Source organism: Pseudoalteromonas sp. SG44-5, from assembly GCF_014164175.1.
GTDB lineage: Bacteria > Pseudomonadota > Gammaproteobacteria > Enterobacterales > Alteromonadaceae > Pseudoalteromonas > Pseudoalteromonas nigrifaciens.
Window position 1 is genome coordinate 57,672 of record NZ_JACJES010000003.1, and the last position, 115,343, is coordinate 173,014.

111 protein-coding genes and 1 pseudogene (2 of these 112 cut by a window edge) are annotated in these 115,343 nt (G+C 39.1%); 49 read left to right on the top strand and 63 right to left on the bottom strand.

Translation table 11 applies throughout. The features are described 5' to 3' along the window. On the bottom strand, positions 1 to 639 hold the beginning of the coding sequence (locus H5079_RS04900) for an ATP-dependent DNA helicase (RefSeq protein WP_058375083.1). It extends 1,278 nt beyond the left edge of the window; only the first 639 of its 1,917 coding nucleotides appear in the window; its start codon is at positions 637 to 639; its stop codon lies beyond the left edge, outside the window. A gap of 334 nt (positions 640 to 973) precedes the next feature. Here H5079_RS04900 and H5079_RS04905 point away from each other — a divergent pair, with 334 nt between their 5' ends. Continuing rightward, complete coding sequence (locus tag H5079_RS04905; protein ID WP_011330120.1) at positions 974 to 2,269, top strand: sodium:proton antiporter; 1,296 nt, start codon at positions 974 to 976, stop codon at positions 2,267 to 2,269. Positions 2,270 to 2,377: 108 nt separating this feature from the next. Here the strand turns inward: H5079_RS04905 and H5079_RS04910 are convergent, their stop codons facing one another. Beyond that, positions 2,378 to 2,614 (bottom strand): hypothetical protein, encoded by a 237-nt coding sequence (locus H5079_RS04910; RefSeq protein WP_011330119.1) that lies wholly within the window; start codon positions 2,612 to 2,614, stop codon positions 2,378 to 2,380. 397 nt (positions 2,615 to 3,011) lie between these two features. Here H5079_RS04910 and hisG point away from each other — a divergent pair, with 397 nt between their 5' ends. The 14 genes and pseudogenes from hisG (at position 3,012) to H5079_RS04980 (ending at position 19,123) form a co-directional block, all read left to right on the top strand. Continuing rightward, positions 3,012 to 3,911 carry an ATP phosphoribosyltransferase gene (hisG, locus tag H5079_RS04915; RefSeq protein ID WP_011330118.1) on the top strand — a complete coding sequence of 300 codons (900 nt, stop codon included), beginning with the start codon at positions 3,012 to 3,014 and terminating at the stop codon, positions 3,909 to 3,911. 5 nt (positions 3,912 to 3,916) lie between these two features. Next, on the top strand, positions 3,917 to 5,218 hold the full coding sequence (gene hisD / locus H5079_RS04920; RefSeq protein WP_182683591.1) for a histidinol dehydrogenase: 1,302 nt from the start codon (positions 3,917 to 3,919) through the stop codon (positions 5,216 to 5,218). Then, entirely contained in the window at positions 5,208 to 6,317 is a 1,110-nt protein-coding gene (hisC, locus tag H5079_RS04925) for a histidinol-phosphate transaminase (RefSeq protein WP_182683592.1), read from the top strand. The genes hisD and hisC overlap by 11 nt, the downstream gene beginning before the upstream one ends. Beyond that, positions 6,314 to 7,375: a bifunctional histidinol-phosphatase/imidazoleglycerol-phosphate dehydratase HisB gene (hisB, locus tag H5079_RS04930; protein WP_011330115.1), complete on the top strand. Its 1,062-nt coding sequence runs from the start codon at positions 6,314 to 6,316 to the stop codon at positions 7,373 to 7,375. Before hisC ends, hisB begins: the two co-directional genes overlap by 4 nt. After that, a complete protein-coding gene (gene hisH / locus H5079_RS04935; protein WP_041454940.1) occupies positions 7,372 to 7,962 on the top strand; it encodes an imidazole glycerol phosphate synthase subunit HisH in 591 nt (196 codons plus the stop codon). Before hisB ends, hisH begins: the two co-directional genes overlap by 4 nt. 33 nt (positions 7,963 to 7,995) lie before the next feature. Beyond that, a complete protein-coding gene (locus H5079_RS04940) occupies positions 7,996 to 8,724 on the top strand; it encodes a 1-(5-phosphoribosyl)-5-[(5-phosphoribosylamino)methylideneamino] imidazole-4-carboxamide isomerase (protein ID WP_011330113.1) in 729 nt (242 codons plus the stop codon). Between the two features lie 562 nt (positions 8,725 to 9,286). Further along, complete coding sequence (locus H5079_RS04945) at positions 9,287 to 10,354, top strand: efflux RND transporter periplasmic adaptor subunit (RefSeq protein ID WP_182683593.1); 1,068 nt, start codon at positions 9,287 to 9,289, stop codon at positions 10,352 to 10,354. An 11-nt stretch (positions 10,355 to 10,365) separates the two neighbouring features. Next, positions 10,366 to 13,431 carry an efflux RND transporter permease subunit gene (locus tag H5079_RS04950; RefSeq protein ID WP_182683594.1) on the top strand — a complete coding sequence of 1,022 codons (3,066 nt, stop codon included), beginning with the start codon at positions 10,366 to 10,368 and terminating at the stop codon, positions 13,429 to 13,431. A gap of 235 nt (positions 13,432 to 13,666) precedes the next feature. Further along, positions 13,667 to 13,822: pseudogene (locus tag H5079_RS18510) on the top strand (SDR family NAD(P)-dependent oxidoreductase); the annotation flags it as partial. A gap of 322 nt (positions 13,823 to 14,144) precedes the next feature. Further along, positions 14,145 to 16,520 (top strand): diguanylate cyclase domain-containing protein, encoded by a 2,376-nt coding sequence (locus H5079_RS04960; protein WP_182683595.1) that lies wholly within the window; start codon positions 14,145 to 14,147, stop codon positions 16,518 to 16,520. Positions 16,521 to 16,916: 396 nt separating this feature from the next. Beyond that, entirely contained in the window at positions 16,917 to 17,690 is a 774-nt protein-coding gene (gene hisF, locus H5079_RS04965) for an imidazole glycerol phosphate synthase subunit HisF (protein ID WP_182683596.1), read from the top strand. Then, on the top strand, positions 17,687 to 18,301 hold the full coding sequence (gene hisIE / locus H5079_RS04970) for a bifunctional phosphoribosyl-AMP cyclohydrolase/phosphoribosyl-ATP diphosphatase HisIE (RefSeq protein WP_011330106.1): 615 nt from the start codon (positions 17,687 to 17,689) through the stop codon (positions 18,299 to 18,301). Before hisF ends, hisIE begins: the two co-directional genes overlap by 4 nt. 104 nt (positions 18,302 to 18,405) lie before the next feature. Beyond that, positions 18,406 to 18,921, top strand: a complete 516-nt coding sequence (locus H5079_RS04975; protein ID WP_182683597.1) for a hypothetical protein — start codon at positions 18,406 to 18,408, stop codon at positions 18,919 to 18,921. Positions 18,922 to 18,937: 16 nt separating this feature from the next. After that, entirely contained in the window at positions 18,938 to 19,123 is a 186-nt protein-coding gene (locus tag H5079_RS04980; protein ID WP_182683598.1) for a DUF1289 domain-containing protein, read from the top strand. A gap of 52 nt (positions 19,124 to 19,175) precedes the next feature. Here the strand turns inward: H5079_RS04980 and H5079_RS04985 are convergent, their stop codons facing one another. Then, positions 19,176 to 20,447, bottom strand: a complete 1,272-nt coding sequence (locus H5079_RS04985; RefSeq protein WP_182683599.1) for an O-acetylhomoserine aminocarboxypropyltransferase/cysteine synthase family protein — start codon at positions 20,445 to 20,447, stop codon at positions 19,176 to 19,178. A gap of 135 nt (positions 20,448 to 20,582) precedes the next feature. Further along, the gene (locus tag H5079_RS04990) at positions 20,583 to 20,846 is read right to left on the bottom strand and encodes a MetJ regulator of methionine regulon (RefSeq protein ID WP_182683600.1); all 264 of its coding nucleotides are present in this window, start codon (positions 20,844 to 20,846) and stop codon (positions 20,583 to 20,585) included. Positions 20,847 to 21,031: 185 nt separating this feature from the next. Here H5079_RS04990 and H5079_RS04995 point away from each other — a divergent pair, with 185 nt between their 5' ends. Continuing rightward, positions 21,032 to 21,364 (top strand): PBPRA1643 family SWIM/SEC-C metal-binding motif protein, encoded by a 333-nt coding sequence (locus tag H5079_RS04995; RefSeq protein ID WP_179806871.1) that lies wholly within the window; start codon positions 21,032 to 21,034, stop codon positions 21,362 to 21,364. Between the two features lie 133 nt (positions 21,365 to 21,497). On the opposite strand, the gene H5079_RS05000 is transcribed toward H5079_RS04995, so the two are convergent. From H5079_RS05000 to H5079_RS05010, 3 genes are all read right to left on the bottom strand, one after another. Then, positions 21,498 to 23,669 carry a S46 family peptidase gene (locus H5079_RS05000; protein WP_182683601.1) on the bottom strand — a complete coding sequence of 724 codons (2,172 nt, stop codon included), beginning with the start codon at positions 23,667 to 23,669 and terminating at the stop codon, positions 21,498 to 21,500. 178 nt (positions 23,670 to 23,847) lie between these two features. Continuing rightward, entirely contained in the window at positions 23,848 to 25,947 is a 2,100-nt protein-coding gene (locus tag H5079_RS05005; protein ID WP_182683602.1) for a bifunctional diguanylate cyclase/phosphodiesterase, read from the bottom strand. A gap of 165 nt (positions 25,948 to 26,112) precedes the next feature. Continuing rightward, positions 26,113 to 27,900 carry a M61 family metallopeptidase gene (locus H5079_RS05010; protein ID WP_182683603.1) on the bottom strand — a complete coding sequence of 596 codons (1,788 nt, stop codon included), beginning with the start codon at positions 27,898 to 27,900 and terminating at the stop codon, positions 26,113 to 26,115. Positions 27,901 to 28,126: 226 nt separating this feature from the next. Here H5079_RS05010 and H5079_RS05015 point away from each other — a divergent pair, with 226 nt between their 5' ends. The 8 genes from H5079_RS05015 (at position 28,127) to ilvN (ending at position 37,982) form a co-directional block, all read left to right on the top strand. Then, positions 28,127 to 29,641, top strand: a complete 1,515-nt coding sequence (locus H5079_RS05015; RefSeq protein WP_182683767.1) for a GGDEF domain-containing protein — start codon at positions 28,127 to 28,129, stop codon at positions 29,639 to 29,641. A gap of 216 nt (positions 29,642 to 29,857) precedes the next feature. Beyond that, positions 29,858 to 31,201, top strand: a complete 1,344-nt coding sequence (gene ppnN, locus H5079_RS05020) for a nucleotide 5'-monophosphate nucleosidase PpnN (RefSeq protein WP_011330093.1) — start codon at positions 29,858 to 29,860, stop codon at positions 31,199 to 31,201. An 8-nt stretch (positions 31,202 to 31,209) separates the two neighbouring features. Continuing rightward, positions 31,210 to 31,983, top strand: a complete 774-nt coding sequence (gene xni / locus H5079_RS05025) for a flap endonuclease Xni (protein WP_011330092.1) — start codon at positions 31,210 to 31,212, stop codon at positions 31,981 to 31,983. Between the two features lie 69 nt (positions 31,984 to 32,052). Then, complete coding sequence (locus tag H5079_RS05030) at positions 32,053 to 32,436, top strand: DUF3192 domain-containing protein (protein WP_011330091.1); 384 nt, start codon at positions 32,053 to 32,055, stop codon at positions 32,434 to 32,436. A 12-nt stretch (positions 32,437 to 32,448) separates the two neighbouring features. Then, positions 32,449 to 34,131 (top strand): hypothetical protein, encoded by a 1,683-nt coding sequence (locus H5079_RS05035; RefSeq protein ID WP_182683604.1) that lies wholly within the window; start codon positions 32,449 to 32,451, stop codon positions 34,129 to 34,131. Between the two features lie 187 nt (positions 34,132 to 34,318). Further along, a complete protein-coding gene (locus tag H5079_RS05040; protein WP_011330089.1) occupies positions 34,319 to 35,326 on the top strand; it encodes an isocitrate dehydrogenase in 1,008 nt (335 codons plus the stop codon). Between the two features lie 431 nt (positions 35,327 to 35,757). After that, entirely contained in the window at positions 35,758 to 37,482 is a 1,725-nt protein-coding gene (locus tag H5079_RS05045; protein WP_182683605.1) for an acetolactate synthase 3 large subunit, read from the top strand. Further along, positions 37,482 to 37,982: an acetolactate synthase small subunit gene (ilvN, locus tag H5079_RS05050; protein ID WP_011330087.1), complete on the top strand. Its 501-nt coding sequence runs from the start codon at positions 37,482 to 37,484 to the stop codon at positions 37,980 to 37,982. Before H5079_RS05045 ends, ilvN begins: the two co-directional genes overlap by 1 nt. A 152-nt stretch (positions 37,983 to 38,134) precedes the next feature. Here the strand turns inward: ilvN and H5079_RS05055 are convergent, their stop codons facing one another. The 16 genes from H5079_RS05055 to H5079_RS05130 all read right to left on the bottom strand — a co-directional run bounded on the left by H5079_RS05055 (position 38,135) and on the right by H5079_RS05130 (position 49,989). Beyond that, on the bottom strand, positions 38,135 to 38,410 hold the full coding sequence (locus H5079_RS05055; protein WP_008166804.1) for an HU family DNA-binding protein: 276 nt from the start codon (positions 38,408 to 38,410) through the stop codon (positions 38,135 to 38,137). Positions 38,411 to 38,619: 209 nt separating this feature from the next. After that, the gene (locus H5079_RS05060; protein ID WP_011330086.1) at positions 38,620 to 39,159 is read right to left on the bottom strand and encodes a DUF3833 domain-containing protein; all 540 of its coding nucleotides are present in this window, start codon (positions 39,157 to 39,159) and stop codon (positions 38,620 to 38,622) included. A gap of 1 nt (position 39,160) precedes the next feature. Next, complete coding sequence (locus H5079_RS05065; RefSeq protein WP_041454935.1) at positions 39,161 to 39,652, bottom strand: chalcone isomerase family protein; 492 nt, start codon at positions 39,650 to 39,652, stop codon at positions 39,161 to 39,163. A 53-nt stretch (positions 39,653 to 39,705) separates the two neighbouring features. After that, positions 39,706 to 40,206: a DUF2878 domain-containing protein gene (locus tag H5079_RS05070; protein WP_011330084.1), complete on the bottom strand. Its 501-nt coding sequence runs from the start codon at positions 40,204 to 40,206 to the stop codon at positions 39,706 to 39,708. Beyond that, positions 40,184 to 41,446: a cyclopropane-fatty-acyl-phospholipid synthase family protein gene (locus tag H5079_RS05075; RefSeq protein WP_089369335.1), complete on the bottom strand. Its 1,263-nt coding sequence runs from the start codon at positions 41,444 to 41,446 to the stop codon at positions 40,184 to 40,186. The genes H5079_RS05070 and H5079_RS05075 overlap by 23 nt, the downstream gene beginning before the upstream one ends. Positions 41,447 to 41,490: 44 nt before the next feature. Further along, complete coding sequence (locus H5079_RS05080) at positions 41,491 to 42,228, bottom strand: DUF1365 domain-containing protein (RefSeq protein ID WP_011330082.1); 738 nt, start codon at positions 42,226 to 42,228, stop codon at positions 41,491 to 41,493. Beyond that, positions 42,221 to 43,477, bottom strand: coding sequence for an NAD(P)/FAD-dependent oxidoreductase (locus tag H5079_RS05085; RefSeq protein ID WP_182683606.1), 1,257 nt, complete (start codon positions 43,475 to 43,477; stop codon positions 42,221 to 42,223). Before H5079_RS05085 ends, H5079_RS05080 begins: the two co-directional genes overlap by 8 nt. Further along, entirely contained in the window at positions 43,474 to 44,184 is a 711-nt protein-coding gene (locus H5079_RS05090; RefSeq protein ID WP_011330080.1) for an SDR family NAD(P)-dependent oxidoreductase, read from the bottom strand. Before H5079_RS05090 ends, H5079_RS05085 begins: the two co-directional genes overlap by 4 nt. Positions 44,185 to 44,186: 2 nt before the next feature. Further along, a complete protein-coding gene (locus H5079_RS05095) occupies positions 44,187 to 44,615 on the bottom strand; it encodes a nuclear transport factor 2 family protein (RefSeq protein ID WP_011330079.1) in 429 nt (142 codons plus the stop codon). Position 44,616: 1 nt separating this feature from the next. Further along, the gene (gene phrB / locus H5079_RS05100) at positions 44,617 to 46,023 is read right to left on the bottom strand and encodes a deoxyribodipyrimidine photo-lyase (RefSeq protein ID WP_182683607.1); all 1,407 of its coding nucleotides are present in this window, start codon (positions 46,021 to 46,023) and stop codon (positions 44,617 to 44,619) included. Beyond that, positions 46,023 to 46,976, bottom strand: a complete 954-nt coding sequence (locus H5079_RS05105; protein ID WP_011330077.1) for a DUF523 and DUF1722 domain-containing protein — start codon at positions 46,974 to 46,976, stop codon at positions 46,023 to 46,025. Before H5079_RS05105 ends, phrB begins: the two co-directional genes overlap by 1 nt. Before the next feature lie 24 nt (positions 46,977 to 47,000). Continuing rightward, positions 47,001 to 47,675 carry a ChrR family anti-sigma-E factor gene (locus H5079_RS05110; protein ID WP_011330076.1) on the bottom strand — a complete coding sequence of 225 codons (675 nt, stop codon included), beginning with the start codon at positions 47,673 to 47,675 and terminating at the stop codon, positions 47,001 to 47,003. After that, positions 47,668 to 48,291, bottom strand: coding sequence for a sigma-70 family RNA polymerase sigma factor (locus H5079_RS05115; RefSeq protein ID WP_011330075.1), 624 nt, complete (start codon positions 48,289 to 48,291; stop codon positions 47,668 to 47,670). The genes H5079_RS05110 and H5079_RS05115 overlap by 8 nt, the downstream gene beginning before the upstream one ends. A gap of 69 nt (positions 48,292 to 48,360) precedes the next feature. Continuing rightward, positions 48,361 to 48,939: an LON peptidase substrate-binding domain-containing protein gene (locus tag H5079_RS05120; protein WP_179806884.1), complete on the bottom strand. Its 579-nt coding sequence runs from the start codon at positions 48,937 to 48,939 to the stop codon at positions 48,361 to 48,363. Between the two features lie 219 nt (positions 48,940 to 49,158). Beyond that, the gene (locus tag H5079_RS05125; protein ID WP_011330073.1) at positions 49,159 to 49,431 is read right to left on the bottom strand and encodes a hypothetical protein; all 273 of its coding nucleotides are present in this window, start codon (positions 49,429 to 49,431) and stop codon (positions 49,159 to 49,161) included. 216 nt (positions 49,432 to 49,647) lie between these two features. Next, complete coding sequence (locus H5079_RS05130) at positions 49,648 to 49,989, bottom strand: hypothetical protein (protein WP_182683608.1); 342 nt, start codon at positions 49,987 to 49,989, stop codon at positions 49,648 to 49,650. A gap of 169 nt (positions 49,990 to 50,158) precedes the next feature. Here H5079_RS05130 and H5079_RS05135 point away from each other — a divergent pair, with 169 nt between their 5' ends. Continuing rightward, a complete protein-coding gene (locus H5079_RS05135; RefSeq protein WP_182683609.1) occupies positions 50,159 to 50,788 on the top strand; it encodes a hemolysin III family protein in 630 nt (209 codons plus the stop codon). 283 nt (positions 50,789 to 51,071) lie between these two features. Beyond that, complete coding sequence (locus H5079_RS05140; protein ID WP_011330070.1) at positions 51,072 to 51,701, top strand: trimeric intracellular cation channel family protein; 630 nt, start codon at positions 51,072 to 51,074, stop codon at positions 51,699 to 51,701. 218 nt (positions 51,702 to 51,919) lie between these two features. Here H5079_RS05140 and H5079_RS05145 read toward each other — a convergent pair whose 3' ends face one another. Then, entirely contained in the window at positions 51,920 to 52,402 is a 483-nt protein-coding gene (locus H5079_RS05145) for a thioesterase family protein (protein ID WP_011330069.1), read from the bottom strand. Between the two features lie 425 nt (positions 52,403 to 52,827). Between H5079_RS05145 and H5079_RS05150 the strand changes: the two genes are divergently transcribed. Then, entirely contained in the window at positions 52,828 to 54,453 is a 1,626-nt protein-coding gene (locus tag H5079_RS05150; protein WP_182683610.1) for a sodium:solute symporter family transporter, read from the top strand. 9 nt (positions 54,454 to 54,462) lie between these two features. Next, complete coding sequence (locus H5079_RS18335) at positions 54,463 to 54,594, top strand: putative transporter small subunit (RefSeq protein WP_011330067.1); 132 nt, start codon at positions 54,463 to 54,465, stop codon at positions 54,592 to 54,594. 158 nt (positions 54,595 to 54,752) lie between these two features. Here H5079_RS18335 and H5079_RS05155 read toward each other — a convergent pair whose 3' ends face one another. Further along, positions 54,753 to 55,058: an MGMT family protein gene (locus H5079_RS05155; RefSeq protein WP_011330066.1), complete on the bottom strand. Its 306-nt coding sequence runs from the start codon at positions 55,056 to 55,058 to the stop codon at positions 54,753 to 54,755. Further along, a complete protein-coding gene (locus H5079_RS05160; RefSeq protein WP_182683611.1) occupies positions 55,048 to 55,950 on the bottom strand; it encodes a LysR family transcriptional regulator in 903 nt (300 codons plus the stop codon). Before H5079_RS05160 ends, H5079_RS05155 begins: the two co-directional genes overlap by 11 nt. Positions 55,951 to 56,074: 124 nt before the next feature. Here H5079_RS05160 and H5079_RS05165 point away from each other — a divergent pair, with 124 nt between their 5' ends. The 3 genes from H5079_RS05165 (at position 56,075) to H5079_RS05175 (ending at position 63,017) form a co-directional block, all read left to right on the top strand. Continuing rightward, on the top strand, positions 56,075 to 57,157 hold the full coding sequence (locus H5079_RS05165) for an efflux RND transporter periplasmic adaptor subunit (protein ID WP_089369265.1): 1,083 nt from the start codon (positions 56,075 to 56,077) through the stop codon (positions 57,155 to 57,157). Between the two features lie 2 nt (positions 57,158 to 57,159). After that, positions 57,160 to 60,240, top strand: coding sequence for an efflux RND transporter permease subunit (locus H5079_RS05170; protein WP_182683612.1), 3,081 nt, complete (start codon positions 57,160 to 57,162; stop codon positions 60,238 to 60,240). 242 nt (positions 60,241 to 60,482) lie between these two features. After that, positions 60,483 to 63,017 (top strand): bifunctional diguanylate cyclase/phosphodiesterase, encoded by a 2,535-nt coding sequence (locus H5079_RS05175; protein WP_182683613.1) that lies wholly within the window; start codon positions 60,483 to 60,485, stop codon positions 63,015 to 63,017. A gap of 71 nt (positions 63,018 to 63,088) precedes the next feature. Here H5079_RS05175 and rluF read toward each other — a convergent pair whose 3' ends face one another. From rluF to H5079_RS05190, 3 genes are all read right to left on the bottom strand, one after another. Continuing rightward, complete coding sequence (rluF, locus tag H5079_RS05180) at positions 63,089 to 64,072, bottom strand: 23S rRNA pseudouridine(2604) synthase RluF (protein ID WP_182683614.1); 984 nt, start codon at positions 64,070 to 64,072, stop codon at positions 63,089 to 63,091. A gap of 85 nt (positions 64,073 to 64,157) precedes the next feature. Further along, on the bottom strand, positions 64,158 to 65,252 hold the full coding sequence (locus H5079_RS05185; protein ID WP_182683615.1) for a DUF418 domain-containing protein: 1,095 nt from the start codon (positions 65,250 to 65,252) through the stop codon (positions 64,158 to 64,160). A gap of 11 nt (positions 65,253 to 65,263) precedes the next feature. After that, complete coding sequence (locus H5079_RS05190) at positions 65,264 to 66,478, bottom strand: EAL and HDOD domain-containing protein (RefSeq protein WP_182683616.1); 1,215 nt, start codon at positions 66,476 to 66,478, stop codon at positions 65,264 to 65,266. 224 nt (positions 66,479 to 66,702) lie between these two features. Between H5079_RS05190 and H5079_RS05195 the strand changes: the two genes are divergently transcribed. Further along, entirely contained in the window at positions 66,703 to 67,623 is a 921-nt protein-coding gene (locus tag H5079_RS05195; RefSeq protein ID WP_041454933.1) for a hypothetical protein, read from the top strand. Positions 67,624 to 67,702: 79 nt separating this feature from the next. Here H5079_RS05195 and H5079_RS05200 read toward each other — a convergent pair whose 3' ends face one another. From H5079_RS05200 to H5079_RS05210, 3 genes are all read right to left on the bottom strand, one after another. After that, on the bottom strand, positions 67,703 to 68,131 hold the full coding sequence (locus tag H5079_RS05200; protein WP_011330057.1) for a hypothetical protein: 429 nt from the start codon (positions 68,129 to 68,131) through the stop codon (positions 67,703 to 67,705). 226 nt (positions 68,132 to 68,357) lie between these two features. Continuing rightward, positions 68,358 to 68,744 carry a hypothetical protein gene (locus H5079_RS05205; protein ID WP_182683617.1) on the bottom strand — a complete coding sequence of 129 codons (387 nt, stop codon included), beginning with the start codon at positions 68,742 to 68,744 and terminating at the stop codon, positions 68,358 to 68,360. Between the two features lie 283 nt (positions 68,745 to 69,027). After that, positions 69,028 to 69,456 (bottom strand): Lrp/AsnC family transcriptional regulator, encoded by a 429-nt coding sequence (locus H5079_RS05210; RefSeq protein WP_011330054.1) that lies wholly within the window; start codon positions 69,454 to 69,456, stop codon positions 69,028 to 69,030. A gap of 191 nt (positions 69,457 to 69,647) precedes the next feature. Here H5079_RS05210 and H5079_RS05215 point away from each other — a divergent pair, with 191 nt between their 5' ends. Genes H5079_RS05215 through H5079_RS05230 form a run of 4 tightly spaced genes read left to right on the top strand, consistent with a single transcriptional unit; the run spans position 69,648 to position 74,263 of the window. Next, complete coding sequence (locus H5079_RS05215; RefSeq protein ID WP_011330053.1) at positions 69,648 to 70,853, top strand: aspartate aminotransferase family protein; 1,206 nt, start codon at positions 69,648 to 69,650, stop codon at positions 70,851 to 70,853. Positions 70,854 to 70,902: 49 nt separating this feature from the next. Then, a complete protein-coding gene (astA, locus tag H5079_RS05220) occupies positions 70,903 to 71,937 on the top strand; it encodes an arginine N-succinyltransferase (RefSeq protein ID WP_011330052.1) in 1,035 nt (344 codons plus the stop codon). A gap of 6 nt (positions 71,938 to 71,943) precedes the next feature. After that, on the top strand, positions 71,944 to 73,410 hold the full coding sequence (astD, locus tag H5079_RS05225) for a succinylglutamate-semialdehyde dehydrogenase (protein ID WP_086995861.1): 1,467 nt from the start codon (positions 71,944 to 71,946) through the stop codon (positions 73,408 to 73,410). Positions 73,411 to 73,459: 49 nt separating this feature from the next. Then, positions 73,460 to 74,263 (top strand): DUF1338 domain-containing protein, encoded by an 804-nt coding sequence (locus tag H5079_RS05230; RefSeq protein WP_011330050.1) that lies wholly within the window; start codon positions 73,460 to 73,462, stop codon positions 74,261 to 74,263. 443 nt (positions 74,264 to 74,706) lie between these two features. On the opposite strand, the gene H5079_RS05235 is transcribed toward H5079_RS05230, so the two are convergent. After that, a complete protein-coding gene (locus tag H5079_RS05235; protein ID WP_011330049.1) occupies positions 74,707 to 75,987 on the bottom strand; it encodes a flavohemoglobin expression-modulating QEGLA motif protein in 1,281 nt (426 codons plus the stop codon). A 146-nt stretch (positions 75,988 to 76,133) separates the two neighbouring features. Here H5079_RS05235 and H5079_RS05240 point away from each other — a divergent pair, with 146 nt between their 5' ends. From H5079_RS05240 to H5079_RS05270, 7 genes are all read left to right on the top strand, one after another. Then, the gene (locus H5079_RS05240; RefSeq protein WP_011330048.1) at positions 76,134 to 76,391 is read left to right on the top strand and encodes a DUF3081 domain-containing protein; all 258 of its coding nucleotides are present in this window, start codon (positions 76,134 to 76,136) and stop codon (positions 76,389 to 76,391) included. Further along, complete coding sequence (locus tag H5079_RS05245) at positions 76,391 to 76,693, top strand: hypothetical protein (RefSeq protein ID WP_182683618.1); 303 nt, start codon at positions 76,391 to 76,393, stop codon at positions 76,691 to 76,693. Before H5079_RS05240 ends, H5079_RS05245 begins: the two co-directional genes overlap by 1 nt. 439 nt (positions 76,694 to 77,132) lie before the next feature. Then, the gene (gene betI / locus H5079_RS05250) at positions 77,133 to 77,708 is read left to right on the top strand and encodes a transcriptional regulator BetI (protein WP_086995886.1); all 576 of its coding nucleotides are present in this window, start codon (positions 77,133 to 77,135) and stop codon (positions 77,706 to 77,708) included. Position 77,709: 1 nt separating this feature from the next. Next, the gene (gene betB, locus H5079_RS05255; RefSeq protein ID WP_182683619.1) at positions 77,710 to 79,173 is read left to right on the top strand and encodes a betaine-aldehyde dehydrogenase; all 1,464 of its coding nucleotides are present in this window, start codon (positions 77,710 to 77,712) and stop codon (positions 79,171 to 79,173) included. A 12-nt stretch (positions 79,174 to 79,185) separates the two neighbouring features. Beyond that, entirely contained in the window at positions 79,186 to 80,853 is a 1,668-nt protein-coding gene (gene betA, locus H5079_RS05260) for a choline dehydrogenase (protein ID WP_182683620.1), read from the top strand. Between the two features lie 155 nt (positions 80,854 to 81,008). Then, a complete protein-coding gene (locus H5079_RS05265; RefSeq protein ID WP_182683621.1) occupies positions 81,009 to 82,226 on the top strand; it encodes a BCCT family transporter in 1,218 nt (405 codons plus the stop codon). A 10-nt stretch (positions 82,227 to 82,236) separates the two neighbouring features. Next, complete coding sequence (locus tag H5079_RS05270) at positions 82,237 to 82,938, top strand: TorF family putative porin (RefSeq protein WP_011330041.1); 702 nt, start codon at positions 82,237 to 82,239, stop codon at positions 82,936 to 82,938. Positions 82,939 to 83,222: 284 nt separating this feature from the next. Here the strand turns inward: H5079_RS05270 and H5079_RS05275 are convergent, their stop codons facing one another. The 3 genes from H5079_RS05275 to fdxA all read right to left on the bottom strand — a co-directional run bounded on the left by H5079_RS05275 (position 83,223) and on the right by fdxA (position 87,989). Further along, complete coding sequence (locus tag H5079_RS05275) at positions 83,223 to 85,133, bottom strand: EAL domain-containing protein (protein WP_182683622.1); 1,911 nt, start codon at positions 85,131 to 85,133, stop codon at positions 83,223 to 83,225. Positions 85,134 to 85,272: 139 nt separating this feature from the next. After that, positions 85,273 to 87,519: a carbohydrate binding family 9 domain-containing protein gene (locus tag H5079_RS05280; protein WP_182683623.1), complete on the bottom strand. Its 2,247-nt coding sequence runs from the start codon at positions 87,517 to 87,519 to the stop codon at positions 85,273 to 85,275. A gap of 146 nt (positions 87,520 to 87,665) precedes the next feature. Beyond that, positions 87,666 to 87,989: a ferredoxin FdxA gene (gene fdxA, locus H5079_RS05285; RefSeq protein ID WP_011330038.1), complete on the bottom strand. Its 324-nt coding sequence runs from the start codon at positions 87,987 to 87,989 to the stop codon at positions 87,666 to 87,668. 194 nt (positions 87,990 to 88,183) lie between these two features. Between fdxA and H5079_RS05290 the strand changes: the two genes are divergently transcribed. After that, positions 88,184 to 89,794 (top strand): NAD(P)/FAD-dependent oxidoreductase, encoded by a 1,611-nt coding sequence (locus H5079_RS05290; protein WP_182683624.1) that lies wholly within the window; start codon positions 88,184 to 88,186, stop codon positions 89,792 to 89,794. Between the two features lie 91 nt (positions 89,795 to 89,885). Here the strand turns inward: H5079_RS05290 and H5079_RS05295 are convergent, their stop codons facing one another. The 21 genes from H5079_RS05295 to dapA all read right to left on the bottom strand — a co-directional run bounded on the left by H5079_RS05295 (position 89,886) and on the right by dapA (position 108,601). After that, a complete protein-coding gene (locus tag H5079_RS05295; RefSeq protein ID WP_011330036.1) occupies positions 89,886 to 91,187 on the bottom strand; it encodes a DEAD/DEAH box helicase in 1,302 nt (433 codons plus the stop codon). 90 nt (positions 91,188 to 91,277) lie between these two features. Beyond that, positions 91,278 to 92,507 (bottom strand): beta-ketoacyl-ACP synthase, encoded by a 1,230-nt coding sequence (locus H5079_RS05300; RefSeq protein WP_182683625.1) that lies wholly within the window; start codon positions 92,505 to 92,507, stop codon positions 91,278 to 91,280. Beyond that, positions 92,507 to 93,232 carry a 3-ketoacyl-ACP reductase FabG2 gene (locus H5079_RS05305; RefSeq protein WP_011330034.1) on the bottom strand — a complete coding sequence of 242 codons (726 nt, stop codon included), beginning with the start codon at positions 93,230 to 93,232 and terminating at the stop codon, positions 92,507 to 92,509. Before H5079_RS05305 ends, H5079_RS05300 begins: the two co-directional genes overlap by 1 nt. Next, positions 93,229 to 93,699 carry a hotdog family protein gene (locus H5079_RS05310; protein ID WP_259398047.1) on the bottom strand — a complete coding sequence of 157 codons (471 nt, stop codon included), beginning with the start codon at positions 93,697 to 93,699 and terminating at the stop codon, positions 93,229 to 93,231. The genes H5079_RS05305 and H5079_RS05310 overlap by 4 nt, the downstream gene beginning before the upstream one ends. Then, entirely contained in the window at positions 93,692 to 94,864 is a 1,173-nt protein-coding gene (locus tag H5079_RS05315) for a beta-ketoacyl-ACP synthase (protein WP_182683626.1), read from the bottom strand. The genes H5079_RS05310 and H5079_RS05315 overlap by 8 nt, the downstream gene beginning before the upstream one ends. Beyond that, positions 94,861 to 95,280 (bottom strand): DUF3261 domain-containing protein, encoded by a 420-nt coding sequence (locus tag H5079_RS05320; protein WP_231613330.1) that lies wholly within the window; start codon positions 95,278 to 95,280, stop codon positions 94,861 to 94,863. The genes H5079_RS05315 and H5079_RS05320 overlap by 4 nt, the downstream gene beginning before the upstream one ends. A 156-nt stretch (positions 95,281 to 95,436) precedes the next feature. After that, the gene (locus H5079_RS05325; RefSeq protein ID WP_182683627.1) at positions 95,437 to 96,732 is read right to left on the bottom strand and encodes an NAD(P)/FAD-dependent oxidoreductase; all 1,296 of its coding nucleotides are present in this window, start codon (positions 96,730 to 96,732) and stop codon (positions 95,437 to 95,439) included. A gap of 1 nt (position 96,733) precedes the next feature. Then, complete coding sequence (locus H5079_RS05330; RefSeq protein WP_182683628.1) at positions 96,734 to 98,995, bottom strand: MMPL family transporter; 2,262 nt, start codon at positions 98,993 to 98,995, stop codon at positions 96,734 to 96,736. A gap of 40 nt (positions 98,996 to 99,035) precedes the next feature. Continuing rightward, positions 99,036 to 99,575 carry an outer membrane lipoprotein carrier protein LolA gene (locus tag H5079_RS05335; RefSeq protein WP_011330028.1) on the bottom strand — a complete coding sequence of 180 codons (540 nt, stop codon included), beginning with the start codon at positions 99,573 to 99,575 and terminating at the stop codon, positions 99,036 to 99,038. Between the two features lie 21 nt (positions 99,576 to 99,596). Next, a complete protein-coding gene (locus H5079_RS05340; RefSeq protein WP_011330027.1) occupies positions 99,597 to 100,025 on the bottom strand; it encodes a thioesterase family protein in 429 nt (142 codons plus the stop codon). Next, positions 100,018 to 101,562 (bottom strand): histidine ammonia-lyase, encoded by a 1,545-nt coding sequence (hutH, locus tag H5079_RS05345; RefSeq protein ID WP_011330026.1) that lies wholly within the window; start codon positions 101,560 to 101,562, stop codon positions 100,018 to 100,020. The genes H5079_RS05340 and hutH overlap by 8 nt, the downstream gene beginning before the upstream one ends. A gap of 2 nt (positions 101,563 to 101,564) precedes the next feature. Next, positions 101,565 to 102,524 (bottom strand): acyltransferase, encoded by a 960-nt coding sequence (locus H5079_RS05350; protein ID WP_182683629.1) that lies wholly within the window; start codon positions 102,522 to 102,524, stop codon positions 101,565 to 101,567. Further along, positions 102,514 to 103,263, bottom strand: a complete 750-nt coding sequence (locus H5079_RS05355) for a glycosyltransferase family 2 protein (protein ID WP_011330024.1) — start codon at positions 103,261 to 103,263, stop codon at positions 102,514 to 102,516. The genes H5079_RS05350 and H5079_RS05355 overlap by 11 nt, the downstream gene beginning before the upstream one ends. After that, complete coding sequence (locus tag H5079_RS05360) at positions 103,264 to 103,623, bottom strand: thioester dehydrase (RefSeq protein WP_011330023.1); 360 nt, start codon at positions 103,621 to 103,623, stop codon at positions 103,264 to 103,266. Then, positions 103,607 to 104,986: an AMP-binding protein gene (locus tag H5079_RS05365; RefSeq protein WP_086995807.1), complete on the bottom strand. Its 1,380-nt coding sequence runs from the start codon at positions 104,984 to 104,986 to the stop codon at positions 103,607 to 103,609. The genes H5079_RS05360 and H5079_RS05365 overlap by 17 nt, the downstream gene beginning before the upstream one ends. Next, a complete protein-coding gene (locus tag H5079_RS05370) occupies positions 104,979 to 105,545 on the bottom strand; it encodes a hypothetical protein (protein WP_182683630.1) in 567 nt (188 codons plus the stop codon). Before H5079_RS05370 ends, H5079_RS05365 begins: the two co-directional genes overlap by 8 nt. A gap of 4 nt (positions 105,546 to 105,549) precedes the next feature. Then, the gene (locus H5079_RS05375) at positions 105,550 to 105,795 is read right to left on the bottom strand and encodes an acyl carrier protein (RefSeq protein WP_011330020.1); all 246 of its coding nucleotides are present in this window, start codon (positions 105,793 to 105,795) and stop codon (positions 105,550 to 105,552) included. A 25-nt stretch (positions 105,796 to 105,820) separates the two neighbouring features. Continuing rightward, on the bottom strand, positions 105,821 to 106,078 hold the full coding sequence (locus tag H5079_RS05380) for a phosphopantetheine-binding protein (RefSeq protein WP_011330019.1): 258 nt from the start codon (positions 106,076 to 106,078) through the stop codon (positions 105,821 to 105,823). Then, entirely contained in the window at positions 106,075 to 106,860 is a 786-nt protein-coding gene (locus H5079_RS05385; protein ID WP_011330018.1) for a 1-acyl-sn-glycerol-3-phosphate acyltransferase, read from the bottom strand. Before H5079_RS05385 ends, H5079_RS05380 begins: the two co-directional genes overlap by 4 nt. Continuing rightward, the gene (locus H5079_RS05390) at positions 106,853 to 107,566 is read right to left on the bottom strand and encodes a beta-ketoacyl synthase chain length factor (protein WP_182683631.1); all 714 of its coding nucleotides are present in this window, start codon (positions 107,564 to 107,566) and stop codon (positions 106,853 to 106,855) included. The genes H5079_RS05385 and H5079_RS05390 overlap by 8 nt, the downstream gene beginning before the upstream one ends. Positions 107,567 to 107,683: 117 nt before the next feature. After that, the gene (gene dapA, locus H5079_RS05395; protein WP_182683632.1) at positions 107,684 to 108,601 is read right to left on the bottom strand and encodes a 4-hydroxy-tetrahydrodipicolinate synthase; all 918 of its coding nucleotides are present in this window, start codon (positions 108,599 to 108,601) and stop codon (positions 107,684 to 107,686) included. Positions 108,602 to 108,773: 172 nt separating this feature from the next. Between dapA and H5079_RS05400 the strand changes: the two genes are divergently transcribed. The 4 genes from H5079_RS05400 to H5079_RS05415 all read left to right on the top strand — a co-directional run bounded on the left by H5079_RS05400 (position 108,774) and on the right by H5079_RS05415 (position 110,825). Further along, positions 108,774 to 109,427, top strand: coding sequence for a DUF6058 family natural product biosynthesis protein (locus H5079_RS05400; RefSeq protein ID WP_011330015.1), 654 nt, complete (start codon positions 108,774 to 108,776; stop codon positions 109,425 to 109,427). 392 nt (positions 109,428 to 109,819) lie between these two features. Beyond that, positions 109,820 to 110,026 carry a cold-shock protein gene (locus tag H5079_RS05405; protein WP_011330013.1) on the top strand — a complete coding sequence of 69 codons (207 nt, stop codon included), beginning with the start codon at positions 109,820 to 109,822 and terminating at the stop codon, positions 110,024 to 110,026. 190 nt (positions 110,027 to 110,216) lie between these two features. Beyond that, positions 110,217 to 110,426 carry a cold-shock protein gene (locus tag H5079_RS05410; protein ID WP_011329603.1) on the top strand — a complete coding sequence of 70 codons (210 nt, stop codon included), beginning with the start codon at positions 110,217 to 110,219 and terminating at the stop codon, positions 110,424 to 110,426. A 189-nt stretch (positions 110,427 to 110,615) separates the two neighbouring features. After that, the gene (locus tag H5079_RS05415) at positions 110,616 to 110,825 is read left to right on the top strand and encodes a cold-shock protein (RefSeq protein WP_011330012.1); all 210 of its coding nucleotides are present in this window, start codon (positions 110,616 to 110,618) and stop codon (positions 110,823 to 110,825) included. A gap of 135 nt (positions 110,826 to 110,960) precedes the next feature. Here H5079_RS05415 and H5079_RS05420 read toward each other — a convergent pair whose 3' ends face one another. Continuing rightward, complete coding sequence (locus tag H5079_RS05420) at positions 110,961 to 111,230, bottom strand: hypothetical protein (protein ID WP_011330011.1); 270 nt, start codon at positions 111,228 to 111,230, stop codon at positions 110,961 to 110,963. Between the two features lie 265 nt (positions 111,231 to 111,495). Here H5079_RS05420 and ykgO point away from each other — a divergent pair, with 265 nt between their 5' ends. Beyond that, on the top strand, positions 111,496 to 111,630 hold the full coding sequence (gene ykgO, locus H5079_RS05425) for a type B 50S ribosomal protein L36 (RefSeq protein WP_011330010.1): 135 nt from the start codon (positions 111,496 to 111,498) through the stop codon (positions 111,628 to 111,630). Positions 111,631 to 111,703: 73 nt separating this feature from the next. Here ykgO and H5079_RS05430 read toward each other — a convergent pair whose 3' ends face one another. From H5079_RS05430 to upp, 5 genes are all read right to left on the bottom strand, one after another. Beyond that, the gene (locus H5079_RS05430) at positions 111,704 to 112,090 is read right to left on the bottom strand and encodes an OsmC family protein (RefSeq protein WP_182683633.1); all 387 of its coding nucleotides are present in this window, start codon (positions 112,088 to 112,090) and stop codon (positions 111,704 to 111,706) included. Between the two features lie 10 nt (positions 112,091 to 112,100). Beyond that, a complete protein-coding gene (locus H5079_RS05435) occupies positions 112,101 to 112,490 on the bottom strand; it encodes a cytochrome b562 (RefSeq protein ID WP_182683634.1) in 390 nt (129 codons plus the stop codon). A gap of 216 nt (positions 112,491 to 112,706) precedes the next feature. Beyond that, positions 112,707 to 113,579 carry a kinase gene (locus H5079_RS05440; RefSeq protein WP_182683635.1) on the bottom strand — a complete coding sequence of 291 codons (873 nt, stop codon included), beginning with the start codon at positions 113,577 to 113,579 and terminating at the stop codon, positions 112,707 to 112,709. Between the two features lie 80 nt (positions 113,580 to 113,659). Continuing rightward, positions 113,660 to 114,901, bottom strand: coding sequence for a uracil-xanthine permease family protein (locus tag H5079_RS05445; protein ID WP_041454985.1), 1,242 nt, complete (start codon positions 114,899 to 114,901; stop codon positions 113,660 to 113,662). Between the two features lie 24 nt (positions 114,902 to 114,925). Further along, positions 114,926 to 115,343, bottom strand: partial view of a uracil phosphoribosyltransferase gene (gene upp / locus H5079_RS05450; RefSeq protein ID WP_011330005.1) — the 3' portion only. 212 nt of this gene lie beyond the right edge of the window; 418 of the gene's 630 nt are visible here — the last part of the coding sequence; its start codon lies off the right edge, out of view — the gene reads right to left on this strand; it ends in the stop codon at positions 114,926 to 114,928.

Here is a 115,343-nt window from a genome sequence, read left to right on the forward strand (position 1 = left end):
GTCTTTTACCGCCATATCAGCAAAAAATAAATGATGGTTAATTACCACTATATCGGCATCAGCCGCATTTAAGCGTGCTTTTCTTATATAACAAGCTTGAAAGTCGGGGCATTCTTTGCCTAAACAGTTGTCTGCGGTGGAGTTTACATAAGGTAATACTTTTGCATCGTCTTCTATACCAATACAGTCGGCTAAGTCGCCTGACTGTGTTTCGCTGGCAAACTTAGCCACCATAGCTAATTGGTGCATTACATCAGAATCGTCGGTAGGTACATGAGCCACATGCTGATTAAGTCGATAAGTACATAAGTAGTTTGCTCGGCCTTTTAATAATGCCGTTTTTTTAGAAGCACTTAACGCTTTTACGAGTTGAGGTAAGTCGCGATGATATAACTGCTCTTGCAGGGCTTTAGAGCCCGTAGATATGATGGTTTTACCTTTTGATTTAAGCGCGGGGGCTAAGTAGGCAAAGGTTTTTCCTGTGCCCGTACCGGCTTCAACTACTAGTTGTGAGCTGTTTTTTAACGCATCAGCAACGGCAACGGCCATATCTATTTGTGGCTGTCGTGGTGTATACCCATCTAAAGATAACGCCAAAGGCCCGGTTGCACTAAACAGCTGTTTGATAATACCAATCACTTTACAATAAATAATAGCGCGATTTTACGTAAGCTAACCACCAAGGGCAAGTAATTACAAAGTAGTTTTACTTTTATGACGCTATTTATAAAATAAAATCTTCATTTTAATTATTCATCCTAAATTACCAAGACACGTTATTACTAACTTAGCTTTAAAGTTATGACAACACTATTAACAATGGCTCATTTACTATTAACCAGTTGCGATAGTAAAGTTAAATTAAACGCCTAATTCGCCTATAAATATTGTGACACTATAATATGACAGGAGTACCATAGCAGCCTTGAAACTCGCTTTTTGTGTGTCGCTTATAATTAATTAAGGTTAATCGATGAATGCTTGGTACCTCATTTGCTTTCTTTCTGCACTTGCTATTTTTATTGCATTTGCAAATCAATATATTCTTAAAATGCAAACCACTATTGCCATTACCACAGGCTCGGTTGTCATTTCATTATTATTGATCATTGCCGTTAAGCTTTTGGGCGATCAAAACGCGTTAGCTATGACCCAAATTGTCTCGAGTATTAACTTTAATGAGTTACTTCTTAAAGGCATGCTAGGCTTTTTGTTGTTTGCCGGCGCACTGGAAATTAACCTGCAAGCTCTTAAAAAACAACGCTGGGAAATAACCGTTTTAGTCTTGTTTTCTACCTTGGTTTCTACTTTTATAGTTGGCTATTTAAGTTTTTACTTATTTGCTGCCTTTGGCTGGCCAGTGCCTTTTATATACTGTTTATTATTTGGTGCATTAATCAGCCCCACCGACCCAATTGCAGTACTGGCTATCATTAAGCAAATGCGTGCACCAGAGGGTATTTCGGTACAAGTTGAGGGCGAATCGCTTTTTAACGATGGGATTGGTTTAGTTATATTTACCACTATTTTTTCAGTAGCCTTTTATGGTACCGATGCAAACTTTAAAGACGTAGCCGAGCTGTTTTTTGTTGATGCCCTTGGTGGTATAGCGTTTGGCTTGGCTATTGCACTGGTTGGCCACTTTTTAATTATTAATAGTCGCGACGTAAATATTCGCTTACTGATCACCCTTACTATCCCAAGCGCAGGATTTGCAGCGGCTAATTTATGGGAAATATCGGGCGCGCTTGCTATGGTAACCAGCGGTATTTTGTTAGGTAATATTACTCGCTCTAAAGCCACTGAACGCACCGGGCCCGATGATACCCGTTATGTAAAAGACTTTTGGCATGCCACTGACAGCTTTTTAAATGCGCTACTGTTTTTAATTATTGGCATGCTCATAGTGACCATGCCCATTACGCTAAGTGAAATTGGCGTAGGCTTGCTGATGATACCTGCTGTGCTTATAGCCCGTTTTATTAGTGTAGGTGCCCCTTTTGTATTGTTTAAACAATTTAGAAGTTACGACAAGCATAGCGTTAAAATATTAACTTGGGGCGGATTAAGAGGTGGCTTAGCATTAGCCATGGCAGCGGCCATACCCCGTGAAGAAGTTTTTATTGGCGGCTCTGATTTACATAACCTAATTGTAATTGTGACCTATGTAGTGGTGATTTTTTCAATTATTATTCAAGGTTTAACTATTTCACCACTTATTCACAGCAGTATTGCATCTGCAGAGCAAACTAAAAAAACGGCTAATTAAGCTATTACTTTGCTGCGGTTAACTGGTTATATACATGATCAAATAGCGCCTACTTTGGGGCGTATTTGATCTGTTTTGTAGCTGCGCTTAATAACGCAGCTTAACAACTTATGCCCATGTATCTAGGTGCGGCGTACCGTCTTCATCTTTTTTAATACCCGAGTTATCGGTGTTTTCGTTGATAAGTGAAAGCTTTTGTTTCTTTTCTAACTCTCGTTTTTTACGCTCATCTAATGCGACTTTGTCAGTACTCGCACCTTGTTTTACGCCCGCAATATAAAAAGCCCCTTTAGGCTCGAGCGCTAAACGCGTAATTGGCCCTAAGTAGGGGATCATAATATCCATACATCCTCCTTCAATACCAAAATCAATTTATGGTATGAGCTTTTAAAGCTTAAGTTAATATACATTAATCCTAGTTTATATCGGCGGTTATAACATATTCTTTAATTATGCAAAAAAAGGCTTGCCATATTATGCTGCTTTATGTTTTTATAATACGCACAAATCGAGATACATAACAACACACGTTAACTATATAAACGTTTGTTAAATAGGACAATAAAATGCGCTTAAACCTGACATCAGTACATCACCACCATTCATCGGAATAACCTGTCAGGTCTTTCGCTGAGAGGTTATTCCTAAAAGGAACCTCTGGCGAGTCATAAAAAATTGATTCATTTTCGCCCTGAGGTTCCGCCTCGGGGTTTTTAGTTTTTAAATTAAAGGAAAATGAATAATGAACAACAGTAATCGTCTACGTATCGCCATCCAAAAGGGCGGCCGCCTTTCAAAAGATTGCCAAGAGCTACTTAAACAGCTAGGTATCAAACTTAACCTTCGTGAACAACGCTTAATTGCACACTCAACTAATATGCCAATTGATGTATTACGTGTGCGCGATGACGATATTCCGGGCTTAGTAATGGAAGGCGTATGTGATTTAGGTATAGTGGGTGAAAACGTACTAGTAGAAGTGCAAGCTGAGCGTTTACGCCAAGGTATCCCAAGCGAAGTAACTAAACTGTCTAAACTAGACTTTGGCTACTGCCGCCTAGCACTAGCGTGGCCACAAGAGCTTGGTAAGCAAGACAAGAGCTGGTTTGAAGGCAAGCGCATTGCTACAACCTACCCTGAAATTTTAAAACAGTACTTAAAACGCGAAGGCATTAACGCGAGCACGGTTATGCTTACCGGCTCGGTTGAAGTAGCGCCACGTGCAGGCCTTGCTGATGCAATTTGTGACTTGGTTTCTACTGGCGCAACGCTTGAAGCGAATGGATTAATGCAAGGCGATACTATTTTAGAATCAAACGCTTGTTTAATTCAAAATAAAGACCTACAAGATACCGATAAATTAGCACTTATTAATAAGCTTATGCCGCGCCTACGTGGTGTTAGACAAGCTAAAGAAAGCAAATACATCATGCTACACGCGCCAAAAAATAAGCTTGAAGAAATTTGCGAAATTTTGCCTGGCTCTGGTCAACCTACCCTACTTGCCCTTGCCGGTAGTGATGATTATGTAGCACTGCACATGGTAAGCAGCGAAACTTTATTTTGGGAAACCATGGAGCAGCTAAAAGCCTTAGGTGCTAACTCAATTTTAGTTATGCCTATTGAAAAAATGATGGAGTAAGTAACATGCTTCGTTGGAATGAGGAATCTTCACAAGCACAAGCAGCGGCGCTAACACGCCCTGCGGTTTCGGCCAGCGCTAAGGTTGAAGCTATATGTAAAACTATTTTAGCTAAAGTAAAAGAGCAAGGCGACGAGGCTTTGCTAGACATGGCTAAAGAGTTTGATAATAGAGCGAATCCACGTTTACGTGTGCCGCTTGATGAAATAAACGCATCTGAGCAGGCGCTCAGTGCAGAGCTTAAGTATGCCATTGATACCGCTTATGCAAATGTAAAATGTTTTCATGAAGCGCAATTACCTAAAGATATTAAATTATCGACCCAACCGGGCGTTGTGTGTGAACTGAAATATCAAGCCATCGAAGCTGTTGGTATATATGTACCCGGTGGCAGTGCACCGCTGCCATCATCGGTTATTATGCAAGGTGTATTAGCCCAATTAAGCGGTGCAAAAACCGTTGTACTTGCTACCCCCGTACAAGGCGATAAAGCCATTAACCCCGCTATTTTATACGCAGCAAAATTATGCGGCATTACCACGCTAATAGAAAGTGGTGGCGCAGGCGCAATTGCAGCAATGGCTTATGGCACAGAGTCAGTGCCTAAAGTGAATAAAATTTTTGGCCCAGGTAATAGCTTTGTCACTATGGCTAAGCAACTTGTGGCGCAAACTGTACCTGGCATGGCCATTGATATGCCTGCAGGCCCATCTGAAGTATTAGTTATTGCAGATGAACGTGCAAACCCAGAATTTATAGCCGCCGATTTACTCTCACAAGCAGAGCACGGTGCTGACTCACAAGTTATTTTATTATGTAACAGCGAAAGTATTATAGAGCAAACTCAGCAGGCGCTTACTCGCCAACTTGCTAAATTAAGCCGCAAAGAAACCGCCGAGCAAGCCTTGGCTAACTCGTCACTTATTTTAGTTGACTCAGTCGCACAAGCGTTTGACGTATCAGCGCAGTACGGCCCTGAGCACTTAATTTTGCAACTAGCAGACTCCACACCCTACCTAGATAAAGTTAAAAATGCGGGCTCAGTATTTGTGGGCGATTATACACCTGAATCGGCAGGCGATTATGCATCAGGTACTAATCACGTATTGCCAACCTATGGTTATAGCGCAAGCTATTCTAGCTTGAACTTACTTGATTTTTTTCGCACCTACACAGTGCAAACAATTACTAAAAGTGGTTTAACCCAGCTGTCAAAAGCTATTTTACCCCTTGCAAATGCTGAGGGCCTTGATGCTCACGCAAATGCGGTTTCAATTCGCTTAGAGGCAATTAAAAATGAGCAATGAGAGCACGCAAGCTAATAACTTATTACCAGCAAATATTGCAGCGCTTGCTGCTTACAGCTCAGCTAAAAGTGAAAAGTTAAGCGGCACAACTTGGTTAAATGCCAACGAAAGTCCGTATGCTAAAACCATCCAGCTGAGTGTTGAAGATTTAAACCGCTATCCAGATCCACAACCACAACTGGTTATTGATCGCTACGCGGCGTATGCAGAGCTTGAAAGCGAAAACGTGCTAATGACCCGTGGTGCCGACGAAGGCATAGAGCTTTTAGTGCGAACATACTGCGAAAGCGCAAAAGACAGCATTACGCTATTTTTGCCAACTTACGGCATGTATAAAGTCACTGCCGATACACACAATGTCGCCATTAACGCACTAACACAAGCGCAATTATTAAATGGCAGTGTTGATGAAATAGTAGATGCGGTTGGCAGCTCAAAATTGGTATTTATTTGTAACCCAAATAACCCCACAGGCAGCTTAACCCCACTTGATAAAGTGACCGCAATTGCAACAGCACTAACGGGTAAAGCATTGGTTATTGTTGATGAAGCCTATATAGAATTTTGCCCAGAGCAAAGCGCTACAAAATTAATAAACCAATTTAGTAATGTAGTGGTGCTACGTACCCTTTCAAAAGCATTTGCACTGGCAGGCCTTAGAACCGGTTTTACGCTTGCACAAGCAGCAACTCTTGCGCCAATTCGTAAAGTAATAGCGCCGTATCCGGTATCTGGCGTAGTAGCAAGTATTGCAGCGCAAGCAATTGCTCCCGATGCAATTACCTCAATGCGCCGCCAAGTGATTATTTTAAACGCTTTAAAAGCTAAACTTGTACAGTGGCTAAGTGAATCGCCTGCTGTATTAAAAATTCTCACTGGTGAAGGTAACTTTGTTACTTTAAAGTTAGCCGATAAAAACTATTTTAAAATCGCACTTGAGCAAGGTTTGGTTATGCGCGCTTTTACCTTATATGGTGAAAGCGACTGGCTACGCATTTCAATTGGTAGCGAACAAGAACTTAAACAAGTAAAAATTTGGCTTGATGGCCTAGCATTGCCAACAGCCTCAGCAATTTCAGCACAACAGGAAGTATCATGAGTAACCCCTATTTATTTATTGACCGCGACGGCACCATAATTGAAGAGCCAATTACCGATAAACAGGTAGACAGCCTTGAAAAGCTGGCGTTTTTACCCGGTGTAATGCCCGCATTATTACAATTACAAGCAGCAGGCTATCGCTTAGTAATGGTATCTAACCAAGATGGTTTAGGCACCGACAGCTTTCCTACACAGGATTTTGATCTAGCCCAAAACAAAATGATGGACATACTACAAAGCCAAGGCATTAACTTTGACGAGGTATTAATTTGTCCACACTTTGACGAGCAAAACTGCGATTGCCGTAAACCTAAAACAGGTTTACTTACCGAGCTAATGCGTTCTGGCAAAGTAGATTTAGCGCGCTCTTTTGTAATTGGCGACCGTGAAACTGATATAGGCCTGGCGCAAAATTTATGTTGCGAAGGTATTTTGTACGATGGCGATTGGAGTGCAATAGTTACTAAACTAACTACCGCAAACCGCGAGGGCCGCGTTACACGTAATACCAAAGAAACTCAAATAGATGTAGCAATAAACTTAGATCAAACTAAAAACGGCAGTATAGATACCGGCCTTGGCTTTTTTGATCATATGCTTGATCAAATTCGCACCCACGCGAATATTGGTTTAAACATTAAAGCCAAAGGCGATTTGCACATAGACGAGCACCACCTTGTTGAAGACATAGGTATTGCTCTAGGTGTTGCACTTAAACAAGCCTTAGGCACTAAATCGCAAATTGCTCGCTATGGTTTTGCCCTACCAATGGATGAATGTAAAGCCGAAGCACAAATTGATTTATCGGGGCGTGCTTCGTTTGTACTTAACGCTAATTTTAGCCGCGAAAAAGCAGGCGATTTAGATGTACAAATGGTTGAGCATTTTTTCAAAAGCTTAAGCGATAACGCCGCAATTAGCCTAATTTTATCGGTAAGTGACGGTAACTGCCATCATCAAGTAGAGGGTTTATTTAAAGCTTTTTCTCGCGCACTGCGCATGGCAATAGCGCAAGATATTAGCCAGCAAACTGCTAGCTCTAAAGGGTGTTTATGATTGCGATAATAAATACCGGGTGCGCTAATATAAACTCAGTGCGTTTTGCCTTTGAACGTTTAGGACAAACGCCAACTGTAATTACCTCTCCAGAGCAGTTAGCGGGTTTTGAGCGCGCTATATTACCCGGTGTTGGCCATGCTTCGGTTGCCATGAAACGCTTAGTAGATAACGGTTGGCAACACGCTATAAACGAATACCAGCGCCCGCTAATGGGTATTTGCTTAGGTATGCAGTTACTGTGCGAAAGCACCGAAGAAGGTAACGTGCAGTGCTTAGGTAAAATACCTGGGCATGTAACAGCGCTTGATGTAGGTCAACTTACGTCACCGCATATGGGCTGGAACAATTTAACCATAAATAAAGAGCATGCCTTAACAAAAGGACTAACACCCGACGAGCAAGTGTACTTTGTACACAGCTTTGCGCACACGGTAAACAACGCCACATTAGTAAGTGGCGAGTACGGACAACGTTTTTCGGCCATAGTGGCTAAAGATAACTATGCCGGCATGCAGTTTCACCCAGAGCGCAGCGCTAAAATAGGCGCGCGTTTATTACAAAATTTTGTTGATTGGCAGTTGTAGGCTGCCCCTCATCTATTAATAAAGAGACACACTGTGATTATTCCAGCATTAGACGTATTACAAAATCAAATTGTGCGCTTATACCAAGGCAAATACGAGACTGTACAGTTTTACCCATTCGAGTTAGGCGCGCGTTTAAAAGAATACGCCGACAGCGGCGCAGGTAAACTTCACTTAGTTGATTTAGAAGGTGCCCGCGATCCAAGTAAAAAACAGTGGCAACACATTCAAGCGGCTACAAAAGCACTTAATGTGCCGTATCAAGTTGGCGGTGGCATTCGCTGTGAGCAAGATGTAAGTGATTGGTTAAAAGCCGGCGCAAACCAAGTGGTTATTGGCTCAATGGCGGTTGAAAAACGCGAACAAGTTAAAGCCTGGATTGAGCAGTTTGGCGCAGAGCACTTTGTTATTGCCCTTGATGTAAATAAAACAGCCACTGGCTGGGCTCCGGCAACCCATGGTTGGCTAACTGAATCTGAGTTTGGTTTACTTGAGCTAGTAGATTTTTATGCTAACTTAGGTGTTATTGATTTTTTATGCACGGACATCAGTAAGGATGGCACCATGACCGGTCCATCGTTCGCGCTGTACGAGGATTTAATTAAGCATAACTCAACTATTAAAGTACAAGCATCTGGTGGCGTAAGCTCACTTGATGACATTAAAAAGCTCAAAGAGTTGGGTATTGGCGGTATTATTTTAGGTAAATCACTGCTCGATGGCGCCTTTAGTGTGGAAGAAGCACTAGCAGTAACACGCTAAGAACCTAATATATATACAAAAAAGCACAGTACCTATACTGTGCTTTTATTCATTAACTTAATTATTAAGCAACACCTCAGGTAAAGCCCTTAACCTAGCCTCATCCAGTACTTAAAGTAGCCCTAGCAATATAGTAAGCTCTTTCAAACTCGCAATTTTGCAACATAATATACTTACCTGTATCACTGAGTTACACAATCGCACAAACAAAAACATTAACGCACAGATATATTAACGCATTGAATTTACAATGATATTCTTAATAATATGCGCTAAAGTATACTCTTTGTATAACAAATATTAAGTTAACATTATAATAACAATTATAATTGCAGTATTTGGCTTTATAGCGTTTACTTCTAATAACAGCATAACAATACAGAATTACACTCAATCGATTTGGTATAATTATTCATAAGTCGTTGGGAAAGTTAATAAAAGCAATGGTGACACTCCTTATAAGTAATAAGGTTATCAAGCTTATTAATAGTTACACAGTTTGTTGTAGGTTTACCGGTTTATATAGTTTAAGCGTACCTGATTTTTATAAAAGGCATAAAATATGAATATAAAACACGTAGTAAAAAATCGATATACGCTATGCATTGCATTAGCAGTACTACTGTCGGGCTGCTCTGAGCCTGAGGTCGATACAAAAATTGAAAAGGCCCCAAAGCCTGTTAAATTAATTACCATTAAAGATACTGCGCACTCAAACATTCTTACTTATCCTGCTACTGTCGATGCGATAAAAAGCGCAAAGTTGGCATTTCAAGTTGGCGGTAAAATAGACAAACTCAATGTTATTGCAGCGCAATCCGTATTAAAAGGTGACGAACTGGCATCGTTAGAAAAGCGTAACTTTATTAACGAAGTAAACTCTACAAAAATACAGTATGAAACAGCTAATAATGACTTTAATCGCGGAATTAAGCTCTCTAAAGATGGCGTAATTTCGGCTAGAGATATAGAGCAGCTAAAATCGAAAAAAGAAGTTGCTCAATCTCGCTATGACTCAGCAAAAAAAGCACTGACAGACAGTACTTTAGTTGCCCCTTATGATGCAATTGTAGCCGCTGTACCAGTAGAGGCGCTTGAGAATGTAAATGCAGGCCAGCATATAGTTACTTTATTTGGTAAAGGCGAAATGGAAGTGGTTGTTAATATTCCATCTTCTATTGTTGCCACCGTTGACTCGCGTACAGGCAGCCGTGCCTTTGTACTTTTAGAATCAGCTGCTAATACTCCTATTCCTGCTACATTTCGTCGCGCTAATTTAGAAGCTGATACGTCTAGCCAAACTTATGAAGTTAGGTTTTCATTTGCTGTACCGCAAAACCTAAATATTTTACCCGGCATGAATGCCAGTTTACGTATCGAATTTGATAATAAGTCGACTACAAATGAAATTACTCTGCCTACATTTGCTATTTTTGAAGAAAATGGCCAGCACTATGTATGGACAGTAAGTGAATCTATGATCGTGAGTAAAACGGTTGTCACCTTAGTAAACGGTATTGGTGAAGAACTAGTTGTTACCAGTGGTATAAAAGCCGGCGATGTAATTGTTGGTGCCGGTGCAAATTATGTAACCGATGGTATGAAAGTACGCGCTTGGACTAAGTCATAGGAGCTTGAGTAATGGATTTAGCAAAGTGGACTATTAATAACAAACTAATTAGTACCATAATTATTATACTGACGTTAGGCTTTGGCTTCTCTTCATATAAAAACATGGCACGATTTGAAGACCCTGAATTTATAATTCGTACCGCACAAGTGTTTGTTCCTTACTCTGGTGCGAGCCCTTTAGAGGTAGCCCGAGAAGTAACTGAGCCTTTAGAACGTGCTATTCAAGAATTGCAGGAAATTGATACCATATCGTCTACCTCTTCATCGGGTATGTCTGAGATAAAAGTTGAGATTAAATCGGAGTTTTCGCCGACAAAGTCTGAGCTACAGATTATATGGACCAAACTAAGAAATAAAATTAATGATGCTCGCCCTTCCCTTCCACCAGGTACAGGTACGCCACAAATATTTGACGATTTTGGTGATGTATATGGTTTAAGCTATTTAATTACAGCCGAGGGTTACTCTCCTGATGAGCTGCATGCCTACGCTAAAAACCTACAAAGTGATATTTTACAGGTTAAAGGCGTTGCTAAAGTAGCTATGACCGGTGTTCAGCAAGAAGGTATTTTTGTTGAAATAGCCCGTGAAGATTTGGCCACTTTAGGTAGCTCAATCAGTAATATTTATTCAATTTTAGATAAGCAAAATACAGTAATAAGTGCCGGTAATACGCAAATTGGTGATCAACGTATTTTTATAGATCCCACAGGCTCTATTAATTCTATTGAAACAATACAAAACCTATTAGTGAGCGCCACCAATGACGGTAAAGCTATATATTTAAAAGATATTGCTAATGTATATCGTGGTTTTCAAAGCCCAGCAACTAAACTTGTACGTTACAACGGGCAACCGGCAATTTCTTTAGGGGTTGCCAGTGTGCTTGGTACTAACGTTGTTAAAGTGTTTGAGCGCGTAGATGAGCGCGTTAAACAAGCTGAAAACGTGAGACCCATTGGTATAACAGTGCATGAATATTATCATCAAGGTAAGGTTGTTCAGGCATCGGTAGATAACTTTGTAGTAAATGTAATTGTTGCATTAATTATTGTTGTTGTTACTTTACTTGTATTTATGGGGCTGCGCTCTGGGCTTGTTATTGGCGCAGTATTACTACTGACTATTTTTGCCACGCTAGCAACCATGGACTTTAGCGGCATACCCATGCACCGAATTTCACTTGGGGCATTAATTATTGCTTTAGGGATGATGGTTGATAATGCCATTGTTGTCACCGAGGGAATACTGGTGGGTACCAAACAAGGACGCAAAAAGCTAGAAATTGCATCTGAAGTTGTAAAGCAAACAAGGTGGCCCTTATTAGGCGGCACTTTGGTAGGTATTGTAGCCTTTGCACCTATAGGTTTAGCACCGGGTGATACTGCCGAATTTACTGGGCATTTATTTTGGGTTATTTTAATTTCTTTACTTTACAGTTGGTTATTTGCAATTACCCTAACGCCACTATTTTGTTTTTGCTTGTTTAAAGAACAAGATAAAGACACCTCTACAACAGCTAAGCCTAATATGATTATGGCGGCTTATCAATCCATTGTTGTTAGCTCGCTTAATCATCGCTGGTTAACAGTTGCTGTAGTGATATTTACTTTTAGTGCATCAATGTGGGGATTTCAGTTTGTAAAATCTGGGTTTTTCCCAGCCTCTACAACACCACAAATGGTAGTAGATTTTTGGTTACCGCAAGGAACTGATATCGAAAAAACCAAAAAAGATATGATCAAGCTTGAATCCTTTATTCAACAACAAGAGAGTATTGAGGGCGTACAAACCTTAATTGGTGGTGGCGGTTTACGATTTATGCTTATTTATGGAGCAGAATCACCAAACAGTTCTTACGGCCAAATATTAGCTAAAGTAGATGACTATAAAGTGCTTGATACTATGATCCCTAAAGTACAAGCGTATATAGATGACACCTTCCCAGAAGCGCAAGGCAAAGTATGGCGCTTTGTAATGGGACCCGGAGGTGGCTCTAAAATTGAGGCAACATTTAAAGGGCCAGAACCCGCAGTAATTCGTGAATTAGCCGATAAAGCGAAAGCAATCATGATTGATGACGGCGGTGCACTCTCAATTAAAGATACTTGGCGCCAGCAAGTTAGGGTTATTGAACCGCAATACTCGCCAATTAATGCCCAGCGTGCAGGTGTAACACGCAAAGCAATTGCTGAAGCGTTACAACAAAACTTTTCTGGTAAAACGGTTGGCCAATATAGAGAAGGTGAAGAGTTAATTCCTATTATTGTTAGAGCTCCCCTAAAAGAGCGCTCGAATGTTAATGACATAGGCAACATTCAAATTCCTAGCCAAATCACAGGTAAAACAATCCCATTAGAGCAAGTTACTAATGGATTTAAAACCGTATGGCGTGATGGTATTTTAAAGCGCGAAGATAGAATGTGGACAATTAAGGCTCAAGCCGATCCACTTCCTGGGCAGCTTGCATCTGAATTATTTAATCGAGTAAGGCCACAAATAGAAGCGATTGACTTACCTGCCGGTTACACATTGGAATGGGATGGTGAGTATGGGCAATCAAAAGAGTCAAATGAAATGCTTGCATCAACACTACCACTTGGCCTTTTAGCTATGGTGCTAATTGTAGTGGTGTTATTCAATGCTTTAAAACAACCTATTATTATTTGGCTTGTGGTACCGCTGGCTCTTATAGGCGTGGTATTTGGCTTAGTAACAACACAAACTCCACTTGAGTTTATGGGGATATTAGGATTGCTCTCTTTATCTGGTCTACTCATTAAAAATGCCATTGTATTGGTTGATCAAATGGATATGGAAATTAAGCAAGGTAAACCACGTTATGATGCCATTGTCGATTCGGCTAATAGCCGAGTAAGACCAGTAATGATGGGAACACTAACAACAGTACTTGGGGTAATACCGCTTTATTTTGATGCGTTTTTCCAATCAATGGCGGTTGTATTAGTATTTGGCCTACTCTTTGCTACATTACTAACCTTAATTGTTATACCTGTGCTTTACGCTATTTTTATGGGCGTTAAAAAAGATGAACGCACACCAGTTAGTGCCTAAGGTAATAAACTAAATATTGCAAAGTAAATAAAATATACGGCCAGCTAATGTAAAATATTATCTGGCCGCATGCTTTTTTATACCCAACCCACAACATAAAATATCGCTCTATGCTGTTGATAAATAACTAGTTTCATAACTTTAATAAAGTGCCCATCGGCGTGCTTGTTAACACTGTTGGCGGCGATGGTACAGGTAAATAAAACCCTTGCGACATTAAAGTAGCCAATTTAAACGCGTATTTGATATGAATGTGTTTACCATGTGCCGACTTTGTCAATTAGTGGCTCCTCACATGAAAAATAGCGATTATGGCAGCATAATTAATATCTCTTCTATGGCGAGCGTTAACAACTGCCTCGCTATTAGCACCATGGCCCACTCGCTGTAAGTACTGATGCACTTAAAAAGTGCTTACCTCTGAAGTATTAAAATAATGTTACTTCATACCTTTAATTATCAATACGTTAAAGCTAACACCATAGTTAATCTCACAAACTCATTTTATATCGCAACTTACTTAACATAACCAACTTGCTTAACTCTATTCCCCCGTTATAAAACCTCTAAAAGCCCTCATACTAACGGTACTAAAATAACCCAAAGTAATATTTTTCAGTTAAGCATTTAATGGTCAACACTATATTTGTATACTATACTTAAGTTATTCATAAATAGGCCCTTAGAGCTTATAATCAAGGTGAGGGACCGCATTGACTAATCATTTAACGCTGCATTTTGTAACGCCAGAAATGCTCAAAGCAGCGGTGATCACAGCCAAATATGACCCCATACTTGTTTTAGCGTCTGTATTTACAGCGGTATTTGCATCTTATATTTCATTTTTACTTTCTGCTCGTATTAAAGGCGCGCAACTTAAAAACGAAAAGCTTTTTTGGACCCTACTGTCATCTTGCTTTTTAGGTGCAGGTATTTGGGCAATGCATTTTGTTGGCATGTTAGCCTACCAACTCCCTATTCCTGTAAGATACAATATACCTATAACACTAGTTTCAATTTTACCCAGTATATTTGCTAGTTATTTTGTTATATCCCCTAATTTAGAGCGTTTTAAACACTTATGGTTTAGAAGTGTACTTATGGGCTTAGGTATTGGCAGTATGCATTACGTAGGTATGATAGCCATGATAATGCCAGCGCATATGGCTTATGAGCCCACTCTGTTTACGTTCTCTGTATTTATTGCCGTAGCACTTTCGGGCTTAGCTTTAAAAATAAATGAATTACGCCAAACAACGCAAAATAAACAAAAGCGGGTTAACTTCTTAGCAGCGCTGGTAATGGGCAGTGCTATTTCGGGTATGCATTATATTGGTATGCTCTCTATGTATGTATTTGAATCTAGCCATACAACCTACCTTGCAAATGACAACAGTGCACAACTTGCCCAAGTGATTATATTTGTAGTGCTAGTATTGAGCTTATTTTTAGTAGGCAGTATTGAATTACGCGCCAGAAGCTTGTTATCGGCAAAATTAAAAGCAGTACTAAATACAGTACAAGACGTAGTGATATGTTTTGATCGCCAAGGCATTATCGAATTTGCTAACCCTCCAACCACTAAAGTATTTGGTTTTGATCAACAAGCGTTAATTGGCAAAAACATTGCTATATTGCTGCCAAAAAAGCATGCAAAATTTTATCATTCATTTAATAAAGATCAATCCAACTTTGGAAAAAGCCAATTATTACAGGGATGCAAAAATTGTGGGCAAGAGTTTCCTATAACAATCGCAATCAACCCTATAAGTGAGCTAACTAACGCCCCTTTAGTAGCTACTATTAAAGATTTAACCGATATTCAAAATCAAGAAGCCTTTACACAAACCATATTTGATACCCTACCTAACATTTTGTTTATTAAAGAAGCTAAGCATCTAAGTTATAGCCATGTAAATAAATCAGCTGAAAAATTACTTGGCAAATCACAAGAGCAACTTATAGGATTAAATGACTTTGATATATTCCCAGCAGAGCAAGCAAAATTTTTTGCAAAAGCAGATCGCAAAGTATTGAACTCAAACAATTCGATAACAATTAACGAAGAGCCAGTTACCATAAATGGAGCAACTCGCTATTTACGTACTCACAAAGTGATTATAAAAGATAATATGGGTAAGGCTAAATTTTTACTTGGTATTGCTGAAGATATTACTGAGCTCAGAGAAGCTAGAATTGAGCTAGATAACTTGCATCATCGAATAGCATTAGCAGCAGATGCGGCTAATATTGGCATATGGGAATGGAATTTTAAAACCGATGTGCTTATTTGGGATGACTGGATGCACACACTTTATGGCATTAAAAAGGGTACTTTTTCTTGTAACTATGCTCAGTGGTCAAAAACAATTCATCCCGATGATTATGATGATGTTACCAATAGGCTGACCAAAGCAATAGCAACCAATGAAAAGTTTCATGCTGAGTTTAAAATTATACTGCCCTGTGGAGCAATACGTTATATAAACGCCGATGGGCGAGTATATGGTGATAGCATAGTCGGTATTAATTTTGATATTTCAAAGCGTATTATCGCTGAAAAAGAAGTACTAAAACTAGCTCAAACCGATTATTTAACCGGGCTTGCAAACCGCAACACCCTGACAAAGTTTGCTGAATGTGAGTTTAGAAAAGCTAAACAAGAAAACAGTAAAGTGGCATGCTTATATTTTGACTTAGATAAGCTTAAGCCAATAAACGATACTCACGGCCATATAGTTGGCGACTGTGTATTAACCGTAATAGCCGACCGCTTAAAAGATATAACCCGTAAAACTGACTGTATCGCCCGTATTGGCGGGGATGAATTCGTTGTTATAAGCACCAACATTGAAAGCCTAAACCAAATAGAAAAACAAATAACCAGATACTTAAGTGCGATTGAGTTACCTATTGTTTTGCAGCACAACGAACTCTTAGTTACAGTAAGCATTGGCTATGCTATATATCCCGACGAAGCAGCAGACTTAGATGAATTACTTAACAAAGCGGATAAAAGAATGTATGAACATAAAAGTAAAAAGCATGATCATGCTAATAACAGCCAACCACAAGTCAATTTAAGTTGAGCATTTAATTTTAACAATACATAACTTAAATGAACTGAACTGAAAAACTCAAATATTCCTACAGCTTCACTATGTATATCCTAAAAAGCGCTAAGTTAGCGGCTGCTTATTGCCCATTTGTTATAATTTAACACATTAATACAGCATGGAATTAGCATCCGTAAGTTCTCACTTTTTGTTATTTATACAATCCTCTGAATAGCTTTAAAAGTAATTAACTATAAGATATTTCGCCTATAAATAACGCTTAGATATATATATACTGTAGGTAATTATTAATATGACTTTTTGCTGACAATAATGTTTTTAGTGTTGTTGTTATTAATGCAAAATATTAACGAAAAGAATAGTAGCTATGACTTTCAAAAATAAACACACTACCTGCGAGACTTTCCCATGTTATCAAAACGCATAATTCCATGTCTCGACGTTAAAGACGGCCAAGTAGTCAAAGGCGTAAAATTTAAAGGCCATGAAGTAGTTGGTGATATTTTAACTATGGCAAAAGCTTACAGCGAGGCCGGTGCAGATGAACTTGTTTTTTACGAAATTAGTGCCAGTGTTGAGAAACGCTTACTCGATGTAAATTGGGTAGAGAGTATTGCCCGTCATATTGATATTCCTTTTTGTGTGGCTGGCGGAATTAAGTCGGTTGCCGATGCCGCTCGCGTACTTGAACGCGGCGCAGACAAAATCAGCATTAACAGCCCTGCTATTGCTCGCCCTGAGCTAATAAAAGAGCTGCACGATGAGTTTGGTAAGCAATGCGTAGTGGTCGGTATAGATAGCTTTTACGATGAAGTGACCGGTGAATACTTAGTGTACCAACTTACTGGCGATCCTAATGCGTCAAGCCGTACCCGTTATAAAACACAAGAATGGGTTAAACGCGTACAAGACTTAGGAGCAGGCGAAATAGTATTAAACTGTATGAACCAAGACGGCGTACGTAACGGTTATGATATTGAGCAATTAAGTAAAATACGCGAACTGTGTAATATTCCTCTTATCGCCTCAGGCGGTGCTGGATCTATGCAAGATTTTGTAGATGTGTTTAAACAAAGTGAAGTTGATGGCGCACTTGCAGCCAGTGTTTTTCATAAAAATGTGATTAACATTAGTGAACTAAAACAATTTTTAACTAATAACCAAGTGGCAGCAAGATTATGATATTAACACTCGACAACCAAACTCAAGTTGATTTCACTAAAAGTGAAATGATCCCTGCTATTATTCAAGATGCACGTTCTGGTGTTATTTTAATGCAAGGCTTCATGAACAGCGAAGCACTAAAGGTGACACTTGAAAGTAACAAGGTAACGTTTTACTCGCGCTCAAAATCGCGTTTGTGGACCAAAGGTGAGTCATCTCAAAACTATTTAAATGTCGTGTCAGTACACACCGATTGTGACAACGATTCTATTTTAGTACTTGCCAACCCAGAAGGCCCAACGTGCCACTTAGGCACACAAAGCTGTTTTGGCGATGATGCAAAACCAAGCCTAAGCTTTTTAGCGCAACTTGAAGATGTTATTGTAGCGCGTAAAAACGACGACCCAGCTAAAAGCTATACAGCGTCTTTGTTTGCAGAAGATTTAAGCCGTAGTTGTCAAAAAGTAGGCGAGGAAGGCGTAGAAGTTGCCCTTGCTGCAATGAAACACGATAACGATGAGCTAACAAACGAGTCTGCTGATTTAATTTATCACCTTACAGTGCTATTACAACGCCAAGGCTTAGCCCTTGAAGACGTAGTTAAATGCTTAATAGGTCGCCACAAGTAAGTTGTAACTTTAATACCAACAACTTTTATAAAAGCACGCTTAAATTATTTAGTGTGCTTTAGCACATAGCGCACTAAATTCATTAATTAAAAGGATAATATTGAATGAAGAAGTTAGCCTCTGTCGTATTTACTGGCTTGGTAATTTCAGGTTGTTCAAGCGTTGTTACTGAGCAAACAGCCGCTATAGATAAACTTACACCATGTAATAAAATTCAAACCTTACTTGGTGCATACGATACCCGTTTTGAATCGCTAAAAACAACCAAAGTAACCACAAAATTTATGGATAGCTGGAGTACTAACTATCATTTAGTGGGTAAGCAATGCCAAATTACTGCATTTGATCATGATAATGTTATTTACCGCTGTCAAAATAGTTACAAAGAGCAAGTAGCTGCTGTAACAGATCATCAAAAAGCAGTGGCTTTTACTCGCCAATGTTTGCTTGAAAGCAATTGGCATGAAAGCCAAAAAGAGTCAAAAAACTCGATTCGTACTACTTTCGTACTTGATGAAAACACCCCTGTTATTTCAATCTACACCGGTAAAACGTTATCTAGTTTAAAATCGTGGTCTACCTCATTAGAAATTGGCAAATCAGTAGCTACTAAACAATAATTTTTTATAGGGTTTTATGGGTTTTCAAACAAAAACTAGCAAGACTAAACTTAAAACCGATTGTATTGGAGTTTGCCAGCGGCGCAGTGGCCTATGTACTGGCTGCGGACGGACCAACGATGAAATTTTTGAGTGGATTATTTTATCTGAGGATGAAAAAAAGGTGATTTTAGCAACCCCACGAAAAGATTGTGAAAAATAGTAAATTTAGTTCAAATTAAGTGCCCCACACTGTTTGAGGCACTTAAAAACGATTACGCTTTATCGAGCGCTTGACTTACATCTGCAATAATATCGTCGATATTTTCAATACCAATCGATAAACGCACTAAATCACGGCTCACACCTGCATTCGCGAGCTCTTCATCATTAAGCTGACGATGCGTGGTTGATGCAGGATGACACGCTAGCGACTTGGCATCGCCGATGTTTACCAAACGCAGTATCATATTGAGTGCGTCGATAAAACGAGTGCCGGCTTCCAAGCCACCTACAATACCAAAACTTAATATACCCGATGCTTTACCATTAGTTGTTGTTTTACACATTGCGTTGTATGGACTTGACGCTAAGCCTGCATAGTTAACCCATGAAACTTTAGGATGCTTTTGTAAATACTCAGCCACCTTTTGTGCATTTTCGCAGTGGCGCTCCATTCGCAAACCTAAGGTTTCAAGGCCAATTAGAATGTCTGATGCATTTTTTGGTGCAAGTGCCGCACCGGTATTTCTAAGCGGAACCACTCTACAACGGCCAATAAACGCAGCTTCTGCAAAGGCTTCGGTATAAACAACATTATGATAAGACGGATCGGGCTCGTTCATCATGGCAAAACGCGTAGCATTTGCTTTCCAATCAAATTTACCTGAGTCAACAATCATGCCGCCAATGGCAGTACCGTGCCCATTTATGTATTTAGTTAATGAATGCACCACTATATCGGCACCCAGCTCGAATGGGCGGCATAAGTACGGCGTTGCTACTGTGTTATCAACAATAAGGGGCACACCCTTACTGTGTGCTATTTTAGCTAATCGGGCAATATCAACAATATTACCTGCAGGGTTGCCAATTGATTCACAAAATACTGCTCGAGTATTATCATCTATTGCGTTTTCAAAGGCCTCAAAGTCATCTGCTTTGATCATCCGTGCTTCAATACCTTGCCGTGGTAATGAATGTGCAAATAAGTTGTAAGTGCCGCCATATACTTGGCTAGTACTAACAATGTTGGTGCCAACTTCACATAAACATTGAATTGCGTAAGTAATTGCTGCCATGCCAGAGGCTACAGCCAGTGCGCCTACGCCCCCTTCCATAGCCGCGATACGCTGCTCTAATACTGCGTTAGTCGGGTTCATAATACGGGTGTAAATATTACCAGGTACTTTTAAATCAAATAAATCAGCACCATGCTGGGTGTTATCAAACGTATAAGATGACGTATTATAAATTGGCACTGCTGCAGACTTTGTGGTTGATTCTGATTCGTAGCCATGATGCAGCGCTAAAGATTCTAGTTTCATTAGTATATTCCCTGTTATTAATTTACTTAGCGTTAAATTAGCACTTATATGCTACTAAGTGCACTTGAAATATACTAATGGCGATTGAAATTTTTAACCTTTAAAAACAACCACTGTTAACTTTTAAAGCTATAACTAGTTTAGCTGTAAACTAAAACCAATAATAAAGAGTATTACGCCTAAATAAATAATACATGCAGATTGCATATTTTTTGATGTCTCACCTGCAATCAGGTCGCACGTGCCTGTATATATCCCTTTGCACACCAATAATACTCCCCCTGTTAGTCTATAATTATTTAAATTTATATTACCTTTTTCATCTGTAATAATGCGTAAATAACCAATAAGTATAATAATACTTGCCGATATTAATAATCCAATTTTTAAACTTTCCATGGGTATGCTCACTTTTAATTTAAGTGCTTAGTTTAATATTGATAGTTTGATAGGTCGTTATACTTATTGACGCTACTTTTAACTTCACTATTTAAATTGGCTAATAGTGCGTACATCTTAGTTATATTATGTCTAAGCTGTTAGGATACGCCGTCTAAATAATGTAGAACGGTTATATAAGTATAATGTCTAAATTTTTCTTTATGGGTAAGCCCGATATAATGGGTAAAAATAACAGTAACGGTTTTAGTCCTAAGCGCAATGAAAAAGTGGGCAGCGAGCTTCATCCATTATCGTTAGTGGTTAATTCACCACAACGCAAGTTAGAAGTAGAAGCAATAGTACAAGAACATAGGTTATTTGCTACAGTAGAGCTTAATACTCAAAGTGATGAAGATATAAGAGAGCTTGAATTCGCGCTGGTTAAGTCTACACCGCAAGTATTCGATAAAGTCCCTGAGCGTAACTCTCCTTGTTTATGCGGTAGTGGTAAAAAGTATAAAAAGTGTTGTGCTTAAATTATAGCTCATAATTTAACCTCCTTTCTCATTCTTTAATATAAAAATGCCACCTGTTAATAACAAGTGGCATTTTATTATTTGCTATAAAGTTCAGCTAAAATAAAGGTTCGGCTTTATTTTTGCGCTTAACTTATTTTACTATTTTCATTTCATCTAATAAATTTTGGGCATTATCTACCTTGTCCATTACCCATAGCATGTAACGAGAATCTACGTGAATTGAGCGGTTTAGTTCTGGGTTATAATCCCAATCGCCAATGATGCTTTCATATACGCCATCAAACAATAAACCCACCAGCTCGGCTTTACCATTGAGTGTTGGCGAGCCTGAGTTACCGCCGGTTGTATCTACGTTTGATAAAAAGTTAACAGGTACTGTGTTCATGCCGCCGGTGTAATCACCGTAAAGTTTCGCTTTAATTTGCTGTTGTAGCTTTTTAGGTGCATTAAATGGCGCTACATTGGTATTTTTAGCCAGTAAACCTTCTAATGACGTAAATGGTGTTGCCACTAAACCATCTTGTGGTGAGTAGCCTCCTACCGTGCCGTAAGTTACTCGTAATGTGCTGTTTGCATCTGCATATACGGCCTTATTTTGTGCTTTATTAAAGGCAATAATAGCGCTCATTAATTGTGGGCGAGCAGCTTGTAACTTGCCTGCAAGTGCTTTTGATTTATCTTCTTCAGTTTTCATTACTGCAAATATCGCTTTAGCGTATTGCATAAATGGGTCTTGGCTTTGGTTTAGCTGGCTAAACGATTGCTCAAACAATGAATTGCGTACAACTTCGTTATCAAGTGTTGATTTAGTATACATTTGCTCAAGCAATGCACTTTGTTTCGCTTTATCAAAACCATTTTGTAGTTTAAATGCCTTATCAACCTCGCTAAAGCGCTCTTCTTTCGGAAGTGCGGCATAAAGCTCTAAAAAGTGCAGTAAAATAGCTTTATCTACATTGGCATCAAAGCGACGCGTCATACGCTCAAGCCCAGCTTTAATGCGCGGTAAGTCACGCTCTTGGTATCCAGACTCTCGCTCTGCATTTGGCTTTTGTTGCTCATACGCTAAACGGTATAAGCTGCGAGCGGTACTGATCATTTGTGATCTGTGTACATAACCTAACATACGATCGCGCTCGCTATGCAGTTGCGATTGCGTTACTAATGCCGATAGCTCATTTAAAACATCGCCATATTGCTGCTTGCGTGTTTTATCACTATTTATCCATTGAGTTAGTTCTTGCTCAAACTGTTTTTTGCGCTCAAACATGGTGCCTTTTTTAAAGCTTTCTATCATTGAGCCATAGTTTTTAATGTAATTATTGTAACCTGCAATAGTGCTTTCGTAAGCTATACGCGCTTTACTGCCGTCCTCTGCGTTTTCTTCAATAAGTGCTACGTATTTTGAATTATGTTCACGCGCTTTAGGATAGCTGTCGTTAAATACGTTATCTACTTCTGCAGCAATACGGTAACGGTTAGTACGCCCTGGATAGCCTGTTACCATTACAAAGTCGCCCTCTTGCACACCTTTAGCACTTACACTTAAGTAAGAATCGGGTTCATAAGGTACGTTATCTTCGCTGTACTGTGCTGGTTTACCATCTTTTCCTACATACGCACGGTAAAAACCAAAGTCGCCGGTATGGCGCGGCCACATCCAATTGTCTATATCACCGCCATATTTACCTACGCCCATAGCGGGAGCGTATGCTAAGCGTACATCTTTTATTTCTAGCGACTTAATGAGGTAATACTCTAAGCCACCATGAAAGGAATACACATTACAACGATAGCTCTCATCGGCTTCACACTGAGCTACTAATGCTTTTTCGTTTTTTTCAAGGGCATCGTAGCGTGCTTTAGCACTTAACTTTTGAGTGTCTTTAATTACTTTGTCGGTAACGTTAGTTACGGTTTTAGTAACATAAACACGAGAGCCAGGAGCTGCGGGTAAATCTTGCGCTGGAGTTTTAGCTAAAAAGCCATTTTCTAAAATATTATTATCGGTTGTTGAGTTGTATTGAATAGAGCCATAAGCACAGTGATGGTTTGTTACCACCAAACCTTTTGGCGATACAAATGATGCCGTACAACCACCTAGGCTAATTACCGCATTCATCGGGAATTCGGTTAATTTTGAAATAGATTTAGCATCTATTTCAAGCCCTTTGGCTTTTAATATTGATTCTAATTCTGGAAGCTGATGTGGTTGCCACATGCCTTCATCTGCAATTGCAGTGCTTGAGAGTGTAATTGCTAAAGTTGATGCTATTATAGCGACAAGAGGTGTTAAACGCATTATAGAGTCCTTTTTATTGTTTCTATAACAGGTTACTCGTGAAGTATTATGCAGGTCAATACCGTGGTAATAAATTGTTACAATGTGGCCTATAAACCTTCATATATAGCGTTAATAGCAAACTGTGGCAGCTATATTTTGTATTTACTTATAACTACTTTATATAATATGTGATTATTTATAAAAACCTTGGTGAAAAATCCAATAACAACTCCTCAGGTAATGGCTTACTAAAATAGTAACCTTGAACAAAATCACAATTTAACTCACCAAGTAAAACAAGCTGCTCTTTCGTTTCCACTCCCTCTGCAACCACGGTTAACCCTAAGCTATGCGACATGGCTATAGTTGCTTTGACTAAATTACAGTCTTCTTTTTTGGATGTAATGCCATTAATAAACATGCGATCTATTTTTAAAACATTAAAAGGGTACTGCCTTAAATAGCTTAATGATGAATACCCAGTACCAAAGTCATCCATTGATAGCTTTATGCCCAATTTAGTTATTTCTTGCAAGGTGTCATTTATATTCAATTTAGCATTCATTAACACCCCTTCGGTAATTTCTAACTCTAAATATTTAGCCTTTACATCTAGCTCGCTAAGAGTGTCTTTTATAAAACTAAGTAGGGATGTGTCTCTAAATTGACTTGGGGATAAATTAACAGCCATAGTATATTTATGGTGTTGCCCTTTATTAAAGCACTGATTTTGCCATTTTTTTAAAAACTGTAAGGCTTGCTTAATAACAAACTTCCCAATGGGGATAATCAATCCATTATGCTCGGCTATTGGAATAAATTCATCGGGCGGTATATTCCCCAGCACTGGGTTATACCAACGTAGCAAAGCTTCCGCGCCAGTAACATGTTTATTTTTAACATCTAACTGCGGTTGATAATGTAATTCAAATTCATTACGCTGCAACGCACCTTGCATCTGCTCCTCTATCGCGAGTCGACGCTGAATTACTACGTTCATTTGTGGAGTAAAAAACGAGTAACTGTTACGTCCCAAGGCTTTTGCTTGATACATTGCCGTATCTGCATTGCGTAAAAGATCAGACGCTGTATCGCCATTTTCGGGGTACATAGCAACCCCAATACTCATAGTGAGTACAAGTTCTCTCCCTTCAATTTTAAATGGCGAGGTAAAACTTTTCAGTAGCTTTTCTGCAATATCTATTGCGTTATAATGACTATTAATACCCCGCAACAGTACAATAAATTCATCTCCTCCTAAACGCCCTATGGTGTCTTCTTTACGAATGACTTGCTGTAATCTTGCAGCTGATTTAACCAGTAGCTTATCGCCTAGTTCATGGCCAAACGAGTCATTTACTTTTTTAAAGTTATCTAAATCAATAAAAAGTACAGCCACATGCCCCTTGTTTCTTTGTGCTTCAAAAAGCATATGCGATAGTCGGTCAAGTGCTAAAAAGCGGTTAGGTAATGAGGTTAAATTATCATAATAAGCTTGTTTACGGATCAGCTCTTCTGCTTTGTGCTGCTCGGTAATATCTCGAATAATAACCATAACTTGCTGATATTGAGAAACATGGTTAATTCTTGCCTCAAAGTACACAACTCCCAATGGCATGGTTAGTTCATATTGAAAGCTCACCATCTGTTTTTGGCTTAAGGCTTGGGAAATATTTTTTCTAAACTTACTGCTAACATCGTCTGGTAATAAATCAAACATACTGCTACCAATAAATTGCTGAGGTAAAGCATAAAGATTACTGCTACTACTGCTGCTGGCTTGATAATCAAGGATCTTGCCATCTTCTTGCATTACAAAAAATAGATCAGGAATAGCCTCAAATATTGTTTCCAACATTTTCTCTCTAAACATAGCCTGTTCTTGCGCCTGTTTAACATCGGTTAAATCAATATCAATACAATACATTTGTTTAATGCCATATTGATTTATAAACATTACATGGCTTGAAAACACCGAAACATCATTATTATTTTTATCACGAAGAGTTAGCTCTGCTGCAGGAATTTCTATTCCTTTTGTGATCCAATGAGTATGGGCAGCAATCACTACCTCTTGTAAATCACTTGGTATAATTAAGTCTTCAATTTTCTTACCTGTTGCTTCACTTTTTGTATAGCCATAGAGTACTTCGCTGCCTTTATTCCAATAAATAACACGGCGTTGTTCATCATACCCCTGTACAGAAATAGCATTCACAGCATCAAATAATTGATGTAATGGGTCATTAACAACATATTGGTGAGCTAAAGTATGTATATTATTTTTAGATTTCATTCTGATCAATTAATAAATAATACTTAATGTTAATAATAGAACGAAATAATTAAATTAACACTTAAAGGAGCGAATAAATGCTTTTAGGTAATGCGGCAATATAAGAGTGTAAAAATAAAAAGGAGCCGTTGCTCCTTTTAGTTATTAGTTTTTAACTCATTAATGTTAATCTTTTTTAGCGTTATTAGGATGCTCAACACCTATCCATGCTTTAAACAACGCCTTTTGTTCACTCGATGCTTGCTTATTAGCAATCACCTTTTTAGGTTTATCAAAATCTTCTGATAAAACTAAACTGGTGCTAGCAAGTGCATCGCGGCGAATATAATCAATTGTAATTTTATCCCCTGCTTTATACATTTCTAGGCTGCTGGTTAAATCCTTGCCAACGTGATGCTTATTAATAGCAACAATTTTATCATCTGTTGTTAAGCCTGCCTGCCATGCACTGCCACCGCGTTTAACATGCGAAAGCGTAAGGAGTTGGCCGGTATTTTTTGCCACAGCATCTATACTAGCTAAGGCTTTCGCTTTTTCTGGACGCTCAAATGTTAAACCTACTTTATTGAGTAACTCGTCAAAATTTAGTGAAGCTGGCGAGTCGACATTAGTTTGCCACCAAGTGTTGTAATCACGCCCGGTTAGGTCTTTTAAAATATTGAGTACATCTAAAGAAGTAAAACCTGCAGGTAATTTATGTTGCTTATAAAGTGCCTTGTGTACATCGCGATAACTTATTTTACCTTGGCTTTTTTCTAGTAAATCAATATCTAAAGCAAGTGATAACAATGAGCCTTCTGAATAAATGTTAGTAGAGTAATTACGCGCGTGGTCCCCGCCTTGGTTTATCCACTTATCAAAGCTGGTTTCGCTGGCGCTTTGTACTTCGTGACCAGGTGTTTGTAAATGACGATTAATTGTTTTACTCAGTAGGTTAAAAAACTCATCAGTGCTTTGAATGCCTGAACGCACTAATAAATGATCTTCGAAATAGCTGGTTGAGCCCTCTGCTATCCAAAGTAATTTAGAGTAATTCATATTGGTGTAATCGTAAGGTGTAAGGCCCGCTGGACGGTATGCTTTAACGTTCCAAGTATGAATAAATTCATGCGCCGCAGTGCTTATAAAGGCTAAGTAATCTTCGCGTTTAGCAAATCGGTCTCGCGGACGCTGAATAATAGTCGAATTTAAATGCTCAGTAGCACCACCCGCTCCCGATGTTGCATGCACCATAAATACATAACGTTCATACGGGTAGCCATCCCAAATAACATTGCCAGTAGCCACTAACTTTTTTAGATCCGTTAGCATGAGCTCTACATCATAATTACCATCGCCCCATATAACTAAATCGTATTCACGGCCATCAACTTTAAAGGTGTGTAATTGGTTAATACCTGTCTCGATTGGTGAATCTACAAGTACGTCATAATCTGCCGCCTTAAATGTATTTTTACCTTTGTTATTCTGCATTCCAGAAACAGAGCGCCACTGTTTAGGCACCTCTAAATTAACCGTAACGGGTTCTTGGCGAAATGAGTCACTAAACATAAAAAAGCCTGATGCATCAATAAATGCATGGCTGTCATCAATATGGCGCGCACGTTTTCCAAGCTCATTTGCGTATACTTGATATGCTAAGTTAACTTTAGTTGGCTTATTTAAATGTACACGCCAGGTGCTGTGATCAATTTTTTCCCACTTTAGGGGGTTACCCGTACTGTCTTTTGCATCAAAGTAACGCACCCCATTGGCTAAATTTAATATTTCGTAACGCCCAGTGCGCCATGCAGGTAATTTAATGTCTAAATGCGCTTGTGCCGTTTTGGGAAACTCTACCGTAACATTACCTAAGTGGTGCTGTGGCTGAGAAATGTTTAATGAATAATTTACATCAGCAAACGTAGGGGCAGAACATGCGGCTAAAATAGACAGCGCTAATAGCTTTTTCATAATGGCTCATAAAGATAACTTAGTGTGTAAAGAAGACTAACAAGGCGCTATTTAAAAGTGAATTAAAAGCGATAAATAGACTTTTAGATACGTTTATTGGCAATATCCCATTAAAAACACAAAGTTTTTAATGAGATAACTACACTTAATATAAATTTGTTGTAAACTTAACTGATACTAATTAACACAATGGCGGTATGTTTAGGTGCCTGATAAATCTAATCCTATGGACAAAAAACTCAAACAAGCTATTGAACAACGAATAGTAATTGAGAGCGCAAGGAAAACTCAAGTAGATACTCTGTCAAATTTTGCAGCTAAATTATCTTTAAGCTGTAAGGGTCTTGATATTGAATTAGATAATCGCCTAGCCAAATTTAGAAGCGCACTTAATAAAGGAGTTAGCTTTGAGCACTTATCGCCGTTAATTAATGATATTTTAGTACTTTTAAAAAACCAAGAAGCCATTCAACTCGCTCATCAACGCGATTTACGCACAAGTGTAAAAAATGCAGGTAAACAATTACAAAAAACCAATGGTTTACCTGACAACACACGCAGAACACTGCGTAACTTGTTAGATAATGAACTTGATGCCGTTCAGTCAACCCATGGTTTTATACCGCTATTAAATCAATTAATTACTATTTATAACCAAGCATTGCACACTAAATTTAATGCAATACCCGCAGAACAACATACCGATACTCCAGCAATTGCTAAAAAGTTGTTAGAACTTGCCCACCAGCTGGTACTTGAAGATGAAGCAGCTGAGCAAATTCAATCGATAAGAACCACTATTTTACAAAGTAATACAGTAGATGACTTACTCGCTGCGGCGATTGAAATTATTAGTATTATTGTAAAAAACATTAATAACGAGCGCCAATCAGCGCAAAGCTTTTTAGTGTCTTTAAATAAAACCTTAGAAGAGTTACACCATTCGATTTTTTCGACCAGTAAACATTCCGAATCTATGGGAATTGAGTTTGACGTATTAAATAAACGTATTAAAACTAAAATTAATAATCTTAATGAACAAACTAAGAGTACTACTTCAATTTCATCATTAAGAAAATTGGTTGATCATGAATTAAAGTCCCTCGGTGAAGATTTTATTGCCAAAGAAGAACTTGAACGCAAAGATCGCAAAGTACTTATAACCAGCTTTGATAAAATAAATAATCGTATTGGCAGCTTAGAAAATAAACTCACTAAATATAAAAAACGCCTTAACGATCAACGTTTCAAAAGCCTGCTCGATAGCCTAACCAAACTGCCAAACCGGGCCGCCTTCGATGAGCGCTATAATCACGAAATGCACTTATTTAATGTGCAAGCATCCGATGTTACTCTGGTGGTAATTGACGTAGATTATTTTAAGTCAATAAACGACAGATTTGGTCATACTGCTGGAGATATTACGCTACAAGTTATTGCTAAAGCCTTGCAAAAGTCGATAGAAAAAACTGACTTTATAGCGCGTTATGGCGGCGAAGAATTTGTACTATTAATGCCAGGTACTTCTTTGGAGCATGCCATTCCCCAACTCGAAAAGCTTAAAAAAAATATAAAAAAGATCCCGTTTAAGTTTAAAGATAAGCAAATAGAAATTACAGTGTCACTTGGCGCAACTCAGTTTAAACAAGGTGACACATTATTAAAGGCATTTGACAGAGCAGACGATGCTTTATACGAAGCCAAAAACGCAGGTCGGGATCGTCTGTGTATACGTAAATAATGTTATATAGCTCAATTGTTTTGAGTTTTATAACTAGCTAGTTTTTTACATTTTATACCAATTGTATTAAATGAGTCGTTAATTATAGCAACCGCTCTAAAAAAGTACGGCGCCTTATATATTACTTATATAAGTTCAAGTGCCCAAAATGAGTTTAACCTGCTAGAGCAATCAACGCTTGTATTCAATTGGTATTAAGCAGCAAGGAGAATGCCGATGTTAATACAGTTAAACCCTACTGGGGTTTTAGATTTACTGTCGCAATTAGAAGTTGATTTATTAGAGCAATCTTCCGCTAGTGAACGCTATCGATTATTTAGAAACTGCGCGCTTGCCGTCCTCAACGTAGGCAGCCATACAGATGAAAGTAGCGACATCTACGATAAATACCAAGACTTTGATATTCGTTTAGTTAGCCGTGAGCGCGGCATAAAAATAGAACTAATTAACGCACCTGATACCGCATTTGTTGATGGTGAAATTATTACCGGTATTCACGAGCATATATTTTCTGTGATCCGCGATATTTTATTTATATGTCAAAAATACGAAAAAGATCTTAAAGAACAAAAAGCCATTACCCACATGGTTTTTGATATGCTCAGAAATGCCGATGCACTAAAAGTAAACAGCGAACCAAGCATGATTGTATGTTGGGGTGGGCATTCTATTAGTGAAGTTGAGTATAAATATACCAAACAAGTAGGCTATGAGCTGGGCCTGCGCGGCTTAAACATTTGTACCGGCTGTGGCCCTGGCGCTATGAAAGGTCCAATGAAAGGCGCTACTATTGGCCACGCTAAGCAGCGCATTAAAAACAATCGTTATTTAGGATTAACCGAGCCCAGCATTATTGCAGCAGAGCCGCCTAACCCAATTGTAAATGAATTAGTCATTTTACCCGACATAGAAAAACGTTTAGAAGCCTTTATACGCACTGCGCACGCTATCATTATTTTTCCTGGTGGCGCTGGTACTGCTGAAGAGTTTCTTTATTTATTAGGGATATTATTACACCCAGAAAATGACAAGCAGTGCCTACCGGTTATTTTAACAGGACCCAAACAAAGTGAAGCCTACTTTAAAGAGCTGTGCCACTTTATTGAAATGACACTGGGTGTAGAAGCACTCAGCAAATTTGAAGTTATTATAGATAACCCACAATTAGTAGCGCAAAAATTAAAGTCGACCATGGCTAATGTTCGCGACTATCGTAAAAGCCAAGGCGATGCATACTATTTTAACTGGACATTAAAAATAGAAAATGACTTTCAACAGCCGTTTATACCATCACATGAACAAATGGCGAACCTAGACTTGCACCTAGAACAACCAAAACAGTTATTAGCTGCAAATTTACGCCGCGCATTTTCGGGCATTGTTGCCGGTAATGTTAAAGAAGAAGGCGTAAAAGCAATTAAACAACATGGGCCTTATATTCTAAGTGGCGAGCCTAGTTTAATGAAAGCAATGGATAAGTTATTACAAGCTTATGTTGACGAGGGAAGAATGAAACTACCCGGCAGTAAATATGTCCCCTGCTACACAATCAAGGCGTGAGTTCTGTATTGAAACCCCATTTATTACTTATTGATGCGCTTAATTTAATTAGGCGCATTTACGCGGTTGACGCGAATCAAAAACATCACAGTGATGAGCAGATGCTTAAAGCAAGCTGCGCACGTGTAGCGCATGCCTGCTCAAAACTTTTAAGCAGCACTAAAGCAACCCATGCCATTGCCGTATTTGATGGCGATAAAAGTTGGCGCTATCATTTTTATAAAGATTACAAACACTCCCGTGCTCCTATGCCACAAATACTTAAAGATGCATTAGTGCAATTTAAAGCCGCCATTGAAGAAACCGGTATTGTAGTGTTTGAACCAATAAACGATGAAGCTGATGATATTATTGCAACTCTTGCAAATAAGGCATCACATAACAACATCAGCAGTGTGATTGTCTCAACTGATAAAGGCTTTTTACCTTTTTTAAATGAGCATATAGCTGTGTATGATTATTTTAAAAAACATTATTTAGATCAAGATAGTATTAAGCAACGCTTTGGCGTTGAGCAAAAAAAACTAGTAGAGTTTTGGGCATTTGCTGGCGATAAAACCAATGATATTCCGGGCGTAAAAGGCATAGGCACTAAATCGGCACAGCTACTAGTTAATAACTATAGCTCTGTCGAGGATGCACTCAATGACGATGCTCTTAGTGCCAGCTTACGTAAAAAGCTAACTGAGAATATGGATATGTATGTTATTTCAAAGCAACTGGTTAGTTTACGCACCGATATAAACTTAGGCTTTAGTTTAAAGCAGTTAAGGCTTAATTAGTCGCAAGTTAATAGCACTGCCGTACGACAATACGTATACTATTAGCAGTGATGGTTAGTAGAGTAAGTAATGTTCAAAAAGTTTTTTAGATATTTAATTTTAGGTTTAGGGCTGTATGCGCTAATAGCCACGTTAGTGATCGTTTTTTATAAAGATGATCCACAAGCTATGATTTGGCAAGACAGAGAAGCCTATAATAAACGCTATATCGAAAAGCTAAAAATAGAAGACACTGCAACCCTCAATAGTGTACTCGAATATTTAGGTAGCCCAGATCTTACCTTTGCTAAGCGTGATGAGGACCAAGTATGGCAAATTGTTTTTTATCGTACCCAGCATAAAACATCTGACGGCATTACTACTATAGATGAATGTACCGGCTTATTATTTAAAAACGGGCAGCTCATTTTATGGGGTCCCAGTGCTTACGATCAATATCTAAAACCAGGTTAGGGAAACGGCATAATGGATGAGCCTGTATCAATAAAGCTAAAAAGGTTGCTTGAGCATACGCAGCTATTTTTAGCTTCATACAATAATAAAAAACAATGGCCTACCTTTTATCCGCTAGTGTGCAAACTTGCAGAGCAATACCGAACCCTTTATAAGCAAAATCCGAGTGCTCTACAAGCGCAACTTATGCTTTATAAAACTCAGTACGACTTTGCTACCAACCTTGTAATTAACCAATGTATTTTAACAACCGCACTGTGCGTAAGCCAAAATTACGATGACGAACTAAGTGAGTTGTATATTAGTGCGTCATTAATTGAGCACTTGTGCGTAGGCGCTCAACTTAATAAACTGTCCAAACAAATAGCGTTTACCAGTACCGAAAGCCAAATATGGCAATTACGCCACAAACTTGCAGCGCGCGTATTACTAACCGCAAAGCAACCTGCTCATAGTATTACTCAAGTATTAGCTAAACTGAGTAAATATAAACACGCTTTAGTAAGCACCCCTAAAATAATGTTATACGATGGCGGCACAATAATTGTGGCGTTAGCTAATATTTTGGCAGTTAACCTCACGTGTAATGCAGCAAATCAGCAAATAAATTTTTATAAAGCGATAGGCGACTTATATTTGCGAACCCCAAATTTATTTGCTCAGCGGCTCTTAAAATCATTAATTGCGCATATTGGTCCTTTGCTCCCCGGGAGCCGAGTTTTATATGCCGAACAAGCAATGATTTATTTAGCAACCGACGCCGAGCAGCGCCACATACTTATTAAAAGCTTAAAGAACAAAATAGTTTGGTACAGGGTAAAAGCAACGCTTAACGATAACGCAGTACAATGGCTATGCGCTGATAAACGTATACTTTATAAAGTGTGGGATACTGAATATGTAAATATAAAAGCCGCAACTCCCAGTACCCAAAACACATTATATGATCTAATTGGGCTTATTAAACTGCAACAAGAGTATAGCTTTAACAATATAAATACTTTATTAGCCCCACACCCTAATGTTATTAAAAGCTTATGCCAAGCAGTTAAACCGTATAACAAAGAGCATCAAGCCGCTAAAAATTTAACGCATAGTTTGTCTATGGTTGGCTACAATAATGCCCCAGCTATTATACAGCGCGTGGTGTTTGAGCAACTAGTTTTTGCTATTCCGCATCCTTTACATGCTTTTTTAGTTAATCGACTCAAATGTATGGTCGATATAATGAGGCTATTGGTCTATAACAATAAGCAATATCAGTTTGAGCATATTTGTTTGCCTTTATATGCTTACGCGCATTACTTATTAATACATTGTAGTACGCAACTTTCAAGAAAGACGCCTATAGCGCACGCCCCCAATAAATCATCCGATACACCTATGTGCGCATTTTTTTGCATAGAAAGCATGGATAGTAAGCATTTAAATCAGCAGTTATCAGCGCTTTTAAGTGATAACCCATGGACCTTTGCATTATTAGATGCCGAACAAGTAGCTAAAAACGAACTCACTGAGCAAAGTAAGTTATGGGTAGCATTTAAAGTCGTGGCGCAAAGCGTGTTTAAGCCAAAAACAGCATTAACACCTTGGCAACAGCAAACACTTAAGCAGCAATTAATAGCCCAGGGCTGGGACAATCAAGCCGATTTTTATGACAAACTTCAAACATTAGCTTTGTTTGATAGTATCTAAGCTACTTATTTTAACTATAAACAGCGGTTATACCCAGTATTAACAGTATAAACTGGCAAAATGACTTAATAATTGGTATAAATGCGCCCTTGAATTCTCAAGCTCGTTCACATAAATTTTCTAACAAGCAGTTGCTCCCTCGGAGCCACAATTTATGTGCAAATCAAACTCTTTAAAGGATAAGTTAATGGCCAAACAAACCATAACAGTGATCAAAGGCGACGGCATCGGCCCTAGCATTATCGACTCAGCACTTGAAATACTAAAAGCCGCAGGATGCGATTTTGATTATGAATTTGTTGATGCTGGCCTAGCTGCACTTGAAAAAACAGGTGAGTTACTTCCGCAAGACACAATCGATACTATCGCTAAAAACAAAATCACCTTAAAAGGTCCTTTAACAACGCCGGTTGGTGAAGGCTTTACTTCTATAAACGTAACACTACGTAAGCAATTTGGTTTGTACGCAAACGTACGTCCTGTTAAATCGTTTGTAGGCACAAAAGCACGTTATGATGATATTGATATCATCACTATTCGTGAAAACACCCAAGGTATGTACTCTGGCGCTGGTCAAATTGTAAGTGAAGATGGTAACGAAGCAGAAGCAAAATCTGTTATTACTCGCGAAGGCGCAGAAAAAATCGTAACGTTTGCTTACGAGCTAGCAGTACGTGAAGGCCGTAAAAAAGTAACAGCGGTACATAAAGCAAATATTTTAAAATCTACATCAGGCCTATTTTTAAAAGTAGCGCGTGAAGTTGCAGAACGTTTCCCAGAAATTGAATCAACCGAAATGATTGTTGATGCAACCTGTATGAAACTAGTAATGACGCCAGAAGAGTTTGACGTAATAGTAACCACAAACTTATTTGGTGATATTTTATCAGACCTATGTGCTGGTTTAGTTGGCGGCTTAGGCATGGCACCAGGTGCTAACATTGGCGAAGATACTGCAATTTTTGAAGCAGTACACGGCAGTGCGCCTGATATTGCAGGTAAAAACCTAGCTAACCCTACTTCTGTAATTTTAGCGTCTATTCAAATGCTTGAGCATTTAAACATGGGCGACACCGCAGAGCGCATTAGAAGTGCAGTTGCTGATGTGATTAAGTCAGGCGATCGTACTACTCGCGATTTAGGCGGCAGCCACGGTACAACAGACTTTACTCAAGCTGTTATCGACCGTTTGTAATATAAAGTACATACATAAGTACTTGTAAGCGTACTGATATAAAAAGCCAGCAATTGCTGGCTTTTTAATATTCAAAATTGCAAACCTGCATAAAACCTCCCTCCACTCACTTTAAAACCTCAAAAAACAACTAACTCCAGCACAAAAATAGCATGATGAGAAAAAATAATGCATAAAAGCCATTTCACGGTTGACATACTCCCTCAAAACCCTTAAAAATAACCACATACACAATTTTAGTTTAAAGCAGTATTAACGCTTTGTAATAGAGTAATTAATTATGAATACTATAATTCGCCTATTAGTCGTACTCGTACTGGTCTTAGTTATAAGCCCAGCGGGGATGTATTGAAAGGTGATACTGCTTTTTAAAAACCCCCGCCCCATGCGGGGGTTTTTTTATGCATAAAAATAACGGCAGAGGAATGAGGATGAGCAAACAACAATATAATGGTTCTGAACTAGTTGTTCAGGCATTAAAAGAATTAAAGGTTAAATACATATTTGGCTACCCCGGGGGGTCAGTATTAGATTTATACGATGCGCTTTTCCAGCAAGACGACATTGAACATATTTTAGTTCGTCATGAGCAAGCCGCCACACATATGGCCGATGGTTATGCGCGTGCTACTGGCGATGTAGGCGTAGTATTGGCAACATCAGGCCCAGGTGCTACAAACTGTATTACCGGCATTGCTACAGCCTATATGGACTCCATTCCAATGGTCGTGCTATCAGGGCAAGTACCTACCAACTTGATTGGTGATGATGCTTTTCAAGAAACCGATATCGTTGGTTGCTCGCGCCCTATAGTAAAGCACAGTTTTAACTGCAGAAGCACAAAAGATATCCCAACTATTTTAGCTAAAGCTTTTTATATTGCCAGCACAGGCCGCCCAGGCCCAGTGGTAGTAGAGCTGCCAAAAGACATGCTAAACCCTGAGATAAAGTTTGATTATGAATTTCCTAAATCTACCGATTTAAGAACTTACAACCCAAACACTAAAGGCCACTCAAAACAAATACGCAAAGCCGTTACCGCCATACTAGAAGCAAAAAAACTGGTAGTGTACTCTGGCGGCGGAATTGTAATTTCAAACACTTCTGAGCAATTAACTCACTTGGTAGAGTCACTAAATGCGCCAATTACCAATACCCTTATGGGGCTAGGTGGCATTTCAGGCGTGCATCCAAACTTTGTAGGCATGCTAGGTATGCATGGCACCCTTGAAGCCAATAAAGCCATGGCTAATGCCGATGTAATATTAGCATTAGGGGCGCGTTTTGATGATCGGGTCACCAATAATGTGCAAAAATTTTGTCCCAACGCCACTATAGTGCATGTAGATGTTGATCCAACGTCTATTTCTAAAACAATTAAAGCTCACATTCCGGTAGTTGGCTGTCTTGCAACCGTACTAGAGCAGCTACAAGCTGGTATTGATAAGAGCCCTATTCAAATTGATCGCAGCGCCCAAGAAGATTGGTGGCGTCAAATTATCAGCTGGCGCGAACAAAAGTGCTTAAGCTATAACACCGATGGCGATGCAATTAAACCGCAAGCCGTAATTGAAGCGGTTTATAAAGCCACCAATGGCGACGCTTATGTAAGCTCCGATGTTGGCCAACATCAAATGTTTGCAGCCCAGTATTACCCGTTTAAACATCCGCGTCAGTGGATCAACTCAGGCGGCCTTGGCACTATGGGCTTTGGCTTACCTGCAGCCATGGGTGTAAAACTTGCTTTTCCGGATAAAGAATCGGTATGTATTACTGGCGACGGCTCTATTCAAATGAATATTCAAGAGCTAGCTACGTGTTTACAATATAACTTAGCGGTAAAAGTCGTGTCATTAAATAACCGCTCTTTAGGCATGGTACGCCAATGGCAAGATATGGTGTATGGCGGGCGTCATTCATCATCTTACATGGAGTCTTTGCCTGATTTTGTTAAATTAGTAGAAAGCTACGGCCATGTAGGTATTAAAGTAAACACCCTAGATGAGTTACAACCGGCTATCGACAAAGCCATGTCGATTAACGATCGTTTAGTATTTTTAGACATTCTTGTAGACGAAAAAGAACATGTATACCCAATGCAAATTAAGTTTGGTGGCATTGATGAGATGTGGCTACGTAAAGGAGTAAAAGCATAATGCGTCGTATTTTATCTATATTATTAGAAAACGAACCAGGAGCACTGTCGCGTATTGTAGGATTATTTTCGCAGCGTGCTTATAACATCGACAGCCTAACAGTTGGCACAACGGATGATCAGTCTTTATCGCGCATTACTATTACCACTATGGGTGATGACCGTGTAGTAGAGCAAATTACCAAACAGGTAAACAAGCTTGTTGATGTACTAAAAATTATTGATTTAACCGAAATGAGTCATATTGAGCGTGAACTATTATTGGTTAAAGTATTTGCCCAAGACGAAACAACACGCGCAGCGGTTACCCGCGTAGCAGATGTATTCCAAGGGACTATTTTAGATATGGGCCGGCTAAGTTATAGCCTACAGTTAGTGAGTAGCACAGATAAAATTGAATCATTTTTAGATACGCTACGCCACGAAACCGACATTATTGAGGTAGTGCGCTCTGGGGCAGTTGGCATTGGCCGTGGCGATAAAGCCCTAAAAGCCAAATAAATAACTAAAAAGTTAATCCACCTTAATAAAGGTGGATTAACTTTATTACAATTATTAAATGTAATTATAATATTAACAAGGTTGGCAAATATTTTAGGCATAAAAAAAAGGGCTAAAAGGCCCTCTTTTCATTTAATTAGATAAACCTACAATTAAAGGTTTACTTGATCTTTAAGACCTTTACCTGCTTTAAAGCTTGGGATAGTTGCCGCTGCGATTTGGATCTCAGCACCCGTTTGTGGGTTACGGCCAGTACGTGCTGCACGTTCTTTAACTGAAAAAGTACCAAAACCAACTAACGCTACTGAATCACCTTCTTTTAAAGAAGAAGTTACAGCGCCAGTAAACGCGTCAAGAGCGCGTGTAGCAGCGGCTTTAGAGATTTCTGCATCAGTAGCAATTTTTTCAACTAATTGAGCTTTATTCATTATTTGATTCCTATTCGTTATTATTTTGCCTTCGCAAAACCTATCTTTATGCATTTTTGAAGAGTTAGCAACAGCAAATTGCATTTTTTGCTTAAAATCTTATAAAATGCGTAAAATTAAAATAATTATCGGTAAAATACAGCGTGTTGAGTTAACAAAGACTTAATTTAAGTGCAATTTTAACGCAAGTTAAGCCACAAAGTCATAAGCTATATTTTTTCGATAACCAAGGTAACTTCCCCAACTTCGATACCAAACTTAACAATAGACGTACGGTTTATCAAGCGAGTTTGTGTTACCAAGTACATCCAATCATCAAAGTTTACCGTTAAAGTGCTGCCATCGTAAGGCAGTTCAACATCGTAATTCCAATGAAATACACTGCCATCACTTTTCCCTTTAGCTGTGCCTAAAACATCATCTGCAGTGCCGGTTAAACTCTTGTCATCATTGAGTGTTACTTTCCAAATACGTTTTTGAGTTTCACCATCATCATAAATAAAATCTTCTTCTATAACGCCTTGGTTGCCCTCCCAGCTTGCATGCATGTCAACCACGAGCTTGCGGGTTAATTCACCTTTATAGTCTTGTACAACGCCATAGGCTTTTAAATTTCCGCTAAAAAACGTTTTAAAGTCAAATTCTGGAGAGGTGTTATTGTAATGTTCGACATTGGGGGCAGAGCAACTTACCAATAACAGCGCACATATAGCGGCAAAGGTTACTTTTGCATAATTTAAAATCGTCATATTAATTTCCTAATAATTGCTTTCGAAGTGCGGGCTCAGAGGTATTTTCGCTCAGCCAAATCGCCAAAAAGTCAGCGGCAAAGCCAGGCTCATTAATTTCACCAATGTGTTTATCATTATGATAAAAAACACTAAGCCCTTGCTTGTCTGTTACGAGCGTTAACGACTCGCCTTTTTTTATATTTGGCCACATCGCTAATAATTTATCGCTATATTGCGTTGTTAGCTGTTTTTTACCTAAATGTTGCCACTGCTCGTTGGTCGCTTTTACTATGTCTTTAGCAGCAAAGTCACGCAAATAAGTCAGCTTAAATTTAATCGGATTATCGCCTAGCTTATACTCTCCTGTTGTAGTAAATAATGTAGCGTCGTATACATCCCAAAATAAATACTCCATCCGCGCATCCCCTACCTTCGTTAAGCTAATTTGTGCCACAGCAACACAACTCGTTGTGAGTAAACAAATACACAGTACTTTAAATATAGCGTTCATGGTAAATCCCTTCAGGTAAGTGAATAATCATACGGGAGCGGCAAGGGCGAGGATCAGCGAGTAATAAGTAATTTAAGTTTTAAATTAGCTAAAATAATTAAAGTAAATACAGCAGCCCAAAGAGCACCGTATACCAGCCAAAACTCCAATAGTGGCAGGCCTAAATTTAGCACTTCAAAGCGCGCGCCGGCCCAGTAACTTGCAGGGGAAAACACAAGGCAAATAATAAATACTTGCCAAAGTTTTAGTGAGATTAAAAAGCGCATTGAGGTGTTTATGCTAAGCAGTAATGCAAACCACAATAAGGCAAGCCAAACAGGAAATGGGGATACTTTAAACTCTAATAAGCCACTTTTAACGGCAATAAACTCGCTCAATAAAGCCAAGGGCAAAGCCACTAAAACCAGTAATGCGTCGTGCTTCTTTTGTTTTGATAAATAAAACATCAACGCAATAATAGCGCTACTAAACACAACAGAGCTTGATTCAAGCAGTAAGGATAAAAACCACACTGCTTGAAATAACACAAAATTAATAACCGAGTGCAATTTCATCATCAGTACTGATAAAACGTGGTTTACGCGCCATTAAATGCACGGTACTAGTTGCACGTGCTCTAAATGCACCTTCGCAGTAAGCAAAGTAAAATAACCACAAACGATAAAAGCGCTCATCAAATTTAGAGCTGTCTAAGTCTGGCCAGCTTTGTATAAAGCGCGTACGCCAATCGGCAAGTGTACGTGCATAATGGGCACCAATATCGTTTACGGTATGAATAACCATATCGGTATTATTTTTAATTTGTTCACTCATTTCATTTAACGATGGCAAACAACCACCAGGAAAAATATATTGCTGAATAAAATCTGAATTTTTTAAATAATGTTTATAACGCTGATCGCCAATAGTAATCGCCTGAATAAGCATAGCGCCATCATCTTTTAATAACGCACTACATTGAGTAAAAAAACTTGGTAGGTAATCGTGCCCTACCGCTTCAATCATCTCAATTGAAACCAGTTTATCGTATTGCCCTTTAAGTGAACGGTAGTCTAATTTAAGCAAAGTTATTTTATGTTCAAGCCCAAGTTGCTTCACTTTTTGTTCAACATAGTCGTGCTGCTCATCAGATATAGTCGTGGTAGTAACATAGCAGTCGTAATGAGTAGCTGCATAAATTGCGAATGCCCCCCATCCGGTGCCTATCTCTATTACCGAGTCGCCTTTTTGTAGTTCAACTTGTTCACAAATTCGTTGTAACTTATATTGTTGAGCTTGCTCTAAGGTTGCTTCTTTTTCGGGATAGACTGCACACGAATAGAGCATTTCTTTGCTTAAAAACGATTCGTATAAATCATTCCCTAAATCATAATGAGCAATAATATTTTTTTTCGAACCCGATTCTGAGTTTTTGTTTTTTAAGTGATTTAAGCGATTGACAATATTACTGAAAAAAGAAAATTTTTTTTCAAAAGCATCTAATTGATTTTGATTAATTGCAAATATTTCGATCAGCTGAGTTAAGTTATCGCAAGACCATTGTCCTAAAATATAAGACTCGCCTGCGCCCACACTACCCGACAAACAAAATGCTTTGTACATTGCTTTATTATTAACAGTAATCGTTACTTTTGCAGCTGACGATAAATCGCCAAAAGTAATGCGTTCGTTATTATCAACTAACGTTATTTGCCCTGTTTGAATCGATGAAAAGGCTTTAAATACTATTTTTTTATATAAATTAGTAAGCCAGCTTCGATTATTTTGACAACGTAAATGCGTCGCTTTTTCCATAAAATCACCTATATTATTACTCTTAAACAACATAACAACTTGCTTTATGGCTTACCTGAGTGGCCTAAAAAAGGCACTCTTTTAATAAACAACTTTAATGCTTGATAATAAATACCCTTAAAAATTGACCAAGTCATCGCCGGAAAACGTTTAAGCAACCTACTTACTTGTTGCTCAGTTAATTCGTGGCGTTTTAACCTTAGTGTAGCGTCGAATAATACCTGCTCGTCGCGTATATTTTTAATCTGTATTAATGCTTTATCCTGCGTTTGTCGAATATGCCAGTGGTAGTTCATGTCCAAGTCCATAAAAGGTGATACGGAAAAGGTTTTCTTAAAGTTCACTTTTTTTTCTAACGGAACTAAATAATAGTGGCGTTCATTCCAAGGTGTGTTGCTAACCTCTGCGATCATGTAACTAAATTTTGTATCGTTATCGCCAAAAAAATAAAAATTTACTGGGCTAAAGTAAATACCTAAACAGCGTAATTGCCCCAGCATATAAACATGGCTAAAGGTTTGTTTAACACCTAACTTTGCAAGGTGTTTGCGCGCGCGCTCTACTAACGAAAAGGTATTTAATTGCGGGTCTTTATTTAGATAGTCTGCTTGGTTAAATTTAAGAGCTTTAAAACCTGAACTGCCCAATTGGCTATGCACACCGTTTAATTGCTGTGGGTTATTTAAATCAACCCACATCATGTACAAAGGGTAACTAAAGCTATGGCTTTTAACCGCAAAACGGCGATGTTTTACATCGCCTAAATATACAGCGCTAGTCAAATTCAACCCCAAGCTGTTTGGCAACGTCTACGCCACTATGCACCCCATCTTCGTGAAAACCGTTATACCAATACGCACCACAAAAATAGCTATTATTTTTCCCGTCAATGCTATGCTTTTGTTGCTGCGCGGCTATCGATTCTTGGTTAAATACTGGGTGATGGTAAGTAAATTCACGTAATATCTTACTCTTTTCTATTCCTTGTAGATGGTTCAATGTTACACAAAACTGCGTATCTGACTGTAACCCTTGAAGTATATTCATTTGATACGTAACAACAGCCGCTTTATCGGTATTATTATTGAGTAAATAATTCCAACTAGCCCAGGCTGCTTTTCTGTCGGGTAATAAATTAGTATCGGTATGAAGCACCACTGAATTTTCGGTATAAGGAATAGCGCCCAACACTGACTTTTCTTGCTCGCTGGCATCGCCCAATAACGCTAACGCCTGATTTGAATGACAAGCAAATATCACTTTATCAAACTCGCTTTGCTCACCATTAGCAAACACTATGGTTACTTTATCGGCAGCTCTAGTTACTGATTTAATATCTGTATTGAGTTTAATTTTGTCGGCAAAGCCTCTAATTAGCGGGTTAATATATTGACGAGAACCACCGGGTATTACATACCATTGCGGCCTGTTTACTACATCTAATAAGCCATGATTAAAAAAGAATTTAACAAAAAATTCAACGCCTACATTTTGCATTTCTTTAATGCTGGTAGACCAAATAGCAGCGCCCATAGGTAAAATATAATGATATTTAAAAAAGTCGTTAAAATTATGCTCACTTAGTAGCTCACCTAATGAGTGATCGGCTTTATAGCTGCCTTGCTCGTGTATTGTTTTACATAATTTATTAAACCTAACTATGTCGTACAGTAAACGCCAAAACTTTGGTCTAAAAATATTACGACGCTGTGCAAATAAACTCGTAAAAGTATGGCCGTTGTATTCAAAACCTATTGCATCGTTATGCACACTAAAACTCATTTCTGTTTCTTGCTTATCAACGCCAATACGCGCTAATAACTTTTCAAAATAAGGGTAGGTTCTGTTATTAAATACAATAAAACCAGTATCAATAGCGTGTTCAATACCATCAACTTGCACATCAACCGTAGCCGTGTGGCCACCAATGTAATTGTTTTTTTCAAATAGCGTTACATCATAGTGCTTATGCAATAAATGCCCACAGGTTAAACCTGAAACGCCAGTGCCAATTATAGCTATTTTTTTCAACGCGCTAGTCCTTTTGCAATTTTGAGCCACAGCGGCAATGGTAATATGCGCAGTGCTTTTAATATTAGTGTAAAACGATACGGAAAATGCACTTCTTTACGACGCTTGTGTATGCCTTTTATCATGTAGTCTGCCGCTTTTTGCGCTGTAACGGCCATAGGCATAGGAAAGTCATTTTTATTAGTTAGAGGGGTTTTAACAAAACCAGGATGCACTAAGGTTACATCAACGTCATTTAAATCAATTGCTAAGCTTTTAGCCAAGTAGCTTACACCCGCTTTAGAAGCGCCATACGCCTCTGAGCGCGGTAATGCTAAATAGGTTACACTTGAGCTGACTAACACCAGCTGGCCACCACTATTTATTTTAGGTAATAAAGCTTCTAAGCAATACCCCATAGCCAGTAAATTAACGCTAATGACTCGCTCAAATAAGGCGCTGTCAAAATTTCGTGCATCGTCAACGTATTCGCAGTTACCAGCATTGAGTATGACCCGATCAAAATGAGCAAAGCCAATGGTAGCAGATTTTATTTGTTGTAAATTTGTGGCATCAAATTGGCAGGTTTGAATGTTGTTATGCTTAGCAAGCTCAGCTAACTTTTCGCTGTTACGACCGCAAGCAATAACAGTATCGCCTTGCTCGGCATATTTTATTGCTAATTGTTCGCCAATACCTGAGGTAGCACCGGTAATAAGTGTGATCATAATTAGCCCGCCCTTTTATCTATAAGCTTAATAATACGGCCTAATAAAGGAATATGCTTATACAGTAGCTCGCCTACGTTAAAATAGTCGCGGTGCTCAATTATTTTGTCACCGTTAAATGTAAGCTTACTGTGCCCCTGCACAGTAATGGTGTTTCCTGAGGCTAATTTAGGATGCACATAATGCATACTCCAATACACAAAGGCGTTATTGGCAACACTAAATGAGTCGGTTATATCAAACTGGCAATGCGTAACATTGCTATACAAATTAGCAAAGTATTTGCGCAGCTCAACAATGCCATTAATGTTGTGCATTGGGTCGGTAAATTGTATATCGTCGCAGTAAATTTCACTTAATAAATCAAGGTTACTATTATTAAGTTTTTGATATATATCTACAAACTTATCTACTGGTAACTGGTTATCCATATCATACCTTAAATGCTGCTAGGGCACGCTCTCGCGCCGCTTTATGATCAACAATTGCTGGCCAATAACACGAATCACTTTGCCCCAATGAGGCTAAATAGCTATGTGGAAAGTGAATGTGTTTATCTGGCACGTTTTCAAGCTCTGGTATGTATTTACGAATAAATTCGCCGTTTGGATCAAAGCGTTCACTTTGTCTTATAGGATTAAAAACTCTAAAGTAAGGCTGTGCATCACACCCCGTACTTGCCGCCCACTGCCAACCACCATTATTAGAGGCCAAATCGCCATCTATAAGGTGTTGCATAAAAAAACGCTCGCCTTTGCGCCAATCTATAAGTAGGTGTTTAGTTAAAAAGCTAGCAACCACCATGCGTAAACGGTTATGCATCCACCCGGTTTGCAAGAGTTGCCTCATCGCAGCGTCAACAAGCGGGTAACCTGTGCGGCCTTCGCACCATGCTTTAAATTCGTCATCGCTGCTACGCCAAACTACCGCGTTATACTTTTCGTTAAAATTATCGCCACGCGAAAGCTTTGGAAATTGCGCAATTAAATGCCGATAAAATTCACGCCAAATAAGCTCATTAACCCAAGTAAAGGTTTTGCTTTTTGAAGTGCTTAAAATATCCGGGTAGCGCTGCTGTATATTTATTAATAATTGCTTAGTACTAATAATACCTAGCGCTAAATAAGGGCTAAGGCCTGAGGTGCCTTTAATACTGGGAATATCACGGTGATCGTCGTAACTTGTTAGTTTATCGCAAATAAAGTTATCGACCACAGTGGCCAATGTTTTATCATCAACGGGCCATTTTTCAGAGCTGCTATCGCCTTTGAGTAAATTTGTTTCGTTTTTGCTTAACTGCGCACCGCCGCTAACGTGCTCTACAGACCACTGCGGCAAAGAAAAATGCACCTCAATGTACTGTTTTAACCAAGCGCGCTTAAATGGCGTAAATACTTTGTACATTTCGTTGCTTTGGTTTTTAACGCTGCCTACCGGGGCAATTAAATCGCCTTCGTACAAGGTAAACGTAATAGAAAGCTCATCGCACTTTGCTAAAATGGCTTTATCGCGGTTTACTTCGTTTAGTTCATACTCGGTATTGGCAATTACATGCTTAACATTATTAGCCTTACAAAAATCAATGAGTTGAGTTTCGCAATCAGCAAAGTCTGGCGCATCAATAATGTGTAAGGTAATGCCGTGATCAGCAAGTTGCTGGTGCAGGTAAGTAATGCGACGTTTAAGTAAGTCAATTTGTATTGGCGCTGCTTGATGCTGCTGCCATTGTTTTTCGCAGATAAAAAAAATAGCGTGGTTAGCGCCATTATTAAGCGCTTGAATTAGCGCCTCATTAGAAAAAAGGCGCAAATCGCGCCTAAACCAAAATAATGTGTTCATTAAATACCGTAGCGTAGTTTTAATTCATTAGGATAAGGATTAAAAAATACTTGTTTTTCAAGATACTCGTTTGGGTGCACCTTTAAATGATGCTTTAGCAAAGTAAGTGGCACGTAAAGAGGCACTAAACCATCGCTGTATTCATCAATTGCTTCTCGCATTTCTTGTTTTTCGACTGACGATAAATCTTTTTTAAAGTAGCCCTGTAAATGCATTAAGGTATTACAATTATTTTTGCGTGAGGCTGGCTTTTTAAGTCCATTCATCAAACCTAAAATGTACTTATCAGCAAGCTCGGTTACGTCATCACCTAAAAACGTGCCTAACAAATGACCTAGATCGCGGTAAGCTTGGTAATTATGCGCCATTAACAAGTATTTATATTGCGCATGAAACTGGGTTAAGCGATGAACGTTCAGTGGCTGCTGTATTAATTTTTGCCAATTTTTAAACGTATACACTCGCATTACAAAGTTTTCACGCAAGTGCATGTCGTTTAAACGGCCATTTTCTTCGCACGGTAATAATGGATTGTGCTTCATTATTTGCTCTGCAAAAAAGCCAACACCTTCTGATGTGTTACCAGTTCCCGCTTCATTGTATATTTTAATGCGCTCCATGCCACAGCTTGGGCTTTTAGCACAAAACACAAAGCCGCTTAACTCTTTCGCTTGTTCGGTAGCTACTTTAATACCGTAAGCAGTAAGTTGTGGTCCAACGTCGCCAGAACCATCAGGGCGACACACTTTTATTGTATCGCCTACTCGTACTTGGCGAATAGTTGGCCTTGGAATAGGTAAACCTACCGCAACCTCTGGGCAAAAGCGCGTATATTCAACATGCTTTGCAAACTCATCCATACAAAAGTTTGAGCGTTTATGGCCTGTGTCAAAACGCACTTTTTCGCCTGCTAGGCATGCACTAATGCCTATTTTAATTGTATCAGCTTGCATAATATCCCTAATAAACTGTATATATTAGTAAATTAAATTACCAATTGGGTTAAGTAACTTACTCAGCCCTTTATTAAAATGTAGCGCACTACTGACTACTGTAAAGCATAAACAACCTTCTTTTGTTACCGGTGTGTGCAGATGGCTGCCATCTTGCCAAATAAAATCACCCGGTACGTAGCTACCCTCTTCGTCGCTAAACTCGCCGTTTAGTAACAAAGTAATCTCAAATCCGGTATGAGTATGCTCTGGTATTTCTCCACCCGCAGCAATGTGCAATAAGCTGGTACGTAATGGGCCATCATCTAGGGCAACGCGCGAGCGGGCTAGTTTGCCAACTTGAGTAAATTTGCTGTGCGAAATACGTGTTAAAGCACGCGGCAGTTGATAGTTTTGCTGGTTTATTTCAACAGCAATTGGTTCAACTTCGTATACTTCATCAATACTGGTATCGCTGGTTATTAAATCAAATAAGCTTGAGCTTTCTTGCTCAAAATAACCACTAGTATCATCCTTAGCCTCTGAAGGTAATGCATCGTTAAACACTTCAGCTGCATTATCAGCTTCAAGCTTTGTTACTTTTTCTTGGCATACTGGGCACATATCTACGTGTATAGACACAGCTAAACTTAACGATGCGCTAAGTGATGCACTGCAATATTGTGTCAGTAAAGTATCACTCGGGTGATGTTTAATCATGCTGATCTCCCATTTCATTACGTAATTTTTGCAAGGCTAAACGTAACCGTGATTTTACCGTGCCTACTGGAATATTAAGTTGTTGTGCAAGTTGTTCTTGCGACATATCTTGAAAATAAACACCTCTTACTACTTCCCGCTGAGCTACTGGTAGCTTTTCAAGGTAGCGTTTAATTTGTTTATCTTCTAAATGATCTGTGTATTCGTGATGCGTATTTTGCGATTCGTTCAATAACGGCCAAATATCTTCGCTGATGTTTTCTTCTTTATTGCTTTTCATTTTGCGCAGCATATCAAACGAAGCATTTCGCATTACCGTGTAAACCCAAGTAGTCGCAGCCCCTTTGTCACTATTGTACAAATGTGCTTTACGCCAAACCGATGTTAGTGTTTCTTGCACTAACTCCATTGCTTGAGCTTCAATACCAAATTGCTTGATACCAAAACGTTTAATTTTTGGCGAAAAATATTCAAATAAATAAGCAAATGCTTTTTTATCGCGGCTTTGTGCAACATCAATTAATGCTTGCATCAATTCCTTACTTGGCGTTTCTGGCATGGCAGTGTACTTACCTGTATTAGGTTCACAACGTAATGATTGTTGTTGACTTACCATAGTAATTTATCCCGTTATTGCTTTAGTACATGTAAATACGGGCAATAATTAAATAAGGATCAAATTAAATTAGGCAAATTCGTTATTAATCACAGTATGGAGGAAACTTAGTAAGTTATCAAAGTTAGTTTCAAACGCAAGTTGCTGTTTTTTCTCAATAGATATAGGTAACAGCTCAAGCCATCGAGCAGCAACCCAAGTAAGCTTGTCAAAATAGGTTTGTTTATATAATGAACTAAGCTCTGGGTTATTAGTGAACACTTCACGCAGCGTATCTTGTAGGCGTTTATGCTCGCCAATATTATTGTTTGCCTCTGTGTACCAATAAGGCGTATTACAGTTCGACACTAAACCGTAGCGCAGTTCTTGCTCGTCTTGAAACACATCGTTTATTTGCACACTTTGAGTAGCACATACATCTATAAGTAGCATGCCATTATCATCTTGATCAAAGTCAATAATGTTCATTAGGCAACCTTGGGCGCTGATATTAAATGGCGTGTCGTGCTCAAAACTACAAAGCACAAATCCAATGTTTTCTTTTAATGCGCTTTTAACCATATTTAAATAGCGAGGTTCAAATATGCGCAAACGCGTATAACCGTCAGGGAGGATAAATAAGGGTAATGGAAAAATCGCACGTTTCATAAAGTCTACTTGTTTAAAACATTCTGCCTTCATTTACGTGCGCTTTAACTAAGTCGATCAGCTTTTATTAAACCAATGTTAAATATTAAACCACGCTCCCATACTTTTAAGTAATTGCACCGAATAATAAGCGCTGATCATACTTACAACCGGCGCCAGCATTAAAGCAAATAATCCAAATTCACTGCTCATAGGGTTATTCCTTATAATTGACGTATATTATTGCACTGGTTTAACGGTATTTTCGGTTTTAATTTCAGCTTGAATATCGGTAATTAATGGCTCACTTAACCAGCTATTAAGCATAGTTTCGGTATTAAAAGTAAGCGTGTCTTTTATTGAGTTTTCAAGCTCTATGGTGGTTTGCGATATATAGCTGGTAATTGTTTGTGTGAGCATATCAGTTACATCAAGGTCAACTTCGGTTGCGTTTGCTTGCAACGAACCTAATACTAATAAACTTGCCATAGCGATTTTAATTGAATGTTTCATAATGGATTTCCTTGTTTGTGTATTGTTTCGACTCAATTACATATTCAAGGGATGTGCCACACTAAATTAAAAATATAACCCATTGTTTATAAAATACATTTAAATAGTAGTAGCCGAAAATGAAATTCAGCGTTGGTTAATATAACTAATTAATTTAACTTTTCAGCTAAATTTTAGTTAATATAACACGCTGTATTTATGCGCCAATACCGCTGTTTATTTAACCGCCTTTCTACCTAACCTGTAAGCATCTACTATGCTCAAAAACCAAATAGCCAACATTAAGTAAATATACTGGTATTGCCCTAATGCTGCACAGTGCGGTGATGGGTGCTTTACTGCAGCCAAAATATCATCAAAGCTAGCACCGCCCCTTGTGTTTACTATGCCATTAGCTATGCATTGCGCCATTGCATACACCTCTTGTAAAGTTAACAGTAGTAAAACCGAAAATACTCCCGCAAAAATAGCGCCTATTAAATGCTTTTTTAACGCAAAGTGCCCAGCACCTGGGTAAATTAAAGCGCTAAGTAATGCTGCTTTAAAGCTTTTTTGCATAATTTTCCTTTAAGTAACAGTTGAGTGTTCAGTCTATTTTGTAGTAAAACATATTGAATTAATGAGCCTTTAAAGCAAGCGAAAGTTTGCCCTTATGTTTGCTTATAATAATTGAAAGATTCAGCGTACACACGTACACTGAAAACAATTAAAAGTGGTAGGATCAGTTATGTCATCGAATGCGCCCTATTCGCGTAAAGAAGAACAGCTCAATGTAATTAGCCATGCAATAGGTGTGTTATTTGCTTTCTGGGTAATGTGGGATCTGTTTAATCAATCAAGTAGCACTAAAGGCTATATAAGTGCAACGATTTATAGCGCCAGCATCTTTATTTTGTTTTTATCATCTACTTTATATCACGCCAGTGTACAACCTAGGCTCAGGGCATTTTATAAAAAGTGCGACCACTGCGCTATTTATATTCTTATTGCCGGTACTTACACTCCCTTTTTACACCTGTCGTTAACGGGTGTTTGGTCTTGGGCAACCCTCACCTTTATTTGGTCGGTGGCACTTGCTGGCGTAGCGTATAAAGTTTTAGTTCACAATGGTAATAAAAAAGTCTCCCTTGCCACCTACTTACTTATGGGATGGTTTGCACTCGCCATTATTTATCCGCTTTACTTAGTTATTAATGTAAACGCATTATATTGGCTACTCGCCGGCGGCATTTTTTACAGCCTAGGCACAGTATTTTACAGCGCCAAAAACACCCAATTTAGCCACGCCATTTGGCACTTATTTGTTATTGCCGGCTGCGTTTGTCACTATGTAGGTATTAGTCGTTATGTGTATTGAAAGGAAAGCGTCCTCTGATAAAGCCGATAAAATCGTGAATAAGGTTTATTTTATTTATTAAATTGATGCTTAGTTTAGCCAATTATTTAAGCCAATCTATAATGCAAAACGCCTAGATTAATTGATGCTGCCTTTTTTCGTTGGGTTCACTGCGCCTAAACCAACCTACGTAATTTCATATTAAAGCTATTGTTGTGGGGGAGTGTTCAGCAATAATAAATTTTAAATACGCTACACTGTTTATTAATTCTACCTCTCCTAATTATGGTAAGGAAACCACACCATGGCGTTTGAATACTTTCATTTTATGAGTTTAATTGGGGTGGCCTTTTTTGCTATATCGGGCACTTTATTAGGCCACGAAAAAAACATTGGAGGTTTTGGTGTTGTAGTTGTAGGCTCAGTTACTGCGCTTGGCGGCGGTACACTGCGTGATATATTATTAAATCAGCCAGTGTTTTGGATTGCAGAGCCCGATTATTTATACGCCACCTATGGCGCAATATTTATTGCGGTGGTGTTTATTCGCCATTTACCGCACGTATCTAATTATTACATGCTGCTAGTTGATGTATTAGGCATGGCTATATTTAACATTGTCGGCATTGAAAAGTCGTTAATTGAAGGCACTACCATGATAGTTGCCATTACCATGGGTATGACTACCGGTATATTTGGCGGGCTAATGCGCGATGTAATTTGCAGAGAAATTCCGCTAGTAATGCGCGAAGAGCTGTATTCTACTGCGTGTCTGTCGGGCGGTTTAACTTATGCAGCGTTGTTTTTACTCGGAGTGTCTTATATATGGTGTATTTTAGGCTCCTTGTTTATTACCGTATTTTTACGTTTGGGCGCGCTGCATTGGGGTTGGCAGCCAAACATATTTAGAAAAAGAACAGTTAAAAATAAATAACGCTAAAAATTAACCGCTTTGTGTTTCGCTTTAGCGGCAGCTTATGCTCTACCTGCCGCTAAAATAAAATCAACGTGAAATATATAACATGAACTCTGATTAAGAGATTTTCAGTGAAAACAAGGCGAATTAACGCACCAATAGCTAGCCTATTGCAAGTAATTTTAACGTAGTTAGCGCCGAAAATAGCTGCTTGAGATAGATTTGTTATCCATAGTTCAAGTTATGCTGGGTATTTTAATTGTACTGCCTACTTTAACGGGCTTGGGTAGTTGGCAAAATTGCTGCTCTATTACCTTTAAACGCTCTAGCACCTCACTTGGAAATGGAGATACTCGCCTGGTTGCTAAATCAATATGCAAATCTAAGTGCTCGCCCGCAGCGGCGCGATACCCTTTATTGGTGCAATATATTTCATGAAATGTATGAATACGTTTTTCATCAACGTACAACAGCCAAGACACAACCTCAATTTCATCGCCTTCGCACAACTCCCTTTCAAAAATACAATGGCTCTCTACTAATGCTTTGCTGCAGTTATTTGCATAACGGTATCGCTCACCTAAATCCAGATGTTCGGTAAAATCTATATGCGCATCGTAAATAACTAAACCATAATATTTTGTATTCATATGGCCGTTAAAATCAACCCACTGGGTGGGCACTGTGGCTGAATATTTTTTAAATGGGTAGAGCGACATTTTACTTCCTTTTAGGGTAACGATAAGGCTTAAGTTGCTATTGCTGTATTAACCAAACACTGAAAACTGGCTGTGTAATTACATTAAATAGCCGTCCTGTTGGTTGTTATTCGTTAGCGGAAAATTGATTTATATTAAATATTGAGCAGCACCAATTTCAGCATTTAATACTGTAAACCAAGCTAAATCACATAACATCCTCCATTTGTGTTAACATTATTTTCTTATGTGGGCGTTTTTGCTTACATTATTCTTTACTGATGATCGTATCAGCTATTTTTTGCTACTAGTTTTATTAAGCTATTTTATAAAGTTTTTAGTAGCCCTCTAATTATTTACGTGCGTTTTTAACTGCGTAAAATAAATAATAACCGTCACCTTATTACCTCTATTGTAATGACGAGTGACGCGGCGAAGGAGTCAAAATGTTTCAGTTTAGTACCAGCACTATACTGCTGGTTTTATTTGCTTTTTATGGTTTAACCTTTTTATTCACGCTAAGTATTGGCAAAAAACAAGAAAATGCCGATGGCTATATGGTTTCCAACGGATCCGTTGGATTTAGCATGTCTGCAGCGAGTATGACAGCCACATGGATATGGGCAGCATCGTTTTATGCTGCTGCAAGCTCGGGGTACAAATATGGTTTATCGGGGGCAATCCATTACGGTTTTTGGGGCGCACTGATGATTTTATTTATTTACCCCTTTGGTAAGCGCTTTAGAGAGCTTGCGCCAAATGCGCGTACCTTAGCCGAAATTATGCATGCGCGGCATGGCAGTGCTAGCCAAATGATTTTAGCCTCCTCAAACATAGTCGGCAGTATAATTAGTTTAATGGTTAACTTTACTGCAGCCGGTGCGCTGGTAGATATTTTATCACCACTGAACTTTACCGAAGGGGTATTAATTGCAGGCTCTGGCGTGCTTATATACACTTTTTGGTCGGGGTTTCGCTCCTCGGTTTTTACCGATTTTGGCCAGTTAATGGCTATGATGCTCGCCGCTGTGGTTATTATTCCTATGCTATTTTTTGAGCTCGACGGCCCCGACTTATTTACTCAAGGCATGAGTAATTTAACAATAGAACAAGCTGACTTTTTCTCTACTACTGCCATTTTAGAGCAAGGCGCGCCTTTTTTTGTTGCAGTTCTTGCATACGCTATTGGTAATCAAACTATTGCCCAACGCTTATTTGCTGTACGCGAAGACTTAATAAAACCGAGCTTTATTACCGCAACCATAGGTTATGGCTCTATTGTTATAGGCTTAGGTATGCTGGGTTTACTGGCGTTACTAGCCGGCGTGCAACCTATAGACGGTGATTTAAATAACCTCATTCCACAGATGGCCGCCACCTACCTGTCACCTGTAATGGTATTAGTATTATTTGTGATGATTATTGGCTCGCTTTCATCCACCGCCGATTCTGACTTGTCAGCCTTATCGGCAATTATAATGACCGACGTATACGGTAAACATTTAAGTAAAAACAACCCTAATCCTAAAAAAATGCTTTGGGTTGGCCGCTTTACCATGGTTGTTGCCACCATGTTAGGCGTTATATTTGCAAGCCTTAAACTCGATATTCTCTCAATGCTAATTTTTGTTGGCGCACTGTGGGGCGCAATTGTGTTTCCGGTTATTTCTAGCTTATATTGGAATAAGGTGACAAATCTGGCGTTTACTGCCGCGGTAACCGGCGCGTTTTTACTCTTTATTATCGCACGCTTTGAGTGGCTGGAATTAACTGGCGCTGTCGCGTTGTTTTTTGAAGTAATAGCAAGCGTAGGCGGCGGTGTTGTTATTGGCTTAATGTGTTTTGGCTTTTTTGGCCGCACTGCGGGGTTAATTTTGGGCGCAATAACAGCCGTAATACTACTGTTTTTTACTTTAGGTTTTTTACGCGACTATATTGTATTGCTAAGCTCACTGACCGCTTACGGTGCCAGCGCTATTATTTGTGTAGTGCTTACCTTAACCAGCAACAAAAGCACGTTTGATTTTGCTTTAATTAAGCAACGTGTTGTTGAATTTAGTGACAATAAATAAGGAAAAATTATGTCTACAACATTACTTACTATTTATGTATTAATTTGGCCTGTGATTGCCTTTGGTGTATTTGTTATTTTACTTTGCTCACTTATTAAAGATCTTAAAAATGCGAAACAAAAAGGCAAAAACTTAGTGTAAAGCATGCACTTTACACGCAAACTAGGGCAAGCATTTAACTTGCCCTTTTTTATTGCGTTAAGCACTTAGTTATAAACACTTTAACGCTAGCACTATTTTAACAGCGCACTCATTAAGTAAGTGGCTAAGTAAACAGCAGGCAGATTAAACTTGTTATATTACTGCCATTGGTACACACGCATATTCACTCGCTCATTTTTAAATGCAATGCCTTCTAATAACAGTTTTTGTCGTTGCTCTTGATATTTATTACTGCCTATAGGAAACGATATTTTACCTTGGCTGTTTACTACTCTATGCCAAGGAATTGTTGAGTCGTTGGGCATTAGCTTTAATAACCGCCCCACTAAACGCGCATTTTGCGGATACCCCGCAATAGCGGCTACTTGCCCATAACTTGCAACTTGCCCTTTAGGAATACTACCAATAACGGTATAAATAAGCGTTTCTTTATCAATTTCCATGTTTTTTCAAATACGCCTGGCTAAGTTGAGTAAACTGCTGCCAAATAGTACGTGCTACTGGCCCATGATGGCTAGAGTGCTGCCTAAAAACGCGAATTTGCGTACTAAATTCATGCTCGCGATCAGTTATGCTGACTTTTTGTAATAACCCCGATTTAATTTCTTCAGCGCAATGCTCTAAGCTGATCATAGCCCAACCAGCGCCCGATAGTAAAAACGATTTTAAGCTCGATATATCGTCAATTTTCATCATTGCTGGGCCTTTAGAATAAGACAACCTATCACTGTCTATACTCAGGCCGCTTTCAAACATGGCTAAACACGGGTACGACTGTAATTCACTGTAGCTAAGTGTGTTGGGTATAATATTTTTTGCGCTAACAATACCAATGTCGAGCTTGCCTATGGGCAAGCTTTCTAAATCGCCGGTAGCATGAAACAAGTCAAACCAAGGGCCTATGCCAAGCTCTGCTTGGCCATTATTAACTTGCTCCAACGAAATAAAGCGTTTACCACTGGTTAAACTAAACTCAGTGCTATTAAATACTCTAAAAGTATTACTTATGATCTCATTGTAGCTTTGCACATGGCATATTTGTTCATAACAAATTCTAAATTGCGCTTCATTGCCCAGTGCTAGCTCTTTTGCAAGTTGTGCAAGCTCTTCGTTGTTATTGAGTAGTTGCTTAGCTTGGCGGTGAAAAATCCGCCCTTTTTCGGTTAATTGTAAACGGTATTGCGAACGGTCGAGTAGCGCAAAGCCTATTTTTGCCTCTAAACTTTTAATTGCTAACGTAAGCGCTGGCTGCGTTTTGTGTAGTTTAAGTGCCGCTGCACTTAAGCTTGCGCTTTGTACAATGGCGTCTAATATTTGTAGCTGGTTGAGTTTCATAGCACTGCCAATAACAACATAAGTAAAACTTATTGAGTTTTTAAAATTTAATGAATTTTATTTTATATGTTTGCGGAGTATGCTGCACTGACTTTATTTAGCTTTTAATTTTCATGGAGAAAATATGCACCTCTTACGTCTATGTGTAGTAACGACGACTTTACTTGGTTTAATAGCCTGCTCTGAGCCTGAGCCGCAAGTAAAAGAAGAGCCAATACGCCCGGTAAAGTTATTTAATATTGGTCACGATTCGCAAGTTAACATTCGCAGTTTTCCTGGTGAAGTAGTTGCAAATCAAGGCTCTTACCTTGCATTTAGAGTAAGTGGTGAGCTGGTTGAGTTTCCGGTATTAGCGGGTCAGCATGTAAAAAAAGGACAACTATTAGCTAAGTTAGACCCTGAAGATTTTCAGCTGCAATATAATGAGCGTAAAGCCCGCTACGAGCTGGCTAAATCACAATTAGGGCGCATTGAACAACTATTCGAAAAACGCATTACCAGCCAATCAGAGCTTGATCAGGCTATTGCTAACAAGCAAGTTGCCGAATCGGCCTTTAAAATTGCACAAACGAATGTGGAATATAGCCAACTTAGAGCGCCATTTGCGGGTACTGTTGCAAAAGTGTTTGTAAAAAACTTTGAAAGTGTACAAGCAAAGCAAAATATACTGCGTTTAGAAACCCGCGATTTAATGGATGTTGAAATTCAAGTACCTGAAAGAATTGTGGCGCGCTTTATTAAAGGAACTCAATACCAACCAACGGTTATTTTTGACGGCTATCACGATAAAAAATACACACTCACACTTAAGGAGTGGGACACCCAAGCAGATCCCGCCACATTAACGTATAAAGTTGTGTTTTCGCTGCCTGTTCCAGAAGATTTTAACTTACTTGCCGGTATGACTGGCCGCGTACTTATCGATTTAAGTAAAGTAACGCAATCACAAACCGCTTACACTATTTTGCCCAACGAGGCGGTGTTTTCTGATCCGCAGCAATCTATTAGTAACAACGCTTATGTATGGTTATATAACGAGCAAACCGGCCAAATACATAAACAAGCAGTAAAAGTGGGCCAATTACACCGCGATGGCATTGAAGTACTCAGTGGGATTACAGAAGGACAGCAAATTGTTTCTGCCGGTGTACATTCATTAAAAGAAGGCATGCAAGTACGCCCATGGAATAAAGAGCGAGGTCTGTAATTATGAGCTTTGCACAACTATCTATAGAGAAAAAAGTTATTAGTTGGATGTTTACCCTACTGCTACTTATTGGCGGTGGTGTTTCTTATTTTGACTTAGGGCAATTAGAAGACCCTGAATTTACGTTAAAAAAAGCCATGGTTATCACCATGTATCCTGGCGCGTCGCCACAGCAAGTAGAGGAAGAAGTTACCTTCCCTATCGAAAATGCGATTCAGCAATTACCTTACGTTGATTACGTTACCTCTATTTCGTCAAATGGTAAGTCGCAAATTACCGTAGAAATGAAAAGTAACTACCGAAAACAAGAGTTAAGACAAATTTGGGATGAAATGCGGCGTAAAATTAACGACCTCAACCCATCTTTGCCCAGTGGTGTATACGCTAGTAAAATTATTGATGACTTTGCTGATGTTTACGGCGTAATGTATTCAGTAACCGGCGACGGCTATTCGTACGACGAGCTTAAAGACTACGTAGACTACCTTAAACGCGAACTAGTACTGGTTAAAGGCGTAAGTAAAGTAACTATTGCGGGGGAGCAACAAGCGCAAGTAATGGTTGAAATTTCTACGCAAAAACTTGCTCAATTAGGTATAGCGCCTAGTCATATTTATCAATTATTACAATCGCAAAATACGGTTTCTAACGCAGGTAAAATTAGGGTCGGCAGTGAGTCTATTCGCTTACATCCTACTGGCGAGTTTAAAGATGTAAAAGAGTTAGAAACCCTGCTTATTTCTAAATCGGGTGCCAGCGAGCTAATTTATTTAGGTGATGTAGCTAAGGTATATCGCGAGTACGCCGAAGTGCCCAACAATATTATTCGTTACAACCAACAACAAGCATTGTTAATTGGCGTGTCGTTTATGTCGGGCGTTAATGTTGTTGATATAGGTAACGACATTGACGCGCATCTTGCGTCGCTTGAGTACCAGCGGCCACATGGGATTAAAATTAATGCTGTTTATAACCAACCAAACGAAGTAGAAAAATCGGTAAACGGTTTTATAGTTAGCTTAGTTGAAGCGATTGCTATTGTAATTATAGTGTTACTGCTGTTTATGGGGGTTAAAAGCGGGCTATTAATTGGCGGTATTTTACTGCTTACCGTTTTAGGTACTTTTATTTTTATGAAGTTATTTGCTATAGATTTGCAAAGAATTTCGTTAGGTGCGCTAATAATCGCACTTGGTATGCTTGTTGATAATGCCATTGTTGTTACCGAAGGTATTTTAATTAACCTCAAACGTGGGCAAACTAAGCTAAGAGCCTCTATTAATATTGTTGAACAAACTAAGTGGCCATTACTTGGGGCAACTGTGATTGCGATTACTGCATTTGCGCCGATTGGTTTAAGCTCCGACGCCAGCGGTGAGTTTGCCGGTAGTTTATTTTGGGTATTACTTATTTCGCTTTTATTAAGCTGGATCACTGCCATTACCCTCACACCATTTTTTGCCAACTTAATGTTTAAAGAAACGCAATTAAACGCTGATGGCGAGCAACAGTATGACGACCCATATCAAGGTTTTATATTCACCAGTTACAAAGCCAGCTTAAACCTTGCTATGCGCTTTAGAAAAAGCACTTTAGTTTTAATGTTAGTACTGTTATGTAGTGCTGTTGTTGGTTTTGGCGCTGTAAAGCAATCATTTTTTCCGGCATCTAATACGCCAATGTTTTATGTCGATTATTGGCAAGAACAAGGCGCTGATATTCGCTCAACGCTTGAGGGGATTAAAAAGTTAGAAGCATTTTTACAGCAAAACCCGCTCGTTACTGAAATAACCAGTACTGTAGGCCAAGGTGCTCCGCGCTTTATGCTTACCTATGCTCCTGAAAAATCATACCCCGCGTACGGGCAATTAATTATTCGTGTAGCTGACCGTGAAGCAGTTGCCACTGTTATGCAAAAAGTACGAGACTTCGCACAGCACAATCCGGTTGCCGCACAGCTTAAAGTTAAACCTATGGAAATAGGCCCTTCAACTGATGCAAAAATAGAAGCGCGTTTTTCTGGCCCAGATCCTGTTGTACTTAGAAAACTATCTGCTCAAGCCAAACATATCATAGCGCAAGATACAGGTTCGCATAATATTCGTGATGATTGGCGGGCACGTACCAAAATGATCCGCCCACAGTTTAACGAACAAAAAGCGCGTCGTTTAGGTATTAGTAAATCAGACCTTGATCAAGTATTACTTACTAACTTGTCGGGTAAGCAAGTAGGTGTATATCGTGATGGCACCCAATTACTGCCTATTATTGCGCGCTCTCCTGCTAACGAGCGCTTAAACGTAGAAAGTGTACACGACCTACAAATTTTCAGCCCAGTATTGGGGGTGTTTATACCGGTTACTCAAGTTGTTGATGAGTTTGTAGTTGAATGGGAAGACAGCTTGATTATGCGCCGCGATCGTAAGCGCACTATTACCGTTATGGCTGACCATGATGTACTAAGTGACGAAACGCCGGCTAAACTATTTGCACGCATTCGCACCGATATCGAAAACATTGAGCTGCCACGCGGTTACGAAATGCAATGGGGTGGCGAATACGAGTCATCGAGTAAAGCTAAAAAAGCTATCTTTGGCTCATTGCCGATTGGTTACTTAGCTATGTTTGCAATTACAGTATTGCTGTTTAACTCTGTTAAGCAGCCTTTAGTTATTTGGGCTACTGTACCACTGGCAATTATTGGGGTAAGCGCTGGGCTATTGGTCATGAATGCGCCGTTTAGCTTTATGGCATTATTAGGATTACTAAGCTTAAGCGGTATGTTAATAAAAAATGGCATAGTATTAGTGGATCAAATAAATCTTGAGTTATCTGAAGGTAAAGCGCCATACCAGGCGGTATTTGATTCAGGAGTAAGCCGTGTACGCCCTGTTGCTATGGCAGCAATAACCACTATATTGGGGATGATCCCACTATTATTTGATGTGTTTTTTCAATCAATGGCGGTTACCATTATGTTTGGCTTAGGTTTTGCTACCATATTAACTTTAATTGTAGTGCCTGTGCTTTATACCATTATATATAAAATTGAATATCAGCCACTTAAAACTCGAATTAAATAAAGCAAATAAGCTTTTAGTAAATTAATAAACGCAGCTAAAGCTGCGTTTATTTTATATACCACTTTATACCTGCCTTATAACTGCCTACTCTTAGTAATAAAGTACCATTGTGATTATGCCGCTCAAAAAACATCGTTTTTCTTATATTTTATATACATACAAACATTTTAAATATCTGGTATTTTGTTTTAATAATGCTAATGTAACTTTAAGGTTAATCATTTTAAGGACATGAGAAAATAATGAGACTATCCCTAACTCAATCAGCAGCAAGTATATTGTATTTAGGTTTTATCCAATTTTTCCTTGTTGTTGCATTTTTGGGGGCTTTAGAAAGTGTTGTTGTTACGCAAAGCTTAATGCCGGTTATTTCTCTGCAACTTTCTTTGACTGCGTTAGCCTTAGCTATTTTATTGGCTTTTTTACCTAAGGTTTTACCTACAAAAAAAATTAAATATCTCATACCTATATTACTCATTACCGGCGCTATGTTGTTTATTAACTTTGAGCTAAGTTTGTGGCGACACGATAGCAGTAGCTGGTTTTGGGACAGCCATAACCCTTTTATCTCATCTTTTAGTGCTGTAATGGTATTTGTGTTTTTTTTAGCTTTAATTACAAAAATTAAAAACCCAATTACTACCGTTAAAGGCTCTATAACCGCTAAAGTAATTACATTTTTTGCTATTTTTATTGGCATAACACTTTGGCATGTTACCGCGGTTCAAACAGTAACTAACGCAGCAGTAGATGCACAAAATAAAATTAAGTTTGTTGAAACTATACTCAATAAAAACCTCGAAAGTCATATCACATCACTTACTCGCATAAAAACACGTTTAGAAGCAGTGAATGCCGACGACTTTATAAAAATGGCTAATATAGACTTAAAAATTTATACCCAAGACTTTGAAATTATTAGCAGTATGCTTCTTCTCGATGAAGATTTGAATTATATAAACGGTACAACATACTCTAAGCAATTTACTAATGACGGATTAATTGCAACCAGCCCTATTACTAACTGGTTAAAAGCAGCTGAAAATAAAGTGAGATTTGCGGCTAACTCTGCAACCTTAGATACAGATACGCCCATTATAATGTTCTCAATTCCAATAACGGCAAGCAATGGCAAAAAATACCAAGTGCTGGCCCTGTTAAATTTAAACTTGTTAATTGAAAACAGATACATAGATTATCTCAGCTCGTTTGATACTTTTATTGAGTTAACACCTAAAATTTATTTCGCAATCGACAAAAACCAAAAAAATGTTCAAGACTTAAATAGCTTATTAAGCCGTTATAGTAAGCACTATATAGTTAACGAAATTGTTGTAAGAGAGGTAATTAAGCACAACGTTTATAGCTTTATTAAAGACTATTCAAAGCTTAAAGAAGCGGCACAAATTGAGCAAATGATAATATGGCTTACTTTTGCGTTTATTTATATTTTGATCTTAGCCATTGACTCTACTTTTTTGCTCAGACAACAGTCTATTGTGTTACATAAAATGGCTAAATACGACGAGTTAACCGGCCTGCTACGCCGTGATGCATTAAATGCAGAAATAGAGGCTAAGCAGGTTAACTGTGTGGATGTAAATTGCGCGATGGTGTTTTTTAATTTAGATGGCTTTAGCGCGGTAAACAATAGTTTGGGCCATAAATTAGGTGACATGGCTTTGCAATTAGTCGCTAAAAGGCTTAAAAAAAATGCAGTTGCAGCGGATTCCATAGCGCGTTTTGGCAATGATGAGTTTGTATTGCATTACTGTAATATATCTAAGCAGCAGCTATCGGATGAAATTACACTCGTAATAAAATCGCTAGCCGATATATATAACTTAGGTGAAGTTGATATCCACCTTACTGTGAGTGTTGGCATAGCCATGTCTGATGGGGAGGTCATTAGCCCTGCATTACTACTACAACAAGCTGATATAGCAATGGATAACGCTAAAGCTTTAGGCGGCAATCAATTTTGTTTTTACCATAAGCTTATGGATGAGAGCCATAATTTTATGGTTACAATTAGAAGTGAGCTACAAAAAGCGATTAAAAAAGAGGAGTTAGAGGTTTATTATCAACCCATTTATAACTTAACTACTCAATGTATTGTTGCTGTAGAAGCTTTAGTTCGCTGGAAAAATAATGGCAGTTATATTTCTCCAGCTGTTTTTATTCCTATTGCTGAACAAACAGGGCAAATATTACAAGTGGGCGAACAAGTCCTCACTCAAGTGCTAAACGATATGAGTACCATAGCTGAATTACAAAATATTTGTGTTGCGGTTAACTTTTCACCGCAACAAATACAACAGCGAAACTTTACCGAAAAGCTGTATAAGTTAACGTCTGAAAAAAACATACAGCCTAAGTTGCTCACCATCGAAGTGACCGAAATGATTATGTCAGAAAAAGGCGCTATTGAAAAAGTGCTTAAGGCACTGATGAATAAAGGTTTTAATGTAGCAATTGATGACTTTGGGACGGGTTACTCAAGCTTGTCTTATTTATCGCGTCAGCCGGCAAATATAATAAAAATAGATCGTGAATTTACCATTGGCGCCGAATTAGCTGGGCAAAAAAGAGCATTGCTAGAAGGCATTATTAATATTTGCACGCAGTTAAATAAAACAGTGGTAGTAGAAGGTGTAGAAAGTCCTGAGCTGATTGGTTATTTATCTAAGTTCAATAACATTAGAATACAAGGCTTTTATTACTGTAAACCTATGCCTCTGGATAAACTTATAGAATATATACATAGCAACAAATAGCGATTTTGATAATAAATTATTAAAATCGCAGGTTAATTAAGTTGTTGTACTGTACCTAATGTTATATCGCTTTATTTTTTAAGGCTCAATATTCCTTTTGAGTCGGATGATTTATTTGCTTTTATACTTTTAGGTTTACCAACATAAGTGGTTGAGCGCTTTTGATAAGGCGTTTTACTACGCTCTTTTTTACGTTCTTCAGTGCGCTCACCTTGATTAAAACGTTTAGGGTTTTCGCCCTGAAAATCACGTTTTTTATCACTTGTTTTTTGCGGCTTAGCTACAGCTTGCGGGCTTTGTTGCTGTAAAGCGTTTGCTTCATCGTATACTGAATGCTCTTGGGTTTTTCCTGAGTCAGAAATAGAGTTGTTTATAATCGCCATTTCTTGTTCAGTTAAGTGACGCCATTGCCCTACTTTTAAACCTTTAAGCGTCACATTCATAATACGTACGCGTTTGAGTGTGACCACTTCGTAACCTAAATATTCACACATTCTACGTATTTGACGATTTAACCCTTGGGTTAAAATAATAGTAAACTGCTGCGCACCGGTTTGGATTACTTTACATTTCTTAGTGATGGTATCGAGTATGGGCACACCATTACCCATTTTAGCTACAAACTGACGGTTTAATGGTTTATCTACAGTAACTACATATTCTTTTTCGTGATTATTGCCAGCGCGCAAAATTTTATTAACAATGTCGCCTTCGTTAGTTAAAAATATTAGCCCTTCAGATGGGCGATCTAAGCGCCCTATTGGAAAGATCCTATCGGGGTAATTAACTGCTTTAACAATATTACTTTGAATTTTTCGCTCTGTAGTACAGGTAATACCAACGGGTTTGTTATAGGCAATATAAACGCGTTTAGGGATTGCTTTAAGTGTTTTGCCATCTACCAATACAACATCAGTAGATGAAACTTTTACGCCCATTTCCGGGCGAATACCATTAACAGTAACACGACCGTCTTCAATATATTTATCAGCCTCGCGTCGCGAACAAAAGCCAGTATCGCTAATAAATTTATTTAATCGTTTTAAGTCTGTCATGGAAGCAATTCACCTTAATTTTAAAGGCTGCTAGTTTAAACCACCCACAATAATTTTTCGCCCTTAATTTAACCTTTGTAGCCGTTTAAGCAGTGATTTTTGCGTAGGTTAATTTTCGCCATATGTATTCTAAAGGGCCTTGTTGAAAATAGCGGCTATAAATGGCGGTAATAATAAGCTGAATAACGATTAGTAAGGTAGCAACTAAACAATAGTCAATACGATTAAAACTGAGCGCCCACTGCTTAAAAAACACTTTAAACAACACAAGTTGCATTAACGTTTGGCTTATATATAAACTAAATGCTAAACGCCCTACTTGTTGAATTAATTTTCCTGTGTTGGCATTGTTACTACACAACTTAACTGCAATGTGAATATAAATAACCGCCATACATAATGCTGCCACACTGTTAATTAATTCTTGCAGCGCATAAAATACACCACTGCTATATTGCTCTGTAGTTAGCCGTAAACTGGTAAATAGTAGCGCACTACTAATTACTAAAATGAGTTGCTTTGCCGATAAGCCACTAGCAAACACCTGTTGCTTATACAGATATATACCTAATAACATTAGCGCTGTCGTTACCCACATGGTAAGTATAGGCACCATAAACACCATTAAGGCGTTCATAGTTATGTTAGATAACAAGTGATCGCCATATGATTGAAAGTATTGGCTATACAAAGCATTAAACTCTGGCGAATCACGGTATATTAATGTCTCTGGTACGCTATACATAACTAAAGCGGTTGCCAAACCCGAGAGTAGAATAAACCCATAGGCGTGCTTTAAAAGTTGCTCATTGGTACTGCTTAAGTACCTTATAGCAAGCAACCCCGACACCCCATACAAAAACAAAATATCGCCGGCCCAAAGTAAAAAACCATGTAATAAACCAAAAACTAGTAACCAATATAGGCGGCTTTTAAGTGGTAAAACCAAGTTATAGCGTTGCCATTGTATGTATAAAGCCGCCCCAAACAGTATGCTAAATATGCTCCTAAAACGCCCCTCTATAAATATTAGGTTTAATGTTTGAATCAGGCTATCGCTGCTTGGTGGGGTTGTTAGGGGCGTATAACCGAGTTCGAATACTCCAAAGGTGTATATATTCATAAACACCAAGCCAAGTACGGCAATACCACGAATGAAGTCTAAATTATAATTACGCATTATCTATTCCATTACGTGATATTTTTATAGCTATCGGCCCAGTCTACCGCTTGTTTATAAATGTTAGGTAGTAATTTACTATCTATATTTATTAATAAAACGGCCTGCTCTAATGCCCACCAGCTTCCTGATTCATATGCTTTTACGGTTTCAAGAATATAATGTAAGGTGTTTTTTTCACCCTGTAACGCTGCTTTAATGTCATCTGGAAATGGTAGTTTATTAACTAATAAACTCATAGGTTGATCTAATATGGCATCGAGTAACGAAAACAGCCCGGTTAAAAAGGCTTCACCTTTTTGCTGTTTACTTATTTGCGCGGCAATTAGCTCACAAAAGCGAGCACGGACTACGCACATTTTCATTAATTCGGCAGGCTTAGACTTAACTGTATAAGCAGTAACGATCAAACTTACAAACTTTTTTAACCGTTCCTGACCTAAGTATACTAATGCTTGTTTAAGGGAAGATATTTGGCTTTTAATAGGAAACACACCACTATTAATTAAGCGTAATAGTTTGTATGCCAGCGCAGCATCAAGCTCAAATAAACCAGAAATTACGCTTATATCTGGATTGGGTTTCATAACTTCTGCATAAATTGCAATTACTAGCGCGTAATTATAGTCAATATCGTTTTGTTTAAGCATAGTTGGCTTTGCAAAATAATAACCTTGAAAGTAATCAAAGCCCATTTTGTAGGCAAGTTCAAACTCCTCAGGCGTTTCTATTTTTTCGGCAAGTATTTTTATTCTTTTATGTTTTTTTAGTTTTTTAACAACCTGGGCAATTTCAGGTAATGGGGTTTGGCGTATATCAAACTTAATCAGATTTACCAGCTTTAAAAAACGCTCCCACTGTGGGGTGTACACAAAATCATCTAACGCTAATTTATAATTACTATGAAATAAATCACGGCATAACTCATAATTATCGTCTGTGGGCTCTATGGTTTCGAGTAACTCAATCACCACATCTTTACAGGGTAAAAATGCACATAAATCGAGTTTTAACGACTCTGGTCCTATATTAATCAGCGCTTTTTTACCTGACGTTATATGGCGGGTTCCTAAGTTAAGCTGATTTTCCATGATCAACCTTGCCGTTGCTTGGCCATCAGATATTTCTGGAAAATAGTTTTTATCACTATCACGAAATAATAGCTCATAAGCAACCACATTCTGGCGACGATTTAATATTGCTTGCCTTGCAACAAATACAGACACATTACCTACTTCTTAGTTTTTATATAGTACTTAGCTATTAATAACGTAATCAGCAATAATTGTCACTTTTCTTCGACAAAATCATGTTATTTAAACCGTTTAGTTTAAAATACATGCAATTTTAAGCAACCGTTAATAAACGCTACAAGATAAGTCTTTAGTTCTCTTCTACCATCAGCGATAATAACGATATATTAATTAACATTCTGAAATATATTAATTTGATGTTGAAAAAAAGCATTCTACTTTCTATTGCTGCTCTGTTTATTTTTAGTGCCACATATATAGGCTCTGCTATTTATACCTTGTATAGCAAAAAAATGATTTCTGTTGACCCTAGGCTCAAAGAAGTATCTGGTATTGAGTATGATAAGCATAAACGCTTATGGGCTATTAACGATAGCGGCGACGAGCCTAAACTTTACCGACTCAATGATGATGGCTCAATTGCTAAAGAAATATTAGTGACTAACGCTAAAAATATAGATTGGGAAGATATGACCCAAAATAAATTTGGGCACTTTTTTTTAGGTGATTTTGGTAATAACACCAATGAGCGCCGCTGGCTTACTATTTATAAAATAGAAAACCCCATTGATATTAAAACCGATACCACCGAAGCTGAAATAATTAAGTTTACCTACCCCGAGTTAGACGGTACACCGGTTGCTCCAGATAACCGCAATTATGACTTAGAGGCGTTTGTAGCATTAGGTAGGCACTTATATTTATTTACCAAAAATCGTACTGAACCCTTTGATGGCATTACAAATGTATATAAAGTGGGTGATCATGCGGCTAATTTTAACGCAGAACTAATCGACTCATTTAAAACCTGCACCACCATGGAAAAGCTCTGCTGGATAACCTCGGCTGCACTGAGCCCTGATCGGAAAAAACTAGTGTTATTAGACTCAACTAGCCTTTGGTTATTTGAGAATTTTAAAGGGGATAAGTTTTTCTCTGGTGATGTATCGCGAATAGACCTAGGCATTGTTACCCAAAAAGAAGCGGTTACTTTTTACGACGACAACACCATAGTATTTACCGATGAAGAGTTTAAAGGTATCGGCGGTAATGCCTATGTTATAAAACTCGACGAAGCCAAAAAGCAAATCATTAGAAAAGCACCTTTAAAACCATAATAACTAATGGTGCTTAATGTATTACTTTAAAGTGCTGAGCTTAGGTAGCTCAGCAAAATAAATATCAATAAAAAAGGCTCTAGCCTTCTTCTTCTACTAGCGACTCTAGTAGGTCGTGTATTTCTGCTTTAAGCTCTTTATCCGAAATTTTATTAGCGCTGATTTTAGCATCTTGAAGGTTTTTAATTGCAGCCTCTTTTTGGCCTAATTCTAGCTGCAAAGTTGCCATAGAGAATGCAACCGACGACATATGATCTTTAGAGTTAATGGCTATCGATTTTTTTAAGGCTTTTTCGTAGCCTTCAATTGCTTCTTCTAACTCTTCGGTAAAATCAGCCAGCGTTTCCCATTGTACAGGGTGATCTTTGCTGGTGTTTTCGTTTTCAATACAAATTGCTTTAAGCTGCGCGTAAAGTGACTCGAATTTTTTTGTATCGTTTTTATTTGCAGCCGCCATTAGCTCTTCAGCTAAGTCGTGTACTGCTTTATATACTTTGGTGTTCATCATTGCTAATTACCTTTTGCTACCACTAAATAGTGGGTAAATTAATCATTCTCTCTTTAATAAACTTATTTTAGCAAATTAAGAAATATAAGCTGCAATGAAGTGCACTTTATCAAGGTTAATACCAATACCATTGATTAAGAGAGCTATTTAAATGACGAGAAAGCCACTAAATTATTAGTGACAAGTTTAACGCATTTACCCGAGCAAAAGATAAGTAATTAAAATATTACGAACTTACGCAGTCAATAAACTTTTCTGCGACTAAGCTAACCGGTGTTTTTTTATCGTAAAATGCTGCGTTATGCGCCGTTAAAAACTGTGCGCATTTTGCTTTTGATTGATGAAACTTGAGTTTGCAAGAGTCAACCGTTTTCCCTAAAACCTGCTGATAAACTGCATCATCGCACATTGAAAGTGCAAATTGTGAAGCTCCAGCAATAATTTCATCTATGCTCACTGAGTCTGGGGCCGAATCTGAGCCTAGTTTATAAAATAAATCGCTATACTCTTTAACTTCAATAGTTTTGTTCGCATTAAAAATGGCGGCATGAACACTAAGGTAATAGCCACTCGTTATTATTAATAAAACAATGATGGTTATAATAACTTTCACAATTTGTCCTTATTATGTCAGCAGATTGCTGATTCCTTGGCAGTGCGGCTAATGAAATAAACTACCCAATGTACTGTAAATTGATTGCTATTAATTGAATTAAAAAGGGAGAGTAAAATTCAACTTTCCTAAGTTTATTTAAACAGTCCTTGTTTACAAAGTACAAGCTAATAGTATCCACTTTCATGACATTAGAGCTTGTACTCTATGCAATAACTTTATTATAAATTGCTCGCTATATCAATGCGTAATCGCTACCTGTTTACATTTTTATACAACAAACCTAGCGTTTAAATTTGGTTTCTAAAATAACAGATGAAGTAGTGCGTTCTACACCATCTAAGTTGCCAATATCATCGAGTAAGTGGCTAAGTTGTTCTAAGTTTTGTGCTTGCACAACTGCAATTAAGTCAAACTCGCCACTAATAGCATAAAGCTGCGATATAGCATTAATTTGCTTTAGCTCTAAATTGGTTTTTGTCGTCAGTTTTTGCCTTACTTTAATAGACACATGAGCGGCTACCATACTATTTAAAAAGTCATCGCCGTAATCAACGCTATAACCTTTAATTACGCCACTTTCCTCTAGCTTTAACATGCGGCTTTGTACAGTTGAGCGTGATAAATTAAGGTGCCTAGCTAAATCTGAAATACTCGCTCTGGCATTGGTTTTTAAAATAGATAATAGCTTTTCGTCTTGTGGAGTTATCATAATGCACAAACCCTTCGTTAATTTGACTTTTATTCTAATCATTTTTCACAAAATAGCACTGCAAATTTCATTCACAACCTTCGATAATGACACTTATAACAAAAAACACAGTGTTTACTGAAGAATACAGGCTAAGTTCTTCTTTGTTTTAGCAACACTTTTTTAAGTAGCCACATAATTTAGGTGTAAAAATGCAAGTAACTAGAGACTTATTTAACGATGTAATGGTGCCAAATTACAATCCTTCAGCAGTTATTCCGGTACGCGGCGTAGGTTCGCGTGTATGGGATCAAGATAATAACGAGTTTATTGATTTTGCCGGTGGTATTGCGGTTAACTGTTTAGGACATTGTCATCCGGCTTTAGTTAATGCACTAAAAGAGCAAGGTGAAAAAATTTGGCATTTATCAAACGTAATGACTAATGAGCCTGCTTTGCGTTTAGCTAAAAAAATGGTTGATGCTACATTTGCTGAAAAAGTGTACTTTGCCAACTCAGGTGCCGAAGCTAACGAAGCAGCGCTAAAATTAGCGCGTCGTTTTGCCCTAGACGTACACGGTGCTGAAAAAACGCAAATTATTGCTTTTAATAAAGGCTTCCACGGTCGTACCTTTTTTACCGTAACGGTTGGTGGTCAAGCAGCTTATTCAGATGGTTTTGGCCCTAAGCCTGCCGATATTGTGCATTGCGATTTTAACGACATTAGCGCATTTGAAGCCCTTATTAGCGATAAAACCTGTGCGGTAATGATGGAGCCACTACAAGGTGAAGGCGGTATTATTTCACCCACTGACGATTTTGCACACAAAGTACGCGAGCTATGTACTAAGCACAACGCGCTGCTTATTTTTGATGAAGTGCAAACGGGTGTTGGCCGTACTGGCGATTTATACGCGTATCAGGGCTTAAACGTAGTACCTGATATTTTAACTACAGCAAAAGCGTTAGGTGGAGGCTTTCCTATCGGTGCCATGATCACCACCACGGCAATAGCAGCGCATTTAAAAGTTGGCACACATGGCTCTACATACGGTGGAAATCCATTAGCCTGCGCCGTAGCCGAAGCCGCTTTTGATACAGTAAATACCCCAAAAGTACTTAGCGGCGTAAAAGAGCGCGAACAGCTGTTTCGTGATGGCCTAAATGCGATTAACGAAAAATATAATGTATTTAGTGAAATTCGCGGTAAAGGTTTATTAATTGGTGCTGCACTAAACGACAAGTTTGCTGGGCGTGCACGCGACTTTTTAATAGCCAGTGCTAACAATGGTTTAATGAACTTAGTAGCCGGTGCGGATGTTATTCGTTTTACTCCGTCTTTAGTTATTCCGTTAGAAGATATTAAAGAAGGCCTAGAGCGCTTTGATAAAGCCGTAAGCGATGTAGTTAACGGTTAATAATAGTAAACCAGCACGCCTTTGGGCGTGCTATTGGAGCAAGTAATTAATGCAAGTATTACGTCCTATTACAGCCAACGACTTTGATGCGCTTAAGCAAATAGCAATAGAGTCTGGGCATGGGTTTACCTCTTTGCCCGTAGATGACACCCAGCTAAAAGAAAAAATTGACCGCGCTGAAAAAAGCTTTGCTAAAAACATTAATAAACCATTGGACGAGAGCTATTTATTTGTTTTAGAAGACAGTGAAACAGGTAAAGTGATTGGCACAACCGCAATAGAAGCCGCTGTAGGCTTAACTGTGCCGCTATATCATTATCACTTAGGTAAAACAGTGCATCACTCGCCTACATTAAATGTATACAACACTGTTGATATTTTGAGCATGTGTAACGACTACACGGGTTGCTCTGAAATATGCACTTTGTTTTTACGTGAAGACAGCCGTACTGGCTTAACTGGGCGCTTTTTATCGCGCTCGCGCTTTTTGTTTATGGCGCAGCACAGTGAACGCTTTGCCGATACCGTCATTGCCGAAATGCGCGGTGTAAGCGACGAGCACGGCCATTCGCCATTTTGGCAATGGCTGCAAGAGCACTTTTTTAGTATTGAGTTTCCACAAGCAGATCATTTAGTCGGTTTAGGCGACAAGGTATTTATTAGCGAGCTCATGCCTAAGTACCCTATTTACGTAAATTTACTGAGTAAAAAAGCCCAAGCCGTGATCGGCCATGTTCATGAAAAAACCAAACCCGCGCTTAAACTTCTCGAAAAAGAAGGTTTTGAACATCGCGGCTATGTTGACTTATTTGATGCCGGCCCCACTGTAGAAGCCAAGCTAGGTAATATTCGCAGTATTCGCGAGTCTCAAGTGTGCCCTATTACCATAGGTGAACTTGAACATATAACACAAAACAGTTCCGACACGCTCGCTATTTGTAATCATGGTGTGAGTGACTTTAGAGCTACATTTACTAAACACGCGCATTATAATCATGCAAAGCATACGTTAATCATTAGCCAAGCAGTGGCTGATGCACTTAAGTTAAGCCAAGGAGATGCAGCACGATTCTTTCGTCTGTAAATATATATGAATACACAACTTATAAATAACCAATGGCAAGCAGGCCAAGGCCCCGCGTTTGCCTCAATTAATCCAAGCAATGGCGAAACAATTTGGCAAGGTAATGGCGCCAGTGCTGAGCAAGTAAATAGCGCAATAAAAGCCGCAAGAGCAGCGCAGTTACAGTGGGCTGATACCCCGCTTGAGCAGCGCATTACCATACTAGAGAACTTTGCTGCACAACTAAAAGAACACAGCGAAGAGTTTGCCGTTATTATTGCCCAAGAAACCGGGAAGCCTTTATGGGAAACCCGTACTGAAGTAGGCGCGATGACAGGTAAAGTTGCCATTTCGGTAAAAGCATATAATGAGCGTACCGGTACCACAGAAAACCCAATGCCAGGTGCTAAAGCATTTATTAGGCATAAGCCGCACGGTGTAGTGGCTATTTTTGGCCCTTATAACTTCCCTGGGCACTTGCCTAACGGGCATATTGTGCCCGCTATTTTAGCGGGTAACACTGTGGTATTTAAACCCTCAGAGCTTACTCCTCATGTAGCACAATTTACTTTATCGCTGTGGTTAAAGGCGGGCTTACCTGCTGGTGTAATTAACCTAGTACAAGGCGAAATTGAAACAGGTAAGGCATTGGCCGCTCACCAAGATATAGATGGCTTATTTTTTACCGGTAGTTCTAATACAGGTCATTTATTACATAAACAGTTTGCTGGCCACCCGGGTAAAATTTTAGCGCTTGAAATGGGCGGCAATAACCCGCTGATAATTAAAGACGTAAACGATGTTAGCGCCGCAGTACACGACATTATTCAGTCGGGCTTTATTACTTCTGGCCAACGCTGTACCTGTGCACGCCGTGTATTTATTGAAAACTCGAGTAATGGCGATGCCATTCTAGCTAAGCTTATTAGCGCCACTAAAAATATTGTAGTTGATGACAGCTTTGCAACAGAGCAGCCATTTATGGGTGCTATGATCAGCGAAAAAGCAGCATTAGGTATGGTGGCTGCGCAAAATGAACTTGTCGCTAAAGGCGCTGAGATTTTAGTCGAACTTAAGCAATTAAAACCAGGTACTGGTTTTGTCAGCCCAGGTATTATCGATGTGACTAATGTTAATGATATGCCAGATGAAGAGCATTTTGGGCCATTAATTAAAATATATCGCTACAGCGATTTTGACAGCGCCATTAATGAAGCAAATAACACCAGCTTTGGTTTATCTGCCGGCTTACTCGCCGATAGTGAAAACGATTATAACCACTTTTTAAAGCGTATTCGTGCTGGCATTGTTAACTGGAATCGCCCCATTACCGGTGCGTCTAGCGCTGCACCATTTGGTGGCATTGGCGCCAGTGGTAATCACAGAGCAAGCGCCTATTACGCTGCCGATTATTGCGCCTACCCGGTAGCTTCTGTTGAATCAGATAAAGTAACTTTACCGCAAACCCTCGCGCCGGGCTTAATAATTGAATAAATACAACTTAACTAGCGTTAAGGTATATAACAAAATTTAAGGATTTAAAATGCATACTGATGTAAATACATTATTTGATAACCTATGGCAAAACTACTTAAACGTAACGCCATCGGCAGACAAAATTCATGATCTATTAGGTTCAACGCAAAAAGATGACATTATTAACGATCATATTGCTCTGCGTACCTTTAACATTGAAAAAGTGGGCTTAGAAAAGCTGGCAGCACACTTTTTAGCTTTGGGTTATAAAGAATGTGGTGAGTATCACTTTGAAGCTAAAAAACTATACGCAAAGCACTACGAGCACAGTGATTTAACACTGCCAAAAGTATTTATTTCTGAGTTGTTGGTAGATAAATGCTCTGCTGAGTTACAAACAATTGTAAATGATATGGTGAGTCAAATTGACGAGGACGCAGTGACTGCCGATAACTTTTTATACTCAGGCACGCACTGGCAAGTAAGTACAGACACTTATAAGCAACTTCTTGCCGAGAGCGAATACGCAGCGTGGATGTCGGCATGGGGTTACCGAGCTAATCACTTTACGGTAAATATTAATACCCTTGATAAATTTGATAACATTGAAGATGTTAACCAAGCGCTAAAAGATGCAGGCTTTACACTTAATAGCTCAGGCGGCGAAGTAAAAGGCTCGCCAGAGGTATTACTTGAGCAATCGTCGACCCTTGCTGATGAGTACTCAGTAAGCTTTAGCGATGGTGAAATGAGCATTCCTAGCTGTTTTTATGAGTTTGCTATTCGCTACCCTAAAGCCGATGGCGAGCTTTACACCGGGTTTGTAGCAGCCTCTGCCGATAAAATTTTTGAAAGTACCAATGCGCGCTAACTAGCCTGCATTTAGTCACTCTTTAAAAAGCCCGTAAAGGGCTTTTTTTATGCTTATTTAACCGGAGCTCTGGTAAAGAGGTTTACTAACGTAATGGCGCTTTCGATTAATTTTACTTATCCATTAGATGATATAAATTAATAACCCAAACTACTGTTTTATATTAACTTAAATTAATTCCAAGCTATTTAAAATTAACTATTGCACACATTAAAAACACGTTTTATTATTTCGCTGCTTCTTGATTATAATCAATCTGAGTAGATTACAAACCTAGTTTGTAGCAAGGCAAATCAGCAACTATACAGCCAAGTTTTACCTGGCTAATTACTAGCAAACTTTCCTCAACTATAGTTACGTTGGCTTGTAACTATATACTTAAACGCAGTTGCTCATTCCAACTGCGTTTTTTTGCTTTAAGGGAGACAAGCTCCCAGTAGTTATTATAAAAACAGCGGCTTATAATCGTTTTCTAATTGTTCAAACGACAAGTCTCCAATAAAGCGCCCAAAGCTGAGCCAAGTTGCTAAACCGCGTAAGTCTTTAAAGTGTGGCGGTACAAACTTAGGCGATTCGATTACTCCTAAACTATGCAGTTGCGTAATCAGCCTAAAGTCATCAATCGATATTTTTCCCACCAGCAATAAAGGCAGTTGATCGATTCTGCCCAGTTGTATGGCAACCCGAATTAAGTTGTACACCAAAACAAAGCCTTTAATGTAGGCAATGTCTTTAGTAAACGGCAAACCTGTGGGTGTACTGCCCCTAAATACACGCTGAGCTAAAGTATAGCTTTCATCTTGCGATAACCCTTGCGCTACATAATCGCGGTAAATATCAACAAATTCAGCACCATCAATTACCTTGGTCACCGCTTGAATACGGTTAACTAATTTAGATAAGCGCCGTGGTGTTGATTTTAAGGTAATAATTTCGGTTAATACCGCAAGGCCCTCTTGGGTCACTGTTGAGCTTGGCGTGCCTTTACTTAAACAGGTTAAGTAAGGTTGCGCTAGGCCATTTTGCGTCGTGCCTACATGTATCCAGCCTTCGTGCACTTCTAGAATATCGAGTTCACGCTGCGAAAACTTCACATCTTTATTTAGCTTAATGTTATTAGCCCCAGCTGCTGCATCGCTCACTATGCCATCGCTTAGCATTACCTCTACGTTGATCCCTACCATACTGGCATTAACTTGCTCAGATAAAATACGCACAGCATCGCTTGCTGCTATATTCTTAGGATCGTCGGGCAGTATATCGGCAATTAATAAGTTTTTAAGCGGCCGCTCTAACATGTTTGCCAGCTCAGTAAGTGAAGGCTCACCAGCATGAAACAAATCTTTAGGGTGCCCAAATAGCTCTACTGATAGGTCATGAAATTCAGGGGTTCCTCGATATTCCAGCATGCTTAATACGGTTTTATACTCGCTGCACATTTTTCCCATATATTGAGCTATTGGGTTTAGCTGTCCTAACTGGTTAATAATGTTACGCTGCAAAGTAGAAAACGCTTGGCGTAGTTCGCTGGGCACAAATCCTAAATCGCGCTGCTGATAATAAGCACGATCGATAACTGGATTTTTTTGACATTTTTGTCTAAAAAATTCTTCTTTAATTTGTTTATCCCAATTAATCGCATCCAGTATTCTTATAGGTGTTTGCAGGGCAACTAATTGATCTGATAATTCACGAGTTTTAAGTAGTAACGCCTTGTCTATCATGGTGTAAGCTCAACAAATAATGAATCCTGAGCATAATTTAAAATAACCAAATTACAAAGTAATATCATCATTTTTTAACCATTGTTTTTAAGATGATCGGGCCACATATCTAAAACGTATATACTTGCAAAGTTAAGGATTAATTAATGAAAAATGAAATCGACAACAAGCAAATTTTAGCTGTGTATGAACGCATAATACAACGCGGCGAAATGCAGGATGATGGTAAGCATTATCAAGGTGTTACCGCGTATTCAGACGCAGACGGTTATACCATTTATTTACAAGGCAGCGGCGTAGAACTGCGTTTTGGGTTTCATAATACGTATCATCTTGATTACGAACATGAAAAACACAAAGATGACTTTTTAAAAAAATTACACAATATTGCCAATGAAACCTAATGCTGACACCCAGGCTTAAAAAACGCGCCACTAGCAAGCTCAATACTTCCTTTATTACGCAAGTAATTATTGAGCTTGAAGCTAACCCGCACAAGCTCGAAATTATTCGCCACAACCTAGCTTACTACCGTACCCAAACCCATTTAAAAAAAGGCTTTCTCCTCGCTATTGAGCGATTTGACTGGGTGTTTGCAGCATGTAATAACGTGGATGAAATTTGCGCACAAATTATGGCCGATGACTACATTGGAAATCGTCTTAGGCGTTATCCTCTTTTGTTCAAAGGTATATTAGCGCCTTAAATTAAGCTGTAACAATACGCCTGCTTTGTACCTATATTAGCCCTTCTTGTTTTGCTATATTTACAATTAACTTTATAAAACCAGCCTGTTGTTATAATTATATCCATTGCAATTTTGGCTATATAAACAGCAACACATACCGTTAGTGCTCTAATGATTACCGTACTAAGCATATTATTTGAAATTATTTACATTTTATTTCTTAGCCAAAATAACCCTCCCCTATTGCACTACAAAATAATACATAAACTCTTGTTTTTAAATAACATAAAACAAATTCAATGTTTATTATTTACGTATACTAGACTACCTTTTTTGTTAATATTTCATCTACATTTAGGCATCCGATCATTTACCTGCGCCTTGAATTGTTAGAACTATTACCTTAAACTTATGTTTATTGAACGGTCAATTAATAATAAATATGCCTAAAGTTGGAATGGAACCTATAAGACGTCAGCAGCTAATTGACGCAACAATTGAGTCGGTTGCACAGCGCGGTTTACAGGCAACCACTATTAACAGTATTAGTAAAAATGCGGGATTATCCTCTGGCATAATTAGTCATTACTTTGGTGGTAAACAGGGATTAATTGAAGCAACGGTGAGGTATTTACTTACGAGTTTAAAACAGGAGCTTGTTTGCAAACTTGAAGCAAATACCAACGCGACGCAGCGCTTAATGTTTATTATTGAAGCCAACTTTGCACTTGTGCAACAGCGCTCAGATACTACACGAACTTGGTTGAGCTTTTGGGCACAATCAATGCACGATGCCGAATTACACCGGCTACAAAATGTAAACAGCAAACGCTTGCAAAGTAATTTAGCATTTTCATTTAAGCAATTAATGCCCACTGAGCAAGCAAAACAAGCTGCCGAACTTAGCGCCGCCATGATCGACGGCCTATGGTTACGAGCAGTACTTAGTAAATCAAACGAACATCAGTTTAATCACAGTGAAAAGCTAGCAAAAAGTTATGTGCATTCACTCATCAAGCAATATGGAGCCTAGCGTGACAACACCTGTCTATCAAAATTTTATTAACGGCCATTTCCTTGCAAATAAAAGCGGCAAAACATTTGATGTAACTAACCCTGCTACGGGTGAAGTTATTTATGCAGTAGAAATTGCTGACGAGTTTATTCAAAACGCTGCCATTGCAAGTGCAAAGCAAGGTTTTGCTCAGTGGTCGGCCATGTCGCCTATTGAGCGCAGTCGCATTTTACTCAAGGCCGTAGCAATTTTACGCGAGCGCAATGATGAGCTAGCGCTGGTAGAGGTACTTGATACCGGCAAACCAATGCAAGAAGCAAACTGTGTAGATATTGAAACAGGCGCTGATGTTATTGAATTCTTTGCTGGTTTAGCACCGGCACAAGTTGGCCAACAACAAATGGTTGGCAGCGACTTTTACTATACCCGTAAAGAGCCTTTAGGTATTTGCGCTGGTATTGGTGCGTGGAACTACCCGCTACAAATTGCCTGTTGGAAATCGGGCCCTGCTCTTGCCGCTGGTAATGCGTTTATTTTTAAACCATCGGAAGAAACACCACTTGGCGCAATTAAGCTAGCTGAAATTTTTGTAGAAGCTGGCGTACCCGCAGGTGTATTTAATGTCGTACAAGGCGCAGGCGATGTAGGCCAATGGCTAACACAGCATACTGATATAGATAAAGTGTCGTTTACTGGCGAAGTAGGTACAGGTAAAAAGGTAGTTGCGAGCGCTGCGGGATCTTTAAAAGATGTCACCATGGAGCTTGGTGGTAAGTCGCCATTAATTGTATTTGATGATGCCAATATTGAACAAGCAGTAAGTGCTGCAATGTTAGGCAACTTTTATACTCAAGGCGAAGTATGTACTAATTGTACCCGTATTTATGTTCATAAAAATGTATATCAACAATTTATTGATGAGCTTAAAACCCGTACTGAACAAAATATTATTGCCGGCGATCCTCAAGATTTAAATACTAACTTTGGCGCGCTAATTTCTAAAAAGCATCAAGACTTAGTAATGAGCTACGTTAATAAAGGTTTTGCAGAGGGCGCAACGCTACTAACAGGTGGTACAACACTTTCACCTGCATCTGCACCTAACGGCTATTTTGTTGCCCCTACTGTGTTTATTGATTGCAACGATGACATGAGCATAGTTAAAGAGGAAATATTTGGCCCAGTAATGAGCGTGTTGGTATTTGATGACGAAGACGATGTGATTAAACGTGCAAACGGTACTCACCTTGGTCTAGCTGCGGGTGTATTTACTAGCGACATTAAACGTGCACACCGTGTTATTCATCAACTACAAGCGGGTATTTGTTGGATTAACGCTTATGGTAACTCACCTGCAGAAATGCCAGTTGGTGGTTACAAGCAATCGGGCATTGGCCGCGAAAACGGCATAGAAACCCTCGATACTTATACCCAAACTAAATCTGTTTATGTTGGTATGGCCGACATAGAAAGCCCATTTTAAAGGATACTGATTATGAGTAATTCGTATGACTATATTATTGTGGGCGCAGGCTCTGCAGGTTGCGTGTTAGCAAATCGCTTATCAGCCGATAAAAACACCCGTGTATTACTACTAGAAACGGGTGGCAGTGATAAAAGCATTTTTATAAAAATGCCTACCGCGCTTTCTATTCCAATGAATAGCGATAAGTACGCGTGGCAGTTTCATACCCAACCTGAGCCGCATTTAGACAACCGCGAAATGCATTGTCCGCGCGGTAAAGTACTCGGTGGTTCGTCATCTATTAATGGCATGGTGTATGTACGCGGCCATGCAAAAGACTTTGACGAATGGCAACACAATGGAGCAAACGGCTGGGATTATCAGTCGTGTTTACCGTATTTTCAAAAAGCAGAAAGCTTTTACTTAGGTGAAAATAAGTACCGTGGCGGTAAAGGCCCGCTGGGCGTTAATAACGGTAACGAAATGAAAAACCCTTTGTACAGCACCTTTATTAAAGCGGGCATTGAAGCGGGTTACGCACACACTAACGACTACAATGCCTCGCAGCAAGAAGGCTTTGGGCCAATGCACATGACGGTAAAAGACGGTGTACGTAGCTCAGCCGCGCGTGAATATTTAGATCCAGTTAAATCGCGTAATAATTTAACTATTGTTACCGGTGCACTTGCCCAGCGCGTTGTTTTAGAGGGCAAAAAAGCCACTGGTATTGAATACAAAGTAAATGCCGAAGTTAAAACCGCTGTTGCTGCAAAAGAAGTGATATTAAGCGCCGGCTCTATTGGCTCGCCACATATTTTACAGCTATCGGGTATTGGCGATAGCGAAGTGCTTAAAAAAGCAGGCATTGAGGTAAAACACCATTTACCCGGTGTAGGGCAAAACTTACAAGATCATCTTGAGTTTTACTTTCAATATAAGTGCAAACAACCTATTACCTTAAACGGTAAATTAGGGTTAATTTCAAAAGGTTTAATTGGTGCACGTTGGTTATTAACCCGCAAGGGACTGGGCGCTACAAATCACTTTGAATCATGTGCTTTTATTCGCTCTAAGCCTGGAGTTGAATGGCCAGATTTGCAATACCACTTTTTACCTGCCGCAATGCGCTACGACGGACGCAGTGCCTTTGACGGCCATGGTTTTCAAGTACATGTAGGTCATAACAAGCCAAAAAGCCGCGGCAGCGTTACTATTGCATCGGCTGATCCTGAGCAACCACCTAAAATTGTGTTTAATTACCTACAACATCAAGATGACATTGAAGGCTTTAGAGCCTGTGTACGCCTAACTCGTGAAATTATTGAGCAAAGTGCCTTTGATGATTATCGCGATGAAGAAATTCAGCCAGGTAAGCATATTCAAACCGATGCAGAAATAGATGCCTTTGTCCGTCAAACGGTTGAAAGCGCTTATCACCCTTCTTGCTCTTGCAAAATGGGTGAAGATGAACTGGCAGTCGTTAATTCAGACACCCAAGTACATGGGATCGCAGGTTTACGTGTAGTTGACTCATCTATATTTCCAACCATACCAAACGGTAACTTAAACGGCCCTACCATTATGGTGGCCGAAAAAGCCGCTGATATTATTTTAGGTAATAAGCCATTAGCGAAGCTCAATGCACCAGTAGCAATGAGCGCTGACTGGCAAACAACACAACGTAATAGCAAGATATAAATTAAGCCACTAGCAAAGGTTTACTACTTAGGTAGTTAAGCCTTTGTGAGACTCGCCGTGGCTCACGATATAAATTGGTTATGTTGTGTTAACGCGAGAAAAAACAATAAACGGAGTATTTATGAATTACTTTTATTTATTTTGGGAGGGCGATAATGACTATTTGGCTTAGTGCTGGGATTATTTTCACCTTATTAGCTGTAATCGCTATTTTATTTAAATGGGGCAATGTACGTGTTGTTGGCGTAACGCCTGTTAGAACATTTACCTTTATAGCCATATTATTTACCTCAGGCCTAGATGTTGGCCTTATTATGTTTCCGTTAACCGAATTTGCCGGTTATGCAGACATAAAAGCAAGCCCAGAGTACGCATTTGCAAATCCGCTAGCTATTGAGTTTGGCTATTGGGGGTTTTTAATCTGGGGATTTTACTTTCTTACGTGCTTTTATTTCTGTGTAATAGAACCTAAAGTTAAATTTTTCGAAATTCCTTGGGTTAAGTTTATTAATAACGTTGTCATCATTGGCACCTGTGCATTTACTGCTTACTTACTACTGACTAACTTACCTTGGTACTTACCCGACTTCGGTGATGGCTCAAGTGTTATTCCGGTGTTTTATTTAATTGTGCTGGCTGCAATAGCGTTTGCTGCCTATTCGAGTACCGACATTAAGTATGTACGTATTTTAAGTATTTCTACTACTTGGATGTTTTTAGCACTTATTGCCTTTATGTGGGCGGGTGCATTTGTATTTGGTGACAGTGAATTGTCTGCCTTTTCGAATAACTTAGGCGCTATTGGTACTTATTTTGCCAATATTAATGAATTTGTTTTACCGCTAAATGACTACCATGAGTTTTATTTATTTTGGTGGTTTGCATGGAGCATTATGATAGGTCAATTTACTGCACGTTTTGTCGGTGGATTAAGAACTTACCAGGTATTGGCTGCAATGTTGATTTTCCCATCAATTCCAATTGCTATCTGGTTTAGTGTGCTTTATCACTACCACGAAGCTGGTATTCCTACCGAAGGTATTAAAAACTTTGCCATGGTATTTGTTGGTATTATTTTTGTAATTAACTCTCTTGATTCGCTTATCCGGTTATACACAGATAACTTAAACTTGACGGTTAAACGCTTAGGTAAATTTAAATACTTAACCATGAATATTGTTGCTTTGTCGTTGTTAACATTACTATTTAAGTTAGAGTTTTTGCAAATTCAATGGGTTGGCGCATTAGTTATTGCCTTGTTCTTTATTTGTATTGCTTATATTGGCTACAACAAATTAAAAACGGTGAACGACATTATAGGCTCACCAAAAGCAAACAAAATTGATTACACCAAAATTGAAAATATGAGCTAGGAACAACACTATGAATAATAAACTAAAACAACTTTTTATCGCTTTACCTTTTACACTTTTATCTACAACTGCAGCGGCTAATTGGTCAACAACCATTACTGCAGCTTCTGACTATACTTTCAATGGTGTAACGCAAACAGATAACGACCCTGCAATTCAAGCAAGCCTAGATTACGCATTTGATAACGGTGTGTATGCAGGTATTTGGGCCTCTAATGTAGATTTTGGTGATGATACTGATTTTGAACTTGATGCTTATGTAGGTAGATACATTCAGCTTGATGAACACTTTAGTGCTGATTACGGTATTGCTTATTACACTTACCAAGGCAATAACAGTGATGGTAATTATGGCGAAGCCTATACAAAATTTGGCTATGCGAGTGATTATGGCCAAACAGAGCTTAACTTTTGGTATAGCTGGGACTACTTTGGCAGCGGTGCAAGTCATGTTATTTCAATGATCGCCCATACTTATGAACTTGCGCCTAACCATGCACTACGTGCAAGTTTTGATATTTCAAACTCATTAGACGGTAAAAAATACGCGTGGGATAGTAATGAAAAAAAATCTTACAACCATTACCGCTTAGCATACCAAACTAGCTATGAAGGCTTTAATATTGAAGTTGCCGCCGAGAACACCAGCTTAGATTACGACTACGCAGATGAGCGTCTAGTATTGGCCGTATCACGTACGTTTAATTTATAATCTTAATTAAATGAATGCTATTTATTAGCAAAAAAATGCCACTTAAGTTAAGTGGCATTTTTATGTGCGGCTGTAAAATATGCAATTAACTTGAACTCTGGTTAAGAGACTTACTAACGTATTGAATCATAGTTATATTTAACTTTATTTTCTCTAGCCAGAGATTTTCAGTGAAAACATGGCGTATTTACGCGTCAATAGCTGGCCTATTGCAAGTTAATTCAACGTAGTTAGCGCTGAAAATAGCTGCTTGAGATAGGTTTATTATCCGGAGCTCAGGTTAACTAACTACTTATTTCCCAGGCACTGGTTCCTGAGCCTGACATATTGCTCACATTTTTGTTGAGTAGTTTATTACCTACATTAACAGATGACTCTGGCCTACTTACTAAATAGCCTTGTACAGAGCTCACACCTATACGCTTTACTAATTCAAACTGTGCTGGCTCTTCTACACCTTCGGCCACTATTTTAAGCCCCAGCTTTTGTCCGAGTTCGCAAATAGTTTTTAATATATCTAGGTACTTTTTACTTTTATTTGCTTGAGTAATAAAAGAGCGATCAATTTTAATCACATCTATAGGTAAATCAGCCAAAGTGCTTAAAGAGCTAAAACCAGTACCAAAATCATCAATGGCAATCGTAATGCCCTCTTTACGTAATTTTTCAAGCTCTTTAATTATTAAAGAATCTGCTTTTATAAGCGTTGATTCTGTAATTTCTAGCATCAGTGAGTTAGGTGACAGCCCGGTTTTGGTAAGGGTTGCCATAACCCAGTCATATATAGATCTATGTTTTAGCTGCACTCCCGACACGTTTACCGATATTCTTACTTTGCGCAAACCAGCATTATGCCATGCAGCCATTTGCCTACATGCCTCTAACATAATCCAATCGCCTAATTCTAAAATCAAATTAGACTCCTCAGCTATAGGAATAAATTCAACAGGCGAAATCATTCCCTCAATTGAATGGTTCCAACGTGTTAGTGCTTCAAAATAATCTATCATGCAATCTTCAACATGTACGATAGGTTGAAAGTTTAAATAAAAGTCTTTGCGGGCGACCGCTAAACGCAGCTCTTCTAGCAAATAATGATAGCGGCGCATTTTATTACCCATTTCGGGAGAGTAGACTTTAAAAATACCTTTACCATCGTGCTTTGCTCTATACATAGCTACATCTGCAAGTTGCAGTAAGGCTTGCGGCGTTGAGGCACTCTCTGGGTATTTTGCAATACCTATGCTGGCACTTATTTTTATAATTTTATTACCTAACACAAAGTCTTTTTCTAACTCGTTTAATACATTCCTTGCAATATCTAAAACTTGCGCTTCTGACTCAACTGACTCTATAAAAATAGAGAACTCATCGCCCCCTAGTCGAGATAAGTTTTGCTCTAACTGATTGGCTGGATTTATGTTATTTAACTTATTATGGCGTATCACATTGGCTAAACGAGTTGCCACTTGAACTAATATTTCGTCACCAAAACTATGCCCAAAAGAGTCATTTACTTTTTTAAAACCGTCCAAATCAATAAACAATAAAGCACATTTTAAATTTTCAATATTTACTTGGCTAATTTTTCTATCTATATGTTTAATATAGGCATGGCGGTCTATTAGTAGGGTGAGTTTATCTTGGTAAATACTGGTTTGAGTTTGCTTTACATAGTGCTCAACATGGCTATTAAGGGTGCTTATAGACTCACTCAGTGTTGTAATACTATTAGCGTTAGCTGCCGACTTTGTTTGTAAGTTAAATGCTTTGAGTAAGGTATCTGTTTGTTTATTAAGTTGGATAATTTTTTTTGTGTAGTAATGTTTTTTAAGCTCTTTTTTTAAATACACAAAGCCAATGAGAAAAATCACAAAAAATATAAATAGGTTTCGTGGCGATGTAAGCGTAATTAAAATTAAATCGTTAGCTTTAACCGCTATAAATTCTGTTTTGCTGGTTTTCAATACTATAAAGTTTATATTGTTTTGCTTAACAATATAATAGCCATTTAATATTGGGTTATACCAAGGGGCCAATGTCAATGTGGTGGTATCTATTTCAAAATTACGAACATCGATATTAGAGTGAAATAAATTAATTTTATCTATCTGATTACTTATACCTACATTAATACTAAAACATAAAGAAATAGCCATTATTATAATTACATTTATAGATTTTAATTTATTCACTTAAAGGTCCATCTAACGTTGTTAACATATTAAAGCATAAGCAAATAAAACATCATATAGGCTATTTTTACTACTAATTAAGTTATTATACAATCCTTAATGATTACAGGGTACTCATTATTATCTAATTAAGTGCATTTTAAAGCTGCCATGCGTAACTGACTTTAGTAAAAAAGGTGCGCTGGTCGCGCTCTAAGCTTTTAAGTGAATCATCTTGGTAACCTTTATCTGAATACCCTAAGTAAAATAATGTTTGCGCATTAATTTTGTACGAATAAACGAGTTGGCTGCCGTAATCTTTATTAGTTTGGTTCACTTGATAAAAATAAGCATTTTCGTTGCGATCAATATCTTCAAATTGCCAAATAAGCTTTAGCATTGAGCGCATATTAAATTTATAGTAAAGCCTAAAATCAATTAGGTTAGCTGTAAAAACACGCTCCCCTTGTGAGTTGTCTAATTGGCTGTAGCTATGCTTTATGTCAACTTGCCAATGATTGTTTATATCCCACACCGCTTGAGTTTGGGTATCAAAGGCGTCACCTAGTTGCTCATTACTGTAGTCAATGCGACTCCCGTATTCAACATACAAAGACAGCCTAAGATCTTTTGTTGGTTTAAATCCGCTGTAAATATAACCAATGTTTTGATTATAAAAATTAGTGTTATAATTTTCATACCTATGTATCAGCCCTATTTCGAAAATAGACTGTTTTTGGCCTTTAAAGCTTAAATAACCTTCGTACTCTTGCTCAAGTAAATCGCCATTTTTCGCCCAGGTTTTATCCCAATCAGCTACATATGACCAAGAGGTAACTAAATAATTTTCATCTCGATACCAGGTTTGCCCGCCTCCTAAAATAACTTTTTCGTAATCGACCTTAGCTTGATAGCCTAAATCGGCACGATAATCTGCGCCAATATTTTCGTACTCTGCGAATAATTTATAATCGCGTTTATCGCGGGTGAGCTTAATTGCATACGCTTGATCGGATTGTGTTTGTGACAGGTTATAATTTTCAACTAAAAATGCTGAGTTGCGGGTATCACTGCTCGCAACTTGATAACTTAAGGTGTCTGATTGATTAAACCAGTAACTACCGTCAACTGATAAAACCGTATTGCGATAGTCATCACCTTCACGATGCGTACTTGAAATCCCTACAGTGCCTTGCTGGCCAATATCGTACTGGTAACGCGCCACTGCCACTTTGGTATTTTCGTTTAAGCTTGCAAACCCTGAGCCCTGATTAGTTGGCAGTAAAATATTGCTATTGTCGTCATCGGCAAACATCACCGCATAACTGTGATTAGCTGTTTTGCCGGTTAATTTAGCGCCTAGATTAGGCTCTGCAATGGTGCGAGTATATAAAAGCTCAAATAAACTACTTTTAAAATATGACGCACCGTCTAAAAAAAACGGCCGTTTTTCTTCATAGTATATAGAGTAAGTGGTATTAATATCCAGCGCCAGAGAGTCGGTTTCCACTTGCGAGAAGTCTGGATTTATAGTGGCGTTTATAACGGCGTCTTGGCTTAAGCCCCAGCGTAAATCTATACCTACTTCGGCGTTTACATCGCCATTTTCCCAATCACCCGGTAACTGTGATTTGGTATCGTTACGCAGCGCAGTTAAAGTAGGCGTTAATTGCAGGTTTTTGCTGGCCGTTATTTTTTCAAAGCCGGTAAGTTTATCAAACTGACAAAGGCTGCACTTAATATCGCGATCAAACCCAATGTTTGATAACTGATAAAGCACATCTCGTTGATAATTGCGCATTAGGGCAAAACCCCAGGTTAATTGCTCTTTATTTTGTGCAAAACGCAGCGCTTTAAAAGGAATACGCATTTCTACCACATAACCTTGCTCAGTAATCTTGCCTGCGCTATCCCAAATGGCATTCCAAGAAAGGTCTTGTTGCCAGCCATCGGTGTCGGTCATGCGAATATCGCCCTGAGCCCCTAGCGGGTTCACATAAAATTCATAACCAGAGCGCTCATCATTAAAGGTATCAATTACTAGTGCCACGGTGTCATCTTGCCACAGAGTATCGCGATCTCGCAGTGCAGCGCGAATGTGCGTTGGGTCAGGATCGTGTGCAACAAACGCTACATATAAGTTACTGCCGTCTTCGTATATATAAGTATCGGTTTTTACCGGTGGCGTACCTTTTTCATTTGGTTCATCTTGAAACTGCAATGCAATGCGCGTGGCATCTTGCCAATGCGCCTCATTCATTACCCCATCTACTGTTATATTTTTATTAATACGCGTGAGTGAATAGTGTTGTTTATTGGCAAGCGCGCTTGGAGTGGTGAGTAAAAGAAAGAAAAAGCTTAAAATAAAGAACACTGATTGTTTTTTTATTATTATTAAGTACTGCATAAACATCCATTTAGACTTAAATTACTCAATAAGAGTAATTTCTGGCGTGGATTGTAGTTTATACCAATGGATTTGTTAATACCTTGCAAAGAGATTTTTGCATAACATTAACTAATTAATAATAAAGAAGTATTTAAGCGCAGCGATTAGGTTTCAATAAGCTTGAGTTTATCAGCAATACCATTCCACTCATCAGCATCGGCTGGGGCTGGTTTTGCCTGCGTAATGCGTGGCCATATAAGTGCAAGCTCGGCATTTAGTTCGGTAAACTCTTGTTGTGACTCTGGTAATTCATCTTCTTGATAAATAGCATCAGCTGAACATTCAGGTACGCATAAACCACAGTCAATGCAATCAATTGGGCTTATCGCTAAAAAGTTAGGGCCTTCAAAAAATGCATCTGCTGGGCACACTGATACGCAATCTGTGTACTTACATTTAATACAGTTTTCGGTGACTACAAATGCCATAATGGTTCAATGCCTAAGGTTTTATAACGACAACGGCGGATCATACCCAACCAAGGCTAAAATACAATATATAAGTGCCATAATAGCGTAATTTAACGTAAAATAAGCGCCTTATGTTTTGTGGTGCTATTTGCGCTACTCCCCTTATTGTGAGCGGTAATTAAAAGCCCGCTAAGACACCTAAAAGAGACAAAATGATACGTTTAACCGAAATAAAACTACCGCTAGATCATGACGAAAATGCAATTAAAGATGCCATTGTCAGTAAGCTAAAAATAACGCCAGAACAGTTACATAGTTTTAATGTGTTTAAACGTGGTTACGATGCCCGTAAAAAAACAGCTATTTTACTTATTTATACCTTAGATATAAGCGTTGATAACGAAGAGCAGTTACTCACAACTTTTGCCAAAGATCAGCATGTAAAAGTAGCACCCGACACCGCTTATAAGTTTGTTGCCCAGGCAAATAACGATTTAAAAGAGCGCCCTGTCGTAATAGGCTTTGGCCCTTGTGGTTTATTTGCAGGTTTAGTGTTGGCACAAATGGGCTTTAAGCCAATTATATTAGAGCGTGGTAAAGAAGTACGCGAGCGCACTAAAGATACCTTTGGTTTTTGGCGTAAGCGCGCACTAAATACCGAGTCAAATGTACAATTTGGTGAAGGCGGCGCAGGTACATTCTCCGACGGTAAATTATACAGCCAAGTAAAAGATCCAAAACATTATGGCCGTAAAGTTATTACCGAGTTTGTTGCCGCTGGCGCGCCAGAAGAAATTTTATACGTAAGTAAGCCACACATAGGAACCTTTAAACTGGTAACTATGATTGAAAAAATGCGCGCGCATATTGTAGAACTTGGCGGCGAAATTCGCTTTAGCACTCGCGTAGACGACATTCATTTAGAAGACGGCCAAGTAACGGGCTTAACCTTGTCAAATGGCGAGCAGCTAAATACCCGCCATGTAGTGCTTGCTGTGGGTCACAGTGCCCGTGATACCTTTGATATGCTATATAAAAAAGGTATTTACATGGAAGCTAAACCATTTTCGGTGGGCTTTAGGATCGAGCATAAGCAATCTATGATCGATGAGTGCCGCTTTGGTGACAATGCAGGTAACCCCATTTTGGGCTCTGCTGATTACAAACTAGTTCACCACTGTGATAATGGCCGTACCGTATATAGTTTTTGTATGTGCCCAGGGGGGACTGTGGTTGCAGCCACCTCTGAAGAAGGCCTAGTTGTTACCAATGGTATGAGCCAATATTCTCGTAGTGAGCGCAATGCAAACAGCGCTATTGTTGTAGGTATTTCGCCAGAGCAAGACTTCCCGGGTCACCCATTAGCGGGTATTGAGTTACAACGTAAACTTGAAAAACAAGCATACGAACTTGGCGGCAGTAATTACGATGCGCCAGCACAACTTATTGGCGACTTTTTAAAGGGTAAATCGTCATCAGCTTTAGGCGATGTGCAATCATCTTACACTCCGGGTATTAAATTAACCGATTTAGCCGGTGTATTACCTAAATATGCAATTGATGCTCTGCGTGAAGCAATTCCGGCATTTAATAAGCAAATTCGTGGTTTTTCAACTAATGATGGCTTACTAACAGGGGTAGAAACACGTACCTCTTCGCCGGTAAGTATTAAGCGCGATAAAACACTTCAAAGTATTAATACTAAAGGGCTTTACCCTTCTGGCGAAGGCGCAGGCTATGCCGGTGGTATTTTATCGGCAGGTATTGATGGTATTAAAGCAGCTGAAGCGGTGGCGCTTTCAATGCTAGAAAACGCAAAATAAGCGTTTTATTAATTTAAGCCATAAAAAAACCTGAGCAAGCTCAGGTTTTTTTGTAACTGCAAATAACCATATTAGGTTAGCGCATTATTAATTACTTTTTAAGCGACAGTTTTTCGCCTTTTAAGCTTTTACGTATTTTAGATATACGTGAGCGATTTACTGCTCTTGCTTCGCCAGTTGCTTGACCAGATGGCTTATTAGCACGAGTACGACGTAAGTGTGCAGGCTTTTTGCCAATTTTATCAATTAATACTTCACGGTTACTTACTGCATAGCCTTCTAAGTAAACACGTTTAATTTTTTGACCAATTAAGGTTTCAATTTCAAACAACATGTTTTCTTCTTCACGGCTTACAAACGAAATTGCTTGGCCTTCTTTACCTGCGCGGCCAGTACGACCAATACGATGTACGTAGTCCTCTGCAAGCCAAGGTAAGTCAATATTAATTACACGCGGTAAACCGTCTATATCAATACCACGCGCCGCAACTTCTGTTGCCACTAATACACGTACTTTACCTTCTTTAAATTCACGCAGCGCACGACGACGATTACCTTGTGACTTATCGCCATGACAAACCGCAGCCGGAATGCCATCAAGGTTAAGCTCTGTTACTAGCTCATCGGCTGTTTCTTTCATGTTTACAAATACTAACACTTGCTGCCAGTTTTTCTTACCAATTAGCTCAGAAAGCAGCTCTTGCTTACGGCGCTCTTCAACTGGGTAAACCACATGCGCTACAGTGCTAGCAGTACTGTTTGTTTGATCAACACGTACTATTTCTGGCTGTTTTAATACTTTAGATGCAAACTGTTTAATTGCTGCTGGGAAAGTGGCTGAAAACAACAAGATTTGACGATCGTCAGCGCAGCTTTTTATAACGCCCTGCATCTCTTCAATAAAGCCCATATCGAGCATACGGTCGGCTTCATCAAGTACTAAGTGCTTTACGCTGGCAAGGCTTAAGTTACCTAAGCGAATATGATCAAGTAAACGCCCTGGCGTTGCTACTACAATATCAACACCTTCTTTAAGTGCATTAGCTTGGCCTGCGGTGTTAACACCACCAAATAAGCTGACTACTTTTAACGAAGTGTGTTTTGCGAAGTCTTTAAAGTTATTTGCTATTTGCTCTGCAAGTTCGCGCGTAGGCGCTAAAACTAAAGCATGCGGAGCATTAGTAGTGCTTACTTCAGACTCAAATAATTTTTGAATAATTGGTAGCGCAAACGCGGCGGTTTTACCCGTCCCCGTTTGTGCACTTGCTAAAACGTCTTTACCTTTACGAACAGCAGGAATTGCTGCGCGCTGAATGGGCGTAAGGGTGTGATAGTTAAGTTCGTCTAACGCCTGAACAAGTTCAGGAGCAAAACTAAAAGATTTAAAATTCATGGTATATAACCTGCGGCCACATTATCAAGGGTCGCAAATTATACAGTAAAAAAGTGCTAACAGTTAGTCATTACTTTACTTTTGCATGGTTTAATCTGTTTTATAGCGTTTAAATATTAAAGAGGTATTAATACCGCCAAAAGCAAAGTTATTACTCATTACATAATCGGTGTTAATTTCTCGCCCTTGCTCTGTTATGTAGTCAAGTTGAGCGCACTCGTTATCCACCTCGGTGAGGTTTATTGTGGGGGCAAACCAGTTATCATTCATCATATTAATCGTCGCCCACGCTTCAATAGCACCGCATGCGCCCAAAGTGTGGCCTAAATAACTTTTTAAAGAGCTAATGGGTTTTGCCCCTAATGCGTTAAAAGTGGCATGCGACTCTGCTATATCGCCTCGATCGGTTGAGGTGCCATGCGCACTTACATAACCAATTTGCTCGGCGGTTAAATTAGCATCGTGTAGGGCTTGTTCAATCGCTATTTGCATTGTTTTAGAGGTAGGTTGAGTAACATGCTCACCATCACTATTACAACCAAAACCAACCACCTCTGCCAGTATAGTGGCACCGCGCGCTTTTGCGTGTTCATACTCTTCTAAAATCAGTGTGCCAGCACCTTCGCCAATCACTAATCCATCACGGTCTTTATCAAATGGCCTGGGGGTTAACTTGGGTGTGTCGTTTTTTGTACTGGTAGCATATAAGGTATCAAATACTGCGGCTTCGGTAATACATAACTCCTCTGCACCACCAGCAACCATCACCTTTTGACGACCAAATTTTATTGCTTCATAGGCATAACCAATACCTTGTGAGCCTGAGGTACAAGCTGAGCTTGTGGTGATCACTCGCCCTTTTAAGCCAAAAAACACTCCAACATTAACCGGAGCAGTATGCGCCATCATTTGAATATAACTAGTGGCTGTTACCCCAGACATAGAGCCCGACTCCATCATATTAGCAAACGCGAGTAACGGCGGGGTTGACCCTATAGATGAACCATAAGAAACCCCCGTAGAGCCATCGGTTAAGCTACTATGATTGAGTAACTGGGCTTGCTCTAACGCGCACTCTGTAGCGCGTGTTGACATAAGCGCCACTCGCCCCATTGAGCGTATTTGTTTACGTTTATAATGACTCGGTCGCTCAAAATGAGTAACCGGCGCCGCTAAACGCGTATTAAGCTCTGGTGCTTTGTCCCACTCTGGCATAGTGGTCACTGCATTTTCGCCTCTGATCAGTGCTTGTTTAAATACCGACCATTCATCGCCAAGTGCGGTGATCACCGACATACCTGTCACTACAACGCGCTTCATTACACCATACCGCCGTTAACTGAAATGACTTGGCGGGTAATGTAGGCCGCATCATCTGAGATTAAAAATGCCACAGTACCCGCAACTTCCTCTACTGTGCCCATACGCTTAAGCGGGATCATTTTTAGCATTTCGTCTACCGGTAACTCGTCAGTCATTGCGGTTTCTATTAACCCAGGTGCAACGCAGTTTACGGTTATTTTTCGCTTAGCCAACTCTAACGACAACGCTTTTGTAGCGCCAATAATACCGGCTTTTGCCGCACTGTAATTTACTTGCCCACGGTTACCGGCAATGCCCGATACAGAAGCCATGGTTACAATACGCCCACCTTTACGGTTTTGCACCATAGGCATTACCGTGGGGTGCACCACATTATAAAAGCCATCAAGCCCGGTACGAATAACGCAATCCCAGTCCTCGCCTTGCATAGCCGGAAACGCCATATCATTGGTAATACCTGCGTTACATACCACGCCATAATAAGCACCATGCTGGGCTATGTCTTGCTCTATTTGTGCTTTGGCGGCGGCTCTGTCGCATACATCAAATTGTAATAAGCTAGTAGCTTGGCCTAATGCCTGTATTGCTGTGCAAGTTGCTTGTGCATCTGCCACACCACTTTTACAATGCACTGTAATGTCATACCCTTGGGATGCTAATTTAAGCGCAATAGCCCTGCCTATGCCACGGCTTGAACCTGTGACTAAAATTCGTTTTGTCATTGATTATCTCTTATAAATTCCAGCGGATTTTCGGGCTGAAAAACATTAATTTTTGCTTCACATGCTAATGTATCGCCGTGGATTATTTGGCATTCAAACACACTCAATCCCGACTCTTCTTGATATAGCTTATGCACTTTAATAGTTAAACTACTATTAACTTTAAAACACGCTTGATGGGTTTGATATTTACGCGTACCAATTAAAAAACCTATTTTAGGAGGCTCATTTGCATCGTTTGCTAATGCGCCTGCGTAAGCGGCTATTGACTGCGCCATATACTCAACCCCAATATAACTAGGTACACCGGCAATATCGGCATTATAAAACGCACTTTGCGGTGTAATCGTTACCTGGCAACGCGCACTCTCGGCGCTATAATACGTTAAAGTGTCAATTAAAATCATTGGTGCGTCGTGGGCAAGCAACTGCTCAATTGCGTAATGATTACTGCTCAGCTCATTCATCGGCAATACCTAAAATTAAACTGGCGTTATTGCCACCAAAGGCAAATGAGTTTGACAAGCAGTAACGCAATTTGGGCTTAAATGCTTGTTTTATTATTTTTACATCGGCCAAGTTACCGCCTGTTGATAATACGTTATACGGCAATGCATACTGGCCTTGCTCTTTAAGAAGTAGCCAGCATAGCGCGGCTTCAATTGCGCCTGCAGCTCCTAAGGTATGCCCAGTTAAGTGCTTGCTTGAGCTAAGTGGCGTATTGTTGCCAAACACACGATTAATTGCAAGTGCCTCCATTTCATCATTTTTTAGCGTTGCGGTACCGTGTGCATTTATGTAGTCAATTTCATGGGCAGCTAATTGCGCTTGTTTTAGTGCTTTTTGCATTGCAGATTGCGCGCCCATACCATTGGGATCGGGCGCTGAAATATGATGTGCATCAGAGCTTTCGCCGCCACCGTACAGTGCAATTGCTTTATCTGTAATTGCGCTTACGCCTTTACTCATTACAAATAATGCTGCGCCTTCACCAATATTAATGCCGTCTCGGTTACTTGAAAACGGCTGGCAAACTCCGCTACTTAACGACGCTAACGAATCAAAACCATTGAGAGTAAGTTGGCATAGGGTGTCAACGCCACCGCATATAACAACATCGGCCATATCAGCTTTTAGCAGTGCGCGGGCACTTAGTAATGCTTTTGCGCTTGATGTACAGGCTGTAGAAATACTATAACAGGGTCCCTTTGCATCAAGCTTTTGCGCAATATAGTGTGCTGGGGTGGCAAGTTCTTGTTCATAATAATGAAAGTCATTTGGCCATTGCGCTGTGTGTTCAAAATGAGCACGAGCCCGTTCACCATCTGCAATACCCGAAGTACTCGTGCCTAACACCACCGCAATACGGGATTTATCGATATGCGAAAATTGCTCAATAGTTGTTTGTAGTTGCGCTAAGCACATATCAATAAAGGTATTTATACGTTTTTTTTGCGCCAACGCAACCGAGGTTACTTGGCCAACATATAACGGCTGTTGTTGCGCGCTAAGTGTAGAATTTAGAGTTAATATAGGCGTTGCAGAGTTATAACTGTTTAAGCTATCGAGAGTTGCCTGCGGGCCTACTCCCATCGCACTAACAATACCTAAGTTATTTAGCCAATATGTCACTGAGTTACCTTTTTAAATATTATTTTATAATCACGTACAATATTATGCAGCGTAATTGCATCATCGTTATAGTCAATGGTGATCAGGGTTTTATGATTTTGTAGTACTTGTCTGTGTGTGCCTACTTGTTCCACCAGTGCGCCACTCAGCTGCTCATTTATAAACGCGACAGGCCAATGTACTAAGGCAATGTCGGCCAATACATAAGCAGGATTTATATCGACGCCTACAAGCATTTTTTTAGCTTTAATTGGCTCTTTGGGTGATTTTTCAAGCTCTACAATTGGAAAGCCCTGGCTGGTCATCATCAGCAACTTGACCCCTCCCGCCTCATTAACCGCCAATTGCGATAACAAGGTATGCTGCTCTTGCCCAGTGGTAATAAATAACACTTGTTGCCAAGAGCGGCCATACATTGATGGCGCCATGCTATTTAAATTTAGGCTAGCCGCAGGTGCTATGCTTATAGCTGCACTGGAACTAAACTGACTCGCACAGGCTGACAGCACTATGCAGGTTAGCAATAGCAGTGCACGCTGGAGTATTAGTTTAAGCATATTAATTTCAACATATTAGTTTCGGCACAGCTGAGCTAGCACATTTAAGCGGCGCTCACTTTGTGCAACAAATGGGTTACTCGTGTCCCATGCGTATCCGGCTAAAATTGCACTGATCATTTCTCGCACTTGTTTGTTTTGCTCTGTATGAAATATTACGTCTTGAAAGCGCGTATCGTACCAGCCTGTAACAAAAGTTCTAAAACAGTTAACTCCCGCTTGTAGCGGTTTTGCATAATGCTGCTCAAAGTCAATCGTCTCACCTTTTAAATACTGATCGACCAAAGGTGCAATTAAACTTGCTGATTTAAGCGCAATGGTTACTCCTGATGAAAACACCGGATCTAAAAACTCTCCCGCATTGCCTAATAGCGCAAAGTGCTGTCCATACAGCTTACTCACATTAGAGGAGTAGCCTGTTATGCTGCGAGCTGGCCCAATTAATTCGCGTTTAGCTAGCAGTGCTTTTAAATGTGGATCTTGCTCTAAAAAGCGATTTAACATTACCTCTGCTTCGTCGTCATTAAAACGCTCAGACTCTGCTACAACACCAATACTTGCGGTGCCATCACTAAAGGGAATTAGCCAATACCATATATCTCGGTGCTCTGGGTGTACGGTAATGAGGATTTTATTACGATCAAAATTTTCATCGCTAATATTATCTACAAAGTGGCTAAAATAAGCACTGCGTACCGGAAAGTTAGAAGGTAACTCTAAGTTTAGTAGTTTAGGTAATACTCGGCCAAAGCCGCTGGCATCTAACACAAAGCGTGCTTGAACTTGGTAAGGCTGCTGCTGCGCGTCGTGTACTAATAAGGTTGCACCACCATTTTTATCGGTACTATCTTTATTGGTATTACCTTTATCGGAACTGTTTTCAAAAACATCAGTAACCTTGTAGTCTTTAACACTGTGCTGATAACGAATAACAGCCCCTTGCAGCTGTGCATTATCGGCTAGTAATTTATCAAACAGCCCTCTTTTCACTTGATAAGTAGTACCTGGCCCAGGTGATGATTTTTCGGTAAAATTAATAGCGGTATTTTCACCCGCTCGATGAAACGCAGCGCCGTTTTTAAACTGAAACCCCAAACTAGCAGCGTGTTCATGCAATGGAGCGACTAAATTAGCGTCGGCCAAATACTCCATACATTGCGGTAACAAGCTCTCACCTATAGTAAAGCGCGGAAAAATCTGTTGCTCAAGTACTAATACTCGCCAGCCTTTTTGCACTAAAAGGCTACTTGCAAGTGCGCCAGAGGGGCCCGCACCAATTACAACAACATCAAACTGCTCAGGGTTATTCACTTTATCCTTCCTTTTGCGAGGGTAATACACTCAGCGGCGATAAAATATATACCGCTAAAATCCCTACCATTACGGTAAGTCCAAAACTAAAAATAGCAGGGGTGCTTGAGGCACTTAACATACCAAACACCCACATAGAAGACGCTGCAGATAAACTAATTGCCAATATATTTTTTGGCTGTAACTTATTTATTTGATAAAAAACAAGGTAGTCAATAGCTAAGGCTACCACTAGCAACGCGCCCAACATATTAAATAACGACAGGCTGCCTTGAATTGCATTACACACCCACAGCATGCTAACAACCACTAATAACAAACTTAACAGTTGTAAAGTGGCAATTTTTACGCCAAAACGCCAACTAAAAAGTAACCAACTAATGGCCCCTGCAAGCACTAAGCTTAACAATAAGTATGCTCGGTAATCGCTTAATAACGCACTAATTTGCTGCGGTTTATTATATAGCAATAAGCCATCATCTTTTAAAAGCGCGGCGCTTAAGCTCTGTGTATTAATATTGCTAATTGTCATCCAGGTTATGGCTTGCTGCGGCTCAACATGCATTTGCGCTAACAATAAGGGTTTAAATTCGCTATTTAATAATGCGTTATAGGTAATAAATTGCGCGGGGCCGCTACTTAATTGCCGCCCAGTTAATTGCTCGCTTAGTGCAAATACACCACTTTTTTTAGCTTGATTAAACACCGCTAAATTATTTTTTTGCTGCTCAATACTAGGCAGCCATCGGTTAATGGCATTGTGTTTAATATGCGGGTTACTCGCGGTTAAATTGCTAACTAACCGCTGTTGTTTTTGTAACACGTGTTGTGCATTGTCGCCAATAATAAATACTATATGGCTGCGCCATTGATCCAGTAAAGTTAAGTGTTTTTTTTCACTTGCCATTAGCTGCTCAGAGCTGGCATTAAGCAATCTAATATCATCATTAAACTCAATCGGTTTTAATATCAATAAGCTTGCAAGCACTATACTTAGCGCAATAAACAGTGGTTTTTTTATTTTATTACAGTACAAAAACACCCGCGTTATTTTTTTACTGAGTAATAAACTCGATGTCGATACACGCAGTGTTTGCTGCCAAAATGGTAAAATTAACACAGTAAACAACCATGCACTAAATAAGCCCGCTATAACAAACACAGCCACTTGCGCTAATAAGGTTAACGGTGCACCTAATAAGCAGCTGTAGCCTAATGCGGTCGTAATAAAAGAGAGTAATAACGCCGATTTCACCCCTTTGCTATAGCCGTTAGAAGTGGCTTGCTGTGCAGTTTCATTTGCTACTTTGGCTAAATCGGTCATGCCATGAAAGGCGTAATCAATAGCAATGCCTATTAGGGTTACGGCAAATACCAAGGTTAATAAGTGAATACTGTTAAACACCAATAACATAACAATAGCGCCGCCCATTAATGCGCTAAGCACAGTAAAGCTCGCTAATAAAATACTGCTAATCGCTCTAAATACCCAAAACACCATAACCATTAGTGCCATTAGGCTAATACCACCAAACAAACTCATTTCGTATTTTGCTTGTTGGGCATTTTCAGCCGTATGAAACAGCACCCCTGAATAGGAAATAGTGGTATTTGGGTACGCTTTACTTAGGGTGTTTATTTGCGTTTTAATTTTAGCAGCTAAGCTAATTGCATTATTAATGCTCAAGTTTGGCTCTGGCAGTGTGACAAAAAGCATTGCATATTCAACCCCCTCATACTGGCGAGTGAGGCGGTTTTGTTTAATAGTAAAAACTTGGCTTTGGCTTAAGTTTTCGCTAATAAAGCCAGCTAAACTTAAACTAATATCAGTACTTAATGTAGCACTAACAAATGGCGATCCTAACTGATTTAACTGCTGCAGGTAAAACTGCTCAAAGCTGGCTTTGTCTGCTATTTTTTGCTTATAGGGCTTACTTAATAGTGCATATTTATAAGGCGCAAATGTGGCTTTTAAAGCGTTTATAGAGGGAAAATTAAATGTGCTTGTTATACCTTGCTGCTCAAGCCAATTGTTAAATTCATCGTGGGCGTTATTTTTTTGCTCACCAGCAAATGAAAACACTACACGGTGGGCATTTTTTTCAAAAAACAGCTGTTCGCCATAAGCTAATTGAGAATGCGATTTTGGCAGCAAACTAAACATATCAGCACTAAATATAGGTTTAGTCAGCCAAAATATACTGGTTAAAAGCAAAATTAAACCACTAAACCAAATAAAAACAATGCCAATTCGTTTCTTCAATCCACTATTCCATTAATTAACTATTTAAACGATTGAGCCGTTAAGGCTGCTCAGGGTAACTAAACTCAATAGTTGTTTTACTACCTGAATGCTCATAAAGGATGATGCTGTGTACCGTTTTATCACTTTCACACAAAGTAAAGTGGCTAAATAATTGCTGTAACAACGCTTCTTTTGGGGTTAGTTGCAGGCAATTGTTTTGCGCTTTTATACTAAAGCGTGTTGCAAGGGCGCTCATATCTACACTGAGTAAGTCAGTTAAAAGCCCTACAAACTGCTCACTGCCTGGCTGTGGTACAAACTCCCCTTTAGCATTTTCAACCAATACCTGGCCATTTTCTACAATCAATGCGCTTTTTACCGGTTGTTCTACTTGCCATACTAGCTTTTTGGCATTTAGAGAAAACACTCCAGAGGAGACGAACGGCGATGCAAAACCAGCAAGTTGTTTATATTGTTTAAACTCACCCGTTACTGTATCAGCCTTTAATGTGGTATTTACCTGCGATACAGTGTTTGCTTGCAATGCACTACAAAATAGCAGCAATACGCTGGTTATAAATAATTTAAACATTGTCATTCCTTCTCCTTTAATTGCCAGCTACTTTAAAAAAGGGGCTAGTTTTTCATAAAGTATTGGGGGTGAAACAAATTGCATTTCTTTGGAGCTAATTTCTACCGCCACTTGTGTAGTGGACGCCTTGGTAATGCGCTTATTACTGATTGCATCGGTAATAACATAATCAATACGTAAGCGGTTTTCATACTCTTTTAAATACGCTGCCACTTTAATTTTTTGTGTAAATACAGCTGATGCTACGTATTTAATTTGCATATCAACAATGGGCCACGCAAATCCAGAGTCTTTCATTTGCAGGTAGTCGTAGTCAAATATTCTGAGTAACTCACAACGAGCAATTTCTAAATAGCGTGGGTAATTACCATGCCACACTACATTCATTGGATCGCAATCATGAAAAGGGATTTCTATTTCTACGCTGTGCGAAAGTAATGCGCCTTTATTATTCATAAAGCGCCCAGCGTTTGCTTTGAATATAGCTAATAGTTTGTCTTAGCACCGCTTCCATTGGTCTGTCTTCGGTCAGGTTTTCAAAGTAACCTGTTATATCGCTATACATATGCTGCATATCGTCAGTTAAACTCGTAAATTCTAATTCGCCTTGTTTAATTCGCAGCCTTAACCCTTGAATAGCGGCTAATAAGGTACTGGCCATCACTTGCTCGGTAAGCTGTAAAATACGTAAACAATCGCGCGAGGCTATGGTACCCATACTTACTTTGTCTTGATTGTGACACTCGGTAGAGCGCGAAAATACACTGGCAGGCATAGTTAATTTCAATGCCTCAGCAGTATAAGCACTGGCACCAATTTGTACCGCTTTAAAACCATGATTTATATAACGACGCTCAGGGGCACTGTCGGATAAATTAGACGCCAAACCATTGTTATATTTAGTATCAACCAATGAGGCTATTTGTCGATCGGCTAAATCAGCTAAGTTAGCTACTGCGGTTTTCATGCTGTCCATTGCCATGGCAATGTGGCCGCCATAAAAATGCCCGCCGTGCAGTACATGCTCCCCTTCGCCATCAATAATTGGGTTGTCGTTGGCTGAGTTTAATTCGTTTTCGATCATTTGCCTAAAAAACGGCAAGCTGTCTTGCAGCACACCAATAACATGCGGTGCACAGCGAATTGAGTAGCGATCTTGCAGGCGGTCGGCATTACGTGGATGGTCGTGATGATTTAAATCATCTCTGATCCAACGTGCTATTTGCTGCTGCCCTGGGTGAGGTTTTACCGAGAATAAAATTTCATCAAAATGATGGCTATTTCCTTTGAGCGCTAAGCTAGCAATGGCGGTAATACGACTGGCTAATTTGGCTAAATAATTGGCTCTGTCGAAGGCTAAGCAGGCTAATGCGGTCATTACCGCGGTGCCATTCATTATTGCAAGGCCTTCTTTTGGGCGCAGCACGAGCGGCGTTAAGCCAACTTCTTGCATTACCGCTAAGCTATTACGTACGGTGTCTTTATAATATACGTCGCGCTCGCCTATCATAGCACCAGCAACATAAGATAATGGCGTTAAGTCGCCACTGGCACCTACCGATCCCTCTTGAGGAATAACCGGTACAATATCGTGATTTAAGTAGTCGCGCAGTAAATTCAGCATTTCCCAGCTAATACCCGAGTAGCCTTGCGATAAAGACGTAAGCCGCGTGGCTAAAATTGCTCGTCCTTGTACTTTATTAAATACATCGCCTAGTCCACATCCATGAAATCGCGTTAAATGTAGGGGTAGTTCATCTACTAAATTTAATGGTACTGCTACGGTTACTGAGTCGCCATAACCAGTCGTTACACCGTAAATAACGCCGTCTTCTTTTAATAATGTATCTAAAAAACTCAGCGCACTATTAATTTTGCTACTAAATTCGCTGCAACCACTAATTTGCACTTGGGTGTGGTTATGTGCAATATCAACAATGTTTTCGATTGATAATCGCTGCTGACCAAAAAGCTGTGTGTTTTGAACTGGCACTTCTATTTCTCCTTTGCTTGATCGCGGGCGACTTGCTGATCATTTTGCCAAAAATCGTAAAAATTAAACCATTGATAAGGATATTGCGCAGCATAGTGACCTAAACGCTGCGCATAGTCTGTAATTACTTGGTTTAAAATTGCCTGTCGTTGGGTGCGTGGCATTTTTAAGCTGTTGCTGTATTGCTCAAATATTACGTGGTACTTACTGCTTTGCTGATCTTTTAAACAAAACAAAAAATAAACTGGGCAATCAAGTAATGCCGCTAAAATAAAAGGTCCTTGAGAAAACGGGGCTGGCTTGTCTAAAAAAGGCACTTGCACAGAGCGCGCGGCAGTGGTGGTACTGGTGCGATCGCCAACAATAACAATAATTTCGCCTTGCTCAATTTTTTCTTTCAATAAAATAGCTAAACCTGGGCCTAAGTCAGTTACTTGAATTAAATTAACCGCTACGTTGGGGTTAATTTTTTTCAGCATTTTATTAAATTCAACTGCATGATGAGTAAACACCAGCACATTAATAACTTTGCCACTGCGATGTTGGCTAAGCGCTCGGCACACTTCTAAATTACCCAAATGCGAGCCAATAAAAATAGCCCCTTGGCGTTGCTCATTTAATTGGCTAAATAAATGCTCGTTGGTATATTCAATATCACTTAAGCTAATACGCCCAAGCCAACCATCTATTTTATCAAAGGCGCTGTCGGCAAAACTACAAAAGTGCTTTAGTTGCTGCTTAAGTGTCACGCTTTGCCCAGTGCCGGTGTACAAATTAACTTGCTGTAAAAACTGTTTTGAAGCAGCACGGGCAACCCTACCAGTAATAAAGAGATACACCACCACAGGAAACAAAATTAGCCACAGCCCTTTGCGACCCAGTATTTTATGTGTAAATAGCAGAGTTTGAATGCCTAAATAATTACCGCGCTCTTGCATTTTAGACCAATGTTTAACGGCCATAACGTCTCTTTAATTTGTGTGCTATAAGCCAAGGCGAGCGCACTAACATACCAAAAAATAATCGCGTATGTAGCCAAGATATACGCACGTTGTCGTGCAATGGCTGAAAGTGAGAAAGCCCATTTTCTGGATAGATCACTTGGCTAGGTAAAAATATAAACGGCACATTACGCCAATATAAACGCACTAATATTTCAGGATCAAAGTCCATCCGCTTGCCCAGCTTAACTTCTTTTAACAGTTTTTCGCAGGCTCCCAGCGGATACACTCTAAAGCCACACATAGAGTCAACAATTTCAAAACTAAGGGTTTCAATCCATACCCACACATGGGTTAAGTACCGTGCTAAATAGCGATGCTTAGGCACTGAAGCGTCGTATATTGGGCAACAGCTTACTAATGCCTGTGGATTGGCGTTTGACAGGCGCAAAAGCTGCGCTAAATCGGCCAAGTTATGTTGGCCGTCGGCATCAACTTGAATAGCATGGGAATACCCTTGCTGATACGCATAATGCAAACCGCTTTGTACCGCCCCACCTTTACCTTGGTTGTGCTCATGGGTAACAATGGTAAGTAACGGGTGCTGCTGTGTAAGTGCAGAAAACACTGCTTTAGCTGCCTCATTACTTGCATCATCTACCATAATAATTGGTAAGTTATATTCAGCTAGGCTGGTTAATACCGCCGCTATCACAGAGGTATGATTGTAGTTTGGAATGACAATACAAAACTTATTCATTTAAACAACACTTTCAAAAACAATTCGCCCAGACGCATGTTGCCCCTTAGCAGAGCGATAAGAAAACACATACTTATTAAGCGCTTTTTGCTCTATGGCTAATACCATAGTAAGGCCTGGCGTAATCACCACCTGAAACTTTAGCACTTCGACATTCTTTACCGCTAATTGAATATTATACTGCTTACAAATTGCAGCAACCGCCCAATCTAGCTGCACTACGCCTGCTAAAATAGGGCCGTCTTTAAAATGGCCATTAAAGTAATCTAAATCCTTGGGCACAAATAAACTTAATTGATAACCTTGCTCGGTTTGCTCACATTTAAGTAGTTGCGGCTGCGTTTTAATCAACTTTGTCAAAAAGGTGCTCCAATGCTTTTAAGTTTAATTTAGCTTGGCTGTTATAAGGTAACTGCTCTATAAAACGCCACTTTTTAGGCGTACAAATGCGCTCAAAACGCGTTAGTGCATGCTCTTTTAAAAGCTTATTAGTGGCTAATTTACTTTCACTTTGTAAATGTTTTACCCCTTGCTGGCTAAGCACAACTACCGCACCTATTACTTGCCTTGCCCCAGGTAATACAATTACTTTAACGTCGTTTACCCACTCACTGCTTGCTAGGTGGTGTTCTAGTTCATCCAAACTGAGGCGTTTTTCTTCTAATTTTATGATTCGGTCTAATCGACCAAGCAGTTTAAATTGACCACTTTTAAGCACCAAACCTCTATCGTCAAGCGGGTAATCTTTGTGGTTCACTAACGGTGAATTTAAAAGGAGTCTATCGTTTGTGCCAACACTCATTTTTATACCTGAAAACGGCTGCCACGAGCTCACGTTTTCAAGCGAGGTAACTTGTCGATACGCTATACCACCGGTTTCGGTACTGCCAAACACTTGTGTTATTGGTTTATTTAACTGACTGAATAGCGATACTGCATCTTCGTTTGCCAGCGGCCCACCAGATGAAAATATCCATTGTAAGTGAGATTTTTGTTCAATTAATACGTTGTCTGCGCGTAATCGTTTTAGCTGTGCGGGGCTAGAAATTAACACCACTTGTTTAGCGCCCTTGAGCTTGGCGGCTATATGCTCTGGGTAGTGCAGTAAGTCGGTATCAACGACATGTCCGGTACTAAGTGGCCATAACAACCTAAATAGCAGCCCGTAAATATGCTGATGCGATACGCTAGCAATAAACATTGGCATACATTTTAACGCATAACTGCTTGATAAAATGCTCAGCTCTTTGTTAATTGTTTGCCACGACTTTACAATTGGCTTAGCTTTACCTGTTGATCCTGAAGTGTAAAACACCAAGTTCCCTTCTTTGGGCCAAACAAGTTGCGCTAAAGGAAAAAAGCCAGGCTGTTCAGGCAAGTTTTCTATATTGATAAAGTCAATACCCAGTGGTTCAACAAGCTCTGAGTCACCTAAAAAACAAGGCGTTTGCTGTAGTAAGGCTTTGAGTGTTTCGGGTTGACCATTAGGTGGCAGTATAACCGTGCAACCGCGCAAGGTGAGTGCCATTAAACTCACCGCAAACTTATAAGTGTTAGTGCTATATAACACCACAGATGTGGGCGCTGTGGCCGGTGAATACTTAGCTAATAGCCGATTAACATCGCTAACAAACTGGCGTTGTGTCACTGCCTTATTTTCATGATTAAAGCACACACTAACATTATTACTTTGAAATACTTTACTTTGAAAGGTACTAAACACGCGCTTTCCTTTTTACTTTTAGCCTGACTAGCCACTCTAAGGCAAACAACACGCCCATAGCTACATAGGCAATCACACCATTATAAAAAGCCCACACTGCCAAACTAGAAAACAGGCTGGTATATAAGGCAATACCACCATTAACTATAAAAAAAACGCACCACAACTGAGTTACTTTTTTAGTGTATTGCACACCTTGCTCATCGAGCTCAGGCTCGGTGATGCGGGCAAAGGTTTCTATTATTGATGGCCCTTTATAAAGTGAGTAGCTAAACACGAGCAACATCACAGTGTTAATAATCACCGGGTATAAACGTAAACCCACATCACTGTCGAACACTTTTGACAATACGATTGCTATCACAGCTAAAAATGTCGCTGGCTTTAACCACGGCATTTTGTCAAATAATGCTTTGCTTAACCACAAGCGTAGTGCAAGCAAAAATAATAATACGATCGCTACCAGTTGGCTATTAAACTGCGTCAGGCCCACATACACAATAACTGGGTAGCAGGCCAAACAAAGCATAATAAGGGTGGTTAACAAGGCTTTAAGCATTTATTTAGTTAACGAGCTTTTCTATTTCGCTAACTACATTTTGCACAGTACGTACTTGCTTAAATGCATCAGGATCAATTTTTTTACCGGTGATTTCTCTTAGTTTTACTACCAAGTCAACAGCGTCAATGCTGTCTAAATCAAGGTCTTGATATAAGTTGGCGTCTAGGTTTATGTCGGCTGGGTCTATCTCAAAATCGTTTTCTAAAATGCCGTGTAATACATCATAAATTTCAGCAGCGGTTTTCATTGTTATTCCTATATATTTTTATAATTTAAGAACGTGCTTGTTCTATAAAGTGTGCTAAAGAATTCACCGACGCAAAGTGCGCTTTTGTTTGCTCTGAATTGGCATCTATTTTCACATCAAATTGTTTTTTTATTGCCAAACCAAGTTCTAGTGCATCTATGCTATCGAGCCCTAAACCATCAACAAATAATGCTTCATCATCAGCAATGTCTGCAGTTGTCATATCTTCTAGATCAAGGCTGGATATAATTAATTGTTTAATTTGTACTTTTAATTCAGTCATAAATTGCTCAGTTCTTCTGTAAAATAATGTTGTAAGCTGTTAGTTAAATGCCGAGATTGTATAGCGGGTGTGTCACTAACATAAGGCAGGTTACTGTTAAACTGCTTGCTGGCCAGCTGCAAGCTAAAGTGCGCTTGATAAGGCGCTACTTTATACCAAGGTGTACCCTTGGTTAAGGTATTAGGCTGCATTTTTATTAATACTGTAGCGATTGGCACATTACATCTAAGTGCTATATTGGCCGCTCCTCGTTTAAAATTAAGTGCAGTATGGGGCTGTGAACGTGTGCCTTCAGGAAAAACTATTAAGTTATTTCCTTTGCTTATACTGCGCTCACATTCACGTAATAAACCTTCTGGATCTTCGTTACTTATATAACCAGTACTTTTAATTACACCGCGCATAAAGGGGTTTTTAAATAAATGGGCTTTTACTACGCAATCTGCATTTTTAATCACAGATATAAGCACAACCACATCAATTAAAGAGGGGTGATTGGCAAGTACTAATTTTCCGTTTAAATTAGCAAGCTGGGTTTTGTCTTTAATATTAAAACGAATAACGCCTGTGTAATGCATTAATCCAACAAAAAATTTAAAACAGTAATGTACTGTCGCTCTTGCTCTGTTTTTACGGGTGTTTACATCTGCTTCTAATACGTTTTGCAGCGGAAAAACCACTAATGTTAGTACTAAACCACCTATGCCAAACACGCTAAAACAAACACCGGTTGCAAGCACACGCCAACAAAGCCCTGTTATTCTTATAATGTGTTTAATCATGGTAGGTAAGTTGCCAATGATGAGCCAATGTAGTGTGGGTTAATATCGCACTTTTTTTATCGTGTAGGGCTTTAGCACCTTGCAGGCTCATTGGTAAGTTACTACTTTTTGCAGCAGGGTTAAGTACTTTATTTAAACTAAAACACGGCTCATTTGCTTGAGCAAGGCGCACTATCATAGCAATGGAATGAGTAATTTGTAGCTCGTCAGCAAATTGGTTATATATATCGGGGAGGATTTCATCGCTATGGACTACTAACATGTACGGCTCATTGCTATCAACAAGGCGAATGTAGGCCTCTACAATTGCACACATAAAACTCTCAGCCCCTGCTGCAATAGCATTCATTGCACTGGTATTACTTTTTATAATACTAAAAAGTCCGGCTGCGGCATTATGCACACTCAGGCCAAAACCTGTGGGCGATAATGGTTGCTGATTAACTATATCAACTAATAAATTGGCTGTTTTATGAAAGTCCCCGTGGCGCGATGAGAACACCGCCGATAAATTAGTATACTGATCAGCGCTACTTACTTGCTGAGCACTGTGTAATACCATTTTGCTAAAACGAGTCATACGCCGGCGTTGCATAGGTGCAACCCAATCAAGTGTTATAGGCGAGTTATCATACCAATGATCGCTTTCTATTTGTCGCTGTTCTGGCTGGATCCATGTAGCGAGTTGTTCAACAACAAATTTCACAAATATACATATTTAGTTAATGATAGGACGCAGGATCTTACATTTTTTAACAAAAAAAGTAAAATAAACAATAAAAAAAGCCAGCGCTGGATTTTCATTCAGCGCTGGCTAATAATTCTATGATATTAAAAAGAATTCTTGTTCATTTATGCAGCGAGCATGGCCACCAACAACATCACTTGCGCTTAGCTGATTAATCAACTTTTCACCTTGTTGTTGCTGTGCGTCGTTAAGGGGTAAGTAAGGTAATCTAAATACCGGTTTAACTGCCTCAGTCATCATGAGTGCAGTATTAATCGCAATTGGATTTGGCTCGCAAAACAACCAATTTATTAATGGTTGTAATGACGTATTTAGCGCATCATTTGGCGCATCCATTAACTGGCGAAACAATTCTGGCATAAGATTAGAGCTGACCGAAATAACCCCATGAGCGCCATGAGTATGACGAGCATCGTGGCTTTCATCATCATTACCCGACCAACACGCTATGCCTTGCTTCTCATAATGAGCTATACGTTCGTTACCACCACACTCTTTAACACCAATAAAATGTTCGTGCTTTGCTAATGGTTCAATAATATCAGGCGTTAAGTCTTGTCCTGTACGCCCCGCTACGTTGTAAATAAATGCAGGGCCAATATCAAGAACACGCTTTAAATGCTCTTTTACACCCGCAATAGAGGTGCGCCCATAGTAAGGGTTAATTTGCAACGCAGCATCCATACCACTGGCAAAACCATATTTAGTGGCTTTAATCGCTTCTCGGGTATTATTACTGCCCGTATTACCTACAATTACCAGCTTACTGCTAAACTTATTTACGCTATGCGCTATGAGCATTAAGTGCTCTTCCCAGTTCATTAACTGGCCTTCGCCGGTAGTGCCGCCTACAACGATACCGTCAACCCCAGCTGCTATTTGTAACTCAACAAGGCGATCGTATGTTGCAAGGTCAATTTCGCCACTCGATAAATAAGGTGTTTTAATTGCTGTAATAAGACTTGCTTGTTTAATTTGTTCTAGGCTGCGCATAAAAAATCATTCTTTATAAAACTTGCGCTATTTGTACCATATTTATGTGTGCTTTTGCAGCTGTAAACGCATATTTTGCAATAAAATGGCTTGTAATATTAAGTTTGATAATACAAAATGAATAACTGTATATATAAACAGTATTTGTATTTTTAATATTAGGCGAGCTTTTATGCGTTTATCTCAGTACTTAACAACCCATTTTTATCATACCGACGAGCTATGCCAGGCACTCAATATTGATGCAGATAAGCTTGAGCATTGGCAACAGCAAAGTGTATTTCCTAAGCCTAGTTATTGTATTAAAAACCAACTAAGTTGCAGCTCATATTCGGGTTTGTACGAATGCGAAGAGTACGACGATTATTACCCTCGAGGTTGTGTAAACTGGGGCCAAGGGCTGATAAAACAAAAAATCGATTCATCCAGCCAGGCATTTAATTACTTTGCCCAGCAATATACCGCCAGCTTAACCAAACTTGCTCAGCAAGGGTTTGAATTTAACGAAGAACTATTTGGTTGCGAAATAGAAGAACATGTACAACAAGTATGGCAGCAATTTTTATGCAGCAAATATGGCGTGCTTACTCAAAATGGCTTAATAGACGAAATAGTGGCTGTTGATATAGGCCGCCTGGTGGTTGATGACATAACCGAATTACGCAGTAAAGCGGGGTTAGATCAAGATGAGCGTGCAAAACTGCACCCCGCTATAAAGTTACTCAACCGGGCTTTGAGCCATGGTGCCGATCACGAAAAACAACACACACTTAGAACCCGCTATATAGATACCCTTATTTTAAAATACGACTTATCGATAAAGTAATTATTAATGTACTACTACTTTAAGATTAACTCTGCCAATTTATAATTAACGAATATACGTATAGCGGCCAGTAGCTTAAGAAAATACAGCCTATAGGATTAGTGTTTGTTTGCGTTACAGCACCCTCAATACAAGTATTCCTATATAAAGTATGTAACAAAGTCAGATGATCAAAGTGCTATGCGTAAAACTAAACTTAAAATAAAGCTTGATATCCGCCAGAGGTTGCTGTTAAAGTACGTCGCATCGGGTTGATAGAAAGCCCTGTTTATTTGTAAGTACCACGTTGTTATTAGTAATAATCCTTCGCGCTATCCTCAGTTAAATATATGTTTTCTTACTCTTTATATTGCCTTATATAGGGCGCACTTTAATTTTTTTAGGATACTACTATGTCTACAACAACTGGTTCAGTTAAATGGTTTAATGAAGCAAAAGGTTTTGGTTTTATTGAACAAGAGTCTGGCCCTGATGTTTTTGCTCATTTTAGCGCAATTACTAGCGATGGCTTCAAAACATTAGCTGAAGGCCAACGTGTACAGTTTACTGTTACACAAGGTCAAAAAGGCCCGCAAGCTGAAAATATTGTTTGCATCTAAATTGTTTAATTTAATGGGTTAGTAATAACCCGTTAATGAATATTAGTTTGAAAGAAGTTCTGTTTATTTGTACGTACCACGTTGATATTAGTAATAATCCTTTGTGTTATCCTCAAGTTAAATATTTATTTTTTCCAGCTTAATCGCCTACTTTCAGGCACATTTTTTATTAATTTCTTAGGATACAATTATGTCTAATACAACTACTGGTACAGTAAAGTTTTTTAACGAAGCTAAAGGTTTTGGTTTTATCGAGCAAGAATCTGGCGCAGACGTTTTCGCACATTTCAGTGCAATCTCTGGCGACGGTTTCAAAACTCTAGCTGAAGGCCAACGTGTACAGTTTACTGTTACACAAGGTCAAAAAGGTCCACAAGCTGAAAACATCGTTTGTATCTAAGATGTTTAAGTTGATGGGTTATTTATAACCCATCTATTTATATAAGTTTGAAAGAAATACTGTTTATTTGTAAGTACCACGTTGATATTAGTAATAATCCTTCGCGTTATCCTCAAGTTAAATATAGGTTTTTTCCGGCTCAATCGCCTATTTTCAGGCACACTTTTATTAATTTTTAAGGATATTATTATGTCTAATACAACTACTGGTTCAGTAAAATGGTTTAACGAAGCAAAAGGTTTTGGTTTTATCGAGCAAGAATCTGGCGCAGACGTTTTTGCACATTTTAGCGCAATTTCTGGCGACGGTTTTAAAACTCTAGCTGAAGGCCAACGCGTACAGTTTACTGTTACACAAGGTCAAAAAGGCCCACAAGCTGAAAACATCGTAGCTATCTAAGCTGTTTTAGCTGATGCGTTTTTAAAGCGCACTAAAAACCCACTCATAGCTTGCTATAAGTGGGTTTTTTGTTTTTCTATACTTATATAGCATTGTTATTTAGCTTTCATAGCAATAAATAAGATTATTATTAGGCTAGTTTTGATGTTCGTATTGCCCACGGTACACTTCAAATACTTTTAGTACTGTATGCTGCTCTTTAGTTAGATTATCAAACCAGTGATCAAATAGATCATCGTTATCCTGTTCACTTAATGCCATATATTGGGCAAGTAACTCAATAATATCATTATGGGTGCAAGTTAAGGGGTTTACTTGTTGTGCTAAAACACTATGGTCGCGCTCTTTTAGAGTATCCATTACTCCTTGATCTATTTGTTGTTGTTTTTGTATTGCGTCGCTCATATGTTACCTCTGAGATCTACTGTTTATGCTATTTTTAACGAATGTAATTATAGTTATAACAGGCTAAACGCCAATAGCCAGCACTTTTGGTTTAACTGCTCATTTTTTGATTTGTTTGCATAAATAGCCAGCAATTATGGTTTTTAAATGCTCATTAAATAATTTTTTGAGTGGCTATAGATCCTGATGAATAAAATGATACAATATCACATAACATAATACTGTTATGAGAATTTCCCTATTTTATTTATTAATGAGGTATAAAATGAAAGTATTAAGCTCACTTAAAAGTGCTAAGCAGCGTGCAGGGTGTCAAGTTGTAAAACGTAAAGGACGCGTGTTTGTGATTTGTAAGGAGAACCCGCGCTTTAAAGCTGTTCAGGGTATGAAAAAGAAATAGCATTTAACCACTATCACTTTATAAAGCAGTCACTCAGTGTTGTGTGCAACACTGAGTGACTTTATTTAACTAGTTATTTAACTACCACTGAAAATTCAGGTACTGCCTGAATTACTTTTTTCACGGTACAGGTATTTACCGCGGCAACCAGTGCTTTTTTATACTTATCAGGGAATCCATCTGGGAGTGTTATCTCAATAGAAAATAACTTTTTACCATCTTCATCCACATTTTCGTTATTTTGCTTAAGTGACATCCCTTGTGTCGAAATATCGCGTTGTTGGCAAAACTTTCTTGCATAAAAACCTGCACATAACACCATACTCACTAAAAAGTAATCAAACGGTTCTGGGTGCTCTGCGTTGCCACCTGCAGCCAAACTCTGATCGCTTATCACTTCATGATCGCCAAATTTAGCACTGAGCTTTTGGCCATCTAACACTGCAACTGAAATTTCCATCGAGGGTCCCTTATTTTCCAAATAGTAATTCAAAAAAGCCTGGAGGCTCATGTAACTCATGGTACTTTTTACGTAAATTATCTATGTTTTTTAGTGGCAGTTTAGCCGCACTCAAACCTTGCAGGTTAGCAGCTTGTTTTGCAAGCTCAGCCTGAGCAATGACTTTATCAAGCCCTTGTAATGATTGCTCTGGTTCTTTATAAAACTTAGCTGTTTTACTTATTTCCACTAACGAGATGAATTCATTAATCGCAAGGTTAAACTCGTCAATATTAGTCGCTTGCACTGCTTGTTTATATGCAAGCCCCGTGTTTTTCATATTAATTTCAAGGTCAACTGGCGCGCTGGCAATTGAGACTGATGACGTGAGTAAAATAAAAACAAAATAAAAGTACTTCATGATAAACCTTTCAATTAAAAACTCCGTCGATTATACCAATAATACGCTAGTAAGTAACCGCAAATGAAAGTGTGTAATGTTTAGCCTTGTTCGCTGTGTAAAGCCCCTTTACACTTTAGATGCAAACTTAAAGAGTAAAGAGCGACTTTTTTGAGGAGCTTAGTAAACTCAACCTTGTTATAGCAAGCCAAAGTTGCTGCTGACATAACATTTTAATTAATCAGCTTTAAACTCCAAGCAACTAATTTCACGTTGCTCGTTAAGTGTTACAAGGGCGTTTGCTGTTGATGCTAGTGTGTTTAAATTTTCTCGAGTGACACGCTCAAAATGAGCAATAAAGTATCTAAGTTGGGCGTCATTCATAGTGCCTGCACCTTGCCCTTTTAAGGCTATAAGCTTTTGCTCTTGCTCTTTTCGCCATGCAAATACGGCAGCAAAACTAGGGGCTTTAAGCATCACTAAATAATCAACTTTAGCAAAAATGTTTAAATATTCTGTTTTTAAACAATTGTTCACATAGTTACGCCAAACACCTTGGCTATCTGCATTTTGCTCTAACTCATTTAATGGTGCAGTTAATGCTGATGCCGATTGTGCCTTACTACCTACGCACCACCCTTCTAAAATAATAATATCGACAGCGGCATTATTACGCGGCCACTCGTTATGTGGTGCACTGTCATCTAAATGCTTATTAAAATGAGGTAGAGGCACACCACTGTGCCCTGCTAGTAACTGCTCAAGTGTGCTTTTCATTAAAGCTACATCGTGCGTACCGGGTACGCCGCGAGTGGCAAGTAGCGGGTGTACATTTTTTGCAAGCTGCAGTCGGCGCTGCTTAGTAAGGTAAAAGTCATCAATAGAAAGCGCTATGCTATTAAACGAACTATTTTTTGCCAACCAAGTTACTAAAAAATCAGCCAAGGTGGTTTTACCCGAGCCTTGGCTGCCATTAATAGCAACAAATAACGGAGTATTCGTTTTTTTAGCGTGCAATATATTTTTTGCTACCGGAATAAAAAACTGTTCACACTGCTGTTGATAGCTTATTGGTAATTGATGTTTTGCTAAAAAATCACTGATATCCATATTTCTATTGCGCCTTTATTTTAGATAAAAAAATAGCGCATATATATGCGCTATTAGGTTAGTTTAACTTATCTATAAATTTAAGCTGCGGTTTTCTTCTCGGCTTTTGGTAACACTAAGTTTAGCACTATGCCTAAAATAGCGCAGAGGCTTACGCCTTCTAGGCTAAACTGACTACTGCCAATATGCATTCCACCAATACCACAAATCAAAATAAGCGCTACTATGCTTAAATTACGCGGTTCGCTTAAATCATCCCCAGATTTAACTAAAGTGTTTAATCCGATCACTGCAATTGAGCCAAACAATAAAATCATAATGCCGCCCATAACCGGCACTGGAATTGTTTGTAAACTTGCACCCATTTTAGCTATAAAGGCTAAAGTAATGGCAATAATTGCAGTCCATATCATCACTTTAGGATTAAAGTTTTTAGTTAGCATTACTGCACCGGTTACTTCTGAGTAAGTTGTGTTTGGCGGCCCACCAAACAATGATGCTGCTGAAGTAGCTAATCCGTCGCCAAATAGAGTGCGATGTAGCCCTGGTTTTTTCAAAAAATCTTTATTGGTAACTTGGCTAATCGCCATCATGTCGCCAATATGCTCAACAGCGGGAGCAATCGCCACCGGCACCATAAACAAAATGGCTTGCCATTTAAACTCAGGTAAAACAAAGTTAGGCACAGCTAACCACTGTGCGTTAGTTACGGCGTCAAATTGCACCACGCCCATAGCAAGCGATAAACTATAACCAGCTATCACCCCTGCTAATATTGGAATAAGTTTAAATACACCCTTACCCCATACCGCTAATATAAGCGTAACCACTAAAGAAAATAATGAGATGTAAATAGCACTATCATAAGCAATAATTTGCGTGCTGCCGTCACCACTTTTGCCCATGGCCATGTTTACCGCAACCGGTGCTAAAGCTAGGCCAATAACCATAATAACCGGCCCGACTACTATTGGGGGTAATATTTTATGTAGCGTTTCAGTGCCTTTAAATTTAACTAAAAAGCTCAATAGCATATAAGCAAAACCAGCCGCCATTAAACCACCCATAGTGGCAGGTATGCCCCACATTTGTATTGAGGCAATAATCGGTGCAATAAAAGCAAACGATGACGCTAAAAATATGGGTACTTGGCCTTTAGTAACAAACTGAAATAACAGCGTACCTAAGCCCGCAGTAAAAAGAGCAACACTTGGATCAAGCCCTGTTAACAGCGGTACTAATACTAATGAGCCAAATGCTACAAACAACATTTGCGCACCAGTAAGTATCGTTTTTATTGAGAACATGGCATTGTTTTTCATCGTATCGTTTTGCACTGTTTTCACTTAAACCGTACCGAAAATTTTATCACCTGCATCACCTAAACCAGGCACAATATAGCCTTTATCGTTTAAGTGGCTGTCTACCGATGCGGTATATATTTCTACATCTGGATGGGCAGCTAATGTTTTTTCAACCCCTTCAGGAGCTGCAACTAATACAATTACCTTGATTTCTTTACAGCCTGCTTTTTTAAGCATATCAATAGTGGCAATCATAGTGCCGCCTGTTGCAAGCATAGGATCTATCACTAAGCTTAAACGCTCATTAATATTACTTACTAGCTTTTCAAAGTATGGAATTGGCTCTAATGTTTCTTCGTTTCGCTCAAGGCCTACAACACTTACTTTGGCAGCCGGCAATAACTGCATCACACCGTCCATCATGCCTAAGCCCGCACGTAAAATAGGCACTACAGTAATT

Bases quoted from the DNA above. Each gene is read 5' to 3' on its own strand.
- H5079_RS04905 (WP_011330120.1), top strand. From the start codon at position 974: ATGAATGCTTGGTACCTCATTTGCTTTCTTTCTGCACTTGCTATTTTT.
- H5079_RS04910 (WP_011330119.1), bottom strand. From the start codon at position 2,614: ATGGATATTATGATCCCCTACTTAGGGCCAATTACGCGTTTAGCGCTC.
- hisG (WP_011330118.1), top strand. From the start codon at position 3,012: ATGAACAACAGTAATCGTCTACGTATCGCCATCCAAAAGGGCGGCCGC.
- hisD (WP_182683591.1), top strand. From the start codon at position 3,917: ATGCTTCGTTGGAATGAGGAATCTTCACAAGCACAAGCAGCGGCGCTA.
- hisC (WP_182683592.1), top strand. From the start codon at position 5,208: ATGAGCAATGAGAGCACGCAAGCTAATAACTTATTACCAGCAAATATT.
- hisB (WP_011330115.1), top strand. From the start codon at position 6,314: ATGAGTAACCCCTATTTATTTATTGACCGCGACGGCACCATAATTGAA.
- hisH (WP_041454940.1), top strand. From the start codon at position 7,372: ATGATTGCGATAATAAATACCGGGTGCGCTAATATAAACTCAGTGCGT.
- H5079_RS04945 (WP_182683593.1), top strand. From the start codon at position 9,287: ATGAATATAAAACACGTAGTAAAAAATCGATATACGCTATGCATTGCA.
- H5079_RS04950 (WP_182683594.1), top strand. From the start codon at position 10,366: ATGGATTTAGCAAAGTGGACTATTAATAACAAACTAATTAGTACCATA.
- hisF (WP_182683596.1), top strand. From the start codon at position 16,917: ATGTTATCAAAACGCATAATTCCATGTCTCGACGTTAAAGACGGCCAA.
- hisIE (WP_011330106.1), top strand. From the start codon at position 17,687: ATGATATTAACACTCGACAACCAAACTCAAGTTGATTTCACTAAAAGT.
- H5079_RS04975 (WP_182683597.1), top strand. From the start codon at position 18,406: ATGAAGAAGTTAGCCTCTGTCGTATTTACTGGCTTGGTAATTTCAGGT.
- H5079_RS04980 (WP_182683598.1), top strand. From the start codon at position 18,938: ATGGGTTTTCAAACAAAAACTAGCAAGACTAAACTTAAAACCGATTGT.
- H5079_RS04985 (WP_182683599.1), bottom strand. From the start codon at position 20,447: ATGAAACTAGAATCTTTAGCGCTGCATCATGGCTACGAATCAGAATCA.
- H5079_RS04990 (WP_182683600.1), bottom strand. From the start codon at position 20,846: ATGGAAAGTTTAAAAATTGGATTATTAATATCGGCAAGTATTATTATA.
- H5079_RS04995 (WP_179806871.1), top strand. From the start codon at position 21,032: ATGTCTAAATTTTTCTTTATGGGTAAGCCCGATATAATGGGTAAAAAT.
- H5079_RS05000 (WP_182683601.1), bottom strand. From the start codon at position 23,669: ATGCGTTTAACACCTCTTGTCGCTATAATAGCATCAACTTTAGCAATT.
- H5079_RS05005 (WP_182683602.1), bottom strand. From the start codon at position 25,947: ATGAAATCTAAAAATAATATACATACTTTAGCTCACCAATATGTTGTT.
- H5079_RS05010 (WP_182683603.1), bottom strand. From the start codon at position 27,900: ATGAAAAAGCTATTAGCGCTGTCTATTTTAGCCGCATGTTCTGCCCCT.
- H5079_RS05015 (WP_182683767.1), top strand. From the start codon at position 28,127: ATGGACAAAAAACTCAAACAAGCTATTGAACAACGAATAGTAATTGAG.
- ppnN (WP_011330093.1), top strand. From the start codon at position 29,858: ATGTTAATACAGTTAAACCCTACTGGGGTTTTAGATTTACTGTCGCAA.
- H5079_RS05030 (WP_011330091.1), top strand. From the start codon at position 32,053: ATGTTCAAAAAGTTTTTTAGATATTTAATTTTAGGTTTAGGGCTGTAT.
- H5079_RS05035 (WP_182683604.1), top strand. From the start codon at position 32,449: ATGGATGAGCCTGTATCAATAAAGCTAAAAAGGTTGCTTGAGCATACG.
- H5079_RS05040 (WP_011330089.1), top strand. From the start codon at position 34,319: ATGGCCAAACAAACCATAACAGTGATCAAAGGCGACGGCATCGGCCCT.
- H5079_RS05045 (WP_182683605.1), top strand. From the start codon at position 35,758: ATGAGCAAACAACAATATAATGGTTCTGAACTAGTTGTTCAGGCATTA.
- ilvN (WP_011330087.1), top strand. From the start codon at position 37,482: ATGCGTCGTATTTTATCTATATTATTAGAAAACGAACCAGGAGCACTG.
- H5079_RS05055 (WP_008166804.1), bottom strand. From the start codon at position 38,410: ATGAATAAAGCTCAATTAGTTGAAAAAATTGCTACTGATGCAGAAATC.
- H5079_RS05060 (WP_011330086.1), bottom strand. From the start codon at position 39,159: ATGACGATTTTAAATTATGCAAAAGTAACCTTTGCCGCTATATGTGCG.
- H5079_RS05065 (WP_041454935.1), bottom strand. From the start codon at position 39,652: ATGAACGCTATATTTAAAGTACTGTGTATTTGTTTACTCACAACGAGT.
- H5079_RS05070 (WP_011330084.1), bottom strand. From the start codon at position 40,206: ATGAAATTGCACTCGGTTATTAATTTTGTGTTATTTCAAGCAGTGTGG.
- H5079_RS05075 (WP_089369335.1), bottom strand. From the start codon at position 41,446: ATGGAAAAAGCGACGCATTTACGTTGTCAAAATAATCGAAGCTGGCTT.
- H5079_RS05090 (WP_011330080.1), bottom strand. From the start codon at position 44,184: ATGATCACACTTATTACCGGTGCTACCTCAGGTATTGGCGAACAATTA.
- H5079_RS05095 (WP_011330079.1), bottom strand. From the start codon at position 44,615: ATGGATAACCAGTTACCAGTAGATAAGTTTGTAGATATATATCAAAAA.
- phrB (WP_182683607.1), bottom strand. From the start codon at position 46,023: ATGAACACATTATTTTGGTTTAGGCGCGATTTGCGCCTTTTTTCTAAT.
- H5079_RS05105 (WP_011330077.1), bottom strand. From the start codon at position 46,976: ATGCAAGCTGATACAATTAAAATAGGCATTAGTGCATGCCTAGCAGGC.
- H5079_RS05110 (WP_011330076.1), bottom strand. From the start codon at position 47,675: ATGATTAAACATCACCCGAGTGATACTTTACTGACACAATATTGCAGT.
- H5079_RS05115 (WP_011330075.1), bottom strand. From the start codon at position 48,291: ATGGTAAGTCAACAACAATCATTACGTTGTGAACCTAATACAGGTAAG.
- H5079_RS05120 (WP_179806884.1), bottom strand. From the start codon at position 48,939: ATGAAACGTGCGATTTTTCCATTACCCTTATTTATCCTCCCTGACGGT.
- H5079_RS05125 (WP_011330073.1), bottom strand. From the start codon at position 49,431: ATGAAACATTCAATTAAAATCGCTATGGCAAGTTTATTAGTATTAGGT.
- H5079_RS05130 (WP_182683608.1), bottom strand. From the start codon at position 49,989: ATGCAAAAAAGCTTTAAAGCAGCATTACTTAGCGCTTTAATTTACCCA.
- H5079_RS05135 (WP_182683609.1), top strand. From the start codon at position 50,159: ATGTCATCGAATGCGCCCTATTCGCGTAAAGAAGAACAGCTCAATGTA.
- H5079_RS05140 (WP_011330070.1), top strand. From the start codon at position 51,072: ATGGCGTTTGAATACTTTCATTTTATGAGTTTAATTGGGGTGGCCTTT.
- H5079_RS05145 (WP_011330069.1), bottom strand. From the start codon at position 52,402: ATGTCGCTCTACCCATTTAAAAAATATTCAGCCACAGTGCCCACCCAG.
- H5079_RS05150 (WP_182683610.1), top strand. From the start codon at position 52,828: ATGTTTCAGTTTAGTACCAGCACTATACTGCTGGTTTTATTTGCTTTT.
- H5079_RS18335 (WP_011330067.1), top strand. From the start codon at position 54,463: ATGTCTACAACATTACTTACTATTTATGTATTAATTTGGCCTGTGATT.
- H5079_RS05155 (WP_011330066.1), bottom strand. From the start codon at position 55,058: ATGGAAATTGATAAAGAAACGCTTATTTATACCGTTATTGGTAGTATT.
- H5079_RS05160 (WP_182683611.1), bottom strand. From the start codon at position 55,950: ATGAAACTCAACCAGCTACAAATATTAGACGCCATTGTACAAAGCGCA.
- H5079_RS05165 (WP_089369265.1), top strand. From the start codon at position 56,075: ATGCACCTCTTACGTCTATGTGTAGTAACGACGACTTTACTTGGTTTA.
- H5079_RS05170 (WP_182683612.1), top strand. From the start codon at position 57,160: ATGAGCTTTGCACAACTATCTATAGAGAAAAAAGTTATTAGTTGGATG.
- H5079_RS05175 (WP_182683613.1), top strand. From the start codon at position 60,483: ATGAGACTATCCCTAACTCAATCAGCAGCAAGTATATTGTATTTAGGT.
- rluF (WP_182683614.1), bottom strand. From the start codon at position 64,072: ATGACAGACTTAAAACGATTAAATAAATTTATTAGCGATACTGGCTTT.
- H5079_RS05185 (WP_182683615.1), bottom strand. From the start codon at position 65,252: ATGCGTAATTATAATTTAGACTTCATTCGTGGTATTGCCGTACTTGGC.
- H5079_RS05195 (WP_041454933.1), top strand. From the start codon at position 66,703: ATGTTGAAAAAAAGCATTCTACTTTCTATTGCTGCTCTGTTTATTTTT.
- H5079_RS05200 (WP_011330057.1), bottom strand. From the start codon at position 68,131: ATGATGAACACCAAAGTATATAAAGCAGTACACGACTTAGCTGAAGAG.
- H5079_RS05210 (WP_011330054.1), bottom strand. From the start codon at position 69,456: ATGATAACTCCACAAGACGAAAAGCTATTATCTATTTTAAAAACCAAT.
- H5079_RS05215 (WP_011330053.1), top strand. From the start codon at position 69,648: ATGCAAGTAACTAGAGACTTATTTAACGATGTAATGGTGCCAAATTAC.
- astA (WP_011330052.1), top strand. From the start codon at position 70,903: ATGCAAGTATTACGTCCTATTACAGCCAACGACTTTGATGCGCTTAAG.
- astD (WP_086995861.1), top strand. From the start codon at position 71,944: ATGAATACACAACTTATAAATAACCAATGGCAAGCAGGCCAAGGCCCC.
- H5079_RS05230 (WP_011330050.1), top strand. From the start codon at position 73,460: ATGCATACTGATGTAAATACATTATTTGATAACCTATGGCAAAACTAC.
- H5079_RS05235 (WP_011330049.1), bottom strand. From the start codon at position 75,987: ATGATAGACAAGGCGTTACTACTTAAAACTCGTGAATTATCAGATCAA.
- H5079_RS05240 (WP_011330048.1), top strand. From the start codon at position 76,134: ATGAAAAATGAAATCGACAACAAGCAAATTTTAGCTGTGTATGAACGC.
- H5079_RS05245 (WP_182683618.1), top strand. From the start codon at position 76,391: ATGCTGACACCCAGGCTTAAAAAACGCGCCACTAGCAAGCTCAATACT.
- betI (WP_086995886.1), top strand. From the start codon at position 77,133: ATGGAACCTATAAGACGTCAGCAGCTAATTGACGCAACAATTGAGTCG.
- betA (WP_182683620.1), top strand. From the start codon at position 79,186: ATGAGTAATTCGTATGACTATATTATTGTGGGCGCAGGCTCTGCAGGT.
- H5079_RS05265 (WP_182683621.1), top strand. From the start codon at position 81,009: ATGACTATTTGGCTTAGTGCTGGGATTATTTTCACCTTATTAGCTGTA.
- H5079_RS05270 (WP_011330041.1), top strand. From the start codon at position 82,237: ATGAATAATAAACTAAAACAACTTTTTATCGCTTTACCTTTTACACTT.
- H5079_RS05280 (WP_182683623.1), bottom strand. From the start codon at position 87,519: ATGCAGTACTTAATAATAATAAAAAAACAATCAGTGTTCTTTATTTTA.
- fdxA (WP_011330038.1), bottom strand. From the start codon at position 87,989: ATGGCATTTGTAGTCACCGAAAACTGTATTAAATGTAAGTACACAGAT.
- H5079_RS05290 (WP_182683624.1), top strand. From the start codon at position 88,184: ATGATACGTTTAACCGAAATAAAACTACCGCTAGATCATGACGAAAAT.
- H5079_RS05295 (WP_011330036.1), bottom strand. From the start codon at position 91,187: ATGAATTTTAAATCTTTTAGTTTTGCTCCTGAACTTGTTCAGGCGTTA.
- H5079_RS05300 (WP_182683625.1), bottom strand. From the start codon at position 92,507: ATGAAGCGCGTTGTAGTGACAGGTATGTCGGTGATCACCGCACTTGGC.
- H5079_RS05305 (WP_011330034.1), bottom strand. From the start codon at position 93,232: ATGACAAAACGAATTTTAGTCACAGGTTCAAGCCGTGGCATAGGCAGG.
- H5079_RS05310 (WP_259398047.1), bottom strand. From the start codon at position 93,699: ATGAATGAGCTGAGCAGTAATCATTACGCAATTGAGCAGTTGCTTGCC.
- H5079_RS05320 (WP_231613330.1), bottom strand. From the start codon at position 95,280: ATGTATGGCCGCTCTTGGCAACAAGTGTTATTTATTACCACTGGGCAA.
- H5079_RS05335 (WP_011330028.1), bottom strand. From the start codon at position 99,575: ATGACAATGTTTAAATTATTTATAACCAGCGTATTGCTGCTATTTTGT.
- H5079_RS05340 (WP_011330027.1), bottom strand. From the start codon at position 100,025: ATGAATAATAAAGGCGCATTACTTTCGCACAGCGTAGAAATAGAAATC.
- H5079_RS05350 (WP_182683629.1), bottom strand. From the start codon at position 102,524: ATGGCCGTTAAACATTGGTCTAAAATGCAAGAGCGCGGTAATTATTTA.
- H5079_RS05355 (WP_011330024.1), bottom strand. From the start codon at position 103,263: ATGAATAAGTTTTGTATTGTCATTCCAAACTACAATCATACCTCTGTG.
- H5079_RS05370 (WP_182683630.1), bottom strand. From the start codon at position 105,545: ATGCTTAAAGCCTTGTTAACCACCCTTATTATGCTTTGTTTGGCCTGC.
- H5079_RS05375 (WP_011330020.1), bottom strand. From the start codon at position 105,795: ATGAAAACCGCTGCTGAAATTTATGATGTATTACACGGCATTTTAGAA.
- H5079_RS05380 (WP_011330019.1), bottom strand. From the start codon at position 106,078: ATGACTGAATTAAAAGTACAAATTAAACAATTAATTATATCCAGCCTT.
- H5079_RS05385 (WP_011330018.1), bottom strand. From the start codon at position 106,860: ATGATTAAACACATTATAAGAATAACAGGGCTTTGTTGGCGTGTGCTT.
- dapA (WP_182683632.1), bottom strand. From the start codon at position 108,601: ATGCGCAGCCTAGAACAAATTAAACAAGCAAGTCTTATTACAGCAATT.
- H5079_RS05400 (WP_011330015.1), top strand. From the start codon at position 108,774: ATGCGTTTATCTCAGTACTTAACAACCCATTTTTATCATACCGACGAG.
- H5079_RS05405 (WP_011330013.1), top strand. From the start codon at position 109,820: ATGTCTACAACAACTGGTTCAGTTAAATGGTTTAATGAAGCAAAAGGT.
- H5079_RS05410 (WP_011329603.1), top strand. From the start codon at position 110,217: ATGTCTAATACAACTACTGGTACAGTAAAGTTTTTTAACGAAGCTAAA.
- H5079_RS05415 (WP_011330012.1), top strand. From the start codon at position 110,616: ATGTCTAATACAACTACTGGTTCAGTAAAATGGTTTAACGAAGCAAAA.
- H5079_RS05420 (WP_011330011.1), bottom strand. From the start codon at position 111,230: ATGAGCGACGCAATACAAAAACAACAACAAATAGATCAAGGAGTAATG.
- ykgO (WP_011330010.1), top strand. From the start codon at position 111,496: ATGAAAGTATTAAGCTCACTTAAAAGTGCTAAGCAGCGTGCAGGGTGT.
- H5079_RS05430 (WP_182683633.1), bottom strand. From the start codon at position 112,090: ATGGAAATTTCAGTTGCAGTGTTAGATGGCCAAAAGCTCAGTGCTAAA.
- H5079_RS05435 (WP_182683634.1), bottom strand. From the start codon at position 112,490: ATGAAGTACTTTTATTTTGTTTTTATTTTACTCACGTCATCAGTCTCA.
- H5079_RS05440 (WP_182683635.1), bottom strand. From the start codon at position 113,579: ATGGATATCAGTGATTTTTTAGCAAAACATCAATTACCAATAAGCTAT.
- H5079_RS05445 (WP_041454985.1), bottom strand. From the start codon at position 114,901: ATGAAAAACAATGCCATGTTCTCAATAAAAACGATACTTACTGGTGCG.